The sequence below is a fragment of the Rathayibacter sp. Leaf299 genome, assembly GCF_001423055.1.
Lineage (GTDB): Bacteria > Actinomycetota > Actinomycetes > Actinomycetales > Microbacteriaceae > Rathayibacter > Rathayibacter caricis.
The window spans coordinates 1-113,832 of sequence record NZ_LMNT01000005.1 but is presented as its reverse complement, the minus strand read 5'-3'; the positions used below and the strand labels follow the sequence as shown (position 1 = coordinate 113,832).

Sequence of the window (113,832 nt, the reverse complement as noted above, 5' to 3'; positions counted from 1 at the left end):
GTCACCTTCTCGGACGGCACCCCTCTGGACGCCGCCGCCGTCAAGGCGAACCTCGATCAGCTCGGACTGGGCGACGAGGCGAAGAAGATCGTCAAGAACCGCGACTTCATCGGCTACGCGAGCTCCGAGGTGACCGGCGAGGACACCGTCGTGGTGCGCCTCTCGGAGCCCAACGCCGACTTCCTCAAGGCCACCGCCGCCTCGACCGCGAGCCTCGTCTCGACCTCGACGCTGGCGCTCGACTACGCGGGCCAGGCCGACATCTCGAAGATCGTCGCCTCCGGCCCGTTCGTCTTCGAGTCGCAGGTGCCCGACCAGGAGATCCGCTTCGCCAAGCGCGAGGACTACGCCTGGCCGTCGTCGATCTCGACCAACCAGGGCGCCGCGCACCTCGACGAGGTCGTGTTCCGCGCGATCCCCGAGGTGGGTCTGCGGGTCGGAGCCGTCTCCTCCGGACAGGCCGACATCGCCCGCGGCATACAGCCGACCGACGAGGCCGCGGCCACCGCCTCCGGCATCGAGCTCGCCGTCGCGCAGGCGCCGGAGCTGACCGCCAACTGGGCCGCCTTCCGCGGGAACGCGCCCGTCGTCTCGGACCAGGACGTGCGCCGCGCGCTGCAGATCGGCTTCGACCGCGAGGCCCTCAAGGCGACCGTGCTCAGCGACAGCTACCCGCTCTCGGGATCGGTGCTCAACCGCTCCGCCCCCGGTTTCGTCGACCTCGGCGACGACCTCGCCTACGACGCCGACGAGGCCGAGCGCCTGCTCGACGAGGCCGGCTGGGCGGTCGGCTCCGACGGCATCCGCGAGAAGGACGGGCAGCGCCTCGCCCTCTCGGTGGCCGCCAGCCCCCGCAGCGTCGTGATCAAGCCCGCCTTCGAGTTCATCGAGTCGGAGTGGCGCAAGCTCGGCGTCGAGCTCACCAACAACGCGGGCGACAGCGCGATCCTCGCGACCGCCCTGGGCGACCCGTCCTACCCCGCCATCGGCTCGCGCCAGTTCTACCTCGGCGGCCTCGGCCCGCTGTTCAGCGCCGCCGGCAACACCAACACCTACGTCTCGGACGACGAGCTGAACGCCCTGTTCGCCACCGAGCGGGCCTCGACCGACCCGGCCGCCCGCGACGCGGTGCTCGCCGACATCCAGGAGCGCCTCGTGCTCGGCACCAACCTGCTCGTCCCGCTGTGGGACGAGGTGCAGGTGCACGCCGTCGGCCCCGGAGTGAGCGTGACCTTCGACGGCGGCACCGCGCCGCTGCTCCAGGAAGCCTGGATCCAGGAGTAATCGTCGTGCTCCGGTATCTCGCGGGCCGGGCGGGGCAGGCGGTGCTCGTGCTCTGGCTGACCTACACGATCGTGTTCGTCGTCGTGCAGCTGCTGCCGTCCGACCCCGTCACGATCTTCCTGGCGAGCGACGCCGGAGCCGACCCCGCCCTGATCGCGCAGGTCAGCGCGCTCTACGGCTACGACCAGCCCTGGTACCAGCAGTACCTGCTGCAGCTCGCGAACCTGGTGCGCGGCGACTTCGGCTTCTCGCTCTCCTCCGGGCAGCCCGTGCTCACCCGCATCGGCGACGTGGTCGGGAGCACGGTGGCGCTGGCGTCGACGGGACTGCTCCTGAGCATCGTGATCGCGGTGGCGGTCAGCGCCGCGGCGTTCCTGATCGACTCGCCGCGCCTGAAGGCCGTGATCGTCGCGGTGCCGTCGCTCTTCAGCTCGGTCCCCGTGTTCTGGCTGGGCATCATCGTGCTGCAGGTCTTCTCGTTCCAGCTCCGGATCCTGTCGCTGTTCCCCGACGGATCGCTGCTGTCGCTGCTCATCCCGGCGCTCGTCCTGGCGATCCCGGTGTCGGCTCCGATCGCGCAGGTGCTGCTGAGCGGAGTGGAGCAGGCGTCGGAGCAGGCGTTCGTGAAGACCGCGCGGGCGAAGGGCGCCCGCCCGCTGCGGGTGTTCCTCCGGCACGTGCTCCGCTCGTCGCTGGGCGCGACCACCGCCGTCATCGGCACGACCCTCGGGATCCTGCTCGCCGGCTCCGTCATCACCGAGACCGTCTTCGCCCGCCCGGGCCTGGGCTCGGTGCTGCTGAAGGCCGTGATCGCGCAGGACGTGCCGCTAGTGCAGGGCCTGGTCCTGCTGACGACGCTCGTCGTCGTCGTCACCACGCTCGTGCTCGACCTGATCGCGCCCGCGCTCGACCCCCGCGTGCTGCGCAGCCGCGGGCAGAAGGGACTGGTGCGCCTTGGCGCTTGAGCTGACCCGCACGGCCGACGACCGCAGGGCCGGCCTGCTCCGGAGCCTGCCCGCGCCGGGCCCGGCCACGATCCTCTCGGCGGCCCTGATCGTCGTCGTCCTGCTCTGGCTCGTCGCTCCCGGCTGGTTCACGTCGGCCGACCCGCTGACCGGCGACTCCGCCCAGGTCTTCCGGCCGCCCAGCGCCGCGCATCCGTTCGGCACCGACCACCTCGGCCGCGACGTGCTCGCCCGGGTGATCCACGGCACCACCCAGACGGCGCTCACCGCGGGGCTCGCCGTGGTCGTCGGTCTCGTCCTCGGCACACTCGTCGGCATCGCGTCCTCGACGCTCGGTCCGTGGGCGGAGGCGATCGGGATGCGCGTCATCGACGCCCTCATCGCCCTGCCGGCGTTCATGATCGCGCTGTTCGTCGTCTCGGCCTACGGCGCCGGACCGGTGTCGCTGGGCATCGGGGTCGGCATCGGCTCGGTCGTGCTGTTCGCCCGGGTGACGCGCGCCGAGATCCTGCGGGTGCGCTCCCTCGACTACCTCGAGGCGAGCCTCCTCGCCGGCGCCGGCTACCTGCGCCAGCTCGTCGGGCACGTGCTGCCCGCGATCACCGGGGCGCTCGTGGCCCTCGCCGTCGTCGACTTCGGAGCGGCGGTGCTGGCCGTCTCGGCCCTGGGCTTCCTCGGCTTCGGCACTCCCCCGCCCACGCCCGAGTGGGGGCTCATCATCGCCGAGGGGCGCAACTACCTCGCCAACGCGTGGTGGATGACCGCCCTGCCCGGCACCTTCGTCCTGGTCGTCGTCGTCGCCCTCGGCGTGCTCAGCCGCTACCTCGGAAAGGCGACCCGTGCCTGACGCCCCCGCCCTCGAGCTCCAGGGCCTCTCGCTCGACTACCGGCTCGGCCGGCGCTCGGTGCGCGCCCTCGACGACGTCTCGTTCACGGTCGGCCGGGGCGAGATCGTCGCCCTCGTCGGCGAGTCCGGATCGGGCAAGTCCACCATCGCGAACGCCGCGACCGGCCTCCTCCCCTCGGGGGCACGCGTCGCCTCCGGCCGGCTGCTCGTCGACGGCGCCGACGTCACCCGCGCCCCGGAGTCGCGGTGGAGCCGGATCCGCGGCCGCCGCGTGGGCCTCGTCCCCCAGGACCCGGGCTCGAGCCTCACTCCGGTCCTCACCATCGGGGCGCAGGTGGCTGAGATCTTCGCGATCCGCGGCGAGCGCCTCTCTCGCGCCGAGCGGCGGGCCCGGTCGATCGAGCTGCTCGAGATCGCCGAGGTGTCGCGCGCGGCCGACCGGCTCACCCAGTACCCGCACGAGCTCTCGGGCGGGTTGAAGCAGCGGATCCTGATCGCCATCGCCTTCGGGCTGGACCCCGCTCTGCTCGTCGCCGACGAGCCGACGTCGGCGCTGGACGTGACGGTGCAGAAGCAGATCCTGCGCGTGCTCGACCGCCTGGCCGCCGAGCACGGCACCAGCGTGCTCTTCGTCACCCACGACCTGGCGCTCGCGACCGACCACGCCTCGCGCGCCCTGGTGCTGCAGCGCGGCCGGCTGGTCGAGGACGCTCCGGTGGAGCGGATCGTGCGGACGCCCGCCACCGACTACACCCGCGACCTCATCGCCCACGCGCGGGCCACGCAGATCGCGCCACCGCCCACGCCCTCCTCCTCCGTCCCGTCGACGGTGCTCGAGGTGAGCGGGCTCTCGAAGTCGTTCCCGGGGCGGCGCGGAGGAGCCTCCGTCGCCGCCGTCGACGACGTCTCGTTCGCGCTGCCCGCGGGCCGCACGCTGGCGCTCGTCGGCGAATCCGGCTCGGGGAAGTCGACGACGGCGCGCATGGTCCTGCGGCTGCTCGACCCGAGCGCCGGCTCGATCGCGCTCGACGGCCGCGACGTCACCGCGGTCGCGGGCCGCGACCGGCTCGCGCTCTGGCGCACGGTGCAGCTCGTCTACCAGAACCCCGACTCCGCCCTCGATCCGCGCTGGAACGTCGGACGCATCGTCTCGGAGCCGCTGCTCGGCTCCGCGTCGCCGCGCGAGCGCCGGGCCCGCGTCGAGGAGCTGCTCGACGCCGTCTCGCTGCCCGACGGAGTGATCGACAAGCGCCCCGGCGAGCTCTCGGGCGGTCAGCGCCAGCGCGTCGCCATCGCGCGGGCTCTCGCTCCGCACAGCTCGCTCGTCGTGCTCGATGAGGCGCTCAGCGCGCTCGACGTGATCACGCAGGAGCGGGTGCTGCAGCTGCTGGAGCGCCTGCAGCGCGAGCAGGGCGTCTCCTACCTCTTCATCTCGCACGACCTGTCGACGGTGCGCCGCCTGGCGCACGACGTCGTGGTGCTGCGGGCCGGCCGGGTCGTCGAGCAGGGCCCGTCGCACGAGATCTTCGCCGCGCCCCGCACCGACTACGTGCGCGAGCTGCTCGACGCCGTGCCCGGCCGGCGCCTGCTCGCCGACCCCGCGACCACCCCGACCGCCGAGGACCCCCGATGACCGACGCCCCGAAGCCGCTGCGCTTCTCCGCCTTCGTGATGAACACCGCCTCCCATATCCAGCACGGCCTGTGGCGGCACCCGGAGGCGCGCCAGCACGAGTTCACGTCGCTGCGGCTCTGGACCGACCTCGCCCGCACCCTCGAGCGCGGCCGGTTCGACGCGATCTTCTTCGCCGATGTCCTCGGCCTCTACGGCCCCGCCCGCGGCGACTACACCGTGAACGCGCGCGAGGGGCTGCAGTTCCCGAGCAACGACCCGTCAGTGCTGCTGGGGGCGCTGGCCGCCGTCACGGAGCACCTCGGACTCGTGTTCACCTCCTCGGTGCTGCAGGCGCACCCGTTCGAGTTCGCCCGGCGCGTGTCGACGCTCGACCACCTCTCGGGCGGCCGCGTCGGCTGGAACGTGGTGACCAGCGCCCAGGAGAGCGCCGCGCGCAACTTCGGCGCCGACGGACTCGAGGAGCACGACGAGCGCTACCGCTGGGCCGAGGAGTACCTCGAGGTCGTCTACAAGCTCTGGGAGGGGTCGTGGGACGACGACGCGCTCCGGCGCGACAAGGCGCTCGGCCACCCGGACGACGCGGTGTTCGCCGACGCGAGCGGGATCCACCGCATCGACCACGTCGGGCAGCGCTACCGCGTGGCCGGCCCGCACCAGAGCCCGCCGTCGCCGCAGCGGACCCCGGTGATCTTCCAGGCCGGCTCCTCGCCCGCGGGGAGCGCCTTCGCCGCCCGCCATGCGGAAGGCCAGTTCGTGCTCACCTCCGGACTCGACAAGACCCGGGCGCTGATCGAGCAGACCCGCGCGAAGGTCGCGGCGACGGGCCGCGCTCCCGAGGACCTCGCCTTCTTCCTCGGCCTCGCCTTCGTCACCGGCGACACCGAGGAGGCGGCGCAGCGGAAGGCGGCCGAGCTCGACGAGTACCTCTCGAGCGACGGCTTCCTCCTGCACAGCAACCTCGCCTTCGACCCGGCGACCGGCGAAGCGCTCGACCCCGACACTCCGCTCTCGGAGCTCTCCACCGGCACCAACGTGAGCCACCTGCAGTGGATGCGCGAGCTCTCGCCCGACCCCGACCCGAAGGTGCGCGACCTCGCGACCCTCGCAGCGAAGCTGCGCGGACGGATCGTCGGCACGCCCGAGCAGATCGCCGACCGCCTCGCCGAGTGGCGCGACGCGGGCATCGACGGGATCAACGTCATCAACTGGACGCTGCCCGGCAGCTTCGAGGAGTTCGTCGACCACGTGACCCCGGTGCTGCAGGAGCGCGGGCTCGCCCAGCGCGAGTACACACCCGGAACCCTGCGGCAGAAGCTCTTCGGCCGCGATCAGCTGCCGGAGGAGCATCCCGCCCGGTCCTACCGCGGCGCGTTCGGGGAGGTCGCGCGATGAGTCTCTCGGCCACCGATCTCGAGCGGTTCCGCTCCGTGATCGAGGAGGTCGGACGGGACGCTCTCGTCCGCGAGCGGGAGCGGCGCCTGCTGCACCCCGAGATCGCGGCGCTGGTCGCCTCCGGGTTCACCGCGATGCGCGTGCCCGTCGAATGGGGCGGCGCCGGAGCGACACTGCCCGAGCTCTTCGAGCTGCTGGTCGCGCTCGGCGCGGCCGACCCCAACCTCCCGCAGGCGCTGCGCGGCCACTTCGGGCTCGTCGAGCGCTTCCTCGTCGGCGGCACCGCGCGCGACGAGGCGTGGCTCCGGCGCGCGGCGGAGGGAGCGCTGTTCGCCAACTCGCAGGCCGAGAAGGGCTCCGCGACGACGACGGAGGCGCGGCTCGTCCCGGTCGAGGGCGGCTGGCGACTCACGGGCCGCAAGTTCTACACGACGGGCACGCTCTACGCCGACTACACGTGGACCGGCGCCCTCGACCCGACCGGCGAGCGCTACGGCGCCGTCGTGCCGACCCGGGCCCCGGGCGTCGAGGTGATCGACGACTGGACCGGCTTCGGCCAGCGCCTCACCGCGAGCGGCACGACCGTGTTCACCGACGTGCCGCTCGACGACGAGCACGTCTACCGAGTGCTGCAGGAGCCCGACTGGTACACGCTCGACTTCCGGCTCCTGCTGCACCTGCTGCTCCAGGCGACCATGGCGGGCATCGGCCGGGCGGCCCTCGATGACACGCTGCGCTTCGTTCGGGCGCGGTCGCGCTCGTTCGGAGTCGCCGGCGAGAGCCTGCCGCGCGAGGACCCGCGGGTGCAGTCGGTCGTCGGCGAGCTGGCCAGCCGCGTCGCCGCGGTGGAAGCGCTCGTGCACGACGTCGCCCGCGACTACGCCGCCGTCCGCGACCGCGAGCACGCCGACGAGGCCGAGCGCACCCGCGACTACGTCCGCGTGCAGATCCGCCAGTTCGAGGCGCAGCAGATCGCCGTGGCCGACATCGTCGCGGTGACCTCCCGCCTGTTCGAGGTGGGCGGCGCCTCCGCGGTGCTGACGGAGTCGGGCCTCGACCGGCACTGGCGCAACGCCCGCACCATCGCCTCGCACAACCCGGCGGCGTTCCGTCAGGCGGCGATCGGCGCCTACCTGCTCAACGGCACCGAGCCCGAGACCGACTTCCGCAGCACCGTCACCGCGCAGGAGCAGCCCGCATGACCCGCCCGCCCCGTCCGCTGCTGTTCAACGCGTTCGTCATGAACACGCCGTCGCACCTCCACCACGGGCAGTGGCGGCGACCGGAGGCGCGCCACGGGTCGTTCGAGGACCTCGCCTTCTGGGTCGAGACGGCCCGCACCCTCGAGCGCGGCGTGTTCGACGCGATCTTCTTCGCCGACGTGGTCGGCACCTACGGCGCGGTCGGCGCCTCGCTCGAGGTCAACGCCCGCGAGGGGCTGCAGCTGCCCACCAACGATCCGTCGATCCTCCTCGCCGCCCTGATCGGCTCGACCGAGCACCTCGGGCTCGCGATGACGAGCTCGATCCTGCAGGCGCACCCGTTCGAGTTCGCCCGGCGCATGTCGACCCTCGACCACCTCTCGAAGGGGCGGGTCGCCTGGAACATCGTCACCAGCTACCAGGAGAACGCGGCCCGCAACTTCGGTCTCGACCGGCTCACCGAGCACGACGCCCGCTACGCGCAGGCCGAGGAGTACCTCGACGTCGTCTACAAGCTCTGGGAGGGGTCCTGGGACGACGACGCCTCGGTCCGCGACAAGGCCGGCGCCTTCTCGCGCCCGGAGGCGGTGCACCGCATCGACCACGTCGGCGAGCACTACCGGGTCGAGGGACCGCACCTGTCGGCGCCGTCGCCGCAGCGCACGCCGTTCCTCTTCCAGGCCGGGTCCTCGCCGGCCGGCCGCGCCTTCGCCGCCCGGCACGCCGAGGCGCAGTTCGTCGGCGGATCGACCCTCGAGCAGACGCGGGAGCTGATCGCGTCGACCCGCGCACTCACGGAGGCGACCGGGCGCCGCGGCGACGACGTCCTGTTCTTCTCGCCCCTGTCGGTCGTCGTCGGGAGCACCGAGCGCGAGGCCCGGGAGCGCGAGGCCGAGCTGGACGCCCGGACCAGCATCGACGCCCACCTGCTGCACGCGGGCCTGAGCGTCGACCAGGCCGACGGCACACCGTTCCCGCCGGACACACGATTGCGCGACATCACGACGAACGGCAACCGCAGCACGCTCGAGTCGATGATCCGCCTGCTGCCCGAGCGCGACGCGACGGTCGCGGACCTCGCCCGCCTCGCGGTGCGGCGCCACCCGCGCGTGGTGGGCACGCCGGAGCAGATCGCGGACCGGCTCGGAGAGCTGCGCGACGCGGGCGTGGACGGGATCAACCTGGCGCACTGGACGCTGCCGGACAGCTACGTCGAGTTCGTGGACGAGGTGATGCCGGTGCTGCGCTCGCGCGGGCTGGCGCGGACGGAGTACTCGCGCGGTGGACTGCGCGAGCGGCTGACGGGGTCGGCGCAGGTGAACCCGCGGCATCCGGCGGCGCGCTACCGCGGCGCGTTCCGCGACTGACGGCGGCGCCCGGCTGAGGACGCCTCTCGAGAAGTCGCGCGCGGTGCCCGCGACCTCTCGAGGAGGGCGTCGCCGCGCCGGTCAGCTCGGCGAGGGGACGACCGGGTGCTCCGGCGGGTCCTGCTCGTCGCCGAGGCGCGCGTCGGCGCCCTCGTCCAGGGCCTCGTCGAGCGCCTCCGGGTCGTCGACCTGCGCCGGGTCCTCCGGGGGCGCCGGGATCGAGTCGGGGTCGGGGCGGCTGGTGTCGGTGACGTCCTCGGGGGCGTCGAAGCCGAAGCTGCTCATGGTTCCTCCTCCGCGGCCCGCACCGGAGGCGGTGCCGCTGTCGGCAGCCTAGGTCGGGCGCGCGAGCCGGTCACGGCCTTGACGGACGGCGGTCGCCTCACCGGCCGTCCATCGAGCCACGGCTCAGTGCACGTACTCCAGCAGGTCGACGCCGAGGGTGCGCATGCCCTCGAGGACCGCGAGGCGGTAGTGGAGCGACGTGTCGTCGAACTGCGTCGTCACCGCGTAGGCGGCGGAGGCGCGCGGACCGCGCAGCACACCCGTCTCGGCGCGCACGCCGACGTCGGTGCCGGTGGTGTTGACGAGCAGCACGCCGTGGTCGGGGCGGCGGTGCGCGAGCGGGTCGAGGCCGAACGCCGAGGAGACCATCGACAGGTCGGGGTTCAGCGAGAGCCAGCCGATGACGCGCGAGCTGACGGTCGAGTCGACGATCTCGCCGTTCGCGAGGGTGGCGAGCAGCCAGGTCAGCTCGCGGGCCGAGCCGATCGAGAGCTGCGGAGCGTCGTCGGGGCCGCGCTCGTCGCGCACGACGTCGAGGAGCGCGGTGCGCGAGAGCCCCAGGCCCTCGGCGCGCTCGCGGACGGCGTCGAGGCCGACCCGGCGGAGGAGCACGTTCGTCGCGAGGGTGTCGCTCGTCGCTCCGACCAGGGCCGCGAGATCGGCGATCGGGAGGGACGGGACCTGCAGGTGCTGCCAGACGCCGGAGCCGGCGACCGCGTCGGCGGCGGTGCGGTCGAGGAGGCGGAGGTTCTCCTGCGGATCGCTCGCCAGACGGGCCGCGACCTCGACGAGCAGCAGGATCGTGCCGATGCCGGCCGTCGGCATCGAGACGGAGTCGTCGACGGCGAACAGCGTGCGCCCGGTCGCGAGGTCGACGGCGCAGGCCGAGACGACCACTCCGTCGAGCGCGAGCCGGCCGAGCGCGTCGAAGCCGCGCTGGAAGTTGTCGCGATCCTCGGAGCCCTTGTGCCGGCCGCGGCGGGCTCGTCGGGTGTCGCGGCGGGTGTCGTGGGGGATCACCACGGATCGGGCCCCTCTCCGGGGTCGGGTGAGCGGGTCGTGCGGAGGGGCGGACCACGGGTCCGTCGACGCGCCCGGAGGGCACGCGATGCACGGACGGACCCGGCGGCATCGGTCGGCTCTCGATGCCCGGGGTGTCGTCCGCGGGAGGGGTCGGCGGCCGCTCGGCGACCACCGGATCCTGACTACCAGATGGTGACGCGCTCGCTCGGGGAGAGCCATAGGGCGTCGCCTTCGGTGACGTCAAAAGTAGCGTAGAACTCGTCGATGTTGCGGACGATCTGGTTGCAGCGGAACTCGGCCGGGGCGTGCGGATCGATGGCGAGGAGCCGGATCGTCTCCTCGTCGCGCGACTTCTGCTGCCAGGCCTGCGCCCACGACAGGAAGAAGCGCTCGGCGCCGGTGAGACCGTCGATCACGGGCGGCTCCTGACCCTCGAGCGAGAGCACGTACGCCTTCCACGCGATGCTCAGGCCGCCCAGGTCGCCGATGTTCTCGCCGATCGTGAGGGCGCCGTTCACGTGGTGCCCGGGGGTCGTCGCGGGTGCGAGGGCGTCGTACTGCGCGATGAGCGCCTTCGTCCGCTCCTCGAACGCCGCGCGGTCCTCGGCGGTCCACCAGTCGGTCAGGCGGCCGTCGCCGTCGAAGCGCGAGCCCTGGTCGTCGAAGCCGTGGCCGATCTCGTGGCCGATGACCGCGCCGATCGCGCCGTAGTTGGCCGCCGGGTCGCGGGTCTCGTCGAAGAAGGGGAACTGGAGGATCGCCGCGGGGAACACGATCTCGTTGAAGCCCGGGTTGTAGTACGCGTTGATGGTCTGCGGAGTCATGAACCACTCGTCGCGGTCCAGCGGCTTCCCGATCTTGCCGAGCTCGCGGTCGAACTCGAACGCGGCCACGCGGCGGGCGTTGCCCACGAGGTCGGCCGGATCGATCGTGAGAGCGGAGTAGTCGCGCCAGCGGACCGGGTAGCCGATCTTCGGAGTGAACTTGGCGAGCTTCTCGAGCGCGCGCTCGCGGGTCTCGGCGCCCATCCAGTCGAGGTCGACGATGGAGCGGCGGTACGCCTCGATGAGGTTCGCGACCAGCACGTCCATCTCGGTCTTGGCGCTCTCGGGGAAGTGCCGCGCGACGTAGGTGCGGCCGACGGCCTCGCCGAGCGAGCCCTCGACGAGCGAGACGGCGCGCTTCCAGCGCTCCCGCTTCTGCGGGGTGCCGGTGAGCGTGCGGCCGTAGAAGTCGAAGTTGGCGTCGACGAAGTCGCTCGAGAGGTACGCGGCGGCGCCCCGGACGACCTGCCACGACAGCCAGTCGCGCCACGCGGGCAGGTTGTCGTCGCTCAGGAGACCGGCGAGGCCCTGGAGGAAGCTCGGCTGGCGGACGACGACCTCGGCGAGCGCCCCCTCCGGAGCGCCCATCGCGGTCAGCCAGACGCCGAGGTCGATGCCCGCGGCGAGCTCCTCGACCTCGGACCAGGAGCGGAGGTTGTACGTCGCCTGGCTGTCGCGGCTGCGCACCTTGTCCCAGTGCGCGGCGGCGATCTCGGTCTCGAGGGCGACGATGCGCTCGGCGCGCTGCTCGGCCGCGCCGATGCCGGCCAGCTCGAGCATGCGCGCGACGAACGGCGTGTACTTCTCGCGGACGGAGGCGAACTCCTCCTCGCGGTAGTAGCTCTCGTCCGGCAGCCCGAGGCCGCCCTGGTTCACGAAGACGAGGTAGCGCTCGGGGTCGCCCGGGTCGTTGTCGACGAACAGGCCGAAGAGCCCCGGGACGCCGGTGCGCTCGAAGTCGCCGATCGCGGCGAGCAGGCCCGCGATCGAGTCGACGCGCTGCACGGCGGCGAGGTCGTCGGCGATCGGGGTGGCGCCGAGCTCCTCGGCACGGGCCTCGTCCATGAAGGAGGCGTAGAGGTCGCCGAACATGCGCTCCTCGGAGCCCTGCTCGGCGGTCGCGGCCTCGACGATGATGTCGCGCACCGCCTTCTCGGCCTCCTCCTGCAGCGCGTGGAAGGAGCCGTAGCGCGCCTTGTCGCTCGGGATCTCGGTGCGGTCGATCCAGAGGCCGTTGACGTGCCGGTAGAGGTCGTCCTGCGGGCGCGTCGCGGGGTCGAGTTCGGGGAGGTCGATACCGGAGCGAGGCGTCGTCGAGGTCATGCCGACCACCCTACGACGGGCCGCCGACACCCGCCCGTGCGCGGGCGATCCGGGCATGTCCGCGCCGGTCCGGATGCCCCTCGGGCTCGCAGGAACGCGTTCGGCCCGCGGAATACCCGGAGCCCTGCGAGCCGAACGCGGTCTCACGAGCCCGAGGTGCTCACCAGCGGTCAGAACCTCCTGGGCGGGACGCGCCTCAGGAGACGGGAACGATCAGGCCGAACACCTGGACGGCAGGCGATCCCGTCGAAGATGACCGGGAGGGCGGGACCCGGCGGGGGACCTCCGACGCTCGCCGGACACCCTTCACCCTGCTCCACCAGGACGCGCAACGGTCACGCGTCCGAAGGCGACCTACGACCCGCAGATGACGGTGCCGTCCATGATGAGCCTGTCGATCCGGCGGACGAGCCGAACCCCTCGCCCGTCGAGAGACCACCATCTGGAGGTCCGCGCAGGCAGCAGGAGCAGACCGAGGGTGATCCCTGCGATGAACACTCCCTGACCCGGACTCGTCAGACGCCGCGCTCGGCGGGCGACGACGGCCGCGCGCCGGGCCCCTCGGCGCGACCGCGGACCCCCGCCCCTTCGCCGGTCGAGCACCGCGGGCGTCAGACGACTCGTTCGCCCGTCGTCAGTTCCGGATCGACATGCGCGGGCGTGGGAAACCACGCGAGAAACGTGACCCCTTCTTCTGTCGCGTCGAATCGTGTGATCGTCTCGTCGGCCGGCTCGTAGAAGGTGTCGCCGCTCCGAAGGACGCGTTCCTCTCCCTCGCCCGCTGCGAAGTAGACGGAGCCTGACTCGATGACGCCGAAGACGGGCCCGTTGTGCCAGTGCGGACCGGGGTGGACGCTCGGCGCCATGGTGATGCGTCTCACCTCGACCGTCGCGAAGCGGTCGGCATCGCTGAGCCTGAGGGTGCTGAGGGTGGTCCGGACGACAGGGATCTGGTTCACCCGTCGATGATGGCAGCAGGGACTCCGCCCAGCACGGCTGTCGTCCGATCAACCCCTCGAGCAGTACCCCACCTGTGAGCGGCGACGATCGCATCAACTGGGCCGGGCCCGGACGGACCAGCGCGGAGAGCCTGATTCACCGAGACCGGGGGTCGTCGAGCACCGATCTGGCCGCGCTCCCGACTTGCGCGCGGGAGCTCGGGGACCCTTGCCGGCTCGTCGTTGCGGCGTCCATTGCGAGGATCATCGCGAGCTTGCACCCCGATCGGTCCCTCAAGTTGCCGACATGACGTTTCCTCGACATCGTCGTATCTTGTGAGCGATCGTCAACTGACGGCAGCTATCGACACCAGGGGGTCTCCCATGATCACTCGACGTTCTCGGCGCGGATCACGCCGCTCGCTCATCACTACTCTGGCTCTCGCCGGGACCCTGATCGCGGCGCCTGCCGCGGCTGCGGTGTACACGACCTCGTACCCGGAAGGCGGGACGTGGGTCCACGGCGTCTCCAACGGAGACGTGCTGTCGTCCTACAACCACCCGTCGAGGAAGCACCGCGCGTCGATCGACAACGGCTGGCTGCAGTCGACGGGGTGCAAGAACCCGAAGGTGAACGCCGGGATCTTCGGGAAGGCCCGGATGTGGCAGACCGACTACGCCTACTACGCGTTCTGCTGACCGACTGCTGACATCGCGGGGTGGGGTGCCGAGCATCCCACCCCCGCTTCTCTGGGGATGAGTGGATGAGAAGTCGAAGTGTTGTTGCGGGCTACGTGTCCGCAGTCGTTCTGGCGGTGGTGTTCGCGTTCCTGTTCGTGCGGGCGCTGGAGGTGCGCGGTCCGGTGTGGAACGGCGGCCAGCAGATGCGCGTTTCCGAGGTGACGACTGCGACGACACCCGCCGCGGAGCTGTACGCCCAGCTGACGGCGTACGCGCAGGAACGTCACGTCGACGTCGTCAGATTCGTACCCGACGGCGAGAAGCCCGACTCGGTTCGCCACTTCTTCGTCGCCGACGGCGGCGGCGAGGGCGCGACGTGGTTGCGTGACGGCTACGACGACGCCGACCCGGCACTGACGACGACGATCGCACCGTTGAGCGAGCTCGGCTCGCTCGATCCGCGCGGCTACTACCTTGTCGGCGGAAGCCGAGAGGATGCCCTCGCTGTTCTCGACATCATCCAAGCGGCCGGTTGGACCGGGGGCGTGTACCCCTATCCGGTCGGAACCGATCTCACGACGTACACCGACTTCGGCGACCTGGTCCGAGCCTTCGGAGTCAGCCTCCTCGCGGTTCTCGTGCTCGTCGGCGCCGGCACCGTCCTTCGCGGCACAGCACACGGCATCCAGCGGCTCGCAGGGCGCAGCTCGTTCGGGATCCTGGTCCGCGAGGTCGGCGCGCTTCTGCTGCCCGTCGGACTCCTGTCCACTGCCGCGCTCGCTCTCCTCTGCGCCGGCATCACCTTCTACAACGGCTTCGCCCACGCGAGCACACTGCTCGCGCTCACTGGGCGACTCGGAGCGCTCCTGCTGCTCGCTGCGGTCGGAGCGCACGTCGTCGGCGTCGTCCTCACCAACGGCCGCGACCTGGTCGACCAGGTCAAGGGTGAGATCGATGGACGATGGGCGCTCATCGGCGCATACGCCGTCAGGCTCCCCGCGATCTTCGTCCTGCTGAGCATCGTCGCCGCCCTCGGCCAGAGCGTCTACCTCGCGCAGGTCGAAGCACAGACCCGGGCCTACTGGGACGATGCCGGCGACGCCGTCACGCTCGCCATCTCCGGCAGCCGATCCGAGGACGAGATGACCGCCGCCCGCACCGGCGTCGGCGAGCTCACTCGAGATCTCGACAACCACCGCAGCGCCGTCCTCGTGCAGGGCGATGCCCTTGCACCCGACTATCCGGATGCCCTCGTTGTCAACGAGGAGTATCTGCAGCAGATCGAGGTCCGGGACGCCGCTGGTAACTGCATCACCGCCACCGACCCGAACAGCATCACGATCCTGCTTCCGAACAGTGCAACCGCTACCCAATCCGCCCGAGCGCGGGCCGCCACCGCGGACTGGTACCGGTTCCAGCACGAACTGACCCTCAGCGATGTCCCCGACCCGGACGAGGTCCCCATCGCGCAGACGCGGATCCAAGACGACCAACGGCTCTTCACCTTCCGTACCGGCTCCGGCACAGTCCTGAACGGTCCCGCGATCAGCGAGAACGCCACCCTCATCGTCCTCCCCAGCCTGCGGCTGATCCCCCTCTCCGAACTCTTCGCCGCCGTGAGCACGGGTGACATCGTCTTCACCGACCCGGCCGCGACCACCGCGGCCGTCCACGAGCGCGGCCTCGACTCCGCCATCGCGGCGATCCAGCCCGTCGCCTACCAGGCGAACGAGAGCTACCGAGAGGCCCTCGGCAGCGTCACCGTGAACATCGCGAGCCTCCTCGCCGCGATCATCGTCGTCGCTCTCACCGCCCTCATCGTCGCGATCGTCACCGTGGAGAAGAACCACCAGCGGCTCTTCGTGCAGCACCTCTCCGGATGGTCCTTCATCGGCGCACACCGCGCCGCGTTGCTACTCGAGGGCGCCCTCGTGGCCGGCATCGCCCTGGTCAGCCTCATCGCGGCCTGGAACCGAGACCCTCTCTCCGTGCAGACCGTGATCGACCTCGGCACCATCAGCACGCAGGACTACCTCGTGAACCAGTCCCTCATCGCCCTCGGCGTCTCCGGAGGCGCGGCCGCGCTCCTCATCGCCTCACTCGCGATCGCCGCTCAGCGGATGATCCGCCGCCACTCCGCCGACACCTGAACCACCGGGAGGAACACCATGATCACCGTCACCGGACTCACCAAGTCCTACGGCCCCCGCGAGCTCTGGGGGTCGCTGGCCTTCACCGTCCCCACCGGAAGCCTCCTCGCCGTCACCGGGCCCAGCGGCAGCGGAAAATCCACCCTCCTGAACTGCCTCGGACTCCTGGATGAGCCCGACCGCGGCAGCATCGACGTCGACGGCGAAGAACTCACCCGACTCCGCACCCGCGGAGCCCGCGACTACCGCCGGCACCGCCTCGGCTACCTCTTCCAGAACTACGCCCTCGTCGACACCGCCACCGTCGAGCAGAACCTCGCCCTCGCCGTCGTCGAGCGCCGCGGCCGCGCCGGCCGCTTCGACGCAGCCCTGGACCGCGTCGGCCTCTCCGGCCGCGCGCGGGAACGCGTCTCACGCCTCAGCGGTGGCGAACAGCAACGCGTCGCCCTCGCACGCCTCCTCGTGAAGAGCCCCTCGATCGTCCTCGCCGACGAACCCACCGGCGCCCTCGACTCAGGCAACGCCGAGACCGTGTTCGACATCCTCACCGAGATCGCCGACCGAGGAGCCAGCATCGTCATCGCCACCCACGACGACCGCATCGCAAGCCGCTGCGACCAGCAGATCCAGCTCACCTCACCGACGATCCCCTGAGACACGAGGAAGAGCCTCGGTACGAGCGTCGCGCGGGAGTGAGGTGCGCAGCTGCAGGAGCCGGTCGCGCAGCTGCTCCGGTCGCGCCGGAGGTACCGGTTGAGCAGGACTGACTCGTAGGCGTCGGCGAGGCAATGCTCGAGCAGTGCCCGCACGCCGGGGCTCGAGTCGGTGTCCGCCGATGTCGTAGCTGGCGAGCATCGACCGCATCGCCGACGCAGTGCTTACCCGGCCGCCCTCGGGGATGCAGCCGTGCTCGCATGACATCCCGGCGGACGCGCACCAGACTGGGCAGATCATCGACCGACCGGTGTGAACGCTGCACCAGCCGAGCACGCCGGGCTGGTCGGCCGCCTGCACCCAGCGGTCGCCGTCAGACATCGTCTGCGGCGACCGCCGGATCGTCGACGCGGCGTCATCGCGCTGGAGACCGACACCTCCCCGCGCTGTGGTCCTGCTCGCGCAGCGGCGGAGGTCTGCGATCGCTCAGGGTCGTGGGTCGGCTGTGCCGGTGGCGAGGGTGCGTTCGCAGCCCGCACGACGTCGCCCGCGATCGTCTCGAGTTCGATGATCGTCAGCACCCGGTCGCTCACCGGGGCAGGCGCCGGCCGCACCCGGGCGGGGCCGGCATCCGGCTCCCGGAGGGTCAGACCTGCGACTCGACGTAGGCGCGGATCGGAGTGGTCGGGTGGCCGATCAGGCGCGCGAGCGATCCGTCGGTCGCGCCGAGCAGGCCCTCGGCGATGTTCGCGTCGAGTCCGACGAGGAAGCCGACGGCGCCCTCGGGCAGACCGGCCTCGGTGAGGATCCGCGCGTGCTCGGCGGAGTCGACATGGGTGATCGAGGCGTCGCGGCCCGCGACCTCGCCGACGATCGCGGCGAGCTCGTCGAAGCTCCACGCGACGTCGCCGGACAGCTCGTGCACGGTGCCGACGAGCGACGCGTCGACGAGGGCGACGGCCGCCGCCTCGGCGTAGTCGGAGCGGGCTGCGCTGGAGACGCGGCCCTCCCCCGCGCTGGAGAGCGTGGTGCCCGTGGAGGCGAGCTCGGCGACGGTCTGCGCGTAGTTCTCGTTGTACCAGCCGTTGCGGAGGATCACGGCGGGGACGCCGGACGCGGCGATCGCCTCCTCCGTCGCCTTGTGCTCGGGAGCGAGGATCAGGGTGCTCGTCGTGGCCTTCGGGGCGCTGGTGTAGACCAGGCGCGCGCCGGCGCGGACCGCGGCGTCGATCGCAGCGGTGTGCTGGGCGACGCGCTTGCCGACTTCGGAGCCCGAGACGAGCAGGACGGCCTCGGCGCCGGCGAAGGCGGTGTCGAGCGAGGCGGGGTCCTCGAAGTCGGCGACGGCGGTGCGCACGCCGAGGTCGGCGGCGAGCGCCTCGAGCTTCGCGGCGTCGCGGCCGGTGGCGACGATGTCGGAGGCGGCGGTGCCGCGGGCGAGCAGGTGCTCGACAGCGAGGCGGCCGAGGTGGCCGGTGGCTCCGGTGACGACGAGGGTCATGAGGTGGTCCTTCCGTGGGCGGTGCGGCGAGGTTTCCGCCGACCCACCCTGCAACCGCGGATCCGTCCGAGTACTTCCCGGAATGCAGTACGCACTATTTCGTTAGTACTGGGGAGACCCTTCCAGGAGGAACCGTGACCGCCACCGCCAGCACCCCGTTCGCCGCCGACGTCTACTCGGCCGACTGCGGGAGTCGCGAGATCTTCGGCCACGTGACGAGCAAGTGGGGCGTGCTCGTGCTCGCAGCACTCGCTCCCGGCACGCAGCGCTGGGCCGAGCTGCGCCGTCGCATCGGCGGCATCAGCGAGAAGATGCTCGCCCAGACGCTCCGCACCCTCGAGGAGGACGGGTTCGTGCACCGCGAGGCGCACCCGGTGATCCCACCGAGGGTCGACTACAGCCTGACCCCGCTGGGCGCGGAGCTCGCCGAGCGCCTCCTCCCGGTCGTCGACTGGATCGAGGAGCACGCCGTGCCGCTGATCGAGGCCCGCGACGCGCGGAAGGGCTAGTGGCGCGACGTCGCCGTTGCACAGGCGGCTCGGAGTAGCGTGGATGCGTAACCACCCGGATGTCTCGACTACCGGGCGCGGCCCCCGCTTCGGCGGGGGCCTGCTTCGTTGGTAGTCAGCTCCACCGGAGCGGTCTTCTGATCCGCCGGCCTTCCGAGTCGACGACGAGCAGGGGGAGTTGAGAGGCGGCAAGGGTGCCGCGACGGATCTGCCGGACTCCGTTCAGTCCGATCCCCTCGAAGGCCTTGTTGTACCGCGGTCCCACCACCGAGACCAGGGCGACGGAGTACCCGCGCTCGCTCAGCATCCTCAACGGCGGCACGAGATCGGAGTCGTTCGTGACGATCGCGAACGAGTCGGCCCTCTGCTCGAACGCGTCGACGAGCAGGTGCGACGCGAGCGCGACATCCGTCCCCTTCTCCTCAGGCCTCTTCACGCGGACGGTCACCACCCGCCCGCTCTGATCGAGCCGCTCCGGCGACTCCGGGAGGTATTGCTTGGTGAAGGTGAAGATCCCCTCGATGATCTCGACCTCGGTCGTCCGCAGCGCCCGCCAGTAGACCTGCTGCCGCTGCCCTATTCCCGGGTCGTTCGTGAGCGGCTTGAGCGGGGCCGTGAAGTACTTCACTCCGACGACCTCTCGATGAGGGAACAGGCGCTTCGCCAGGGCCGCCAGGTCGAGCCACTTGTACTGCGGGTAGCGCTGCTGCAGGAGCGCTTTGTAGAGCGCGAATCCGTCGAAGTAGACGATGACGGTTCGGCGGGCGCGCACCGCGGAAGGCTACTCGGGCTGAGCCCGTCGGCTCGGATCTGCGCAGAACGTCGTTCGCGACAGAGCGGAGGGGAGGAAGACGGGGTCTCCAGACCCACCTGCGGGGGGGGCTCGACCAGCAGCGGGGACGGGAGCGGGGGCCTGACGGAGGTGAGGTGAGCCTCTCCTACGTCGATCGACGTTCACCTCGCGTTCAGAGGCGATCCGCCGCCGGGTGACCGGCCCGCCCGCTGCCGCTGATTCCCTCGAGGTCTGCCCACGCCTGCGAATCGAAGGACGAGACGACGATGACCGACACCTCCCGCCGACTGCTGCTGCCCATGGCCGGGCACACCCGGGGGAAGCGCAGCCCCGTCACCTGTGCGCTGAAGTGCGCCAACGCCTGCTCCGCCGCGACCTGCAACACGTCGCACAACAGCTACTTCCGCGACATCGTCGGAGCGCAGATCACGCGCCGCGGCGCGCTGGGCCTGGGCCTGGCCGGAGCGGTCACCATCGCCGTCGCGTCCCCGGGCGCCCCGACCGCCGAGGCCGCCACCGCCGTGGCCGCCGGCGACGCGTCCCCGCTCGTCTTCACTCCGATCGCCCCCGTGCCGGCGACGGTGGACGAGTTCACGGTGCCCGAGGGCTTCGCCTGGCAGCCGATCATCCGCTGGGGCGACCCGCTCTTCGCCGACAGCGCCGAGTTCGACCTCGCCGACCAGACCGGCGCGGCGCAGTCCGGCCAGTTCGGCTACAACAACGACTACACCGACATCGTCGAGATCCCCGGCTCGAAGCGCCTGCGCGCCCTGCTCGTCGTCAACCACGAGTACACCAACGAGACCATCATGTTCCCGGCCGCCCAGCTCGAGTCCGAGCAGGAGCGCGTGCGCGAGGTCGGACGCGCCGCCCACGGCCTCAGCGTCGTCGAGCTCGTCCGCACGGCGGTCGACCGCCCCTGGGCGTACGTCCGCGGCGGCGAGCGCAACCGCCGCTACCTGATCGACACCCCCTACGAGGTGACCGGCGCGGCCGCCGGATCGCCGCTCCTGACGACCGTCGCCGACCCCACCGGGCGCACGGTGCTCGGCACGCTCGGCAACTGCTCCGGCGGCACCACGCCGTGGGGCACGATCCTGTCGGGCGAGGAGAACTTCAACGGCTACTTCCGCGCGACCGGCACGAGCGCCGAGGAGCAGCGCTACGGACTGACCGACGAGGAGACCTCGCGCCTCTGGGAGCTCGACGACCCTCGCTTCGACGCCCGCACCCCCGGCTACGAGAACGAGCCGAACCGCTTCGGCTGGATCGTCGAGTTCGACCCCTTCGACCCGGAGTCGACGCCGAAGAAGCACACCGCGCTCGGGCGCCTGAAGCACGAGGGCGCGAACGTCATCATCGCTCCGGACGGCCGCGTGGTCGCCTACCAGGGCGACGACGAGCGCTTCGACTACCTCTACAAGTTCGTCTCGAAGAAGCGCTACATCGAGGGCGACCGCGCCCACAACAAGACGCTGCTCGAGGAGGGCGACCTGTACGTCGCCCGCTTCACCGGCGACTCCCCCGTCGCCGAGATCACCGGCACCGGCGCGGTCCCCTCGGACGGCGGCTTCGACGGCATCGGCGAGTGGCTCCCGCTCGTGCTCGACGGCGCCTCGAAGATCCCCGGCATGAGCGTCGAGCAGGTCCTGGTGCACACCCGCCAGGCGGCCGACGCGGCCGGCGCGACCAAGATGGACCGCTGCGAGGACGTGCAGCCGAGCCTGGTCAGCGGCCGGATCTACGTGGCCTGCACCAACAACTCCGAGCGCGGCACGGAGGGCACGGAGGGCGCGACCGAGATCAACCCGCGCACCGAGAACCGCGACGGCCACATCGTCGAGATCATCGAGGACGGCGGCGACCAGACCGGCCGCACCTTCACCTGGAACCTGCTGATGCTCTGCGGCGACGCGGCGCAGGGCGACGTCGTCTACTTCTCCGGCTTCCCGGCCGAGCAGGTCTCGCCGATCTCCTGCCCCGACAACCTGGCGTTCGACTCCGTCGGGAACCTCTGGATCTCGACCGACGGCGCGCCCAGCGGCATCGGCTACAACGACGGCCTGTTCAAGGTGTCACTGGAGGGCGCGGACCGCGGCAAGGTCGAGCAGTTCCTGTCGGTGCCGGTCGACGCCGAGACCTGCGGCCCGATCGTGCACGACCAGGACCAGCACGTCTTCGTCGCCGTGCAGCACCCGGGCGAGGACGGCACCTTCGAGGCGCCGACCTCGTACTTCCCGGACTTCGCGGCGAGCGGAGCGGTCCCTGCCGGGGCGTTCGCCGCGCCGCGTCCGGCGATCGTGCAGATCCTGCCCGCCTCGCAGGTCGTGACGCCGACGCCGACTCCGACGGCCGGGCCGACCACGGCGCCGACCACGACGCCGACGGCCGCCCCCACGACGGCTCCGACCGCGGGCCCGACCACGGCCCCCACCGCGGGACCCACGGCGGCGCCCACCGCGACGCCCACGGCCGGACCCGTGCCGACCGGCACCGCCGCTCCGCTGCCCGGCGGCGGCTCCGGCGGAGGCCTCGCCTCGACCGGTGTCGAGTCGGTCGGCCTGATCGGCGGCGCGACGGCGCTGCTCGCGGCCGGAGCCGCGGCGCTGGGCCTGAGCGCCCGTCGCAGGTCCCGGTCCGAGGGCGACTCGGAGGCCTGATCCCCGGGAGGGGGCGGGGGCGCTGCTCCCCCGCCCCCTCCTCCCCTCTTCGCTAGGATGACCCGATGCCGACCCTCAGGAGCCGCGAGTCGGCGATCATCGCCGCCGTGCAGCGGTCCCCGCTCACCCTCCCCCTGCTGCCGATCGCGCGGGGGCTGAGCTTCTTCGGGGAGCACGCCGCGGGCTGGCTGCTGCTCGGGGTGCTCGCCGCGTTCCTCGATCCGTCGCGGTTCTGGGCCTGGGCGCTCTGCGACGTCGCGATCGTCGTCGCGCACGCGCTCTCGATCGGCGTGAAGCGCGTCGTGCGGCGTCCGCGCCCGCTCGGCGAGGGCGTGGAGGTGCGCGGCAAGGCGCCCAGCAAGCTGAGCTTCCCGAGCTCGCACGCCACCTCGACCACCGCGGCCATGATCGTGTTCGCCGTGATGCTGCCGGCGCTCTGGCCGCTCGCCGTCGTCGTCGTGGTCGCGATGATGCTCTCGCGCCTCGCGCTCGGCATGCACTTCCCGACCGACGTGCTCGCCGGGGCGGCCCTCGGAGCCCTCACGGCGCTGGCCGTCCTGCCGCTGCTGCCGCTCGTCTCGTAGGGCGCGCAGAACATCAGCTGAGCCTGGGGTCTGTCGCCTGACAGCGGACAGACCCCCTTCTCAGCCGACGTTCTGCGGCCGGGCAGCCGCTCAGGCGCCCGGCACCGGCGGACCCGTGCGCCAGCGCAGCAGCGCGGCCGCGCCAGCCTCGTGCGGCAGGGCGACGACGTCCTCGCCGTCCGGAGCGGTGCGGGAGTCGGTGCAGAGCACGCGGGCGTCGGTCAGCAGCGCCGCCCGTACGAGCGCGAGAGCCGCGTCGACCGGGCCGATGACCTCGGCGCCGAGCGCCTCCTCCGGAGCCGCGGCCACCCACGGCTCGCCCGCGAGCGCCAGCAGCTCGCGCTCGCGGAGCCGCTGCGGGTCGATCACCAGCGTGTCGACCTGGGCCGCCGAGAGCGCCTGCACGATCGCTCCGAGCGAGAACTCGACCGTGTCGTCGTGCCGCCCGTCGTGCGTGCGGAGCGCGTCGAGCACGTCCTCCTTCTCGCGTCGCAGCAGCCGGTCGACCTGCTCCTGCACGAACTCGTCGAGGGCGCCGTCGTCGCTGCCGTCGGCGCGGGTGTTCGCGGGGAGGACCGCCAGGATCGCCGCGCTCGACGGCGAGAGCTGCTCGGCGAGCAGCTGGCGCGCGCGGATATCCCCGGCGACGACGAGCAGCTGCGGCCGGCGGGTGCGCACGATCTCGTCGACGGAGGAGGCCAGCTCGGCCTGCGTCTGCCGCCAGATCTCCTCGGCGTGGCTGTGGAAGCGGTCGTGCCGCCATCCGCCGGCCTGCGCCTTGTGCAGGGTGTCGGTCCGTCCCTGGACCGACTCCTCCTCCTCCGGACGCTCGGCGCCCAGGCGGTGCAGGCGCACCTCGCCGCCGTCGCGGGAGGTCTCGACGACGAGGTAGCGGACGTCGGGGCGGTGCTGGAGCAGCGGGACGACGTCGGGGAGCGTGCCGTAGGACGTGTGCTCGGGCGCGACCGGGCGGCCCGGCAGCACCTCCGACAGCACGATCGAGCCGTCGACAGCGACGGCGAAGAGGCAGGAGCGGCCCTGCGGCCGACCCGCCCCGGTGAGCAGCGCGGTCAGCGCGTCGATGTCGCCCTGGGGCGCTGCCTGCCTCCGCAGCTCGTCGGCGACGGCGGTGCCGCGCTCGAAGGCGATGTCGGGCGGATCGCCCGAGTCGAGCGAGACGTCGAGGTAGACCTGCGAGACCGGTCGGAGGTCGCGGTAGACGTCGGCGAGGGTCCGCAGCGCGTGAATGGTCGGCATCCGTGTCGTCCTTTCCCATCGTGTCCGGACAGTCTCGGTCGGGATGCGCGGCGGACTCCACGGGGTTGACTCCGGGGCCACCGTCCGGGCGGCGAGCGATTGACTGCGCTGTCAATCCGTGTTCTACTCCTTGGACAGCGCGGTTGACTGCGCTGTCAGAGCGAGCGAAGGAGCCCCGTGGACGCACCAGCAGTCGGCATCGGCGCCGAAGACCGCGGCCGCCGGGTCTCGATGGCCGACGTGGCCCGCGTCGCCGGCGTCTCGCAGAAGACCGTCTCCCGCGTCGTGAACCGCGAGGCGCACGTCTCCCCCGCGATCGAGCGGAGGGTCGCCGACGCGATCGCGCAGCTCGGATTCCGCCCCAACGCCACCGCGCGGGCGCTCGCCACCCAGCGCAGCCGCCGGATCGGCATGGTCACCATGGGCACGTCCCTCTACGGCCCGTCCTCGATCCTCGACGGCGTCGAGCAGGCGTCCCGCGCCGCGGGCTACTTCCTCAGCGTCGTGCGCACCCACGAGAACAGCGGAGCCGAGCTGCAGGAGGCGGTCGACACGCTGGTCGACCAGGGCGTCGACGGGATCATCCTCTCGGAGCCGGTCGACTTCGGGCACCCGCGACTGCGGATCCCCGAGGGGGTCACCGTGCTGAGCTTCGACCACCCGAGCGAGGACCACCGACCGGAGGAGCTGGTCGTCGGCACCGACGAGGCCGGCGCCGCGCGCAGCGCGACCGAGCACCTCCTCGCCCTCGGTCACGAGACGGTCTGGCACATCGCCGGTGCGAGCACCTGGTCGGCGACCCGCCGCCGCATCGACGGCTGGCGCGCCGCCCTCGCCGACGCCGACGCGCCCGAGCCGCCGGTGCTCAGCGGCGACTGGAGCCCGCGTTCCGGATCCGAGGCGATGGCGTCGATCCTGCACCGCCCCGACGTCACCGCCGTGTTCGCGGCCAACGACCACATGGCCGTCGGAGCGATCCACGCCGTCGAGGCCGCAGGCCTGCGCGTCCCCGAGGACGTGAGCGTGGTCGGCTTCGACGACGACCCGTTCTCGGAGTACCTGCACCGCCCGCTGACCACCGTGAAGCAGGACTTCGCCGAGGTCACCCGGATCGCCATGCACCGCCTGATCCGGACTCTCGAGGGCCACGCGCCCGCCGACCGCCACCGCTCCGTCCCCGCCCAGCTGATCGTCCGCTCGTCCTCCGGGCCCGCGAGTCCCGAGCGCGCCGCGGTGCGCCCGGCACCTCCCACCGCCGTTCCCTAGCGCACACTCCGTCCCGCCCCTCACGACCGCACCGCACTCCGCACCGCGGTTCCTCCGGCGTGCGCGCCTGCCCTCCGTCGTCCGCATCCCTCCCCGAGGAGCACCGCCATGCACCCCTTCTCCCCACCGCCCCGATCCGCGCTCTCGCGTCGGGGCCTCCTGCGCCTCGGAGCCGCCGCCGGCGGCTCGGCCGCCCTCGCGTCCCTCCTCGCCGCCTGCTCGACCCAGGGCCCGCAGGCCGCGCTGGAGTCCGGCGACGTCGACCTCTCGTTCTGGACGCACGACGACGGCTACGTCTCGTTCTTCACCGAGGCGCTCCCCCTCGCGGCCCAGCGCAGCGCGTTCGACTACTCGCTCGACGTCACCAAGATCGGCGCGACCGACATCGTGACCAAGCTGATCGCGCAGGCCGTCGCCGGCACCGGCACTCCGGACGTCGTCGGCCTGGAGGTCGCGAACTTCGCCCGCACGCTGCGCGGCTCCATCGCCCCCGAGCTGCTCGTGGATCTGACCGAGGCGACCGCGCCCTACCGCGACGACCTGATCGCCGCGCGGGTCGATGCGTTCAGCAAGGACGGCAGCCTCTACGCGCTCGACTCCGACACCCCGCTCGCCGTGTACTACTACCGAGCCGACGAGTTCGAGCGCCTGGGCGTGCCGGTCGACGTCGAGACCTGGGAGGAGTTCGCCCGGGTCGGCGGCGAGATCAGCGCCCGCGAGGGGGTCTCGTTCGGTGCGCTCTCGGTCGGCAGCGACCTGCCGCAGGTCGTGCAGGGCTATCAGCTGCTGCTGATGCAGCGCGGCGGGCAGCTCTTCGACCGCGACGGCCGACTCGACATCGAGACCCCCGAGGCCGAGGAGGCGCTGCGGTTCGCCGCCGACGGCCTCGCCTCCGGCTTCCTCACCACCGTCGCCGACTACTACGGCCCGAGCATGCAGAGCGGGCTCAAGGACGGCACGATCCTCGGCGTCGACATGCCCACCTGGTACTCGAGCTACGGCATCAAGCCCAACGTGCCCGAGCAGGCGGGGCTCTGGCGCGTGAAGGCGCTGCCGCGCTTCGAGAACGGAGGCGGCCGCACGGCCGTCGGCGGCGGCACCGGCTTCGCGGCGGTCACCGGCAAGGCGAACAGCGACGCGGCGGTGGAGCTGATCCTGGCGGCCTACCTCGACCCGGCGCAGCAGGTGAAGCGCTACCGGGACCTCGGCTACCTCCCGACCCTCCGCTCGGTCTTCGACGACCCGGAGCTCGCCGTGATCACCGACGACTACTTCGGCGGCCAGGCGCTGTTCGACGTGTACGGGGAGATCATCGACGAGGTCCCGTCGCTGTACCAGAGCCAGGACCAGCAGATCCTCACGACCGTGCTGTCGGGCTACCTCCTCCAGGCCTACAAGGGCACCCTCTCCCCGGCGCAAGCGCTCCGCGCGACGGCCGAGGACTTCCGCGGCCAGGCCCGCAGCTAAGGATCGATGATGTCGACTCTCACCACGGCCGGGGCGCCCGCCTCCGCTCAGGACGGCCGCGGCGGCTCCCCGCTCGAGGCCCGCAGCGCGAAGCGCAAGCGGCTGAACACGTCCGGCGGCAACGCCCCCTACCTCTTCATCGCGCCGTTCTACGTGCTCTACGCGCTGTTCATGATCGTTCCGGTCGGCGCGGCGATCTGGCTCAGCCTCACCGAGTGGGTGGGCCTGGGGTCACCCGAGTTCATCGGGCTGGGGAACTACGCCGACCTCCTCGGCGACACCAGCTTCGGCGTCGCCCTCGCCAACACGCTGATCTACACGCTCATCGCGGTGTTCGTGATCGTGCCGTGCTCGCTGATGATCGCGCAGGGCCTGAACGCCCGCGGCCTGAAGGCGCGCGACCTGTTCCGCCTCACCTTCTTCATCCCGATGGTGCTCTCGCCGATCGTGATCGCGCTGATCTACAGCCTGATCTTCGACCGCAGCTACGGACTGCTGAACTCGCTCCTCCGGGCCCTGTTCGGCCTGGGCGACATCGACTGGCTCGGCGACCCGACGCTCGCCAAGGTGGCGATCGGCTTCGTACTCCTCTGGCGCACGGTCGGCTACCTCACGATCTTCTTCCTCGCCGCCCTGCAGGCGGTGCCGAAGGAGCTCTACGAGGCCGCGGAGCTCGACGGCGCGGGAGTGCTCGCGAAGTTCCGCACCGTCACCCTGCCGGCGATACGGCCGGTGACCGCGTTCGTCGTCGTCACCTCGTTCATCAGTGCGGCCCAGCTCTTCGACGAGCCGTACCTGCTGACCCGCGGCGGACCCGGAGAGGCGACGCTCTCGGTCTCGATGTTCATCTACCGCGCCGCGTTCGAGCGCCAGCAGTTCGGCTACGCCGCCGCGGCCGGCGTCGTGCTCTTCGTGCTCGTCTTCGCCGTCAGCCAGATCCTCAACCGCGCCCTCGCCATCGGGAGAACCTCATGACCGCCACCACGGGAATCGTCACCGCGCGCTCCGGACGCACCCCCGGACCTCGACAGCGGAAGGCGTCCGGAGGCGAGCGCGCCCGTCGCGGACTGCTCTACGTCACCCTCTCGGCGCTGCTGCTGGTGTTCGTCCTGCCCCTGCTCTGGGCGCTCAGCGGCTCGTTCAAGAACCGCGGAGACATCTTCTCGACGCCGCCGTCGCTCCTCCCGAACCCCGCGACGACCGAGAACTACACGAACCTGCTCACCACCCAGCCGTTCTGGAACTGGTTCGGGATGAGCATCGGCACCTCGCTGATCGCGACCGCCGTCTCGGTGTTCGTCTGCGCGATGGCCGGCTACGGCTTCGCGAAGTTCGCCTTCCGCGGCAAGCGGGTGCTCTTCACGATCATGTTCTCGTCGCTGTCCGTGCCGTTCGTCGTGATCCTGGTGCCGCTGTTCATCCTGGTCGTGAAGGCCGGGCTGTCGAACCCGTGGTTCGCGCTCATCGTGCCCTGGGTCGCCCCCGCGTTCGGGATCTTCATGATGCAGCAGTTCATCGTGCAGTCGATCCCGGACGAGATCATCGAGGCCGCCCGCATCGACGGCAACTCCGAGTTCGGCATCTTCTGGCGAGTGGTGCTGCCGCTCCTGCGCCCGTCGCTCGGTGCGCTGGGCGTCTGGGGGTTCCTGCAGAGCTACAACAGCTTCCTCTGGCCGCTCGTCCTGCTCTCGGACTCGTCGCAGTACACGATCCCGCTGGGGCTCAACATCCTCTTCGCCTCCGAGAACCGCTCGTACGATCTCGTGCTCGCCGGCGCGGTGCTGGCCTCGGTACCGACCATCCTGGTCTTCTTCCTCCTGCGCAGGCAGCTGCTCGACGGTCTGACCGCGGGCGCCGTCAAGGGCTGACACCCACCACCTCACCACCACTGAAAGGCGACCATGCAGCACCTCACCGATCGCATCCTCTTCGGCGCGGCCTACTACCACGAGTACCAGCCGACCTCGCGGCTCGGCAGTCGGGACCTGGCGGAGGACCTGCGGCTGATGAAGGCCGCCGGGTTCACCGTGATCCGCGTCGGCGAGTCGGTCTGGTCGACCTGGGAGCCCGAGAACGGGGTCTTCGAGCTGGACTGGCTGCAGCCGGTGCTCGACGGAGCGCACGAGCACGGCATCTCGGTCGTGCTCGGCACGCCCACCTACGCGGTGCCGATGTGGCTGGCACGGCAGTATCCCGAGATCAACGCGGACCGGGCGACCGGACAGCCCGTCGGCTGGGGAGCGCGCCAGGAGATCGACTACAGCCACCCCGCGTTCCTCTTCCACGCGGAGCGCGTGATCCGCCGCATCGTCGAGCGCTACGCGGCGCACCCCGCGGTCATCGGCTTCCAGGTCGACAACGAGCCGGGCAACGAGATCCTCCACAACCGCCAGGTCTTCGAGCGCTTCGTCGACCGTCTGCGCGCGACGTACGGCACGGTCGAGGCGCTGAACGACGAGTGGGGACTCACGTACTGGTCGCACCGGCTCTCGACCTGGGCCGACCTGTGGACCCCGGACGGCAACGCGCAGCCGCAGTACGACCTCGCCTGGCGCCGCTTCCAGGCCTCGATCACGACCGACTTCATCGGCTGGCAGGCCGACCTGGTCCGCGGCATCACCGAGCGGATCGGCCGCGACGACCAGTTCGTCACCACCTGCATCTCGTACGAGCGCGCGACCGTGCAGGACGAGGAGCTGGTGCGCCGGCTCGACGTGACCGCAGGCAACCCCTACTACCGGATGCAGGACGGCCTCGAGCTGCCGGACGCGCCGCCGTTCGACCAGCACTGGACCACCTCCGGCACCTGGGCGCTCTACGCGACCGCCGACCGGATGTACGGCTCGAAGCAGGCGCCGTTCCTCGTCACCGAGACGGATGCGCAGGCGATCGGCATGTCGTGGTCGAACGAGCCCGCGTTCGACGGCCAGTGGCGCCAGGCCGCCTGGGCGCTGGTCTCGCGCGGCGCCACGATGATCGAGTACTGGCACTGGCACACGCTCCACCACGGGGTCGAGACCTACTGGGGCGGGGTGCTGCCGCACTCGCAGGAGCCGGGCCGCACCTACGAGCAGATCGCCGCGCTCGGAGCCGACTTCGCCGCCGCGGGCGACCGGGTGACGGAGCTGGTGCCCGACTCGGACGTGGCGATCCTGTTCTCGAACGAGAGCAAGTGGGCGCTGGAGGAGCACCCCGCGTTCAGCGACTCCGCTCGCGGCGGCGACGCGGCGCGTGGCGTGCCCCAGCCGGACCGCCGCAGCTTCCAGACGGCGCGCGACGCGTTCGCGCGGGGGGCGTTCGACGCGGGCCTGCAGGCGTCGACAGTGCACCCCTCGCAGCTGACCGCCGTGCCGGCCGCGGAGTACGCGGCCGCGCATCCGGTGCTCGTCGCGGCGGCGTTCACGATCGCCGACGACTCGGAGCTGCAGTGGCTGGAGGCGTACGCGGCGGCGGGCGGGCACCTGATCGTCGGTGTGCGCACCGGCTACGAGGACGAGGAGGGACGCGCGCGCCTGCAGCGCAAGCCCGCGTTCCTCGCGGAGGCGGCCGGTGTGCACTACGACGAGTTCGCGAACCTCGCGGTGCCGGTGCCCGTCGACGCGGAGTCGGGCTTCGCCCTGCCCGAGGGTGCCCGCGCGACGGTCTGGGCCGACGGGGTGCAGGTCGACGACGCGACGGTGCTCGTGCGCTACCGGCACCCGCACTACGGGCGCTTCGCGGCGGTCACGACCCGCGCGCACGGAGCCGGTCGGGTGACCTACGTGGGCACGGTGCCGGACCTCGAGCTGGCCCGGGCGCTGATGGAGTGGGCGGTGTCGGAGTCGTCCGCCGTCTCGACTCCGTGGCGTGCGGCCTCGCCGTCGCAGACGGTCACGAGCGCCACCAACCGCCACGGGGAGCGCGTGCGGTTCGTGCACAACTGGTCGTGGGAGCCGTCGACGTTCGCGCTGCCGGAGGCGGTCGAGGACGTGCTCTCGGGCGAGGCGTCGGCGGCGGGCGACGTGCTGGAGCTCGGACCGTGGGACGTGCGGGTGCTCGTCTCGCGCGACTGACGGCTCCGGCGAAGTCGGACCACCGACCACCCCGCTGGTCGAGTAGCCCCGAAGGGGCGTATCGAGACCCACCGGACCGAGCGGATCCGTTCGATGATCACGCGTCCGGCGCTGGTGGATCTCGATACGCCCGCATGCGGGCTACTCGATCAGCAGAGGAGGGCGGGGTGGGTCTACTTGGACGAGACCGCCGCCACCCCGCTGGTCGAGTAGCCCCGCAGGGGCGTATCGAGACCCACGCCTCCCAAAGGATCCGTCTCTTCCCCGCCCTGCGTCGGCACCGAAGGCGCCCCCTCCGCTCGATAGGCGCGCCAGCGGGGTGCTCGGGCGGGTCCGCCGGGCGCGTCAGAGCAGGCGGCGCACGGAGGCCCAGGCGGTGAGCTCGTAGCGCGACGAGAGCTGGAGCTTGCGGAGCACGGCCGAGACGTGGGACTCGACGGTCTTGACCGAGATGAAGAGCTCGGCCGCCGCCTCCTTGTAGGCGTAGCCGCGGGCGATCAGGCGCATCACCTCGCGCTCGCGGGCCGAGAGCCGGTCGAGCTCGTCGACCGACTCGGCCTGCTCGCCGGCGAGGGCGCCGAACGCGTCGAGGACGAAGCCGGCGAGGCGCGGCGAGAACACGGCGTCGCCGCCCGCCACCGCCTCGACCGCGCGGCTCACCTCGGCTCCGGAGCTCGTCTTGGTGATGTAGCCGCGGGCCCCGGCGCGGATCACGCCGACGACGTCCTCCGCGGCGTCCGAGACGCTGAGCGCCAGGAACCGCACCGACTCGAGGAGCCCAGCGCTCCGCCGCAGCACCTCGGCGCCGCCTCCGCCCGCCCCGCCCGGCAGGTGCACGTCGAGCAGCACCACCTCGGGGCGAGTCTCGGCGACGAGGCGCACGGCGGAGTCGACGTCGGCGGCCTCGCCCACCACCTCGAGCGTCGGGGCGAGATCGGCCCGCAGACCCGACCGGAAGATGGAGTGGTCGTCGACCAGCACGACGCGCGTCACGGCCTGCTCCCCAGGTGGAGGTGGACCTCGGTGCCCGAGCCGCCCGCTCCGGGCCGCACGACGGCGCTGCCGCCCGCGCGGCTCATCCGGCCGATGATCGACTCGCGGATGCCCAGCCGATCGCCGGGCAGCGCCCCGAGATCGACGCCCGGACCGCGATCGCGGACGAAGACGTCGACGCCGTCGGGAGCCGACTCGAGGTAGACCGAGATCTCGCCGCCTGCATGGCGCGCCGCGTTGAGCATCGCCTCGCGGGTCGCGGCGAGCAGCGGAGCGGCGCCCGGCACCGAGACGCCGACGGCGACGACCTCGAGGGTCGCCGGGTAGTCGAGCTCGATGGCGCCGGCGATGGCGCGGATCTCTGCGGCCAGGTCGTTGGCGACCGGCACGTCGCGCTCGAACAGCCAGTCGCGCAGCTCGCGCTCCTGGGCCCGGGCGATGCGGGCGACCTCGCTCGAGGCTCCGGCGCGGTTCTGGATGAGGGCGAGGGTCTGCAGGACGGAGTCGTGCAGGTGCGCGGCGATCTCGGCGCGCTGCTCCTCGCGCACGCGCGCCGCCCGCTCGCCCATCAGCTCCGTCCACAGGCGCACGATCCGCGGAGCGGCCAGCACCCCCGCCACGACGATCAGCACGCCGACCGCGAGGACCGCGTTCAGGGCGCTCGGCCGGTTCGCGAGCACCGCCGCTCCGGCCAGCAGCAGGGCGGCGCACGAGGCGAGGCGCACGCGGATCTGCGCGCGCGGGGCCGCGGAGGGGTCGTCGCGTCCGGGTCCGAGCGCCCAGGCAACCGCGCCTCCGGCCAGTGCCGCGACCGCGACGAGCGCCCGCGTCACGGCGACGTCGTCGTACGCCCCGAGGGCGACGAGCACGGCACAGGACGCCACCAGGGCGGCCACCGCCAGCAGGCCGGCGACCGGCACGGAGCGCCGGACGGCACGGTCGTCGTCGCCGGAGGGCTCGGCGAGCGGCACGAGCGCCCACAGCCACAGGTAGAGGAGCACCCCGCCCCCGCCCAGCAGGGATCCGACGACCACGAAGAAGCGGGTGGAGGCGAGCGTCCAGCCGAGGTGATCGGCGAGCGCGGCGCAGACGCCGCCGAGGACGACCCGCCGGGGGCGTCGCAGCGGCGGCCGGACCGCGGTGCTCGAGATGCTCACACGAGCATCCAAACAGGTCGTCGGGGACCCGGGGGAGGAAACGAGGGTCGAGTCAGGGGATCCCCCGATGGTCGGCGCCTGTGGAGGAGCGGGACACTCTCACCATGACAGCACAGAGCACTCCCCCGCCGAGCGGCGGAGCGGACGGGCCCGGGGCGCCGGGAACGGCCGAGAGCGGAGCCGAGCAGCCCGCACCCGATAAGCAGGGCCCAGACACTGCTCCCCCCTCCGACAACCGCTTCTTCCTGTGGCTCCGCGGCCTCGGCATCACCCGTCGCCCCGGCTGGGTGGGCGGCGTCTGCTCCGGCATCGCCGAGCGCGTCGGGATCGACCCTCTGATCGTCCGCGGCATCGTCCTGGTCGTGGCGGTCCTCGGCGGCCCGGCGCTCCTCGTCTACGCGGCCGCCTGGCTCCTGCTCCCCGACGAGGACGGCGCGCTGCCCGTCGAGCAGCTCGTCGCCGGTCGGATCGAGCGGGTGCACGCCGGCATCGGCGCCCTGATCCTCGCCTCGATGCTGCCGCTCGCGCAGGGCTTCTGGTCGCTCGGCGGCGCCTACACCGGCGCGGAGGCCTGGGCCCCCGCCGTCGGCCGCACGATCTGGACCCTCGTGGTCATCGGCCTCCTCCTCGCCCTCACCGTCTGGGTGGCGCGTCAGGCCGTCCGGTCGCCCCGCTCGGAGGCACCGGAGGAGACGCCCGGCGCGACCGAGGCCCGTCCCGACTCCGCCCCCCTCTTCCCGCCCCCGCGTCCCACCGACGTCCGACCCGACTCGCCCGAGGACCTCGCCGAGTGGCGGGCCCGTCAGGAGGCGTGGCGGACCGAGCGCGAGGCGTTCCGCGCCCAGCAGGCCGCCTCGGCCCGCGAGACGGCACGGCAGCGGGCGGAGGAGGCGCGAGCGCGGTCGCGCGCGGCCGCCGCGGTCCGCGAGGAGCGCCGCCGAGTGCGCAGGGCGGGCAACCCGCGGCTGCGGGCGAGCGTCACCCTCGTCGTGCTCGGCGCCGCAGCCGTGACCGGCGCGCTCGCCTCGCTCACCGCCTCCGGCACCACCGCGGTCGTGGTCGGCTTCGCCGCGGCCGCCCTCGTGCTCGCCGCGGCGATCGTGCTGGCCGGCCTGCTGCGCCGCAGGGCCGCCCTCCTGGTCATCGCGTCGGTGCTCGTGCTGCCGACGGCGCTGGTCGCCGCGATGCTGCCGCCGGACCGCGAGCTGCTGCCGATCGGATCGTACGGCGTCTCCAACTACCGGTCCGGCGACTACGCGATGCTCACCGGCCTCCTCGACATCACCGTGGTGGCCGACGCCGGGGAGGACGGCACCGTCATCGACGTCTGGCAGGGCGCGGGCGAGATCTCGATCTGGCCGATGGAGGGGTCAGCGGTCCGGGTCGAGGCCGTGTCGGACAGCGGGGTGCTGGGCGTCGTCTCGGTGATGGACCAGGTGCGGAGCACCCCTGAGGGCGTCTCGGTCGTCGACGGCCGCACCGTGTGGACGCAGACCTTCGGGGATCCGGACGCCGTGCCGGTCGTCGTCCGGATCGAGCAGGCGGCCGGATCCATCACCGTGCACGACCAGACGACCTATTTCCCCGCTGAGGACAGCGCGGGCACGGAGTCCACCATTCCTCCCGAGAGCGCACCCACCGACCCCGCCACCATCACCACCCCGCAGACCACGAGTGAGGACGCACCATGAGCAGCACCGAGACCACTCCCCTCCCGGGCGCGCTGACGCCCCGGCGCCCGCGGATCCGCCTCGGCGCGATCGTCTGGGGCCTCTTCGCCGCCGCCGTCGCCGTCGGCCTGCTGATCGTCTCGGGCGACCAGGGTCTGCGCGCCGAGCTGGTCGACGCCGCCCTCACCCTCTCCCCCGGCGCGATCGCCGCGGTCGTCGTCGCGGCCCTCGGCGGACTCGCCCTGCTGATCGGCCTCGAGCGGGTGCTCGACCGGCGCTGAGCCCCGGGCCCGTGCGCGGATCCCGCCCGGGCGGCAACCCCCTGCCCGGGCCCCGGCACCAGGCGCAGACTCGACCACGGCTCCCGCAGCGCCGCCCGTCCGGGGCGGCGTCCGGGACGACCGGAGACGAGACCGATGCCCGACCGCCGCCCGCCCCGCGCCAGCAGGAGCGACCCCCGATGATGCTCGGGATCGCGGTGATCGTGGCCGTGGCGGTCCTCGTCGCGGTGGCCGTGTTCGCGCGCCGCCTCGGAGTCGCCGCTCCGATCGTCCTGGTGCTCGCCGGAGTCGGCCTCTCGTACCTGCCCGGGGTGCCGGAGGTCGTCGTGCCGCACGAGTGGGTGCTCGACGGAGTCCTGCCACCGCTGCTCTACGCCGCCGCCATCAGCGTCCCGTTCATCGACTTCCGGCGGAACCTGACCACGATCACCGGCCTCTCCGTCGTGCTGGTCGCGATCTCGGCGGCCGGGGTCGGGGCGCTCCTCTTCGTCCTGCTGCCCGAGCTGGGCCTCGCGCTCGCCATCGCGGTGGGAGCGATCATCAGCCCGCCCGACGCCGTCGCGGCCACCTCGGTCGGCCGGCGCCTCGGCCTGCCCCCGCGGCTGCTCACGCTGCTCGAGGGCGAGGGCCTGATCAACGACGCGACCGCCCTCGTCCTGCTGCGCTCGGCCCTCGCCGCCGCGGCCGGCACGCTCGCGACTCCGTGGGCCGCGGTGGGCGACTTCCTCTACGCCGTGGCCGTCGCGGTCGTCGTCGGCCTCGTGGCGAGCATCCTCACCGTCTTCGTGCGCTCGCGCCTCGAGGACCCGGTGCTCAACACCGTCGTCTCGTTCACCGTGCCGTTCGTCGCCTTCATCCCGGCCGAGGGCCTGGGCGCCTCGGGGGTGCTCGCGGTGGTGGTGGCGGGCCTGCACACCGGGCACGCCTCCTCCCGCGCCTTCACCGCGCAGTCGCGGGTCAACGACCGCATCAACTGGCGCACGGTGCAGTTCCTGCTCGAGAACGGCGTGTTTCTGCTGATCGGGCTCGAGATCCGCAGTCTGATCCAGGATGCGGACGACGCCGCGCTCACGGTCCCCGCCGCTGTCGGCATCGGCCTGATCGCCACCGTCGGGCTCCTCGTCGTCCGCTTCCTCTGGGTCGGCCCGGTGCTCCTCGGCGAGCGCTGGCAGACCCGGCGGGCCGAGCGGCGCGCCCGCGAGCAGAAAGCGGTGCTCGAGCAGGCCTCCGAGCTCCCCCGCGAGGAGCGGACGAAGGCGCGCCGCCGCTACCAGCTCCGCCGCGCCGACTACCGACACTTCAGCACCAGCGGCCTCGGCTGGCGGGGCGGCCTGGTGCTCGGCTGGTCCGGGATGCGCGGAGTCGTCACCCTCGCGGCCGCGCAGTCGCTGCCCGAGGACATCCCGTACCGCCCGCAGCTCGTGCTGATCGCCTTCACGGTCGCGGTGACGACGCTCCTCGTCCAGGGCAGCACGCTGCCCCTCGTGATCCGGGCGACCGGGATCCGCGGAGTGTACGAGCCGGAGGACCAGCGCTCCCTCGCCGGGCTGCTCGACGAGATCACCGAGAAGGGGCTGTCGGTCCTCGAGCGCCCGGGCGACGTCGTCGAGGGCGTGACGGAGGTGGACCCGGACGTCCTGGAGCGCGTCCGGCAGACGTCATTCCTCCGCTCGGAGGCGGCGTGGGAGCGGGCCCGCGGCGGCGAGCGCGACGCGGCCGGCACTCCGCACCGCCTCTACCGCGCGCTGCGGCTGGCCGTGGTGACGGCCGAGCGCGAGGCGCTGCTCGACGCGCGCTCGCGGCGGGCCTACCCGCAGCGGATCCTCACGCAGGCGCAGTCGATGCTCGACCTGGAGGAGACGCGGCTGCGCCTGAGGCGCGGCACGACGTCGTGACGACCGGGTGTCAGGCCGCCGCGCGCGTCAGGATCGCCGTGACGAACAGCGCCGCCCACAGCGCCGCGCAGATCAGCAGCCGGATGTTGCCCAGCACGATGTCCTCGGGAGCCGACGCGCGGCCCTTCTCGATGTCGAGCGCGTAGAGGAACAGCGCGGCGCCGAACGGGACCATGGACGCCATCGACCACAGCGAGTCGTCGCCGTTGAGGAACAGCGACCAGAGCGCGTAGGTGATCATCGTCAGCGACGCGGCCACCGACCACACGAAGCGCAGGTACCCCGCCGTGTAGATCTTCAGCGTCGCCCGCGTGTGGCTCGCCTCCTTGCCCTCGCTCTGCAGCTTCTCGGAGTAGCGCTTGCCCGCGATCATGAAGAGCGAGCCGGAGGAGATGGCCAGGAGGAACCACTGCGTGAGCGGGATGTCCGCGATCGCGGCGCCCGAGATCGCGCGGAGCACGAATCCGCCCGCCACGATCAGGATGTCGATCACCGGCTCGTGCTTGAGCCAGATGCAGTAGGAGATCTGCATCACCAGGTAGGCGGCCAGCGTCGCAGCGAACCAGGTGTACCCGGCGAGGAACGTGAGCAGCGGCGGAGCGATCATCAGCACGAACGCGGCGATCCACGCGACGCGGACGGGCAGGGCTCCCGACGCGATGGCGCGGAACCGCTTCTTGGGGTGCAGCCGGTCGGACTCGATGTCGAGGAGGTCGTTGAGCATGTACCCGCCGGAGGAGGCGAGGCTGAACGCCACGATGCCGATCACGCTCGCCAGCAGGACCTCGGGTTCGAAGATGCGTGCCGAGGCGATCGGAGCGGCGAGCACGAGGACGTTCTTGAGCCACTGCCTGGGGCGCATGGCGGCGACGAGTGCTCGAGCGGTACTCACGGCGTCGTTCCTCCGGGATCGGTGGGGGCGGTCGCAGGGCGCGGACCGCCGCGGGATTTTCGCAAGGGGCGGTGCTCAACCTACAATCTCGGGTGTCGTCCTCGTCGTTCCGGCCCGGGCGGCGGCGGGGGACATCGACGATCGGCACGGAGGGACGCTCATGCGCACGGCCGTGCTGTACGTCGTGTTCGCCATCGTCGCCACCGCGGTCAACCTGGGCACCCAGATCCTCCTCGAGCACCTCCTCACCGGCGAGTGGGCGACCGTGATCGCCGTCCTCGCGGGCACCCTGACGGGGGTGGTAGCCAAGTACGTCCTCGACAAGCGCTGGATCTTCCGCCACGAGACCGTGAACGCGGCGCACGGCGTGAAGACCTTCTTCCTCTACGGCGTGATGAGCGGGGTCACGACCCTGATCTTCTGGGGCTTCGAGTTCGGCTTCGACGCCCTGTTCGGCACCGACGCCGCCCGCTACACCGGGGCCGTGATCGGCCTCGCCATCGGCTACGCCGCCAAGTACTTCCTCGACAAGAACGTCACCTTCCAGGGCCCGCGTGAGGAGCCAGCATGACCAGCACCGTCTCCTCCTGGGGCCTGCTCTCGCGCGACGAGCACCGCGTCGTCGCGATCACCAGCGTCGAGCAGGCGCAGGCCGCTCTCGCCCGTGGCGACGGCGGCATCGCCTACGGCCTCGGCCGCAGCTACGGCGACGTCGCGCTCAACGGCGGCGGGGTCGTCTGGGACTTCAGCGGCTTCGACCGCTTCCTCGCCTTCGACGACGAGACCGGGGTGCTCCGGGCCGAGCCCGGCGTCCTGCTGAAGGACGTGCAGTCCGTCTTCGCGCCGCGCGGCTGGATGCTCGCCGTCACTCCCGGCACCAAGAACGTGACCCTCGGCGGCGCGATCGCGAACGACGTGCACGGCAAGAACCACGCCTCCGCGGGCACGATCGGCCGCCACATCGTCTCGTTCACCGTGCTGCGGAGCGACGGATCGACGACCCGCTGCTCCCCGGAGGAGAACGTCGAGCTCTTCGCGGCCACCATCGGCGGGCTCGGGCTCACCGGTCTGATCGTCGAGGTCGAGATCGCGCTGAAGCGGGTCCCGGGCCCGTGGATCGTTGCGGAGGACGTGCCGTTCCAGACCCTCGACGAGTACCTCGGCCTGGTGCACGAGTCGGTCGACGTCTTCGAGCAGACCGTGGCCTGGATCGACGTCACCACCCAGGGCGGCCGCCGCGGCGTCTACACGCGCGGCGACGCGACCGCCGCTCCCGAGCTGCCGGAGGCGCGCGGACGCGGCCTGCGCGTGCCGTTCGCGTTCCCCGCGTCGGTCGTGAACCGCGCCACCCTGCCCCTGCTGAACCGCGCCTACTACCGCCTGAAGGCGACCGGGGCAGGCCGCTCCGTGCAGCACTACGAGCAGTTCTACTACCCGCTCGACGCGATCGAGGGCTGGAACAGCATGTACGGCCCCCGCGGCTTCTACCAGTACCAGAGCGTCGTGCCGTGGGAGGGAGCGCTCGAGGTCAACCGCGAGATGCTGGCGCTGATCGCCGCGTCGGGCACCGGCTCGTTCCTCGGCGTGCTGAAGACCTTCGGCTCGCTGGAGTCGCCGGGGCTGCTGAGCTTCCCCGCGCCCGGCGTCTGCTTCGCGCTCGACTTCCCCAACGACGCGGCGGCCCTGCCGCTGTTCGAGCGGCTGGACGCCCTGGTCCTGGCCGCGGGCGGGCGCCTGTACCCCGCCAAGGACGCGCGCATGCCGCGCGAGATGTTCGAGGCCGGATACCCGCGCCTCGCCGAATTCACCCTTCAGCGCGACCCGGGGATCTCCTCCGGCTTCTCGCGCCGAGTCCTCGGGAGCTGACGTGACCAACCACCCTTCGAAGATCGTCGTCGTCGGAGCGACCTCGGCCATCGCCGAGCACACCCTCCGTCTCTGGCTGGGCACGGGCGCGCGCCAGGCGCTGCTCGTCGGCCGCGACCAGGCCCGGCTCGAGGCCCTCGCGACCGACCTCCGCGTGCGCTTCCCTGCCGCAGCGCTGTCGGTGTCGGCGGTCGACCTGACCGACCCGGCCGCGATCTCCTCCGTCGTCGAGACCTCGCTCGAGGGCGGGGCGCCCGACACGGTGCTCATCGCCCACGGCGCGATGACGTCGCAGGAGGAGGCCTCGGCCGACCTCGCCGTCGCCCGCGACGTGCTCGTGGTCACCGGCGTCTCGGTGGCGCTGTGGATGGAGGCGTACGCGAACGCGCTGACGTCCGGCACCATCGGCGTGATCGGGTCGGTCGCCGGCGACCGCGGGCGCAAGACCAACTACGTCTACGGCTCGGCCAAGGGTCTCGTCGAGCGCTTCGCCCAGGGTCTCCAGCACCGTCTGGCCGGCTCGCGCCTCTCGGTCGTGCTGATCAAGCCCGGCCCGACCGACACTCCGATGACCGCGCACATCAAGCAGTCCGGCGGCTCGCTCGCGTCGGTGGAGTCGGTGGCGAAGGACGTCGCCGCCGCGATGGCCTCAGGCCGCGCGGTCGCGTACGCGCCGGTGAAGTGGCGCGTGATCATGACGGTGATCAAGGCGCTGCCGGCGCCGGTGTTCAACAAGCTGAACATCTAGGCGTAACGCCTTCGTTGCGGCGCACCTCGCTCCGGCGGGGTGCGCCGTTCGTGCGCTTGCACCCGTGAAATTGTTCACGGTAACATCGGCCGATTCCTCCCCTCGGCTCACGAAGGACACCCATGCGCCCCTCCTCGAACCGCGGTCCGGACTCCTCCCCCCGGATCGGTGTCGTGACGCACCGGGCCGTCGCATGAGCGCGACCGCGCGAGGCACGACCTCAGAGGAGGACCGCCTCGATCAGCTGCGCCGGGGAGCGTCCACGGACGACGCCCGACGGGCGGCGGTCGACCTGCTCATCGCCACCGGCCTGGTCCGGGACGAGCACCCGTGGGTGCTGCACGACTCCGGAACCTGGTGGATCGACTTCGACCGAGCGACCGAGGCGGTCGACGCCCTGACCGTCGAGCACGAGAAGTGGGGCCTGACCCCCTCGCTCCTCAGCGTGCTCGAGATGGCGGCCTCGCTGGCCGACGGACTCACCGTACACCTGCGCCACGTGCTGCCCGAGCTCGACGACGAGCACACGTCGCTGGTGATGGCCGCGATCGCGGAGGCCGCCGGCCACCCGGACGCGGAGCCGCCTCAGGCCTGATCGGCCCTCCGGCGCCGCCACCACCGGCGCGGGCGCTCCGTCTCGGTCTGGATCGCAGGACGGGCGCGCTCGGCGCGGCGCTCGCGCCAGCGCACGAGCTCGGCGTCGACGTCGCGGAGCGGCGTCACGACGGGCGGGCCGCCGAGGAGCTGCCGGCGCGCCTCGACGACGCGCCTGTTGAACTCCTCGAGGTGCGTGCGCACCTCCGATTCGCGGTGCAGGCGGTCGAGCCGCTCGTCGAGCTGCCGGTCCTCGGCACGGAGGAGGAACGCGACCGGGCCGATGCCCGTGAGGTTCTCGCGCTCGATCTTGCGGCGGATCCACCAGTCGGGGTCGTGGCTGCCGTTCAGCCCCTCCAGGGGCTTGCCGGCGCCGGGGAGGTCGTCGAAGTCGCCGCGGCGGATCGCCTGCTGGATCGTCGTCTCGATGAACGCGGCCCGCTCGGCGGGATCCTCCGGGATCGTCGCCTCGGTCTCGTCGGAGGTGTCGGGCGAGGGGTCGCCGGCGGAGCGCTTCGCCAGGTAGCGCGCGGCGTGGTTCTTGGCGTCGGACATCGGGTCACCTCCGTCCCTCCAGGCTAGGTCGGGCTCCGCGGAGGGGTCGATCCCCCTCTCGAGCGCTCAGCGACCACTCGGGATGCGCTCGGCGGGCCGGAACGGACGTACTCTCGGATCCCCTCCTGATGGGGGACCTGCAGGGGGATCGCTGCGATCTACGCTCGGCGCATGCCTCATCGCAGCGCCGCGATCGCCTCCGTCCCGCACCTCCGCACCGTCGTCTCCCGCGCTCGACAGCGTGCAGTCGCGGAGATTCTGGCGCACCTCGTCGTCGCGCTGGCGTTCGCGTCGGTGCTGCTGCTGGCGGTGTCGGCGAGCTTCGCCGGGCTGCTGCCCGCGCCCACTCCGGTACCCGCCTTCGAGGCCTGGTCGCTGATGCGCACGTCGGCGACGCTGCAGATCGGAGTCGGCGTTCTCGCCACCGCGCTGGCCGCGCTCGCGAAGGCGGCCGGCTGCGGCTCCCACCCCGACCGCTGGTGCATCGTCGCGGCGCTCAGCGCGGCCGGCGGCGCCCTGCTGCTGGTGGCCCCTCCGGTCTGAGCCGCTCGGCTCCTCCGCCCTGGAGCGCGTCGAATCCTCAGAAGTCGTCGTACTGGGCACTCGAGTACGACGACTCTTGGACACTCGGGGCGGAAGCTCTGCTCCGGTCCGTCGGCGGTGGGCCCGACTCCGCGGAAGTCGTCGTACTCGGCGCTCGAGTACGACAACTGTTGGAGAGTGGGCGGCGGCGAGGCACGACGCCCGCAGACCTACGCCGGCGCGCCGATCGTCGAGTCCTCGTAGTCCTCGGTGAGGCCGTGCGGCGTCTTCTCCCACTTGTGCGGGCTGAACACGATCTGCCAGGCCGCGCGCCAGGCCGAGATCGAGTGCAGCACCCAGTAGACGGGGTTCAGCAGCGCGAACGCCGCGACCCGCCAGTTGTAGCGCTTCCAGGCCGCGAGACCCGAGACCACGATCATCAGCGCGTTCGAGAACAGCATGTTCGTCGTCCCGGCGATGATCAGCCACTCCGGGATGTCGAGCCCGATGAACTGCACCCCGATGTAGGTGATGACCGTGAAGCCCAGCACGAGCGGGTAGAGCAGGAACGCGACGGGCGTGCCCATGATCAGCGCCACCAGGCTCAGCGAGCCGAGGATCCCGTTCACGCGGAACCAGCGGATCGGGTGCCGCGTGTTCACGCCGGCGGTCATCATGTAGCCCTTGATCCAGCGGGTGCGCTGCTTGATCCACGCGGGGACCTCGGCGCACGCCTCCTCCCACGTGTTGGAGTCGACGACTCCCACGCGGTAGCCGTGCGCGGCCACGCGCAGCCCGAGGTCCGCGTCCTCCGTCACGTTGTAGGGGTCCCACGCGCCGAGCTCGCGCAGCACGCGGGTGTCGAAGTGGTTCGAGGTGCCGCCCAGCGGGATCGGCAGGTGCGACTGGTCCAGGCCCGGCAGCATCGCGCCGAACCAGTGCGCGTACTCGACCGCGAACATCCGGGTGAGCACGTTGTAGTCGGCGTTGAAGTAGCTCAGCGCGCCCTGCAGGCACACGAGCTGCTTCTGCGACGGATCGACGTGCTCGCGCTCGAAGGCGTCCTCGCGGAACAGCCGCACGCACTTGCGGAGCTGGTCGGGGTCGGGCCGGTCCTCGGCGTCGTAGATCACGACGAACTCGCCGCGGGCGAAGCTGAGCCCGTAGTTGCAGGCGCGGGGCTTGGTCTGCGGGCCGCCCGGCGGCACGATCACCATGCGGACGTACTCGGGCGGGCTCATCCGGCGCACGGCCGAGATGGTCTCGTCGTCGTCGGCCTCGAGCAGCACGAGCACCTCGAGCTTGGCCTTGGGGTAGTCGAGGGCGCCGATGTTCACCAGCAGCTTGCTGATGATGTTGGCCTCTTTGTAGGCGGGGATGAGGATCGTGTAGATCGGCAGCTCGTCGTCGGTCATGCGCGGAGGGTCGACCACGAGACCGCGGCGGCCGCGCTCGATCGCGACCTCCTCCTCCCACGCCTTCACCGAGCTCTGGTTGAGCGGTGCACGGAGGCCGGCCAGCGCCTTGAAGGCGATGTTCATCAGGAACAGCAGGTTCGCTCCGGCGAGCACGATCACGAAGGTGATGCTGGGCGCCAGCACCGCGCCCGCGACCACCAGGGCGGCCACGACGAGCGGAGTGACGACCTGCCAGCGCCGCAGCCCCGACTTGGCCGATTCGTCGCCGCTCTGCACCGCGAGCGCGTCGGCCGCACCGAACAGCAGCGCGGCACGGCACGCGTTCTCGACCGCCATGAAGATGTCCCAGTCGGTGGTGGTGCGCACCTCGATCCGCTCGACGCCCATCAGCGCGCGGGCGGTCGCGAGGACCTCGTCGGTCGGCGGGACGGACGTGGCGATCACTCCGGTGCCGTCGGGCAGCACCCGCCAGGGCACCCAGCCCGCCTCGACGAGGTTCGGCGCGCCGATGCCGGCGAGCACGACTCCCTCCGGCGGCTCCTCGACCAGGTCGATCAGCGGCGCGTCCCACTGCTCGGCGAGGGCGCCGTACATCTCGCGCCGGGTGACGGCCCCGTCGATGACGAGGTGCCGGCCGATCAGCCCGCCCTCGCGGGCCTGGCGGGCGAGAGCGGCGTCGAGCTGCTCCGGAGTGACGAGTCCGCGCTCGACGAGGATCTCCCCGATGCGCGCCGTGACAGCGGCCATGGTCAGCCTTCCAGCCGTTCGTAGACGACGTAGATGCCCTGCTGGAACACGGGGCGGTAGCGGGTGTCGAAGGACGGATCGCTCGTGATCGCGTCGTAGACGAGGTCGGCGACTCCGGTCTCGGACAGCTCGGGGGCGTCGGCGGTGGTGACGAAGACCCACTTCGCGTGCGTGTACGGGGCCGCGAGGGCCTCGTCGAACAGCTCGCCGGCCGAGCGGTTGAAGTACTCCGAGATCGGCACCCCGATCTCGGGCAGCAGCGCGTTGCCGGCGGCGCTCTCGTCCATCAGGATCCCGCCGCCGTCGTAGTTCTCGCCGAGGAACCGGGCCGCGGCGGTCGCTCCGGTGCCCGCCTTGATCTCGACGTAGCCGGTCGCCTCGGCGATGACGGCGTTGCGGTCGAGGTCCTGAGCCCACCAGGCGGTCTGCGCGCCGAGCAGCACGAGCACGAGGCCCAGCGCGCCGGCTCCGACGCGCGGGAGGCGGCGCAGCGCGTCGACGAGCACGGCCGCGAGCACCGCCAGGAACGGCAGCACCGACAGGGCGTAGCGGTTGTTCCACCAGTTGGTCGGGAAGGTCTGGTCGTTGTTCATGTGCGTCTGGCCGAGGTAGAGGCTCAGGAGCGAGAACGCGTACGAGACGATCATCAGCCAGATCACGAGGGCGTCGTCCGAGATGCCGCGGCGCCAGGCCAGCACGAGCGCGCCCGCGAGGCCCAGGGCCACCGTCAGCAGGCCCGAGGTCTCGAGCACCGCCCAGTTGTACGACCAGAGCGTGAGCCCCGCGTTGCCCTGGTAGGCCAGCAGCCCCGCGTCGGCGACGGCCTTCTGCAGGTTCGCCGCCGAGTACTGCCCGTTCATGAACTCGAGCGGGTTGCTGTAGACGGCGTAGTTGTAGACCAGCCACCAGAGGATCGCGATCAGCGGCAGGATCCCGAAGGCGCAGGCCATCTTGACGGCGTAGAACAGGGACTTCTTCTTGCGCCAGGCGACGATCAGCACGACGAGCGTGCCGCCGAACACGAGCACCCAGCCCTCGTAGCGCGAGAGCGTGGCCGCCGCGGCGGGCAGGCCCGAGAACACCATCATCTCGCCGGCGCTGAGGTTGCGGCGACTGGTCACCCAGTGCGCGAGACCCGAGAAGCAGCCGACCATCGTGACGATGAGAACCGGCTCCGTCATCGCGGTCGAGAACGCGTAGAGCACGCCCGGGTTCGCGAGCACGAGCAGCACGGCGGTGAGGCGGCCGGCGCGGAGGTGCCCCACGCGCGCCGAGATCCGGTAGACGCCGCAGGCGGTTCCGGCCAGGCAGATCATGCCCAGCAGCCCCGCCGCCCAGCCGGTGTGCCAGAGCCAGAGCGACTGCACGAACGGGATGAGGATCAGGCTCGGCACCGGCAGCCAGACGGTGCCCAGCTGCGAGAACCCGGGCGCCTTCGAGTCGACGATGCGCCGCGAGATCGAGAGGTGGCTCTGCGTGTCGGCGTAGGCGAGGTTGATCCCGGAGGAGGTCGTCACCAGGCACGCCGCGAACCCGACGAGCAGCGCCGCGACGAGCACGACGACGGTGCCGGGGACCTGACGGCCCGTGACGGGCTGCCCGAGGCGGTCCCACGCCTCCCGCCACCACCGGCCGGCGGCGGGCGCGGCGGGCTGCGCCGCCTGCTCCGTCAGCGTGCTCGTCATGGGCGGATCAGTCGGCGGAGGAGGTGCGCGGGGCCTCGGCGGCGTGCTGGCCGTGCGTCGGCTCCTCCGCCGCGCGCTCCTGCGCGTCGACGTAGGCGGCGACCTTGCGGCTGCGGCGACGGCGGGCGAGCCAGCCGAGCAGGATCAGCAGTCCGATGACGACCGCAGCGACCAGGAACCAGATCGCGTACGACGAGTAGTCGTCCTTGACCTCCTCCTGCGGCGTGATCTCATTGCTGTCGATCGCGACGGGGTCGGCGGCCGTCGATCCTGAGACGGCCAGGTCGCCGGGCAGCGCGAGCCAGCCCTCCTCGGCCGCCCAGCCGGCCACCGAGGCCTGCAGGGCGGAGGAGGCGGTGGGGTCGCCGTCGGGGCTCCAGCCGCCGAGCAGCACCACATCGCGACCGTCGGTGGTGAAGGCCTCGAGTGCCGCGTAGGGAGCGTCGGTGCCGACGCCGTAGGTCAGGCGCGAGCTCTCGATCGCGGTGAAGGGGGCGAGGCGCAGCGGCGTGCGCAGCTCCTCCGCCTCGTCGGTGCCCGCGCCGACGACCAGGCCGGAGCGGTCGGAGCCGACGAAGTCGTCGATCCCGACGACCGACACGGCGAGGGGGTCGGGCTGCACGCGCTGCAGGGCCGCGACCAGGTCGCCCGCGCTGCGCAGCGCATCCGCTCCGGTCGCGGACTCGCCGAACGCCACCGCGAGCTCGCCGCCGAACGCCTGGGGGAAGCGACCGAAGCCGGGAGCCGCGGACTCGCCGCGGACGCCGGTCACGGTCGAACCGGCGCCGTCGAGGAAGAGCTCGATCGGCACGGAGTCGGCCGAGCCGATGCAGAGGCCATCGCTCTCGCGCACGGCCGAGAGCCGCACCGACAGGCCGTTCGAGGACGCGAGCTGGCCGGTCGGGACCGAGAGCTCCATGTCGACGGCGGTCTCGGCGCCCAGCACGCTCGAGCCGATCAGGAAGTCGTTCCAGTAGACGTTCGCGGTGGCGGTGACGCCCTCGGGGATCGCGGAGTGGGTGCCGACGAGGTCGAGGTCGATCGAGGAGACCGGGCCGCCGAACGCCGACTGGGTGATGGTCGTGTAGCTCGCGGCGGTGCCGCCGCTGCCCAGTGCTACGCGGTCGGCGCCGAAGTCGGCGAGGGTGTGCTCGAGCGTGCTCGACGGGATCACCTTCTGGGCGAGGCCCGTGGTGGTCGCGCTCGAGGCGAGGCCCGCGTACTCGCTGCCGAGGGCCGCTCCGGCGGCGGCGAGGTCCGCCTCCGCTCCGGTGAGCACGAGCGCCGGGACGCCCGCCTCGTCGCCGAGTGCGGTGACGACGTCGCCGTCGCCCGCCTCGAAGCGCACGACGCGGCCCTGGGCGGCGTCGAGGTCGGGGCGGCCGTCCGTCGCGCTCTCCTCCGAGACCGTGATCGCGGTGCCGGAGGGGTAGCGCGCGGCGAGCGAGGCGGCGGCCGAGAGCCCGGCGGCGCGCAGGTCGTCGCTCGCGTCGTCCGGCACCACGATCGAGACGGCGGTGACGGCGTCGGCGAAGAAGTCGCCGACGGTCGTGGGGGCGGCGGGAGCGCCCTCGGTGACGACTCCGAGGCCCGAGACGATCAGCGAGCGGCCCTGCACCTCGCAGAGCGCGCCGGTGGACCCGGTCGCCCCGGTCAGCTGGAAGCCGATCGCGAGCACGCCGTCGACGACGTCGGCCTGCCCCACCGGGATGTCGAGGGTCGACGCGGTGGCCGCGTCGAGGGTCAGCACGGTGCGCCCGGAAACGACGACCGAGAGCGAGCCGGTGAGCGGCTCCTGCGCCTCGATCGCGCCGAGGACGCGGGTGGGAGTGACCCCGTCGGCGATCGGGAGGGTCAGGTACTGCAGCGGCGCACCCGCGGTGACCGTGAGGGCCGCGTCGGTCGCGGCGGCCTGCACGACGGCTCCGGTCACCGGATCGACGAAGTCGGCGGCCGCCGCGGTCGACGCGCTTCCGAAGACGAGAGCCACGGCGAGCGCCGGAGCGACGGTGGAGACGAGCGCGCGACGGCGCAGGGAGGAGGAGAGCATCTGGGGTCGACGGTCCGATCGGCATTCGGGAGCCCGGAGCGTCCCGGGTTCGAGGATGGAGAGTCGAACGGTCGTGCTCAGGCCTCGGCGAGTGCCGTGGAGACGGCTGTCTAACGGCCCGTTCTGGGGTCAGTCTAGGGAGTTGACCGAAGCCGATCCGAGGTCGTCACGATGCGGTGCCGCCCCCCGTTGGAGTGGCACGACAGGGCCTCCTCGCAGGGTGCATGCTGAGCGCACGGTCTCGCGCGCTCGGGCGCGGATCGTATGCCGACGAAGCCTCGCGCACATCGGCCCCCATGGGGAGGTTGCGCCGTCGTGCCGCGCGGCACGACCGTGAGCCATGCCCCTTCTCACCGCTGTGACCGCCGAGATCACCCGCCGCGGTCTCTTCGCCGCGCCCCTCGGCACGACCCTCGCCGCCTCCTCCCCCTCCGACCCCGTCCTCCACTCCGAGATCGCCGCGCCCTCCGGCGTCGCCGGACTCGACGCCGACGCCCTCGTCCCCCTCGCGCAGCTGCCGGAGTCGGTGCGAACGTCCTCCGGCGAGCGCCCGGTCGCCAAGGGCGAGCTGGTCTACAACGTGCAGGACTACGGAGCGACCGGCGACGGCACGACCGACGACCTCCCCGCCATCGACGCCGCGATCGACGCGGCCGTCGCGACCTACGGCGGGGTCGTCTACTTCCCCCGCGGCATCTACCGCATCGCCGGATCGATCGGACGCGCGAGCGGCCTCGCGAGCATCGCGTTCCGCGGCGCCGGAGAGCTGTCGACCCGCATCCGCTCGCTCACGGACGCGCCCGTGGTCACCGGTGCGTTCTCGGCCTGCCGCTTCGACAACCTCATCCTCGACGCGAACGGCCTCGGCTCGCCGTGCATCTCGGCGCACCTCGACAAGACCGTGCTCGACTCGCTGCAGCTCTACGGCTGGACCGGCTACGGCATGCGCCTGAACGACGGCACCTTCGGCGACCTGGGGCTGCTGAACCGCATCCAGCGCTGCAGCATCGACCAGTGCACGGGCATCGGCATCTGGGCGAGCTACCGGATGATCGACTCCTGGATCGTCGAGAACAACATCGGCGCCAGCTACGCCGACATCTCGGTCGAGGGCGGCCCGCTCCGGATCCTCGGCAACCACCTCGACGGCTCACCGCAGATCAACATCGAGCTGCGCGGCAACCGCCGCATCACCATCGCGAACAACATCATGGAGGGCGCGCGCAAGCAGTCGCTCGTCTACACGATGCCGCCGTGGCTGACGGAGGATCTGGCGCAGATCCAGATCGTGGGCAACGCGATCAGCAACGGCGGCAAGGCCGCGGCGAACACCTACGCCGCCATCTCGATCCTCGGAGTCTCGCCGACCGCCCGCACGGCGGGCTTCTCGATCACCGGCAACATCTTCGCGTGCGAGGACGCGGGCGCCGGCTGGACGCACTGCGTCGAGGCGCTGAACGCGCGCGCCGTGTCGGTGCTGGGCAACCAGTGGGCGACGGGGCACATGAACGCCAAGCCGGTGCGCGCCGTGGGCAGCACCGCGTACGAGGTGATCGGGAACCACGGCGACAACGCGGTGAAGACGACGTGAGCGCGCTGCAGAACCTCGGCTGAGAGTGGGGGATGACGGCTGACAGCGGTCATCCCCTCCTCTCAGCTGAGGTTCTGCAGGTCACCGCCAGGCGAGGGCCGACCGGTCGGCCCAGTAGTCCACCGGATCCTGCGTCGGCAGCCCCTCGGGGAGCGGCGCGGGACGGGTGCGCAGGTTCTCGCGCAGCTGCGTCGAGGTCACCGCCCCGCTGAGCACGACGTCGGCCCACGGCTGCGCCAGTGCGGCTCCGAGCGCCAGCTCCTCGGCTGTCCCCGCGAGCCGCCGCACCGCCTCCGGAGCGCGGTCCCCGACCAGCCGCCCGTTCGCGAGCGCCTCCTTCACCACGACGAGCACCCCGGCGTCGTGCGCCTCGGCGAGCGCCGCCCCGGCCGAGCGCTCGAGCAGGTTCCACGTCGTCTGCACCGCCGTGAACGGCGACTCCGGGATCGCCCGGGCGAGCGCGATCGTGCGCGCCTGCTCCGGCCCGCTCGTCGACAGCCCCACCCGCACGCCCGAGGCGGCGAGGCCCCGCAGCCGGTCGAGCAGCACCCGGTCGGTCAGCGCCGGGCTGTCGGGAGTGATCGAGTGCACGAGGTAGCGGTCGGGAGCGGAGCCCAGCGCCTCGAGGGTCGCCGACCACTGCCGCTCGAACATGCCGACCGAGTGCTCCTTGCGCTCGTGCACCGGCGCGTCCATCGCCCAGGCCCCGAGGTACTCGTAGCCCCACTTCGACTCGACCGTCAGCTCGGCACGGCGCTCCGGATGCTCTGCGAGCCAGCTCCCGAGGAACTCCTCGGCCCGCCCGTAGGAGCGGGCGACGTCGACGAAGCGGATCCCTCCGGCCCAGGCCGCGTCGAGCAGCTCGTGGGTGCGGGCGCGGAGGGCGTCGACGCTGCGGTCCTCGGGCGGCCCGAGGTCGCCGTCGCGACCCGCGGTGATGTATGCCGGTCGGCCGACGGCGGCGAGGCCGAGTCCGACGCGCGCGGTGATGGATGCCATGGTGACCGTTCCGTCCGGGGAGGGGTGCCTCCAGAGTAGGAGGGCGGACGCGCGAGAATCGGGGGATGAGCGCCCGACCAGCACTGATCGATGCGCTCGAGCGGCATCAGGTGGCGATGTACCTGCTGACCGTCGGCGTGGCCCTCGGCGCGGGTCTGCTGCTCCCCGGGGCCGCGCGGCTCGACGCGGCGATCACTCCGGTGCTCGCGCTGCTGCTGTTCGCGACGTTCCTCGGGGTGCCGTTCGCGTCGGTGCTCGGGGCGTTCCGCGACGGCCGGTTCCTCGCGGCGGTGCTGGTGGTGAATTTCGTCGCCGTGCCCGCGGTCGTCTTCGTGCTGACGCGGCCGGTGGCGGGCGAGCCGGCGCTGCTGATCGGCGTGCTGCTGGTGCTGCTCACACCCTGCATCGACTACGTGATCGTGTTCAGCGGGCTGGCCGGAGGGGCGTCGGCACGCCTGCTCGCCGCCGCGCCGCTCCTGATGCTCGCGCAGATCCTCCTGCTGCCCCTCTCCCTCCTCCTGTTCCTCGGGCCCGGCGCGGGGGAGGCGGTCGAGATCGGTCCGTTCGCCGAGGCGTTCGCGGTGCTGATCGTGCTGCCGCTCGCCGCGGCCGCCGGGCTTCAGGCCCTCGCCGCGCGCACGGCGATCGGTCGGCGGATCGAGGGCGTCGTGCTCGCTTCGATGGTGCCGCTGATGGTCGCGACGCTGGCCGTGGTGGTCGCGTCGCAGGCCGGTGTGGTCGGCGGGGCACTGCCGCAGCTGGGGCTGCTCGTCGTGCTCTACGCGGCGTTCGCGGTCGTGATGACGCTGATCGGCGCGGGATCCGGCCGTCTCGCGAGGTTGGACGTGCCCGCCCGACGCGCGCTGCTGTTCAGCGGCGTCACCCGCAACTCGCTCGTGGTGCTGCCGCTCGCGCTGGCCCTGCCCGCGCCGCTGGACCTCGCGCCCGTCGTCGTCGTCACGCAGACGCTGGTCGAGCTCGTGGCGATGGTGCTGCTGGTGCGGCTCGTCCCCCGACTGATCCCGGCGCGGCACCCGGAGGAGTGACGCACCGGCGCGCGCGGGAGGATCCCGCGCCGTGCGGCCGACTGTCAACCTCCGTCCCTTCTGCGAGCGCCCGTCCTAGCGTCGGAGGCGAGGACGCCCCCCACGTCCTCGCGCCGGTTCCCGCATGCTCCGGCGCGAGCAGCCAGCATCGGAGTATCCCCGTGGCCCAGACCAGCACCCGGCGCGCGCAGAGCGCGCCCGATCCCGACGACTCCCGCAAGCCCGACGACCCCACCGACGTCACCAAGCGCTCCTGGGGCTACGTCCTGAAGAAGACGCTGCGCGAGTTCGGCGCCGATCAGTGCACCGACCTCGCGGCGGCGCTGACCTACTACGCCGTCCTCGCCCTGTTCCCCGGCCTGCTGGCCGTGGTGTCGATCCTGGGCCTGTTCGGCCAGGCCGAGCAGACCACCGACACCGTGCTCGAGATCCTCGGCGGCTTCGCGTCGCAGGACGTGCTCGACACGATCCGCGGCCCGGTGCAGGAGCTGACCTCCTCCCCCGCCGCCGGTCTCGCCTTCGTCACCGGTCTCGTCGGCGCGCTCTGGTCCGCCTCGGGCTACGTCGGAGCGTTCGGCCGCGCGATGAACCGCGTCTACGAGATCGACGAGGGCCGCCCGATCTGGAAGCTCCGCCCGACGATGCTCGGCGTCACCCTCTTCTCGGTCGTGCTGCTCGTGATCGCCGGGCTCCTCCTGGTGCTCAGCGGACCGGTCGCCGAGGCGATCGGCGGGGCCATCGGACTCGGCGACGCCGCACTGACGGTGTGGAGCATCGCGAAGTGGCCGGTGCTGATCGCGATCATGATCGTGATCATCGCCGTGCTCTACCACTGGTCGCCGAACGTGAAGCAGCCGAAGTTCCGCTGGACGAGCCTCGGCTCGATCCTCGCCCTCGTCATCTGGGCGCTGGCCTCGGCCGGATTCGCGTTCTACGTCGCCAACTTCGGCAACTACAACAAGACGTACGGCGCGCTCGGTGGTGTGATCGTCTTCCTCCTCTGGATCTGGATCACCAACCTGGCACTGCTCTTCGGCGCGGAGTTCGACGCCGAGCTCGAGCGCGGCCGCCAGCTCCAGGCGGGCATCGAGGCGGAGGAGCACATCCAGCTCCCTCCGCGCGACACCCGCAAGAGCGAGAAGCAGGCCGAGAAGCACGCCGAGGACGTCGCGGACGGCCGGAAGCTGCGCGAGACCGCGGGGCGCGAGGCCGCCGACCGCGACTGAGCGGGGCCGCCGAGCGGGCGGGGGCGGCGACGCCCCGCCCGCGCCACCCGTCCCGCTCGCGTAGCGTCGGACGGTGACCTCGCCCGACCGCCGCAGCCTCGACCGCAGGATCCTGCGGCTCGCGGTGCCCGCGCTGGGCTCCCTGGTCGCCGAGCCGCTGTTCCTCCTCACCGACTCGGCACTCGTCGGGCACCTGGGCGCGGTGCCCCTCGCCGGCCTCGCGCTCGGCGCCGCGGTGCTGCAGACGATCGTCGGTCTGATGGTGTTCCTCGCCTACAGCACCACTCCGCTGGTCGGCCGCGCGCTCGGCGAGGGCGACGAGCGGAGGGCCGTCGCGGCCGGCATCGACGGCGGCTGGCTCGCGCTGGCGCTGGGCGCGGTGCTCGCGGTCGCCGGCGCCGTCACCGCGCCGCTCGTCATCGGGCTCTTCGGAGCGGAGGCGGCGGTCACCGAGGCGGGCGTGCGCTACCTCGCCGTCAGCATGGCCGGGATCCCCGCCATGCTCGGGATCTTCGCCCTGACCGGGCTGCTGCGCGGCTTCCAGGACACCCGCACGCCCCTCGTGATCGCGGTGGCCGGATTCGCGCTCAACGCGGGCCTGAACGCGGTGCTGATCTACCCGGCCGGCCTGGGGATAACCGGGTCGGCGCTGGGGACGGTGATCGCCCAGTGGGCGATGTTCGGCGCCTACGCGCTCATCGCCGTGCGGCTGGCGCGACGCGTCGGCGCACCGCTGCGCCCGCACCTCGGCGGCGTCCTCGGCTCCGCCGGGTCGGGCGGCTGGATGCTGTTGCGCACCGCGAGTCTGCGCGCGGCGATCCTGCTCGCCGTCGCGATCGCGGGCTCGCTCGGGGCGGAGGAGCTCGGCGCGTTCCAGGTGGCGATGACGCTCTTCGGTGCGGTCGCCTTCGCCCTCGACGCCCTGGCCATCGCCGCGCAGGCGCTGCTCGGCCGGCTGCTCGGCGCGGGGGACCGCGCGCAGGCCCGCGCGGTCACGAAACGGTGCGTGACCTGGGGAATCGGCGCGGGGATCGTCCTGGGCGCGCTCGTCGCGGGCCTCAGCGGCGTGCTGCCGTTCGCGTTCTCGAGCGATGCGGAGGTGCTGCGCCTGCTGCCCGCGCTGATCGCGATCGTCGGCATCACGGCTCCGCTCGGGGGCTACGTGTTCGTGCTCGACGGGGTGCTGATCGGAGCCGGCGACGGCCGCTACCTCGCGCTGAGCGGACTCGTGAACCTCGCGCTGTTCACACCGCTGGCGCTTCTGGCGACCCTCGCGCCGGCCGACGGGCGGCTGACGGCGCTGTGGATCGCGTTCGCCGGGGGCTACCTGGGGGCCCGCGCGCTGACGCTCGGACTGCGCGTCCGCGGCGAGGCGTGGCTCCGCTGATCCCTCGAACAGAGTTTCGAACAGGCTGTGGACAACCCTGTGGAGAACTCGCCCGTCCGGCGGGCCGTCCCGGCGACGTCCTCGCGCGGTCTGCAGGGGATCCGGGTCGGAACGCCCTTACCGCCGCACCGTGGTCCCTCGCGCTGAGCGGACCCCCTGCGAACCGCACGAGCACCTGCAGTCCGTGCAGGCACCCGTGATCCCCAGGTGCCTGCACCGCCGCGGCAGACGGCGCCGCGACGAGCGGCCCTACCTGCAGATCGTGCCGCGCTCCGGAGTGCAGTAGCGGACGACGACACCCGTCCGCCCGCTCGAACCGGCGGCGGGGCGCAGGCCGAACCAGTCGGTCGCCGCGGGCGCCTCCGGCTCGCTGGTCCACGCGCCGCCCTTCGAGTCGTCACGCGAGGACGTCAGCGTCACCGGCGCCGTGCTCGTCCCCTTGAAGACGAGCACACCGCCGAGCTCCGTCCCCTGCGCGAACTTCACGATCGATCCGGGCTGGAACTCGATCCGGCCGTCGTTGACGAAGATGCGGAGCGATTCCCAGTCGCCCGTCAGCGTGTACCTCTCGCCGGCCGGGATGACCCAGGAGCCTCGGTTGACGACCCGGTTCAGCGAGACGGTCCAGGTCGTGGTGCCGGTGACCGTGTTCCGCGCCATGCCCGCTGATCCGTTGAAGGAGGCGGCGTGCACCTGGTAGGCCGATCTGCCGGTCGGAGGCGTCGCGACCACGTTGTCCGTCAGGACCAGATCGAGGAGCACCTGGCTGTAGCCGTCGGCCACTCCGATCTCGACGATCCCGCCCCTCACCGTGTTGCGGGCGATCGTGGTGGGGATGAGGGGACCGTCCGGCTCCCCGGCAGCGATGACCATGATGCCGCCCGTGATCGTCGAGTCGGCGACGGTGATCCCGGACGGCCGGTCGTCCGCCGACAGGATCAGACCTCTGCCTCCGTAGCGGAGGTCCGCGTACCGGATGTCCGTCGGCCCCGCTCCGTCGCTCCAGATCGCGCCCCAGTCGCTCGCCTTCGGCGTCGTCGCGGAGCCGTCGCCGTTGGTGTCGCCCCCGACGCTGTCGTCGCGGTAGCTGGTCACGGTCACCGGGCTCGTCGCCGTGCCCTTGACGACCACTCCCTGGCCGTAGAGCGAATGGCGGCCGTCGACCTTCACGACCGCGCCGTCGGTGAGCGTCAGCTGACGACCCGCGCCCGTGTTGATCGTCTTGACCACGTAGACGGCCGCCTCCTTGCCCGACAGGGTGATCCCGTTCGAGCAGTCCCATCCGTTCGCGCAGGGGTCGTTCGGGATCCGCAGTACCGGGATCCTGGCGACGGCCGCCGTCGCGGTGCTCGTCGCGGACGCGGGAGCATAGCCGGTCTTCGTCCCCGTCACGCGGACGGTGATCCTCTTGCCGAAGTGCGCGGTCGACAGCACCAGGGTGGCGGCCGTGCGACCCGGGAGCGCGGTGCCGTCGGCGAACCACTGGTACGTGAATCCGGTTCCGCTGGTCCAGGTGCCCGTGCGCGCGGTCAGAGTGGATCGGACCTCGGCCTTCCCCGAGACCGTCGGGGTGCCGACCGTGAGCGCGGCGCCGGACGCGGTCGTCCTGGCCGAGACGGCGGCGCCGGTGCCGACGGCGTTGATGGCCGCGACGGAGAGGGTGTAGGCGGACCCTGCGACCAGGTTCGTGAAGGTCTGGGAACGGGTCGACGCGCCGACGACAGCCGACCACGCGCCGGCCCCGGAGGCGTCGACGCCGTCGCGACTGACGCGGTAGCCCGTGATCGCCGATCCGCCGGGGCTCGACGGCACCACCCAGGTCAGCGTCGCCGATCGGGCAGCCGTTCCAGGCGCCGCAGAGACCGACGTGGGGCTCCCGGGCGCCGCCGCAGCGGATCGGACCGCCGACGTCGCGGCGCTCACCCGCGTCGCGGTGCTGTAGCCGGCCTTCGTCCCGGTCACCTCGACGGTGATCGTCCTGCCGAGCTGCGCGCTGCCGAGGACGAGCGTCGACGTCGCGGCGCCCGTGATCACCGCGCCCGACGCCTTCCACCGGTAAGCGAAGGTCGTGCCCGCGGTCCAGGTCCCGACGGCGGCCGTCAGCGTCGACCCGACGACGGCGGCTCCGGTGATCACGGGAGCGGCGGTGGTCAGGGTGCCCGTCGGCATCGAGACGGTCACCGAGCTCGCCGGGGCGGCGCCTGCACCGTTCTGCGGGCGCACGGTGAACAGGTAGGTCGCCCCCGGCCGCAGGTTCGTGAACGTCTGGGATCTGGCCGTCGCAGCGGTCGTCCTCGACCACGCTCCGGCGCCGCTCGCGTCGGTGCCGTCGCGACCGACTGTGTATCCGGTGACCGGCGATCCGCCGTCCGAGGCGGGCGGCTTCCAGGTGAGGAGCACCGACCGGGCGGCGGGGTCGGCGACGGCTGAGACGGAGGTCGCCGCCGTCGGAACGGAGGCGGCCGCGGCCGCGGGCGCAGCGGCCACGATGCCGCAGACGACGAGCAGGGAGAGCACGAAGGCGACGACGCGCTCGAGTGCGGGGGGTCGGGCTGGCACGGGGTTACCTCACAGGTGGGTGTCGTCGCAGGAGAGCGGAGTGACGCGACCGGGGACGGTGCGCGGTCGGGGACTAGGACGGTCCGGACCCCATCGTGATCCGACGACTCTCGGTGGTCTCGATGCCCTCGTCCGACACCGATGCGACGGACAGCGTGTAGGTCGCTCCGGGGACGAGGTCGGTGAACGTCTGCGAGCGCGTGCCGGAACCGACGACGGCCGACCATGGACCGCGTCCGCTCGCGTCGACCCCGTCGCGCGCGACCCTGTACCCGACGGTCTCCGCGCTGTCGTCCTCCAGAGGCGGCTTCCAGGTCAGCGTCGCTGTGCGCGCGGCGTCGTCCTTCCTCGCCGAGACCTCCACCGGCGCACCCGGCGACTGGTAGTCGTGCCAGAAGTACAGGTATCCGCTCTGCTTCTCGCTCCGGCCGACGGGGTTCACCGCCTCCACGTGGAAGTAGTACTCCATCTCCTCGCGAAGGCCCGTGAACGTGTACGACCTGGTGGTCGAGGACACGATGGCCAACTTGGGGAAGAGGAGCGAGTAGGAATCGAGGGAGACCCGGTAGCTCGTCACAGCGGCTCCGCCCGTGGTCTTCGGAGGCGACCAGGTCACGGTCGCCGTGAGTCGATCCTGGTCGCCGACGACATCGACGCGGGCGGGCGCTCCGGGAACGGTCGCGGCGACGGCGCTCGTCGACGCGCTCGTCCGAGCGGCCGTCGTGTAGCCCGCCTTCGTGCCCGTCACCTCGACCGACACGGTGGTCCCCGCCTGAGCATCGCGCAGCAGAAGCGTCCTGGCCGTCGCGCCCGCGATGGCGGAACCGGATGCGTACCACCGGTAGGTCAGAGCCGTGCCGGTGGTCCAGGTGCCGGTCTGGGCGGTCAGCGTCGCGCCGACCCTCGGGGTGCCCGAGACGACCGGCGCCGCGGTGGTCAGGCTCTTCGCAGCGAGGGTGACGACGATCGATGACGTGGGTCCCGACCCGACCGCGTTCCTCGGCTGGACGGTGAAGGTGTAGGTCCGACCCGCCACGAGGTTCGTGAAGGTCTGCGAGCGAGCGGAGGCCGGCGCGAGGCGGGACCAGGGGCCGGCACCGGATGCATCGCTCCCGGACCGGCCGACGAGGTATCCGGTGATCGCCGAGCCGCCGGACGAGGCGGGCGGCTGCCAGGACACGGTGACGGAGCGCGCCGCTCCGTCCGTGACAGCGGCCACCGCCGTCGCACCGGTGGGCTTGCCGGCCTTCACTGCGGCGGTCGCGGCGCTCCTCCGGATCACGGACGTGTACCCGGCCTTGGCCCCGGTCGCCTCGACCGTCACGGTGGCGCCCAGCTGGGAGGTGGTCGGGACGAACGTCCTCCCCGTCGCCCCTCGGACGGCGACGCCGCTCGCGTACCACCGGTAGGTCAGCGTCGTGCCGGTGGTCCAGGTGCCGGGCTTCGCCGTGAGGACGGCTCCGACCTGAGCGGTCCCCGAGATGGTCGGTGTCGAGGCCGCCACCGGTGCCGCGACGGCAGGGCCGGCGGTCAGTCCGACCAGCACGAGCGCGGCCAGGACGACGGCGAGGAGGCGGGTGAGGGCGGGCGAAGCAGAGGACGAGCGCGGCATTCGGGCACACCAGACGGTCGAGAGAAGGGGGACGACCGGGCCCAGGATCGCCCGTGTGCCTTTTTATAGCGCCGCGATTCCCGCGCCGTCAACGAACTGGGACGTGATGTCTCAGGTCACGGAACGCCCGGCGGATCAGCGCGGCGCCGCGCTCGTGTTCCCGCGGTGGAACACCGCGTGGAAGCACACCGGAGCCGCCTCCTCGCCCGCGAGCAGCGCCAGCGCCGCCCGCCCCGCCGCGCGCCCCTTGTCGACCGCCGGCTGCACCATCGTGGTGAGGTCGTAGCCCGCCGCGAGCCCCGGCACCTGCACGCCGTCGAAGCCGACCACCGAGACGTCCTCGGGCACCCGCAGCCCGAGCTGCTCGGCCGCCAGGATCACGCCCGCCGCCAGCAGATCGCTCTGCGCGAGGACCGCGGTCGGCGGCTCCGGCACGTCGAGCAGCGCCCGCCCGGCCGCGACGCCCTCCTCGACCGTGCTCGCCGTCACCTCGACGGAGTCCAGCTCGCCGAACACGTCGCGCGCCCCGTGCAGCCGCTCCACGGCCGTGATGCTCGAGCTCGTGCGCCAGTCCGCAGGCACGGGCCCCCGGCGGCGGTCCTTCGAGAAGGGCAGGGCCACCGCCGCGACCCGCGAGTGCCCGAGGCCCCGCAGATGCTCGGCCAGCGTCCTGGTCGCCTCGCGGTTGTCGAGGGTGACGATCGCCGATCCGAACTCGGACACGCCCTCGACCACCACGACCGGCACCCGCCGCCTCTGCAGCAGAGCGACCGACTCGTCCACGGTCGGGCTGCAGCCGATCAGGATCATGGCGTCGACCGGCGCCGTGGACATCAGCCCGGAGCCGTCGCCCGTCTCGGTCAGCAGCAGGATCCCCGCGTCGGCGCCGCCCAGCACGTCGGCGATGCCGTCGAGCATCGCGATCCTGATCGGGTCGCGGAAGGCGTGCAGCACGCGCTCGTCGACCACCACGCCGACGATGCCGGAGCGACCGCGCCGGAGCGACTGCGCGCGCGGGTCGGGGCCGGCGTAGTCCAGTTCGGCGGCGGCCTTCAGTACTCGCTCGCGCGTCGAGGCCGAGACGGGTCCCGATCCGCTGAAGACGAGCGAGGCCGTGGAGGCCGAGACTCCGGCGAGCCGTGCCACGCGGGCCAGGGTCGGTCGCCCGGGGCGCTGCTCGGCGCGCGACTTCTGCGACTCCACGATCCTCCTCGACTCAGCCGGCCGGTGCGGTGCTTCTTGACCGCCCCGGAGGTTCTGGATAGCTTAGTCCGGCCCGCCTCGAATCGATTCGACCGGGTGGAACCCCGCCCCGCGGGCCCGGCGGCGCCGCTGTGAGCGCCCGGGCGCGCCCGCCACAGGAAACCCGGTCATGACCAGCACCTCCGCCCTCTCGCGCCGCGAACTCGTCGCGTGGCGCAACGCCGTCTTCACGATCTTCGTGCTGAGCGGCCTGTCGATCGCGACGTGGGTGTCGCGCACTCCGGCCATCCGCGACGAGCTGCAGCTCTCGACCTCCGGGGTCGGCCTGCTGATCCTCGCCATGTCGATCGGCGCCATCGTCGGCCTGATGCTCTCGACCGCGATCATGTCGGCGCTCGGGGCCCGTCGCGGCATGGTCGCGGGGCTCTCCGTCTGCGCGTCCGGCCTCGCGATCCTCGGGGTCGCGGCCGACACGCTCGGCGCGCTCCCCGTCGCCTTCGCGGGCATGGCGCTGCTCGGCTTCGGCAACGGCGCGGTCGACGTGATGATGAACGTCGAGGGAGCCGCCAACGAGAAGGCCTTCGGCAAGACCCTGCTTCCCCTCTTCCACGCCTTCTTCAGCCTCGGCACCGTCGCGGGCGCGCTGGTGGGAGCCGCCGCCTCCGCCCTCGCGATCCCGGTGGCCGCCCACCTCGTCGGCGTCGCGGTAGTGGTGGTGGCCACCGTCGCCGTGGCGATCCGCTTCGTGCCCGTGCGCGCCGATCTCGACACCCAGGGCGTCGCGACCGCGAAGGCCCCGATCCGGGAGCGCGTGGCCGCCTCGCTCGGCGTCTGGCGCGACCTGCGGCTCGTGGTCATCGGCCTGATCATGCTCGGCATGGCGTTCGCCGAGGGGTCCGCCAACGACTGGATGACCCTCGCGATGGTCGACGGCCACGGAGCCGACAAGACCACGGCCGCGATCGTGTTCGGCGTCTTCGTCGCGGCGATGACCGTCGGCCGCGTCCTCGGCGGCCCCGTGCTCGACCGCTTCGGCCGCGTCCCCGTGCTGCGCGGATCCGCCCTGCTGGCCGTCGTCGGCATCCTGCTCTTCATCCTCGCCCCGGTCGACGCGCTGGTGATCGCCGGCGCCGTCGCCTGGGGGCTGGGCTGCTCGCTCGGCTTCCCGGTCGGCATGTCGGCGGCGGCGGAGGGACCCCACTCGGCCGCGCGGGTCAGCGCCGTCGCCACGCTGGGCTACGTCGCGTTCCTCGTCGGACCGCCGGCGATCGGGTTCCTCGGCGAGCACGTCGGCATCCTGAACGCGCTGTTCCTCGTGCTGGCCCTGGTGGTCGTGGCGGGACTCGCCTCGCCCGCCGCGCGCCCCGCTCGGGCCCGGGTGGACGCATGACGGCCCCGAGCAGCGAGCCCTGCCGGGTCGCGCTGGTCACCGGCGCGAACCACGGCATCGGAGCCGCGATCGCCGAGCGCCTCGCGGCCGACGGCCTCGCCGTGCTGGTCGCGTTCCTCGCCGAGGACCTGCCCGAGTACGAGCCCGAACGGCAGAGACGCGCCCACGCGAGCGACGGCGAGCAGGTGGCCGAGCGGATCCGCGCCGCGGGCGGCCGCGCACTGGCGGTCTCGGCCGACCTCCGCGACGCCTCCTCGCCCGCCCTGCTCTTCGACGCCGCCGAGCGGTCGCTCGGCCCGGTCGACGTGCTCGTCCACAACGCGACCGGCTCGGTGATCGACACCTTCCGCGCCCGCGAGAGCGACTGGATGGGCCGCCCGCAGCGCCGCGTCGACGCCGCGAGCATCGACGCCGTCCTCTCGGTCGACGCCCGAGCCGGTGCGCTGCTGATCGCCGAGCTCGCCGCCCGCCTCGAGGCCCGCGGCGGCCACGGCGGACGCATCGTCACGCTCACCTCGGGAGGCGAGCGCGGCTTCCCGGGCGAGGTCTCCTACGGCGCCGCGAAGGCCGCGCTGGTGAACTACACGATCTCGGCGTCCCTCGAGCTCAGCCCGCTCGGCATCACGGCCAACGCCGTGCACCCGCCCGTCACCGACACGGGCTGGGTGACCGACGACGTCCGCGAGGCGGTCGCCGCGAACGACTCCTTCTTCGACGTCGCCGAGCCGGAGGAGGTCGGCGACCTGGTCTCGTACCTCGTCTCCCCCGCGGGCCGGCGCGTGACCGGGAACGTCGTCCGTCTGGCCTGACGACTCCCACGCCCTAGGATCGCCACCACGGCGGAGGGGGTCGCGCATGACGGAGTTCCGAGCGCGTGACGGCGCCCTGCTGCACGCCGACGAGCACGGCACGGCCGGCAGCCCGCCCCTCGTGGTCCTCCCCGGCGGGCCGGCCCGCCACCCCGACTATCTCGGCACCCTCGAGCCGATCTCCGGGTGCCGGCGGATCCTCGTGCTCCATCCGCGTGGAGTGGGCGGCTCGGCGGCGGCGCCCGTGCGGTCCTTCGCCGAGCAGGCCGACGACGTGGAGGACCTGCGCCGGCACCTCGGAGTGGAGTCCGTCGACGTCCTCGCGCACGCCACCGGCTGCCGCACCGCGCTCGTGCACGCCGCGCGGCACCCCGAGCGCGTCTCGCGGCTCCTCCTGATCTCGCCCGCGACGGGGTGGCTCGACGTCGGGCGGGACGACCGCCACGAGATTGCCGCGCGACGGATCGGCGCGAGCTGGCTGGGCGACGCGATCGAGGCCGCGGTGCTGATGCAGGAGGAGACGGACGCGCGGCGACGGATCGAGCTCTACCGCCGCGCGGCTCCGCTGGGCTGGTCGACGTGGGACGAGCGGGCGCAGGCGCACGAGCGGGCGGCGACCTGGTTCCCGGACGCCTTCGCGGGGTTCTTCACCTCCGTCGACGCGACGGCGCTGCGGCAGGCGCTGACCCTCCTCCGCTGCCCCGTGATGATCGTCGGCGGCGAGGACGACGCCCTCGTCGGAGTCGAGCCGCTCGCCGAGCTCGGCGCTCTCTTCCCCTCGTGCAGCCTCGCGGTGATCGAGGGATCCGGCCACTACCCGTGGATCGAGGCGCCCGCCGAGTTCGCGCTCGCCCTCCGCGCCTTCGTCTCGGAGGCGCCCTCCGCTCCCCCCACGGGTCGGCGGAGACCGAGCAGCCGCGCCTGACCGCGTCTATCCTCGACGGGTGCGTCTCGTCATCGCGCGCTGCTCCGTCGACTACTCCGGCCGTCTCAGCGCCCACCTCCCCCTCGCCACCCGCCTGCTGCTGGTCAAGGCCGACGGCAGCGTCCTCGTGCACTCCGACGGCGGCTCCTACAAGCCGTTGAACTGGATGAGCCCGCCCTGCACGCTGATCACGGGCGAGCCCGACGAGACGGCGCGGGAGTCGGGAGTCGTCGAGCAGTGGACGGTCGCGCACAAGAAGACGGGCGACGCCCTCGTCGTCTCGATCCACGAGGTGCTGCACGACTCCGCGCACGAGCTCGGCGTGGATCCGGGCCTCGTGAAGGACGGGGTGGAGGCGCACCTGCAGCGCCTCCTGGCCGAGCAGATCGATCTTCTCGGCGACGGCCACACTCTCGTGCGCCGCGAATACATGACGGCGATCGGACCGGTCGACATCCTCGCGCGGGATTCCCGCGGGGCCGCAGTGGCGGTCGAGATCAAGCGCCGCGGAGAGATCGACGGAGTCGAGCAGCTGACCCGATATCTCGAACTGATGAATCGCGATCCGCATCTGGCACCGGTCACCGGAGTGTTCGCCGCGCAGGAGATCAAGCCGCAGGCGCGGACGCTCGCGCAGGACCGCGGGATCCGCTGCGTCGTCCTCGACTACGAGACGATGCGCGGTGTGGACGATTCGCACACCCGGCTCTTCTAGCCCGCCGATGCGGGCAGGAGCACTCGACTACCGAGTGACGCTCCGGAACACGGGAAAGGCCCCCGCGGAATCCCGCGAGGGCCTTTTCCGAGCGGATGCGGCGCTCTACTTGTTGGCCGCCGCGTAGGCCGCCTGGACCTCGGCCGGGATGCGGCCGCGGTCGGACACCTGGTGCCCGTTGGCGTTCGCCCACTCGCGGATCGCCTTCAGCTGCTTGGGGTCGCTCTTGGACGCCGAGGCGACCGAGGCGGCCGCGGCCGGGCGCGAGCCGACGCGGCGGGCGCTCGAGACGAACTTCTCGAGAGCGGAGTGCAGCGCCTCGATGTTGTCGGGCCCGAGATCGATCTCGTAATTGGCGCCGTCGATGCTGAAGCGGACGGTTCCGCCCTCTCCGGAATCGATGGGCGTTCCGTCGATGTCGTCGACGAGAGTGATCTTCTGAGCCACTTTTCCTCCTGTAGTACTGATGACGCGTGAAGTACTGCGTATGCTTTCCGCGCCGCGTACCGACCGCACTGTAGAACCTATGTCGGTGGAAGACATTACCCTCTTTCCTCTCAGAAGAAGAGCATTCGGCAGTGCGTGGCGCTTCTCGAGTGGTGGATAGGCGATTCTTCTCTGCGCGGATGACCGCGGATAAAGGCGGGCAGCGCTCTGCGCATCACCTGTCGGGGCATTCCCTGCGAATTCCCTCAGCGATGCCGTTCGACCCCGATTCGAGAGCCGGAGCGATCCCGGATACCGTGAAGGCATGGCACGGAGAGTCGGTCCCCCCGCGCGCCCGGCGAAGCCCGGCCCCTACCGCAACGTCCCGGCGCGCGAGGCCCTCGAGGCCCTGATCGCCGCTCCGTCCGCAGAGGCCGTGGAGCGGCTCCTGACCGCGTGCCTCGACGGCTCGCTCGTCGTCGACGTCACGGGATCGCAGCCCGGAGGCGTGCCGCACGTGCGCACGGTCGCCACGACGACCGGCGAGCAGGTCCTGCCGCTGTTCACCTCCACCGACGAGGTGCGCACGGCGATCCCCCGCCAGCAGCACCCCCGCGTGCAGATGCTGGTCCTGCCCGGACCCGAGGCCTTCGCACTGATCCGCACCGCCGACTTCGTCGCCGTGCAGCTCGACCCCGGGTCGCTCGCACAGGTCGTCACCCGTTCGTTCATCGAGAACGCCCTCGAGGCCGTCGAGCGCCCGTAGAGTGTTCTCCCCCGACGGGGCAGCGTCGGCGTCCACGAGTCACCCCAGGTCAGGAGCCCCGCCATGTCCGACACGACACTCGCCCCGAGCGGCCTCGACGAACGCGCCGGCACCTGGACCTGCATCCTCTTCGACCTCGACGGCACCATCACCGACTCGGCGCCCGGCATCACCGGCACGCTCGTGGACACCTTCGTCGAGCTGGGCCGCCCCGTCCCCACACCCGTCGAGCTGCTGGCCTACGTCGGCCCGCCGTTGCTCGACGCCTTCCGCGCCCTGGGCGGCATGAGCGTCGAGGAGGCGCAGGCCGCCCTCGAGGTCTACCGCCGCCGCTACAACGCCGGCGGGCTCTTCGACTCGTCGCTCTACCCGGGCGTGCCCGAGGTCCTCGCGCGCATCGCCGAGGCGGGGGTGCCGCTGTCGCTCGCGACCTCGAAGCCCGAGTCGGCCGCCCGACGGATCCTCGAGCACTACGGCCTCTCGGAGTACTTCACCGTGATCTGCGGCGCCTCCGAGGACGAGGTGCGCAGCGCCAAGGCCGACGTCGTCGAGGAGGCGCTGCGTCGGCTCCGCGAGCTCGACGTCGACCTCTCGACGCCCGTCATGGTCGGCGACCGCGAGCACGACGTGCACGGAGCCGCGGCCCACGGCATCCCGACGATCATGGTCGAGTGGGGCTACGGATCGCCCGCCGAGGCGGCCGGGACCGTGGCCGTGGTGTCCGGGGCCGAGGAGCTCGCGACCCTCCTGCTCCCCTGAGCCCCGTACGATGAAGGCATGACTGGTCTGGGCGTCATCCTCTCGTTCGCGCTGTTCCTCGGCGGGATCCTCCTCCTGGGGAACGCCTTCCTGTTCCCCGCGCTGGGCGGATTCATCTTCTTCGGCGGCATCCTCGCGATCTCGCTGTCGCTCGGCGTCGCGTTCCACATCCTGCCGAAATCGCAGTAGCCGACCCGCGCTGAGCGGGCGCCGCGTCAGCCCAGGGTGCTCGCGTCGAGATTGATGACCCGGCCGATGTACACGGCCTCGCCGGCCCCTGCGACGTCGGCGTTCATCCGGAGCAGCTGCTGCACGGGGATCCCGAACCGCTGCGCGATGTCGAAGAACGTGTCCCCCTCGACGACCGTGTAGCTCACGATCTCGCCCGCGCCGTTCGTGGTCGGCGTGCCCGTGGCTCCGGGAGCCGCGCCGAAGTCGGTGGCGTAGGCGGTCTCGGGGATCACGGGCACCGGATTCGGCGTGATCGTCACGGTGACCTCGGGCTGCGGCACGAAAACGGTCGCGGTCGCCTGCGGCAGCGCGGCGGTGACGGTGGGGTCGGGCGTCGGGGTCGCCTCCGCGAAGACGGTGACCGTGACGGTGGGAGTGGGGCTCGGAGCCGCGCACCCCGTGAGCGCGAGCAGCGCACCCGTCGCCAGTGCAACTCCGACTCGTCCTGCGCGCACATCCCCGCCCCTCGTCGAGCCCCCGCCCCGGGCACTCCCGACCACCCTAGGAGACGGGCGGGCGGTGCGGTCGCGGCGCGTCGGGATCAGGCGTGCGGCTCCGGCAGCACGCGCAGGCCGCCGCCGCCGTTCGCCGAGTCCATCAGCACCTCGACCCAGGCCGGGTTGATGGTGGGCTGGCGACTGCCCGCGAAGTGGAACTGCAGGGCGATGTTCGGGTTCATCCAGAAGGAGTGGCGGCCGCGCGCCCCCTCGGGCATGGAGTCGAGGGTGAGCGGGAAGCGCTCGTCGCGGCGGAACTTCGCGTAGACGACGATCTGGAGATGGGCCAGGGTCCGGTCCTCGATCTCGATGACGGCCGGTGGTGTGCCGTAGAGGAATTGACCCATGGCCTCAGCCTATCTCTAGACAGACTTTCTACTAGAGAATCTAGCTAATTCTCGGAATGCGGCTCATCCGCCTCGACCTCGGCGTCGATCTCGTCGACGGCCGAGCTCATCCGGCGGAGGAAGTTCACGACGACCTCGGCCTCGCGCGCATCGAGGTCCTCGGCGATCTCGAGCATCCGCCGGTGCATGTGCTCCAGCGTCTCGCGCACCTCGCGGTCGCTGTCGACGGTCGCCTCGACGACGATGCCGCGCCGATCGGTCGGATGGGGCTTGCGCACGAGGTGCCCGCTGCGCACGAGGCGGTCGATCAGCACCGTCGTGGAGGCGGAGGAGATGGAGAGGTGGCCGGCCAGATCCTTGGCGCTCACGATCTCGCCGCTGCGCTGGCGCCGCAGGAGGTACTGGATGGCGATCAGGTCGGTCTCGCCCATCGCCATCTTCTCGCGGGTGCGGCGGCGCATCGCGACCTCCGAGACGCGGTACGTGCGCATCGCGCTCAGCACCTCGACGGCACGCCTGGTGGAGGACTCGTCCGGGTACCAGTACCCGGCGCCGCTCCTGACCGTCGTCTCACTCATCCGGCCATCCTAGACGCGCGTGTTACGAGAGGGTCTAGCGTTCGCCGCAGAGCTCCTCCACGCCGCCGCCTACGCTGGACCGGTGACCGCCACCCTCGTCGCCAAGGGCCTCTCCGGAGGCTATGCGCACCGCACCCTGTTCGACGGACTCGACCTGACGGTCGCCCCCGGGGACGTGGTCGGCGTCGTCGGGGCGAACGGCGCCGGCAAGTCCACCCTGCTGCGCATCCTCGCCGGCGAGACCGCTCCGCTGGACGGCACCGTCGTGCTCGCGCCCGGCGACGCGTTCGTCGGCTGGCTGCCGCAGGAGCACGAGCGGCGCGAGGGAGAGACCGTCTCGGCGTACCTCGCGCGGCGCACCGGCTGCGCGGAGGCCTCGGCCGAACTGGACGCGGCCGCCTCCGCCCTCGCCGAGCCCGACCCGGACGGGAGCATCGCCGACCGCTACGCCCTCGCGCTCGACCGCTGGCTCGCGAGCGGCGCCGCCGATCTGGACGAGCGGACCCCCGTCGTCCTCGCCGATCTGGGCCTGGCGCTCGCGCAGGGCGTGTCGGGCGGAGTCGCCGCCGACTCCCTCATGACGTCGCTGTCGGGCGGACAGGCGGCCCGCGTCGGCCTCGCTGCGCTGCTGCTGTCGCGCTTCGACGTCGTGCTACTCGACGAGCCGACCAACGACCTCGACCTCGACGGCCTCGAACGGCTCGAGGCGTTCGTCCGGGGACTGCGCGGAGGCGTCGTCCTCGTCAGCCACGACCGCGAGTTCCTGCGCCGCAGCGTCACCCGCGTGCTCGAGCTCGACCTCGCCCAGGGCACCACGACGGTCTACGGAGGCGGGTACGAGGCCTACCTGGAGGAGCGCGAGACCGCGCGCCGTCAGCGCCGCGAGAAGTACGAGGACTTCGAGGAGAAGAAGTCCGACCTCGTCTCACGCGCCCGCGTCCAGCGCGAGTGGTCGAGCCAGGGCGTCCGGAACGCCATGAAGAAGGCGCCCGACAACGACAAGATCCGGCGCAAGGCGTCGGCGGAGTCGAGCGAGAAGCAGGCGCAGAAGGTGCGCCAGATGGAGAGCCGGATCGCGCGCCTCGAGGAGGTCGAGGAGCCGCGCAAGGAGTGGCAGCTGGCCTTCACGATCGGCACCGCCCCGCGCTCGAGCTCGGTCGTCTCGACGCTCAACGGCGCGGTCGCGCGCCGTGGCACGTTCACCCTGGGTCCGGTGTCGCTCCAGGTCGACGCCGGCGACCGCATCGGCATCACCGGGCCCAACGGCGCCGGGAAGTCGACGCTGCTGTCGCTGCTGCTCGGGCGCGTGGAGCCGGAGGAGGGCTCGGCGTCGCTCGGCGCCAGCGTCGCGATCGGCGAGATCGACCAGGCCAGGGCGATGCTCGCCTCCGATGTGCCGCTCGCCGACGCGTTCGAGGCGCTGGTGCCGGAGTGGCCGACCGCCGAGGTGCGCACGCTGCTCGCGAAGTTCGGACTGAAGGCCGACCACGTCGGGCGCCCCGTCGGCGAGCTGTCGCCGGGCGAGCGCACCCGCGCGGCGCTGGCGCTGCTTCAGGCCCGCGGCACGAACCTGCTGGTGCTCGACGAGCCGACCAATCACCTCGATCTGCCGGCGATCGAGCAGCTCGAGCAGGCGCTCGAGGCGTACGAGGGGACGCTGCTGCTGGTCACCCACGACCGGCGGATGCTCGAGACGGTGCAGCTGAACCGGCAGTGGCGGGTCGAGGGCGGCGTGGTCACGGAGGCGTGAGGGCGGGCGGGGGTGGATCTCGATACGCCGGCTGCGCCGGCTACTCGATCAGCAGGAACGCCCCCACCCCTCTGCTGGTCGAGTAGCCCCGCAGGGGCGTATCGAGACCCGCGAGATCCGGGCTCACAGCGACGCCGCCCGCGCCTCCAGCAGCGCGCGCGTGCGCTCGTTGCCGGCCAGGCCGGCGGCCGTCGCGAGCTCGGAGCGCGCCTCCTCCCTCCGGTCGAGCCGCGCGAGCAGCTCGCCCCGCACGCTCGGCAGCAGGTGCGACCCGCGCAACGCCCCCTCCGACGCCAGCCGGTCGACGACCAGCAGGGCCGACGCCGGTCCGGTCGCCATCGACACGGCCACCGCGCGGTTGAGCTCGACGACGGGGCTCGGCGCGATCCGGCCCAGCACCTCGTAGAGCAGCACGATCCGCTCCCAGTCGGTGGCGGCGACGCTCGGAGCGACCGCGTGGCACTCGGCGATCGCCGCCTGCAGTGCGTAGGCGCCGCGTCCGCGGCCCAGCCGGTCGGCCCGGAGCAGCGCCTCGCGGCCCCGGGTGATCTGCGCGCGGTCCCAGCGGGTGCGGTCCTGGTCCTCGAGCAGCACCGGAGTGCCGTCGGCGGCGGTGCGTGCGGCGAACCGGGACGCTTGCAGCTCCATCAGGGCGAGCAGCCCGAGCACCTCCGGCTCGCGCGGCAGGAGGGAGGCGAGCACGCGACCCAGCCGCAGCGCCTCCTGCGCCACCTCCGCGCGCACCCAGCGGTCGCCCGACGTCGCCGCGTACCCCTCGGTGAAGATCAGGTAGACCACCCCGAGCACCGCGGCGAGGCGCTCCTTCCACTCCGCCGGCTCCGGCGTCTCGAACGGCACACCCGCGGCCGTGAGCGATTTCTTCGCCCGCACGATGCGCTGCTGCACCGTCGCGACCGGTACGAGGAACAGCCGCGCGATCTCCTCCGTGCCCAGGCCCCCGACCAGGCGCAGGGTGAGCGCGATGCTCGCCTCCCGCGCCAGCACCGGATGGCAGGCGACGAAGACGAGGCGGAGGACGTCGTCGGCGATCGGCTGCCACTCGTCCTGCGCCCCCTCCTCGAGATCTCTCGCCAGAGTGCGGTAGCGGTCGTCGAGCCGCTCGCGGCGCCGCCAGCCGTCGATCGCCCGGCGCTTCGCGACCGCGGTCAGCCAGGCGCCCGGGTTCCGCGGGACGCCCGACTCCGGCCATTGCTTCAGCGCCTCGACGAGCGCCTCCTGGGCGAGGTCCTCGGCCGCCCCGACGTCGCCCGTCGTGCGCACGAGTGTCGCGACGATCCGGGCGCTCTCGATGCGCCAGACCGCGTCGACGGCCGCCCGGGTCGCGTCCATCGTCAGCGGGCCTGCCCGAGCTCGTCGCGCCAGCCCTCCTCCTTCTGGATGTACTCGTTGTCGGCGAAGTCCGCGAAGTCGCTCTCGTCGGTCACCCGGCGCACCTCGAGCTTGTTGCCGGGGACGAGCGGGCAGCGCAGCGCCCACTCCTTCGCCTCCTCCTTGGACGAGACCTGGATCATCCAGAAGCCGTTGAACAGCTCGTGGGTCTCGCCGTAGGGGCCGTCGGTGACGGCGGGCGGCTCGGACGAGAAGTCGACGACGAAGCCGGTCGTGTCGACGTCGTCGGCGAGGCCGTCGCCCGCGAGCAGGACGCCCGCGGTGATCAGTGCCTCGTTGTACTGGCCCATCCGGGTGATGATCTCGTCGAACGGGATCGACTCGTAGGCCTTCTTGGCCTCGTCGGTCGCGCGCATGATGAGCATGTACTTCACGGTGTTCTCCTTCTCGCCGGGACGCCGGTGCGTCCTCCTACTGTGGCGTCGAACGGCGAGGACGGATATCGACATCTCCGGGAGGAATTCCCGTCACGGGATCGCCGGGGTGCCCCGCAGGTGCTCGTAGACGACCGAGGTGCGGACGTCGGCGACCTCGCGCCGCTGAGTGAGGCGGTCGATGACGAAGGCGTAGAGCGCATCGTTGTCGGGCACGGCGACGTGGATGACGAAGTCGTCGGTGCCGGCGGTGACGAACAGGCCGATGGTCTCGGGCAGCGCCGAGACCCAGTCGCGGAACGCCTCGATGGCGACGCGCGACGGCGGGCGGATGCGCACCGCGATGAGCGCCTGCACGGGGCGGCCGATCGCGGCGAGGTCGACGTCGAGCAGGGCGCCGCGGATGACCCCGCGGGCCCGGAGCGCCCTGGTGCGGTCGAGCGCCGTGGTCGGCGAGACCCCGACGGCCGCCGCGACTTCGCGGTTCGACTTCCGTGCATCCGACTGGAGTTCGCGGAGGATCGCCGCATCGAGTCCGTCCATGGAGGCGATTGTAGGGGTCTGGCCGTACGTCGTACGGATTTGGAGCGCTCGGGCCGTTCTTCGTCTTAGCATCGAGCCCGCACACCGCACAGGAGGAGACCCATGCCACTCGGATTCGCGCCCGACGAGATCGACACCGCCGCATCCACCCGTTCCGCTCGACTGAAGTGGGTAATCGTGGTCGACGCCTCGCTGCCCGCCGGTCGCGCCGTGAACGCGGCCGTCTGCGCGGCGGCCGCCACCTCGGCGGGCGTGACGGGACTCCTCGGACCCGAGGCCGTGGACGCCGACGGCTCGGTGCACGTCGGCCTGCCGTGGGCGGGGTGCTCGATCCTGGTGGCCGACCGCGAGGCTCTGGCGGTGATCCGCAGGAAGGCGACCGAGCACGCCGAGGTGTTCGTGGCGGACGTGCCGGTCGCGGCGCAGGAGACGCGGGTGTACGACGAGTTCCTGGCGGCGGTCGCGGAGGCGGGGGCCGACGCGATGGAGTACCTGGCGGTGAGCCTGGTCGGGCCGCGGAACCGGGTCGACAAGATCGTGGGGCGGCTGGCGCTGATGCCGTGAGGCTCTGGAGGACGGGGATCTCGATACGCCCGCTGCGCGGGCTACTCGATCAGCAAGAGGGGTCGAGGCCGCTCCCGCACTGCCTGCTGGTCGAGTAGCCCCGCAGGGGCGTATCGAGACCCGCCCCCCGTCAGACGCCGAGCAGGCGGCCCTCCGCGCGCACCCAGGCGACGCGGTGCGACGCGTCGAGCAGCACCAGGTCGGCGCGGTGGCCGGGCTGCAGGAGGCCGAGGTCGGTGCGGCCGAGCACGCGAGCGGGAGTCGCGGTGAGCGCGCCGATCGCGACGGGCTCGGGGAGACCGACCGCGTCGAGGGCGAGGCGCAGCGCGCGGTCCTGGGTGAGGGTCGAGCCCGCCAGCGTGTCCGTCCCGCTGAGCACGGCGCGCCCCTCCCGCACCGTGACGTCCAGGCCGCCCAGCCGGTAGACCCCGTCCGCCGATCCCGCGGCGGCCATCGCGTCGGTGACGAGGGCGATGCGGTCGGGAGCCGCCGCGAAGGCCAGCCGCGCCACGTCCGGATGCACGTGCTCGCCGTCGAGGATCAGCTCGAGCACGACGCGCGGATCGGCGAGCGCTGTGGGAACCGGCCCGGGAGCGCGGTGGTGGATGCCGGGCATCGCGTTGAACGCGTGCGTCATCAGCCGGGCGCCGCGGTCGACGGCCGTCCGCGCGAGATCGGCATCCGCCTCCGTGTGGCCGAGGGCGACGACGACGCCCGCCGCCGCGAACCGCGAGATCGCGTCGAGGGCGCCGGGCAGCTCCGGCGCCACGGTGACCTGCACGAGGGTGCCGCGGGCCGCCTCGAGGAGTCGGTCGACCACCTCCGGAGTCGGCAGCGCCAGCGCCTCGAGCGCGTGGGCGCCCCGTCGGCCGGGAGCGAGGAACGGGCCCTCGAGGTGCGAGCCGAGGACGAGGGGGGCGGCCGCCGCGAGGTCCGCGATCACGGCGAGCGAGCGCTCCAGCTCCCCGAGCGGAGCGGCGACCAGGCTGAGCACCGAGCGGGTGGTGCCGTGCGCGCGGTGCACGGCGAGCATCCGCGCGATCGCGTCGGCTCCGTCGTCGGCCGCCGCTCCTCCTCCGCCGTGCACGTGGAGGTCGACGAAGCCGGGGACGAGCGTCGCCCCGCCGGCGTCGACGACCTCGGCCGCCGCGAGCCCCCGCCACGAGTCGCCCGTGCCGGTCGCGGTGATCGCGCCGTCGGAGGCGGCCACCCAGCCGTCCTCGACGATCCCCCGCGCGTCGACGAGTCGGGCGCGGTGGACGACGAGGGCGGTGGACACGGTCGGGAGCCTAACGGCGGGCCCCCGCGATGAGCAGGTCGTGGCCGAGGCCGGCTCCAGCCGCCCGATCGAGCAGCACGGTGACGCGCGGGTGCTCGCGCACGAACGACGCCGGCATCCGCTCGTCGATCGGGCCCTGCAGGGCGGCCGCGACGGCCTCGGCCTTGCCCGCCCCGGTCGCGACGAGCAGCAGCTCGCGGGCCGAGAGGATCGTCGCGACGCCCTGGCTGATCGCGTGCGTGGGCACGGCGTCGAGGTCGCCGCCGAAGAAGCGGCGGTTGTCGAGCCGGGTGCGCTCCGCCAGCGCCACGACGCGGGTGCGCGAGTCGCGCGGCGATCCCGGCTCGTTGAAGCCGATGTGCCCGTTGCTCCCGATGCCCAGGATCTGCACGGCGGCGCCCCCGACCGCGGCGAGCGCCTCCTCGTGCGCGCGGGCCGCCGCGTGCGGGTCGGCCGCCGCTCCGTCAGGCACGTGCAGGCGGGCGGGGTCCAGGCCGAGCGGAGCGACGACCTCGCGCTCGAGCACCGACCGGTAGCTCTCGGGGTGGCCGGCGGGCACGCCGACGTACTCGTCGAGGGCGAAGGCCGAGGCCCGTGAGAGGTCGAGGCGCAGGCGGGCGAGCGCGCGGTAGAGCGGCTGGGGAGTGGATCCGGTCGCGACGCCGAGCACCGCGGCCGGGTCCGCCGCGATCACCGAGGCGACGAGGCCGGCGGCGAGCTCGCCGACCTCCTCCGGGTCTGCTCCGACGACGATGTTCATGCGGTCTCCTTGCTGGCGAGTCGGGTGTGGAAGTCGGGGAGCACCGCGTCCTCCGGCGAGAGGCCGAGGTGCTCGGTGAGTGCGACGGCGAGCAGCTGCAGCGGCACGATCGCGGGGAGCGGAGTGAGCTCCTCCGGCAGCCCCGGTGCGAGGCGCACCGCGGTGACGCCCTCGGGCAGGGGAACATCCGTGTCCGTCACGACGAGCAGCCCGGCGACGAGCGGCGCCGCGTAGTCGACGAGCGCGAGCGCGCGGGGCAGCAGGGGTCCGTCGAGGGCGAGGACGACCAGCGCGAGGCCGGGGCCGAGGCGCCGGTGCGGACCGTGCAGGAACTCCTCCGTCTCGACGGCCTCGACGGGGATCCGCGCGGTCTCGAGGATCTTCAGCGCCGCCTCCTGCGCCGTGGCGAGGTTCGGGCCGGAGCCGGTGATCGACATCGAGACGGAGGGATCGAGCGAGCGGGCCCACGCGGTCACGCGTGCCTCGGAGTCGAGGGCCGCGGAGACCCGGTCGGGGATCCCGGCGAGGTCCTCCGCTCCCCCGAGCACCGCGGCGAGGGTCGCGATCGTGGCGGTGAAGCCCTTGGTCTTCGCGCCGACCTCCTCGGCGCCGCAGCGCAGATCGACCACGACGTCGGCGAGGCCCGGGCGCACGGGCTCCCCGGTGACGAGGACCGTGCGGGCGCCCCGGTCGCGGGCGAGGGCGAGACTGCGGAGCGTCGCGGTGCTGCGGCCGGACTGCGACACGGCGACCACCAGGGTCCGCTCGTCGATCGCGTCGGGCAGGTAGTGCAGCACGTCGGTGGGCAGCGCCACCTCGACCGGAACGCGGAGCAGCCGGGCCGCGCGCCCGCGGATCACCCGCGCGGCGAAGGACGAGGTGCCGGAGCCGACGAGCAGCACGCGCTCGGGTGCCAGGGCCTGCACCGAGTCCAGCACCGCCGGCTCCAGCGGCGCGAGCGCACGCCGCAGCGCGGCCGGCTGCTCGTGGATGTAGGCGCGGACGGTGCTCACGAGAACCTCAGCCGGAGGACGGCGGGAGCGGAGGTGCGCCCCGTCACGAGCAGTCGCAGTCCCTCGATCCGGTCGCGGCCGCCGACGTAGTCGACGAGCTCGCCCGGGTCGAAGACCGGCGGTCGGTCGGGGGCGGAGCCGGTGCCCGGGCCGATCTCGAGGGTCTCGGCGCCGACGCGGTAGCGGGCAGAGCCGCCCGCGGGGATGAGGAACGCGCCGTCGGCCGACTCCTCGACTCCGCTCAGCACGCCTCCCGGCCGCAGCACGATCTCGCCGACCCACGAGGTGTCGGTGCCCGCGAAGTCGAGGGCCAGCTCGACCCCGTGCTCGTCGACGGACACCTCGGCGCGCGTCTCGAGCGCGACAGTGGAGGTCGCGCGCGCGGGGAAGCTCATCGAGCCGAAGAAGCGGCCCTCGCTGCCCAGCTCGTAGTCGCCGTCGGGGCGCCGCGCCGACGCGGGCAGCGGCTGGTGGTAGCCGACCTCGACCCGCGAGGACAGGGCGATCCGCGGCCCCGCGACGATCGTCTCCGGTCGGAACGGGCCGAGGCCGAAGAAGTGCGGCGACACCCGGACCGCCTCGACGACCAGGGCGCCGCGGCGGGCGCGCACGAGCACCGCCGAGTTCGCGAGCCCGGAGGCGATGCGGCGGTGCCGCGGCACGTCGCTCCCCCCGAAGACGCTCGCGCTCACGGCTCCGGCGCGCACGCGCACCAGGCCCGATTCCGTGAAGACCGCGGTCCCGGAGGAGGACCACGGCACCGACTCCGACAGCGCGCCGGCGAGGTGCGGCCGGGCGAGCGCCTCCGCGAGGTGGATCTCGGGCTCGGTGACCCCCCGGTCGAGGATCGCGCGCACGACCGCCGCGAAGCGCCCGTCGCCGTCGGCCACCGCGAACTCGCGGAACTGCGAGAGGAAGCTACGGCCGTCGAAGCGCTCGGTCTGGTCCTGGCGGCGCGACTGCACCGTCTCGACCTGCAGGTCGTCCTCGAGGAGGTCGAGGGTGACCGCGAGGTTCCGGCGCACGGCGTCGCGGTAGCGCTCCTCCCCCGTCGCCTCGGCGATCACGAGCAGCGACGGGTTCGAGACGTAGGCGGCGTAGTTGGGGCTGCGCTCGGAGTAGAGGCCGTCGGCCTGCAGGTCGATCCCCTCCGCGAGCCACTCGTCGGCCCGCTCGCGCAGCCGCGGGTCGCCGGTCAGCGCGTGCAACCGCAGCAGGCCAGCGGTCAGCTCCCAGCGGTGGTTCGGCGTGTGCACGCCACCCACGAGCAGCGCCTCGACGGTGCGCAGCAGCAGCGCGCGGATCCGCTCGGCGACGCCCTCGAGGAGCGGATCGGGGTGCGCGGCGATCACGTCGAGCACGAGCGCGGCGTCGTTCACCGTGAAGCAGGTGTCCGGGGGCGACGCGAGGTTCTCGCTGTCGAACAGGCCGTCGGGGCGCTGCATCCGCTCGAGGCGGTCGAGGAGTGGACCCGCGGCCGACAGGACGGACGCGTCGCGGTGCCGGGGCGACTCCGGGGCCGCGAACGCCGCGACCAGGGTCTTCACCCCGCGCATCGACGGACGGTGCGAGAGCGTCGCGGGGTCGCGCGCCTCGACGCCGGCGACGAGCCCGGCGGTCGCCTCGGCCAGCAGCCGCAGGTACTCCATGCTCAGTCCTTCAGGCCGGCGTTGACGTCGGCGCCGATCACGTACTTCTGGAACACGAAGAAGATCAGCACCAGCGGGATCATCGAGATCACCGAGGCGGGCAGCAGCACGGTCCACTCGATGTTCTCGGCGCCGACCAGGCTCCGCAGCGCCACCTGCAGCGTGTACTTCGACGGGTCGTTGAGCACGAGCAGCGGCCAGATGTAGTCGTTCCAGCGCCACTGGAACGAGAAGATCGCGAGGGTCAGCACGATCGGCCGGGCGATCGGCAGCATGATCCGGAAGAAGATCGAGAACTCGTTCGCGCCGTCCATCCGCGCCGCGTCGATCAGCTCGTCGGGCACGGTCAGGAAGAACTGGCGGAACATGAAGATGCCCGTCGCCGTGATCACCGACGGGATGATGATGCCCGGCAGCGAGTTGTAGAGCCCCAGGTCGCGGATGACCGTGAAGGTGGGGTTCAGGATCACCTCGGTCGGCAGCATCGTCGTGGCCAGGATCGCGACGAACAGCAGCGAGAGCCACTTCGCCCGGTACTTCGCGAGCGCGTAGCCCGTCATGGCGCTGAAGAGCACGGTCAGCACGGTCGTCACCACGGCGACGATCAGCGTGTTGCCGAAGTAGCGCGCGAAGTCGACGCGCTCCCAGGCGCGGACGTAGCCGTCGAGCGTCCACTGCTCGGGGAGGAAGGACAGCGGGTAGGTGAAGAGCTCGCCGCCGGGCTTGAAGGACGAGAGCAGCAGCCACAGCACGGGGAAGAGGAAGATCGCGGCGAGCAGCCACAGGATCGACGTGGGGAGGACGCTGCGCGCGAATCCGCCGGAGCGGCGCCGCTTCCGCACTCCCTTCAGCACGAGCGCGGTGGTCTCGGGAGTCGCCAGGCCGATGCTCATGAGGCGTCCTTCTTCCGTCGTTCGAAGCCGAGCTGCACGAGGGCGATCGCGAGCAGGAGGACCATCAGCACCATGGAGGCGGCGCTGGCGTAGCCGACCTCGGCCCGCTCGAACCCCGTCTCGTAGATGTACTGCACGATCAGGCGGTTCTGGGTGCCCGGTCCGCCCTCGTTGAGCGCCTGGATCATCGCGAACTCCTTCATCGAGTTGATGGTGGAGAGCAGGATCACGAGGAAGCTCGTGGGCGCGATGCCCGGCAGGGTGATGTGCACGAAGCGCTGCCACGGGTTCGCCCCGTCGAGCGCGGCGGCCTCGTAGTAGCTGCTCGGCACGTTCTTGATCGCGGCGATGAAGAGCAGCATGTTGAAGGCCGCTCCTCCCCACGCGGAGGCGAAGACGACGACCGCCAGCGAGAGGTCGCCGTTCGAGGACCACGGCACCGCGGAGCCGCCGGCCGCCTCGATGACGAAGTTGATGAATCCGAAGTTCTCGCCGAACATCCAGCGCCAGATCACGCCGGTGACGATCGGAGAGACGAGCCACGGGATGAAGAAGATGATCTTCGCCGGCACGGAGCCGCGGGCGTTCGCGTTGACGAGCAGGCTCGCGAGGCCGAGCGAGAGCACGTAGCCCAGCGGCACCGAGAGCAGCGTGTAGAGGGCCGTGCGGCCCAGCGACGCCCAGAAGTCGGGGTCGGCGAGCAGCTCCTGGTAGTTGCCGATGCCGATGAGATCGGGCGAGCCGACTCCGCGGTAGTCCGTGAAGGAGTAGAAGACCCCCAGCGCTCCGGGCCAGAGGAAGAAGAGCGCGAAGAGCACGACGACGACGGCGGTGAAGAGCACCGGGGCGAGCCGGTAGCTCGCCTGCGTGCGCCGCGGGCGGGGCGGAGTCGCGGCGGCCGACGGAACGGCCGTGGCGACCGCGGGGACCTCGCGGTCGAGGATGGGACTGGTCAACGCTCTCGTCTCCTTCCGGCGGACGATCGGGGCGAGCGGGGCCGCAGCCCCGCCCGCCGTCGATCGTCAGTCGCCGATCTGGTCCTCGGTGACCGAGATGATGTTCTCGATCGTGGTGTCGAGGTCCTGCTCGTCGGCGAGGTAGCGGACGACCTCGGACTTCAGGGGCTCGTTCACGAGGATCTTGTCGTTGTAGCCGTCCTCGAGCGCGCTCGCGCTCTGCACGGCCGCGATCGGGTCGGACGCCGCGATCTCCTGGTTGTAGACGTCGAACGCCTCGGCGTTCTCGGGGTACGCGACCTCGAGGCCGGTGGTCGCGGGCAGGAAGCCCGAGATCGCCGACAGCTCCGCGTAGTTCTCGGGCTGGTACATCCAGTCGATGAAGTCCTGCGTCTGCTCCTCGACCCCGGTGCCGTCGAAGGCGACGATCCAGTTGGTGCCGAGGTTGGTCGCCTGGACCGGCTGCGCGGGGGTGCGCACCGACGCCCAGTCGAAGGCGGTGATGTTCTGCGAGAAGTCGGTGATCTGCCAGACGCCCGAGTAGTACGCCACGACCTGGCCGCTCTTGAACAGCGCGCTGGGGTCGTCGCCCGAGAGCCAGACCGAGCGCGGCATGAACGAGTCGTCGTTGAGCGACTTGAAGTACTCGAGGCCCGTGCGCGAGGCCTCGTTCATCTCGAACGAGCCGTCCTCCTGGCGCTCGACGCCCTTCGAGCCGAACTCGTAGAGGAAGGAGCGGAGGCGGTGCGCGGACGAGTCCATCACCATGCCGTACTTCGCGCCGGCCTTGGCCTGCACGTCCTTGATGGTGGCCACGTACTGGTCCCAGGTCCAGACCTCGTCCGGGCCGGGCAGCGGGACGCCGGCCTGCTCGAAGAGGCTGGTGTTGAGGTACATGCCGACGGCGGTCAGGTCGCTCGGCAGCGCCTTCACCTTGTCGTCGTCGTTCGCGTCCTGCACGAGCAGCTCGGGCACGATGTCGGTCTTCTCGGCGACGCTCGAGAGGTCGAGCAGCTCGCTGCTCCAGATCGGGTCGAGAGCGGAGGCGCGGGCGAGGGCCGGCAGGTCGCCCGCCTGGGCGCCGTTGCGCAGCTTGGTCACGAGGTCGTCGTAGGGGATGTCGACGATCTCGACCTCGATCCCCGTCTCCTCCTCGTACTTGTCGGCCATGGCCTGGTAGCCGCCGCCCTGGGAGGCGTCGCCCGAGAGGATGAACTGGAGCTTGTCGGGGGTGCTGGAACCGCCGGTTCCGGCACAGCCCACCAGAGCGGTGAGCGTGGCGGCGGCGAGGCCGACTGCGATCGCGGAGCGAGCTTTCACGAAGGTCGCCTTTCGGTGAAGGGGAAGAAGAGGGCACGAGCGGAGGGACGAGCCCAGGTGCGACTCGGTGGGGACTTTCTTATCAGTGCGATAAAGAACGAGTCAACGCGAAAACGTGTGCCGCGCGGTATTGATACGGCCCGGAAATACGCCGTAACACGCCGGAAACGACCGCCCCGCCTTCTCCGCGCTTGAGGCTTAGGCGGGATTGCCGAGCCGTGCGATGCTGTGGTTATATCTCGCACTGATGGAGAACTCCGAGCCGGAGCTCCGCTGATGCGACGAGAGGAGAGGCGACGATGACGACGCCCCAGCCCCGCATCGCGACCACCCGCGTGGTCACCGAGATCAACCGCACGGCGATCCTCGACGCGCTGCTCCAGCACGGACCCCTCTCGCGCAAGCAGATCGTGCAGCGCACCGGGCTGAGCTCGGCCACCGTCGAGCGCCTCTCGGCCGCCCTGCTCTCCGAGAACCTGATCGCGGTCGACGGCCTCGAGCGCTCCTCCGGCGGCCGCCCCTCCTACCTCCTGCGCTACGCCGGGTCCTCCCGCGCCGTCGCGGCGATCGAGGTGTCCGAGACCGCGGTCCGGGGCCGGCTCGTCGACTTCGACGGCGCGAGCGTCGCGGAGGAGCGGATCGAGTTCGAGACGGGCCCCGCCTCCTCCGCCGCGACCGTGCGCCTCGAGGGCACCCTCGCGCTGGTCGAGGCGCTCGTGGCGGCCGCGGCGCAGCAGGGCCGCCTCTGCACGGGCATCGGGGTCTCGGTGCCCGGCATCGTGCACGAGGGCCGCGTGATGAACACGGTCGAGCTCGGCTGGCGCGAGATCCCGCTCGGAGCGATCATCGAGACCCGCACGGGCATCCCGACCCTCGTCGAGAACGACGCCAACGCCATCGCGTACGGCGAGTGGTCGCAGGGTGCCGCGGTCGGCACGCAGAGCGCGGCCTCGTACGTGCTGGGCGTCGGAGTCGGCGCCGGAGTCGTGAACGACGGCGCGATCTACCACGGGGCCCGCTCGGGAGCAGGCGAGATCGGCTTCCTCTTCGCCGACTCCTCCGCCCTGCGCCGCTACTTCACCGAGCAGGGCGACCTCGAGACCCGCATCGCCGCGATCGGCGAGCGCAGCGACTCCGGACCCGCCGCCGTAGCGCGGCTGATCGACTCCGCCGCGGCCGGCGACCCGGCCGTCTCGGCGGCCGCCGACGAGCTCTTCGACCTGCTCGCGTTCTCGTGCGGCGCCCTCGCGACGATCCTCGACCCCGAGGTGATCGTGCTCGCCGGGCACCTCACCCGCGCCCCCGAGTTCGCGATCGAGCAGATCTCGAAGCGGCTGGTCGGCCGCATCCCGTTCCCCCCGAGGCTCCTGGCGGGGTCGCTCGGCCCCGACGCCGCCCTCGTCGGCGTGGGCGAGCTGATCGCCCGACACGTGAGAGGTTCCACCTACCTTGCTCGATGAACTCCCCCTGGCCGCCGTCCGCACGGCGACCCCGCTCGCCCTGCGCATCGGGATCGACGTGGGCGGCACCAAGACCCACGTCGCCGCGGTCGGCGACGACGGCGCCCGCCTCGACCACGTCGTCCCCTCGTCGAGCTGGCGCACGGGAGCCCTCTTCTCGGACTCGGGCAATCTGGCCCGCCTGGCCGACCTGATCCGCTCGCTCGTGCGCCTCGACGAGCGCACGACCCTCGCCGCCGGGATGCACGGCTGCGACACCCCCGCGCAGGTCGCCCTCGCCGCGCGCACGCTCGAGCGGCTGCTCGCCGCGCCGGTCCGCGTCGTCAACGACGCCGAGCTGCTGGGCCACGCGGCCCGGGTCGGCGAGTGCCTGCAGATGATCGTCGGCACCGGCGCCGTGGTCGTCGGGCGCACCGCGACGGGAGCGACGATCACCGCGGACGGCTACGGCTGGCTGCTCAGCGACTTCGGCAGCGCGCCCGCCCTGCTCCGCGAGAGCGTGCGCGAGGCGCTGGTGCGCGCCGACCGCGACGAGCTCGGCGACGACTCCCTCGTCGCGGCGCTGCAGAGCGCCTACGGGGTCCCGGATCTGACCGAGCTCGCCCTCGCCGTGACCGAGCGCGCGGGGCTGACGGAGTGGGGCGGGCACGCTCCGCTCGTCTTCGCCCATGCCGACCGCGGCTCGGCCGTGGCCGTGCACGTGATCACGGAGGCGGCCCGCCGGCTCGCGGGGAACGTCGCGTCGCTCCTGGCCCGAGGCGCTCTCGGCGACTGCGTGGTGGCGGCCGGCGGAGTGATCACGAACCAGCCGCGCCTGCAGCACGAGCTGCGGCTCGCCCTGGCCGAGGTCGCTCCCGGCGTGCGGCTCGAGGTGCTCGACGCGCCTCCCGTCGACGGAGCGCTCGTGCTCGCCGGCGCCGCCCCCGACGAGCGCCACCACCCCGCCCCGTGAGAGGGGCCGGGCTCCTCGAACCCGGCCGCCGCGGAGTCGCCCTGGCCTACGCGTTCAACGGGTTCGCGCTCGCGAGCTGGACCGCGCGGCTGCCGGGCATCCGTGCGGCGGTCGACCTCGATGCGGCGGGGCTCGGCGTCCTGCTCACCGCCGGCGCGATCGGCACCCTGCTGACGGTCCCCGTCGCCGGACGCCTCGTCGCCCGCCTCGGCGCGCTGCCCACCTACCGCCTGGCCACGCTCGTCTTCGCCGCCGCGTACCTCCTGCTCGCCGTCGCGCTGCTGCTCGGGCAGGTGCCGCTGCTGCTCGTCGGCAACGCGGTGCACGGAGTGGCGTTCGCGCTGACCAACGTGCCGCAGTCGATCCTCGCCGCGGGCAGCGAGCGCCGGGTGGGGCGCACGATCCTGCCGCAATTCCACGCGGGCTACTCGATCGGATCCGCGCTGGGCGCGCTGCTCGGAGGGGCGTCCTCGGCCGCCGGAGTGTCGCCCGCCGCGCAGTTCCTCGCCCTGGCCGTGGCGGCGGTCGTCGTGCGGTGGAGCATCGGCCGCCACGTCGCTCCGCTCGCCGCCTCGCTCGCACACGAGCGCCGCTCCGCCCTGGCCGCTCGCGCCGCGGCGCTGGTGCAGAGCGGGCCCGTGCCGGTCGTGCCGCGCGGCAGCCGCCGGTTCGGCCTCGGCGTCTGGACGCATCCGCAGGTGCTGCTGCTCGGGCTGATCGTGTTCGCGGCAGCGCTGTCGGAGGGGACGGCCACCAACTGGTCGGCGGTCGCCGTGGTCGACGCGTTCGGAGTGACCGAGGCCGACGCGTCCCTCGGCATCACCGTGTTCCTGGTCGCGCAGACCGTGCTGCGGCTGACCGGCGGGCCGCTGATCGACCGGCTCGGGCGGGTGCGGGTGCTGACGCTGTCGTGCGCGGCGGCGGTCGCCGGCATCGCGCTGTTCGTGCTCGCTCCGGGGTTCCCGGCGGCGCTGGCGGGGCTCGCGCTCTGGGGAGCCGGATCGGCTCTGGCGGTGCCGATCGGCATCGCGGCGGCCGCGGCGGATCCGATCGACGGGCCCTCGCGCGTCGCGGCGGTCACGTCGCTGTCCTCGGTCGCGAACATCGCGGGGCCGCCCGCGATCGGCGCTCTGGCGGTGCCGCTGGGCGTGCGCCCGGCGATGCTGGCGGTGGCGGTCGTCGTCGCCGCGGCGGTCGCAGCGGCTCCGCGCGCGCTGCGCCCTCGGCGCTGAGGGTGCACCCGGAGGCGGGGCCGGGGCAACCCCTGGGGCACGCCTCCCGAGCGAGCGCAGACTGGCACCGGCCCCGCCGACCGGTGGGCGCTCTTCGACGGAAGGAACGACCATGGACCTCGGTGGACTCGGCGACAAGGCCAAGGACTTCGCGAACAGCGACAAGGGCGAGAAGCTGACCGATCAGGGCCTCGACAAGGCGGGCGACGCCGCGGGCAAGGCCTCGGGCGGCAAGTTCGACGGGCAGATCGACGGCGCCGAGAAGGCGGCCGACCAGCGCATCGGCGACGAGTAGCCGCTCCGACGACTCGACGCGAACGGGGCCCTGCGCACGGCGCGGGCCCCGTTCCGTGTCCACTGGGCCCGGACGGCGAGCGCGAGTGGGCGCGAATCGGGGCCTGCAACTCGCGCAGACCCCGGAACGTGCCGTCTCGCGAGCGGCGCCCGATCAGCTCGCGCGCAACACCCGGAGCAGCGCCAGCACGACGACCGCCGAGCGATCCGCCGCGTCGTCCACGTGCGCCTCGAACTGCCCCGGCGCGCACAGGTCCGAGATCCCGCGGACCGACACGAACGGCACTCCGTGCACGTGCGCCGTCTGCGCGAGCGACACCGACTCCATGTCGGTCGCCAGCGCCGCCGGGAACGCCCCGAGCACCCGCTCGACGTGGTCGCCCGAGACGAACACGTCGCCCGACACGATCAGCCCGCGGCGCACCGGGACCGCGCCGTTCGGCACCTCCGCGACCAGCTCGGCCGTCAGAGCGGGGGCGTGCCCGGAGTAGCGCGCCGGCATCCCGGGCACCTGTCCGAGCGCGTAGCCGAAGGCCCGCGCGTCGGCGTCCGTCTGCACGTACTCGTCGCCGACGACCACGTCGCCGACGCGCACATCCGCCCCGAGACCGCCCGCCGACCCGGCGCTGACGACCAGCGGCGACGGGTCCCGGAGGATCGCCGCCGTCAGCCCGCCGGCCGCGTTCACGAGGCCCACGCCGGTGCGCACCAGCAGCACCGATCCGCCGTCGATCGAGAGATCCCACTGCAGCGAGTTGCCGACCGTCCGCGGCTCGGAGGCGCGCTCGGCCTTCGCGAGGAACGGCTCCGCCTCCTCGTCCATCGCCACCAGGACGATCGCGTCGCTCACGCGGTCACCGTCTCCCACTCGTCGCGCTGCGCGAGGAACGTGCGCGCCGCCTCCTGCGCGCCCTCGAGCGAGTGGTTCGCGCCCCAGCCGCACTGCGTCTCGTTGGCGGCGGGCACCTCGTCGGCCTCGGTGATGTCGCGGAGGGTGTCCTCGACGAGCGAGAGCACCTCGGGCAGCTCGGGCTCGCCCGCGAGGATCAGGTAGAAGCCGGTCTGGCAGCCCATCGGCGAGAAGTCGACCACGCGGTCGGAGTGGTTGCGCGACTTCTCGGCGAACAGGTGCTCGAGCGAGTGCACGGTCGGCATCTCGAGGTGGGCGCGGTTGGGCTGGGTGAAGCGCACGTCGTACTTCACGAGGCGGCTGCCGCCCGGCAGGGTCTTGGCGTCGGCGAGGCGCACGTACGGCGCGGCGACGGTGCGGTGGTCGAGGTTGAACGACTCGACGTTCATGCGCGGCTGATCCACGGTGGTCTCCTTCGCTGGGGTCCCTCCATTCTCCTCCGCCCGCGCCGGGGGAACCCTCACGCCCCCGGCACGAACCGGTAGCCCATCCCGGCCTCCGTCAGCAGGTACCGCGGGTGCGACGGATCGGGCTCGAGCTTCTTGCGCAGCTGCGCCAGGTAGAGGCGCAGGTAGCCGGTGTCGGTGACGTGGGTCGGACCCCAGATCTCGTCGAGCAGCGAGCGGCGCGTGACCAGCCTGCCCGCGTTCCGCACCAGGATCTCGAGCACCTGCCACTCCGTCGGGGTGAGCCGCACCGAGGCCCCCGCCCGCGTCGCGCTCTTCGCGACCAGGTCGATCGTCACTTCGCCGATGACCACGAGCGGCTCGCCGTCGGCCGGCTGCACGCGCCGCGACAGGGCCCGGATGCGCGCGAGCACCTCGTCCATCGAGAACGGCTTCGTCACATAATCGTCGGCTCCGGCGTCGAGCGCGTCGACCTTGTCGGCCGCGCCCGTCCGCCCCGACACCACGAGGATCGGCGCGCTCGTCCAGCCGCGCAGCGCGTGGATCACCTCGACGCCGTCGAGCCGCGGCATGCCCAGGTCGAGCATGTAGAGGTCCGGATGCTCGTCCACGGCGCGGTTGACCGCCTCCGTGCCGTCGCCCGCGGTCACGACCTCGTAGCCGCGCGCCGTGAGCGTGATGCGCAGGGCCCGCAGGATCTGCGGGTCGTCGTCGGCGATCAGGATCTTCACTCGTCCCCCTCGGTCGCGGTCGGCGCCAGCGGCAGCGTCACCACCATGGTCAGTCCGCCTCCCGGCGTGTCCTCGGTCTCGAGTGTGCCGCCCATGCCCTCGGTGAACCCCTTCGACAGGGCGAGTCCCAGGCCGAGCCCCGTCAGGTTGTCGTCGTCGCCCAGGCGCTGGAACGGCACGAAGATCTGCTCCCGGCGCTCGGGCGCGACGCCCGGTCCGTGGTCGACGATGCGGATCTGCCCCGAGCCGCCGAACGCGCTCGTCGCGATCCGCACCCGGGTGCCGGGAGGCGCGTAGCGCGCGGCGTTGGCCAGGAGGTTCACGACGACCCGCTGCAGCAGCCCCGCGTCGGCGAGCATCGACGGCCCGTCGAGGTCGAGGTCGAGGTCGACCTCGCCGGGTCCGAGTCCGAGCTCGTCCAGCGCCGGCAGCACCACGTCGGCCGCGTCCAGCGGAGCGAGCGCCACGGCGAGCGCCCCCGCCTCGAGCCGCGTGACGTCGAGCAGGTCGGTCACGAGCGCGGCCAGCACGGTCAGGCTCTCGTCGGCCGTGGCGAGCAGCTCCTGCCGGTCGCGATCGCTCCACGCGATGTCGGGCGAGCGCAGCCCGCTGACAGCGGCGGTCGCGGCGGCGAGCGGGCGACGCAGGTCGTGGCTGACCGCCGACAGCAGGGCGCTGCGCACCCGGTCGGTCTCGGCCAGCGGAGCGAGCTCGCTCGCCGTCTCGGTCAGCGCCGCGTTCTCGAGGACGGAGTCGAGCTGCGCCGCGATCACCTGCAGCAGCCGCCGCTCGCCCGCCTCCAGCTCGCGGCCGTGCAGCTCGAGCACGGCGGCGGGCCCGACCGGCACCGTCACCGGATCCTCCTGCGGCTCCCCGTCGACGGCCACGACGACTCCGTCGCGCACGAGCCGCACACCGGTGAGCCCGAACGCCTCCCGCGCGCGCTCGAGGATCGCCTGCACGGCGCCCTGCCCGCGGATCACCCCGCCCGCGATCGTCGCGAGCAGCTCGGACTCGGCCCCCGACCGCTCCGCCGCCCGCGAGCGCCGCGCCGCCCGGTCGACCACCGAGCTGACGAGCACCGCGTTCACCACGTAGAGCGCGAGGGCGAGCGCGTGCAGCGGCTCGTCGACCGTGATCGTGTAGAGCGGATCGACGAAGAAGAAGTCGAGGGTGAGTCCCGAGAGCACGGCCGCGAACAGTGCCGGCCAGATCCCTCCGATCAGCGCCACGAGCACCACGAGCAGCTGGTACGAGAGCACGTCGCTCGTGATCGACTCGTCGTTCCGGAGCATCGACAGCAGCCAGGTGAGCAGCGGCCCGCCGACGAGGGCGAGGCCCATGCCCGCCAGCCGGCGCCGCAGGGTCAGCGCCCCCGCGCGCCGGGGCAGCAGCGCGCTCCGCCCCGCCGCCGAGTGGCTGACGATGTGGACGTCGATGTTGCCGGACTCGCGGATGACGGTGGCGCCGATCCCCGGGGTCAGGGCCGCGGCGAGCCGGCTGCGGCGGCTGACGCCCAGCACGAGCTGGGTCGCGTTGACCGAGCGGGCGAACTCGACCAGCGCGCGCGGCACGTCCTCGCCGACGACCTGGTGGTAGCTGCCGCCGAGCGATTCGACCAGCGCGCGCTGCGCCTCGAGCAGGTCCGGGCGCGGCGACCGCAGCCCGTCGGGCGACACGATGTGCACCGCCAGCAGGTCGCCTCCGGAGGAGCGCGCCGCGATCCGCGCCCCGCGCCGCAGCAGGGTCTCGCCCTCCGGCCCTCCGGTGAGCGTCACGACGACGCGCTCGCGCGCCTCCCACGTGCTGTCGATGCCCTGCTCGACGCGGTAGTCGCGGAGCGCGCTGTCGACCTCGTCGGCCAGCCAGAGCAGGGCGAGCTCGCGCAGCGCGGTGAGGTTGCCGAGGCGGAAGTAGTTCGAGAGCGCCGCGTCGATGCGCTCGGGCGGGTAGACGCGGCCGTCGGCGAGGCGGTCGCGCAGCGCCTGCGGGGCGAGGTCGACGACCTCGATCTGGTCGGCGGCGCGCAGCACCGCATCCGGGATCGTCTCGCGCTGCGGCGCCCCGGTGATCGCGTGCACCACGTCGTTGAGCGATTCGATGTGCTGGATGTTGACCGTCGAGAAGACGGTGATGCCGGCGTCGAGCAGCGTCCGCACGTCCTGCCAGCGCTTGTCGTGCCGCGACCCGGGGGCGTTGGTGTGCGCGAGCTCGTCGACCAGGGCGATGTCGGGGCGGCGGGCGAGGACCGCGTCCAGGTCCATCTCCTCGAGCGCGACTCCGCGGTGCTCGACGCGGCGGCGCGGCACGACCTCGAGGCCCTCGAGAACGGAGGCGGTGGCCGAGCGGCCGTGCGTCTCGACCACGGCGACCAATACGTCGCGGCCCTCGTCGGCGAGCCGGCGGCCCTCCTCGAGCATCGTGTAGGTCTTGCCCACGCCGGGCGCCGCACCCAGCAGCACGCGCAGGCGGCCCTTCGTCATGCTCCTGGCCTCACCCTCGGCTCGCAGGACCGGCGCGCGGGAGGCGGGCCGCTCGCGATTCTACGAGCCGGGGGTCGGAGCAGGGCCGTCACAGCCGGTCCAGTGCGAGGTTCAGCTCGAGCACGTTCACGGTCTCCTCGCCGAGGTACCCGAGCCCCCGCGGCTGCACCGAGCTCTCGACGAGCGCGCGGACGTCCTCCACAGCGAGTCCGCGGGCCCGGGCGACGCGGTCCGCCTGCAGCAGGGCGTACTCCGGGCTGATGTCGGGGTCCAGGCCCGAGGCGGAGGCGGTCAGCGCGTCGGCGGGCACGTCGGCCGGGTCGACGCCCTCGAGCGCGGCGATCGCGGCGCGCCGCTCCTGGATCGAGGCGACGAGCTCGGCGTTCTCGGGGCCGAGGTTGCTGCCGCTGGAGGCACCCGCGTCGTAGCCGGCCGCGGACGGCCGCGACTGGAACCACTCCGGCAGCGGGGCGCCGTCGGCGTCGGTGTAGGACTGGCCGATCAGCGACGAGCCGACGACCCGCCCGTCGGCGGACACGAGCGAGCCGTTCGCCTGGGCGGGCAGGGCGAGCTGCCCGACGCCGAGGACGACGAGCGGATAGGCGAGCCCGAGGACCGCGGTCATCGCGATCATCGCGCGCAGGGCGACGGAGTAGGTGCGGAGCGTCATGGTCTCTCTTCTTCCGGGAGCAGTGGGTGGGTTCCCGCGGGACGTCACTCCAGGACATGCCCGAAGAGGCATGCGCCGGTGACGTCCCGCGGACGGGTCGGTCAGAACCCGGGGATCGTCGCGACCACGAGGTCGACGAGCTTGATGCCGACGAACGGAGCGACGACTCCGCCGAGCCCGTAGACGAGCAGGTTGCGGCTGAGCACCTTCGACGCCGAGAGCGGCCGGTAGGCCACCCCGCGCAGCGCCAGCGGGATGAGCGCCACGATCACCAGGGCGTTGAACACGATCGCCGAGAGGATCGCCGAGGCGGGCGAGTGCAGCTGCATCACATTGAGCACCGCGAGCCCCGGGAAGACGCCGGCGAACATCGCCGGGATGATCGCGAAGTACTTCGCGACGTCGTTCGCGATCGAGAACGTGGTCAGCGCCCCGCGGGTGATCAGCAGCTGCTTCCCGATCCGCACGATGTCGATGAGCTTCGTCGGGTCGGAGTCGAGGTCGACCATGTTGCCGGCCTCCTTCGCCGCCGACGTGCCGGTGTTCATCGCCACGCCCACGTCGGCCTGCGCGAGGGCCGGCGCGTCGTTCGTGCCGTCCCCGGTCATCGCGACGAGGTGGCCGCCCTCCTGCTCGCGCCGGATGAGCGCGAGCTTGTCCTCGGGAGTCGCCTCGGCGAGGAAGTCGTCGACCCCCGCCTCCGCCGCGATCGCGCGGGCCGTCAGCGGGTTGTCGCCCGTGATCATCACGGTGCGGATGCCCATCTCGCGGAGCTCCGCGAAGCGCTCGGCGAGGCCGTCCTTCACGACGTCCTTCAGGTGCACGACACCCAGCACGCGGGCACCGGCGCCGTCCTTCACCGCGACGACGAGCGGAGTGCCTCCGCTGCCCGAGACCGCGTCGACCGTCTGCGCGAGCTGTGCGGACAGGGGCGCGGCGAGCGGACCCTCCTGCTCCACCCAGGCGCGGACCGCCGAGGCGGCGCCCTTGCGGATCTCCGTGCCGTCGGGCAGGTCGAGTCCGCTCATCCGGGTCTGCGCCGTGAACGGCACGACCACCGCGGGTCCGGGATCCGCGACCGTGCGACCGGACGCGATCGCCAGGTCCACGATCGACCGCCCCTCGGGGGTCGGATCGCTGAGCGAGGACGACGCCGCGGCGTCCGCGAGCGCGGCCTGCGCCACTCCCGCCACCGGCAGGAACTCGGTGGCGCGCCGGTTGCCGTAGGTGATCGTGCCGGTCTTGTCGAGCAGCAGCGTCGTCACGTCGCCCGCGGCTTCGACCGCGCGGCCCGACATCGCGAGCACGTTGCGCTGCACGAGCCGGTCCATGCCGGCGATGCCGATCGCCGAGAGCAGCGCTCCGATGGTGGTCGGGATGAGGCAGACCAGCAGCGCCACGAGCACCGGCACGCTGACCGGGGCCGCCGCGTACGACGCGATCGGGTTCAGGGTCAGCACGACGACCACGAACACGATCGACAGGCTCGCGAGCAGGATGTCGAGCGCGATCTCGTTCGGCGTCTTCTGCCGCGACGCGCCCTCGACCAGCCCGATCATGCGGTCGACGAAGGTCTCGCCGGGCTTCGAGGTGATGCGCACGACGATGCGGTCCGAGAGCACCCGGGTGCCTCCGGTGACCGCGCTGCGATCTCCCCCGCTCTCGCGGACGACCGGAGCCGACTCCCCCGTGATCGCGGATTCGTCCAGGGAGGCGATGCCCCAGACGATGTCGCCGTCGCCGGGGACGAGGTCGCCGGCCTCGGCCACGACCACGTCGCCGAGCTGCAGCTTCGACGACGGCACCTCGCGCAGCTCGGCCCCCGCGGCCGACGGATCCGCCGGGTCGTAGTCGATGACGCGGCGGGCCGGAGTGCTGGTGCGGGTCCTGCGCAGACTCTCGGCCTGCGCCTTGCCTCGCCCCTCGGCCACCGACTCCGCGAGGTTCGCGAAGACCACGGTCAGCCAGAGCCACAGCGCGATGCCCGCCGTGAACGTGACCGGCACGGTCGAGCCGCCCGACGGCTCCGGCCCGCCGAGGAACGGCTCGGCGATCGCCAGCACCGTCAGCAGCACCGCGCCGATCTCGACGAGGAACATCACCGGGTTGTGCCGCATCAGGCGCGGATCGAGCTTCCGGACGGCGCCCGGCAGCGCGGCGACGAGCTGGCGCGGCCCGAAGGCGGCCCGCCCCGCTCGCGGAGCCGGAGTCGGCTCGACAGGGGGTGCGGTGAGAGTGGACGACATGATCAGAGCCCTTCCGCCAGGGGTCCCAGCGCGAGTACGGGGAAGTAGGTGAGGGCGGTGACGACGAGGGTCACTCCCACGAGGAGCCCGACGAACTGCGGTCGCGCGGTCGGCAGCGTGCCCGCGCTCGCGGGCACCGCCTTCTGCGCGGCGAGCGATCCGGCGAGCGCGAGCACCAGCACGATCGGCAGGAACCGGCCGAGCAGCATCGCGACTCCGAGAGCCGTGTTCAGCCACGGAGTGTTCGCGGTGAGCCCCGCGAACGCCGAGCCGTTGTTGTTCGCGGCCGAGGTGAAGGCGTAGAGCACCTCCGACAGGCCGTGCAGTCCGGGGTTCCAGATCGACGTGCTCTCGACGTCCTCGCGCACCGCGGGGATCGCGAAGCTCAGCGCGGTGCTGGCGAGCACGAGGGTCGGGGTGACCAGGATGTACAGGCTCGCGAGCGTGATCTCGCGCTGCCCGAGCTTCTTGCCCAGGTACTCCGGGGTGCGCCCGACCAGCAGCCCGCCGACGAACACGGCGAGGATCGCGAGCACGAGCATCCCGTAGAGCCCCGAGCCGACACCGCCCGGCGCGACCTCGCCGAGCATCATGTTCAGCATCGGCATCATGCCGCCGAGCGGCGTCGCGGAGTCGTGCATCGAGTTCACCGCGCCGGTCGAGGTGAGCGTGCTCGCGCTGCCGAAGAGCGTCGAGCCCGCGATGTCGAAACGCGTCTCCTTGCCCTCCAGCGCGGCTCCCGCGGCCTGCGCCGCCGATCCGCCGCCGGCAAGCTCGAGCGCGGTGAACGCGCCGAGCGACACGGTGAAGACGACGGCCATCGCGGCGAGGATCGCGCGGCCCTGCCGCACGTCGCCGACCATCCGCCCGAAGGTGCGCGGCAGGCTGAACGGGATCGCCAGCATCAGCACGATCTGCAGCAGATTCGTCCAGGCCGAGGGGTTCTCGAACGGATGCGCGGAGTTGGCGTTGAAGTACCCGCCGCCGTTCGTCCCCAGCATCTTGATCGCCTCCTGCGACGCGACCATGCCGCCCGGGATGCTCTGCGCGCCGCCCGTCAGCGTCTCCACCTCGAGCGGAGAGGCGAGGTTCTGCACCACGCCTCCCGCGACCAGCACGATCGCGGCCACGACCGAGAGCGGCAGCAGCAGGCGCAGCACGCCGCGGGTCAGATCGACCCAGAAGTTGCCGAGCGTGCCGGAGGAGCGCCGCGCGAATCCGCGGATCAGCGCCACGGCGACGGCCAGGCCCACCGCGGCCGAGACGAAGTTCTGCACGGCGAGCCCGCCGAGCTGCACGGCGTAGCCGAGGGTGAGCTCCGGCGAGTACGACTGCCAGTTCGTGTTCGTGACGAACGAGATCGCGGTGTTGAACGCGAGTCCCTCGGGCACGGCGGGCAGCCCGAGCGAGCCGGGCAGCACCGCCTGCAGGCGCTGCATCCCGTAGAGCAGCAGCACCCCGATCAGCGAGAACGCGAGCACGGCGCGCAGGTACGCGCGCCAGCTCTGCTCGGACGAGGAGTCCACTCCGATCACCCGGTAGAGGCCGCGCTCGAGGGCGAGGTCGCGGCGAGAGGAGTAGAGGCGCGCCATTCCGTCACCCAGCGGGCGGTGCACGAGCGCGAGAGCGAGGCCGACGGTGGCGACCTGGAGGACGGCGAGGAGCGTGTCCATCAGAACCGCTCCGGCCGCACGAGCGCGACGAGGAGGAACACCACGGCGCCGATCGCGAGGACCGCGGCGAGCGCGTCGAAGACGATCACCGCGACTCCTCCGACTCGCGGGCCGCACGGGGGGCGGCGGCGCGGACCGGCGGCCCGAGCTTCTCCACCCCCCGGGCGGCGAGGCCGATGACGAGGAACAGGGCGAGCACGCCGAGGAGGTAGGCGAGGTCGAGCACGGAGGACTCCATCCGGAGGCGGACGGCGCTCGAGCGAGCGCACGAGTCCCGATGCAACACCCGCGCACGGCCCCCGGATCCGCTCCTCACGGTTTCCCTACGGCCCGCCCCGGATTGCTCACGGTTCCCCTACGGCCGACCTCGTGAGAGCGGTCTCCCCCTGCGACAGCGGGGGTCTCGCCACGAAGGTCACGGTTCGGCAACGGTCGTCAGCGCGCTTTACAGCGGCCGGGTCGCGCAATATGTTGTCTCCGTGGACAAAGCCCCTCGGGGCTCCCCGCCCTACCCCGGGCGACGACACGACGGCGTGCATCCATCCGTGCACGCTCTCGCGCCGTCCTTCTCACTCGGACACTGCTTTCAGAGAGGAATGCACTCCATGACGTTCTCGCGTGGACTCACGACGCTGGCCACCGCCGGCCTCATCACCCTCGGCCTCGCCGCCTGCTCGGCCAGCCCCGCCAACTCCGGCGGCGCCGCGAGCGGCGAGGGCGCCGAAGGCGACTGCACCGTGGGCATCTCGATGCCCACCCGCAGCCTCGAGCGCTGGATCAACGACGGCGAGGGACTCCAGTCCCAGCTCGAGGACGAGGGCTGCACCGTCGACCTCCAGTACGCCGACAACAAGACCGACCAGCAGATCTCGCAGATCCAGAACCAGATCGCCGGCGGCTCCAAGATCCTCGTGATCGCGGCCATCGACGGAGAGGCGCTCGCGCCGGTCCTGTCCGAGGCGAAGAAGCAGAACGCGACCGTCATCGCCTACGACCGCCTGATCAACGGCACCGCCGACGTCGACTACTACGCGACGTTCGACAACTACAAGGTCGGCCAGCTCCAGGGCCAGTACATCGAGGAGACCCTCGACCTCGCCAACGCCGCGGGTCCCTTCACCCTCGAGCCCTTCGCCGGCAGCCCCGACGACAACAACGCCAAGTTCTTCTTCTCGGGTGCGTGGGACGTCCTGCAGCCCTACGTCGAGAGCGGCAAGCTCGTCGTCCCCTCGGGCAAGTCGCCCGCCTCGAACGACGACTGGGCCTCCATCGGCATCCAGGGCTGGGCCTCCGACAAGGCGCAGTCCGAGATGGACAACCGCCTCTCCTCCTTCTACACGGGCGACCAGAAGGTCGACGTGGTCCTCTCCCCCAACGACAGCCTCGCGATCGGCATCGAGGCGTCGCTGAAGTCGGCCGGCTACGCGCCCGGCGCCGACTACCCGGTGATCACCGGTCAGGACGCCGACAAGGCCAACGTCAAGGCGATCCTCGCCGACGAGCAGTCCATGACCGTGTGGAAGGACACCCGCACCCTGGGCGACCGCGTCTTCCAGATGGTGCAGTCGATCGTGGCGGGCGAGGAGCCCGAGGTGAACGACACCGAGACGTACGACAACGGCGAGAAGGTCGTCCCCTCCTACCTCCTCGAGCCGCAGGTCGTCGTGAAGGACGACGTGCAGTCGACGCTCGTCGACTCCGGCTTCCTGAAGGCCGGTGACGTCGGGCTCTGATCCCGAGGCGGGGGCGGGGAGGAGTGATCCTCCCCGCCCCCGCTCACCCCGTCCTCACCCACCACGACCACGAAGCGAGGCCCCGTTGGCCAGTCCCATCCTCATCATGCGCGACATCGTCAAGGAGTTCGGCGGCGGCGTCCGCGCCCTCGACGGCGTCTCGCTCTCGGTGCAGCCCGGCGAGGTGCACGCGATCTGCGGCGAGAACGGCGCCGGCAAGTCGACGCTGATGAAAGTCCTCTCGGGCGTCTACCCCACCGGCAGCTTCGAGGGCACGATCGAGTTCGAGGGCCGGGCGGCGCAGTACCGCTCGATCAACGACAGCGAGGCCGACGGCATCGTGATCATCCACCAGGAGCTCGCCCTCAGCCCCTACCTCTCCATCGCCGAGAACATCTTCCTCGGCAACGAGAAGTCCAAGCGCGGAGTCATCGACTGGAACGCGACCAACGCCGAGGCGGCGACGCTGCTCGCGCGCGTCGGCCTCGCCGAGAACCCCGCGACGAAGATCCTCGAGCTCGGAGTCGGCAAGCAGCAGCTCGTCGAGATCGCCAAGGCCCTGGCCAAGCGCGTGAAGCTCCTCATCCTCGACGAGCCCACCGCGGCGCTGAACGACGAGGACAGCGACCACCTGCTGGGCCTGATCGACCAGCTGCGCCGCCAGGGCATCACCTGCATCATCATCAGCCACAAGCTGAAGGAGATCCGCGCGATCGCGGACACCGTCACGATCATCCGCGACGGCCGCACGATCGAGAGCTTCGCGATGACGGCGGAGCAGGCGAGCGAGAGCCGCATCATCCGCGCGATGGTCGGCCGCGACCTCAACAGCATGTTCCCGCCGCGCGATCCGCAGATCGGCGAGGAGAAGCTCCGCGTCGAGAACTGGACCGTCCACCACCCCGTCGACGTCGACCGCGTAGTCGTCGAGAACGCCTCCTTCACCGTGCGCGCCGGCGAGATCGTCGGATTCGCGGGGCTGATGGGCGCGGGCCGCACCGAGCTCGCGATGAGCATCTTCGGCCGCAGCTACGGCACCGGCATCTCGGGCCGCGTCTTCAAGGACGGCAAGGAGATCCAGACCCGCACCGTCGACGAGGCGATCCGCAACGGCCTCGCCTACGCGACGGAGGACCGCAAGCGCTACGGCCTCAACCTCATCGGCGACATCACCGTCAACGTCTCGGCCGCCGCGCTCTCGCGCCTCGCCCGTCTCGGCGTGATCGACAAGCACCGCGAGTACAAGGTCGCCGACTCCTACCGCTCGAAGATGAACATCAAGGCCCCGAGCGTCTCGGCCGTCACCGGCAAGCTCTCCGGAGGCAACCAGCAGAAGGTCGTCCTCTCGAAGTGGATCTTCTCGGGTCCCGACGTGCTGATCCTCGACGAGCCCACCCGCGGCATCGACGTGGGGGCCAAGTACGAGATCTACGGCATCATCAACGAGCTCGCGGCCCAGGGCAAGGCCGTCGTCGTGATCTCGTCCGAGCTGCCCGAGCTGATCGGGCTCTCCGACCGCATCTACACCATCTCCGAAGGCCGCATCTCGGGCGAGGTCGCCCGCGCCGATGCGACCCAGGAGCACCTCATGCACTTCATGACCGCAGGGAAGGACCAGGCCCGATGAGCGCCACGACCACCACAGCGCCGAGCGGCACACCCGCGAACACGCCGTCCACGCCGCCGCGGCGCGGGCTCCGGATGAACGTCAACCTGCGGCAGTACGGCATCCTCGCCGCGCTCGGCGTCATCATCCTGCTCTTCCAGCTCCTCACCGGCGGGCGCCTGCTCCTGCCCGGCAACGTCAACAACCTGATCCAGCAGAACGCCTACGTGCTGATCCTCGCGATCGGCATGGTGATGGTGATCATCGCCGGCCACATCGACCTCTCGGTCGGCTCGGTCGTGGCGATGGTCGGAGCGATCTCGGCGATCGCGATGAACAACTGGGGCCTGCCCTGGGGCGTCGCCGTCGTCGTGGCGCTCCTCACCGGAGCGCTGGTCGGCGCCTGGCAGGGCTTCTGGGTGGCGTTCGTGGGCATCCCCGCGTTCATCGTCACCCTCGCGGGCATGCTGATCTTCCGCGGATTCACGCTGGTGCTGCTCACCGGCGGCACGATCAACGGCCTCCCGACCGCCTTCACCGCCATCGGGGCCGGCTGGCTCCCGGGCGTCCTCGGCGGCATCCTCGGCCGCGATGCGCTCACCCTCCTGCTCGGAGTCGTCGTCTCGGCGGTCCTCGTCGTGCAGCAGCTGCGCACCCGCGCCACGCTCCGCCGCCTCGAGCTCCCGCGCGAGCCGATCGCGTCGTTCTGGATCAAGGCCGCCATCGCGGTCGTCGCGATCATGGCCCTCGCCTGGCTCCTCGCCGGCTACAGCGGCACCCCGATCATCCTGATCGTGCTCGCCGTGCTGATCCTCGCCTACAGCTTCGTCCTCGGCCGCACTGTGTTCGGCCGCCACATCTACGCGATGGGCGGCAACCTCTTCGCCGCGATGATGTCGGGCGTGAAGACGAAGTGGGTCAACTTCTTCATCTTCGTGAACATGGGCGTGCTGGCCGGAGTCGCGGGCGTCGTGAGCACGGCCCGCGCGGGCGGTGCCGTCGCCTCCGCCGGGCAGAACTACGAGCTCGACGCGATCGCCGCGGTCTTCATCGGCGGAGCCGCGGTGCAGGGCGGAGTCGGCACCGTCGTCGGCGCCGTCATCGGCGGCCTCGTGATGGGCGTGCTCAACATGGGCCTGTCGATCCTGTCGGTCGACGCCGCGTGGCAGATGGCCATCAAGGGCTTCGTGCTGCTGCTCGCCGTCGCGTTCGACATCTTCAACAAGCGGCGGGCGGGCGGCCGCTAGCCGCTCCCGGATCGCCTCGGGCGGGCCCTCTACTATGACGGGGCCCGCCCGAGTCGTCCGACCGCGCCGCGGGCCACCGACGAGAGACGGATCACCATGGCTGGAGCAGTCGGAGCGTCGAGCAACGCCCTGCTCCGCCGCCACAATCTCGCCGCGATCGCCACGCTCGTCCACCGCTCCGGACCCCTCAGCCGGGCCGAGCTCGGCCAGCGCACCGGCCTGAACCGCTCCGCCGTCGCGAACCTGGTCGGCGAGCTGTCCGGCCTGGGCTGGGTGGAGGAGGAGACGACCGCTCCCACGGGCCGCATCGGCCGCCCGAGCGCCACCGTCGTCCCCGGTCGCGCCTTCGCCGTGGTCGGGGTGCACCTCGACACCGACGCGATCATCGTCGGCCTCGTCGGCATGAACGGCGACCTCCTGCGCCGCGTCCGCTTCGACACCCCCACTCCCGCCACCCCCGACACCGTCGTGCGCGTCGTGTCCGGCATCGTCGAGGGCTTCCGCTCCGAGAAGGAGGGGCACCGCATCCTGGTCGGCGCGGGGGTCGCGGTCCCGGGCCTGGTGCACGGCGACTCCGGCTTCGTGCACATCGCGCCGCATCTGGGCTGGCGCGACGTCGACCTCGCGACGCGCCTGGGCCGCGCGCTCGCCCTGCCGGTCTCGGTCGGCAACGACGCGAGCCTCGGTGCGATCGGCGAGTCGCTCTTCGGAGCCGCGCGCGGCGTCGCCGACGTCGTCTACGTCACCGGTGGCGCGAGCGGCATCGGCGGCGGAGTGATCATCGACGGCCTCCCCCTGCGCGGCTCCTCCGGATTCGCCGCCGAGCTCGGCCACACCCTCGTCGCCGCCGGGGGGACCCGCTGCGGCTGCGGCCGCCACGGCTGCCTCGAGGCCGAGGTGCGGATGCGCTCGCTCCTCGACGTCCTCGGCGCGCGGGTCCTCGACCAGGACGAGCTCGACATCGCGCTCGGCACCTCCCGCGACCCCGCCGTCCTCGCCGAGGTCGCCCGCCAGGTCGACCTCCTGGCCGAGGGCCTCTCCACCTTCATCAACCTGTTCAATCCCACCTCCGTCGTCCTCGGCGGCTTCCTCGGCTCCCTCCTCACCGTCGACCGCGAGCGCCTCGCCGCACGGGTCTCGGCGCGCGCCCTCAGCGACCTCGCCCGCGGCGTCCGGATCGAGCGCGCGGCGCTCCGGTCGCGTCTGGAGCTCGTGGGCGCCGCGGAGCTACCCTGGCGGCGGGCGCTCGCGGATCCGGCAGCCGTCGGCGGCGGCTCCCCCGAGTCGGACCCGGTCGCCGCGACCGAGGCCGTCGACGCCCGCTGGTGATGGCGGCGCCCGAGACCGGCGAGCGCCGCCCGCCGCAGAAGTAAGGAGAACGTCGTGGCCGACTTCAACGAGACGATCATCGAGGAGTTCCGCGCGAACGGCGGAACGGTGACGACCGCCGGCTTCGGCCGCTCGCTCGTGCTGCTGCACCACGTCGGCGCCCGCTCCGGCGAGGAGCGCATCGCGCCCCTGATGGCGCTGCACCCCTCGAACGACGTCTGGCTCCTGGCCGCCTCCGCCGCGGGCGCGCCGAAGCACCCCGCCTGGTTCCACAACCTCGTCGCCGAGCCCGACACCGTGATCGAGACTCCCGACGACGGAACGGTCCCCGTCCGGGCCCGCGTCCTCGAGGGCGCCGAGCGCGACGCCGACTGGACCCTCTTCACCGACGCCTCCGAGGGCTTCGCCGGCTACGAGAAGAAGACGACCCGCGTCATCCCCGTCGTCGAGCTCACCCGCCGCTGACCTCTGCCGCGAGACCGGAGTCGCGTCCTCAGCGGAACGGCACCGGCACGATGTCCGGCGTGCTCCAGCGCAACGCGACCCGCTCGCCGAAGCCGTCGCGCCGCAGCTCCGCCTCGAGCGCGTCGATCACGAGCGGCAGCAGCCGTCGGTGCTCCGTCATCACGTCGAGCACGAGCACCGGCCCCACCGTGACGAGGGTCGAGCCCACCCCCGGGACGATCGCGAGGAACCGCTGCGCGTCCACCTGGACGTGCCGGTGCCCGCGCAGCCGGCGCAGCAGCACGGGCAGGGCGAGGGCGTCGAGCGGAGTCACATCGGCACGCAGCGGGATCACCCGCCGAGCATCGCGCCCGCCGGCGTCCGCCCGGTGAACGCCCGCCCGTCCCCCGGTGTCCGCCGTCCCTCCGCGAGGTGCCGTCCCGCGCACGACGCGCCACGCGGGCGTCCTCGCCGTGACGAGTCGCGGAAAATCGACCACCACCTCCCGCAGCGGACCGAGCCCGATCGCGCGCGCCGTTCGGGGGCCACTCGGCAGCGACCGCGGCACTCACCGCCACCGCCCCGACCCGCGCCCGCGCACCGAGGTCGCCGACGTCCTCGCTGGTCGAGTAGCCCCGAAGGGGCGTATCGAGACCCGCGCGTCCCTGCTGGTCGAGTAGCCCCGAAGGGGCGTATCGAGACCCGCGTCTCCCAGAAGATCCGTCTCTCCCCCCGCCCTGCGCCGGCATCGAAGGCGCCCCCTCCGCTCGAGAGAGGCCGAACGCGGGACGCCTGTCCACCCGGTCGAGACACGTGCCCCTCGTCGGTTCCCGCCCGCGAACGACGAAGCCCCCGACCGGACATCCGATCGGGGGCTTCGTCTTCTGCTGGTGCGCGAGGGGGGAGTTGAACCCCCACGCCCTTTCGGGCACACGGACCTGAACCGTGCGCGTCTGCCTATTCCGCCACTCGCGCTCACCACGATGCCTGAGCACCGACGAGAAAGACTACCACCCTCCGCGCCCGCCCGTGAACTCGCCCCACCGAACCGCCTCCGACTCGCGGAACGACGTCCGGCTCGCAGGACCACGTCCGGCTCGCAGAGTCGCGTTCGGCTCGCGGAATCGCCGCAAGACCACGAGCCGAACGGGATTCCACGAGCCCGACCGGTCCCGCGAGCTCGCATCCCACAATCCCGACGAGCCCCCTGCACCCCCCGCACCGCGCGAAAACACCGCGAGGAGCCCGTATCCAGAGCATCCCAGTAACATGCCCGTAGCCGTGCGCGGCAAGCAGACGACAACGGAAGCCACGTGAGCGCGCAGACACCTCGATCCGTGCGCGACCGCCGAGAAGGCGACGGAACGGAAGATCGGAAGACTGTGGGCATACTGGACAACTTCGAGAAGGGACTCGAGCGCGTCGTCAACGGCGCGTTCGCGAGGACCTTCAAGTCGGGGCTGCAGCCGGTCGAGCTCGCGTCCGCGCTCCGGAGGGAGCTCGACACCACCGCCGCGGTCGTCACGCGCGACCGCATCCTCGTGCCCAACAGCCTGACCCTGCGCATGTCCGCCGCCGACCTCTCGCGCATGGAGCGGATGGGCGCCACCCTGATCGACGAACTCACGACCGTCGCCACCGAGCACGCGAAGAAGCAGGGCTACCGCTTCCCCGGCCCCATCGACATCCGGCTCGAGGCCGACGGGTCGCTGAGCGACGGCATGGTCGAGGTCGACTCCCGCAGCGTCAAGGGCACCGTCGCCTACACGCCGGTCGTCGACATCGCCGGTCGCCGCCACCCGATCACCAAATCCCGCACCGTCATCGGCCGCGGTGCCGACGCCGACATCACCGTCGACGATTCCGGCACCTCGCGCAAGCACGTCGAGATCCTCTGGGACGGCTCGCGGGCCCAGGTCCACGACCTCGGCTCCACCAACGGCTCGAAGCTCGACGGCAAGCCGGTGACGCAGGCCGTCCTCTCGCCCGAGCAGACCATCACGATCGGGCGCACGTCGATCGTGTTCCGCCTCGTGCAGGGCGCCGCACCCGCGCGCGCCGACCGCTCGCCGTCCGGTCGCTCCGGACGCGCCTCCGATGGATTCTGGGACGACCGGCTATGAGCGAGCTCACCCTCTTCCTCCTGCGCATCGCGTTCCTCGCGCTGCTGTGGTTCTTCGTGTTCGGCATCGTCTACGCGCTGCGCTCCGACCTGTTCGGGCAGCGCGTGCGCAAGATGCCGCCGACCGCGCAGCAGGACGACGCGCCGTTCGTCACGGCCGCCCAGCCCGTCGTGCAGTCCGCCCCGCAGCAGGCGGCCCCGCAGCCCTCCTCCCCGCAGCAGCAGCCCGCTCCCGTGCAGCAGCAGGCCCCGTCGGCCCGCCGCTCCCGCGAGGCCGCGGCCGAGCGCACCGATTCCGGAGGCGTCGCCACGGTCCACACGGCGCAGCGCCTCGTCATCACCTCGGGTCCCAAGCGCGGCACCGAGCTCGAGCTCTCCGGCGAGCCGCTCACGATCGGCCGCTCCTCCGAGTCGACGCTCGTGATCCGCGACGACTACACCTCCACCCACCACGCGCGCCTGCTGATCTGGAACGACGAGTGGATGATCCAGGACCTCGACTCCACGAACGGCACGTTCCTCGACGGCCGCCGGGTCGGCGCACCGACGAAGGTGCCGCTGAACACCCCGGTCAAGGTGGGCACGACCACCTTCGAACTGCGACGGTCGTAGGCAGCCCGTGACCTCCACTCCTGACAGCGCCGTCGGCGCGGCGCGCGAGAGCGCCGCCGTGTCGCACGTCGGCCGCATCCGCTCCAACAACCAGGACTCCGGCTACGCGGGCCGGCAGCTCTTCGTCGTCGCCGACGGGATGGGCGGGCACGCGGGCGGCGACGTCGCGTCCTCCATCGCCATCAAGCGCATCGCGGAGGCGGACCGCACCTACGCGTCGACGTACGAGGCCGAGGACGAGCTCAAGCGCACCCTCCTCGCCGCGAACGCCCTGCTCGCCGAGGCGGTCATCGACCACCCCGAGCTGACCGGCATGGGCACCACGGTCAGCGCCATCGCCCGGGTGGGCGAGTCGGTCGCCATCGCGCACATCGGCGACTCCCGCATCTACGTCCTCCGCGACGGGAAGCTCGAGCAGGTCACCACCGACCACACCTTCGTGCAGCGCCTCGTCGACTCCGGCCGCATCACCGAGGAGGAGGCGATGACGCACCCGCGCCGCTCCGTCCTCATGCGCGTGCTCGGCGACGTGCACACCAATCCCGAGATCGACACGCTGACTCTCGAGACGGAGCCGGGCGACCGCTGGCTCATCTGCTCCGACGGCCTCTCGGGCGTCGTCCCGCACGACGAGATCCTGAAGGAGCTGTCGCGCAGCGAGTCGGCGCAGCAGGTCGCCGACCGTCTCATCCGCGACAGCCTCGCCCACGGCGCTCCCGACAACGTCACCGTCGTGATCCTCGACGTGCCGGGCGAGAACGACACCGCCCAGGTCCTCGTCCCCACCCCCGAGCCGGTGATCGTCGGCTCCGCCGCCGCCCCCACTCCGATCAGCACCGACGACTCGCAGAACCGCCTGCGGATCCCGGGCCTGCGCCTGCACACCCGCGCACCCGCCGCGCAGGGACCCACCCACTTCGAGCCCGCCTCCGAGGACTACCTCGACGAGCTCATCGAGGAGGATCGCCGCCGGCACCTCCGCCGCCGCATCACCTGGCTCGTCGGCCTCTCGCTCGTCCTCATCGCCGGGTTCCTCGGCGTGCTGCTCGCCTACGACTGGACCCAGTCCCGCTTCTACGTCGGCACCGACGGCGACACCGTGATCATCTACCAGGGCATCCAGCAGTCCGTGGGCCCGCTCTCGCTCTCGAGCGTCAAGGAGGACACGGGCATCCCCCTCGACTCCCTCCGCGAGTACGACGTCGAGCAGCTCGAGCAGACCATCAACGCCGAGTCCTACGCCGGAGCGGTCGACGTCGTCGAGCGCCTGACCGACGCGAACGGAGCACCGTGACCGCGACCACCGTTCCCGCGGCCGCCGAGCGCCGGCGCCCCCGCCTCCTGAAGCAGAAGCTGCGCAACCTCGAGCTCCTGCTGCTGATCGGCGCCTGCCTGATCGACACCTCCGCGATCCTGCTCGTGCAGCTCGGCGCGCTGGGCGCCGTCGACACCACGCTCGTCTTCCTGGGCGCCGGGCTCTCCGCCCTCGTCCTCGTCGTCCACGTCGTGCTGCGCTTCGCGGCCCCGGAGGCGGATCCGTTCCTCCTGCCGATCGCCACGGTGCTGAACGGGCTGGGCATCGCCGAGATCTACCGCATCGACATCGCCGACGGCGCCACGGGCTGGGAGTCGGTCGCCGTCCGCCAGATCATCTGGAGCGGTCTGGCGATCGTCGCGGCGATCGTGGTCCTCGTCGTCATCCGCAACCACCGCATCCTGTTCCGCTACACCTACGTCGCCGGCTTCGTCGCCATCGTGCTGCTCCTGCTGCCCCTGCTGCCCTTCATCGGGCGCGAGGTGAGCGGCGCGCGCGTCTGGATCGGCATCGGCGACTTCTTCAGCTTCCAGCCCGGCGAGATCGCGAAGATCGCCCTCGCCGTGTTCTTCGCCGGCTACCTGGTGCGCAACCGCGACTCCCTCTCCATGGTCGGCAAGACGTTCCTCCGGATGCGCTTCCCGCGGCTGCGGGACCTCGGCCCGATCCTGGTCGTCTGGGCCGTGTCGATGTCGGTCATCGTCTTCCAGCGCGATCTCGGCACGGCGCTGCTCTACTTCGGCCTGTTCCTCGTGATGCTCTACGTCGCCACCGGCCGCACCAGCTGGGTCCTGATCGGCGTCGGCTTGTTCCTCGGCGGCGCGATCTTCGCCAGCCAGACGCTCGACTACGTCGGCAACCGCTTCTCGAACTGGCTCGACCCCTTCAGCGCCGACCGCTACGGCGCGGATCCCGGCGGCAGCTTTCAGCTCGTGCAGGGCCTCTTCGGCCTCGCGCACGGCGGCCTGCTCGGCACGGGCCTGGGCCAGGGCATGCCCGACATCACGCCTGTCCCCCAGTCCGACTACATCATCGCCAGCCTCGGCGAGGAGCTGGGCCTGGCCGGGATCTTCGCGATCTTCGGCCTCTACCTCCTGCTCGTCTCGCGCGGCTTCCGCATCGGCTTCGCCGGCCAGGACGACTTCGGCCGCCTCCTGGGCGTCGGCCTCTCGTTCGTCATCGCACTGCAGTGCTTCATCGTGATCGGAGGCGTCACCCGCGTCATCCCGCTCACGGGCCTCACCACTCCGTTCCTCGCGGCCGGAGGCTCGTCGCTCGTGGCCAACTGGATGATCGTCGCCGTGCTCCTCCGCCTGTCGGACACAGTCCGCAGCCAGCCTCGTCTGGTGGTGTGATCCGTCGATGAACCGTGAACTCAAGCGCGTCAGCATCGTCGTCCTGACGATGTTCGTCGCCCTCTTCCTCTCCACCACCACCATCCAGGTGATCCAGGCGGATGCGCTGTCCGAGGACTCGCGCAACACCCGCACGCTCTACGAGAGCTTCTCGACCGAGCGCGGCGCGATCCTGGTCGGCGGCCAGCCGATCGCCTCGTCCGTGCCGAGCGACGACCTGTACAAGTTCCAGCGCCAGTACGCGAACGGGCCGCTCTACTCGGGCGTCACGGGCTACTTCACCCTGAACCAGGGCACCACCGGCATCGAGCGCTCGCTCAACGACTACCTCTCGGGCACCTCGAACTCGCAGTTCTTCGACGAGATCGACAACCTGGTCTCCGGTCAGGATCCCGAGGGCGCGTCGGTCGAGCTCTCGATCGACCCGGTCGCCCAGCAGGCGGCGTTCGACGCGCTGGGCGACTACACCGGAGCGGTCGTCGTGACGGAGCCTGCCACCGGCCGCATCCTCGCGATGGTCTCCAAGCCCACCTTCGACCCCACGGCGCTCACCTCGCACGACACGAACGAGGTACTCGCGGCCTACCAGGCACTCGACGACGACCCGGAGAACCCGCTGATCAACCGCGCCATCGGCGGCTCCCTGAACCCTCCCGGCTCCGTCTTCAAGCTCGTGGTCGCCTCCGCGGCGATCGAGTCGGGCCGCTTCACGCCCGAGTCGAGCTTCCCGAACCAGCAGGCGTACACGCTGCCCGGCACCAGCACGCAGGTCACGAACTCCGGAGGCGGCCTGTGCGGCCCCGGCGACACCGTCACGCTCGCGACGGCCGTGAAGCTCTCGTGCAACGTGCCGATGGCCGAGATGGGCGTCGAGCTCGGGGCCGACGCGATCCGCGAGACCGCCGAGAAGTTCGGCTTCGACACCGAGCTCGAGATCCCGATGTCGGTCGAGGCGAGCACCTACCCCGAGACCGAGAACGACGCGCAGACCGCGCTGACCGCCTTCGGCCAGTACGAGGTGCGGGCCACTCCGCTGCAGATCGCGATGGTCTCGGCCGCGATCGCGAACGGCGGCGAGGTCATGCGCCCGAGCCTGGTCGACGTCATCCGCTCGCAGGACCTCAGCGTCCTCGAGCAGTTCCAGGAGGACCCGCTGGGCCGCGCCGTGAGCGAGGAGACGGCGGACGCCGTCAAGGCGATGATGGTCGCCAGCGTCGAGGACGGCGCGGCGACGAATGCAACAATAGGAGGCGTCACCGTGGCCGGTAAGACCGGCACCGCCGAGAACGGCAGGGACGACCCTTACACCCTCTGGTTCACCGGATTCGCTCCTGCGGACGATCCGCAGTACGCCATCACCGTCCTCGTCGAGGACGGCGGGGGACTCGGCCAGACCGGGTACGGCAACCTGATCGCCGCACCCATCGCACAACAGGTACTAGAGGCGGTGCTGAACAAATGAGACCCACATCAGGCCTCACCTTCGGGGGACGCTACGAGCTGCAGTCCAGGATCGCCATCGGCGGCATGGGCGAGGTGTGGCAGGCGACCGATCTCGTCATCGGCCGGACCATCGCGATCAAGATCCTGAAGGACGAGTACCTCGGCGATCCCGGGTTCCTCGAGCGCTTCCGCGCCGAGGCCCGCCACGCCGCGCTCGTCAACCACGAGGGCATCGCCAACGTCTACGACTACGGCGAGGAGGACGGCTCGGCGTACCTCGTCATGGAGCTCGTCCCCGGCGAGGCGCTGTCGACCGTGCTCGAGCGCGAGCGCGTGCTCTCGACCGACAAGGTCCTCGACATCGTCGCGCAGACCGCCCTGGCGCTGCACGCGGCCCACGCGGCCGGCCTGGTGCACCGCGACGTGAAGCCGGGCAACCTGCTGATCACGCCCGACGGCCGCGTCAAGATCACCGACTTCGGCATCGCCCGCATCGCTGACCAGGTCCCGCTCACCGCGACCGGCCAGGTCATGGGCACGGTCCAGTACCTGTCCCCGGAGCAGGCCAGCGGCCAGCCCGCCTCGCCCGCGACCGACATCTACTCGCTGGGCATCGTCGCGTACGAGTGCCTGGCCGGGCGCCGTCCGTTCACGGGCGAGTCGCAGGTCGCCATCGCGATGGCGCAGATCAACGACACTCCCCCGGAGCTGCCCGTCACGGTCGCCGAGCCCGTGCGCAACCTCGTCTACTCCTGCATCGCCAAGAAGCCCGCCGACCGTCCGGCCACCGCCGCGCACCTCGCCCGAGCGGCGCAGGCGCTGCGCATCGGCGACGTCCGCGGCGCCGCCCTCGCGGTCCCGGCGGTCGCCGGCGATCTTCCGACCACGCAGGCGACCACGGTCCTGCCGTCGGCGGCGGGAGCCACGCAGGCCACGACCGTCCTGCCCTCCAACACGACCACCGCCTTCGCCGCGGGCTCCCTCGTGGGCGCTCAGGACGAGCCGGACGAGATCCAGGAGCCGCGCAAGCGCAGCCCGTGGACCTGGCCGCTCCTCGCCCTCATCGTGATCCTCGCCGTCGTGATCGGCGGCACGATCTTCGCGCTGACCACCGGCGACGGGGGCGACCCGGAGCCGACCGCCGCTCCGACGCAGAGCCAGACCCCGTCGCAGACCCCCAGCACGACACCAACGCCGACTCCCACGCAGACCTCGAACCTCGTGCCCATCAACGAGGACGACTTCATCGACCGCCCCTTCGAGGACGTCGAGGCGGAGCTCGGTGCGCTCGGCATGGGCGTCGAGCGGGTCGACGGCCCGAACGCCGCGACGGCCGAGCAGGTCGGCACCGTGTCGGCGCTGACCCCCACGGCCAACGTCGCGCGGGGCACCACGATCCGCGTCTCGGTGTACCTCGACGTCGCGACCCCCGACGCCCCCACCGCGGTCCCCACCGTCACCCCCGCGGCCTCCAGCGTCGACGCCGGCGCGACCTTCAACGTGACCTGGACCAACTACAACCAGTGCCCGAGCGGCACCTCGGTCACCGGCTACCGGGTCACCGCGACCGGCGAGGGCGCGTCCGTCACGAGCACCAACCCGTCGAACTCCACCACCGCCACGATCCAGGCCGGCCCGGCGGAGGGCTCTCTCGACATCACCTACACGGTGATCTGCGGAGAGACGGAGTCGGCGGCCTCGCCGACCCTCACGGTCGCGGTCGACGCCCCCGCTCCGACGCCGACGCCGACGCCGACCGGTACCGGGACGTCGACGGGTACTCCGACCGGGGACCCCGAGGAGTAGCGCGCCGTCGCCACGACGGGCCCGGAGGAGCGATCCTCCGGGCCCGTCGTCGTCTGCACCGCCGCGCCCCGCGGGTTCGCTGCGGGGCCGCGGGTACACTTGCCGTGGCTCCTGCGGGGGCCGGTGCTGGACGGGATCAGGGCGGGAGCGTACGCGTGACGGAAGAGGGTCGCCTGATCGCGGGACGGTATCAGGTCGGGCCTCGGCTCGGCCGCGGCGGGATGTCCGAGGTCTACCTCGGCACCGACACCCGCCTCGGGCGCACGGTCGCGGTCAAGGAGCTCAAGCTCTCGCTGTCCTCCGACTCCGCCTTCCGCCTGCGGTTCCGCCAGGAGGCGCAGGCCGCGTCGCGCATGTCGCACCCCACCATCGTCCGCGTCTTCGACGCCGGCGAAGAGGTCACCGTCGACGAGCAGGGCACCGAGTCGCGGCGTCCGTTCATCATCATGGAGCACATCGAGGGGCGCCTGCTCAAGGACGTCATCGCCGAGGGCCCGGTCGACGTCGACGAGGCCGTGCGCATCACCGAGGGCATCCTCACCGCCCTCGAGTACTCGCACCGAGCGGGAGTGGTGCACCGCGACATCAAGCCCGGCAACATCATGCTGACCCCGTCGGGCCAGGTGAAGGTGATGGACTTCGGTATCGCCCGGGCCGTCTCCGACTCCGCGGCGACGGTCGCCCAGACCACCGCGATCCTCGGCACCGCGGCCTACTTCTCCCCGGAGCAGGCGAAGGGCGAGCAGGTCGACGCCCGCAGCGATCTCTACTCCGCCGGCATCGTGCTGTTCGAGCTCCTCACCGGTCGTGCGCCCTTCCGCGGCGACACCCCGGTCGCCGTCGCCTATCAGCACGTGAGCGAGACGCCTCCGGCGCCGAGCTCGATCAACCCCGCCGTCAGCCCGGCGCTCGACTCGATCGTCGCCCGGGCGCTCTCGAAGGACCGTTACGAGCGCTTCCAGGGCGCGGCCGAGTTCCGCGACGACCTGCGCGACGCCGCCTCCGGCCGGCTGGCCGATCACCGCCCGATCGACGAGCTGACCACCTCCCTCTTCGCCGCCCGCAGCCAGGGCGGCATGAACGACTCCGAGCTGGCCCTGCGCCAGCTCGCCGAGGACAACTCGATCGTCCGCACGCAGCGCCGACCGCCCGTGCTGTGGATCTGGTCGTCGATCGTCGTGCTCGCCGTGATCGTGGCCGCGCTCGTCATCTGGGTGCTGACCCTGCAGCCGTCCACGACACTCCCGTCGCAGTCGCGGGAGGTCCCGAGCCTCACGAGCACGAGCTACGACAGCGCCCAGTCGACGCTGACGGCCCTCGACCTCGTGCCGAGTCAGGTCACCGAGTTCAGCGACTCCGTCCCCGAGGGCGAGGTGATCCGCACGGATCCCGGCTCCGGCACGATCGTCGCCCCCGACACGGTGATCCGCGTCTACGTGTCGCAGGGCGCCGAACCGGTCGCGGTCCCGGCGACCGCGGGCAGCGCCCTCTCGGACGCGATCGCCGCCCTCACCGCAGCGGGGTTCGAGGAGGGGTCGCAAACCCGGACGAACTCGCCCACCGTCCCGGCCGACATCGTGATCTCCAGCGCTCCGTCCGGAGGCGACCTGGCCGCACCGGGCACCCCGGTCGACGTCGTCGTCTCCTCCGGCACCGTCGTGCTGCCCGACCTCGTCGGCCTGTCGCTGAGCGCCGCTCTCGCAGCCCTCGAGGCCGAGGATCTGCAGCTCGTCGGCGAGGAGGCCCCCGACGAGACGTGCGAGTCGGTGCGCCGCACCAACCCACCGGTCACCACCCAGTCGTCCGCTCCCGGCGAGGTCCCCCAGGGCTCCACCATCGAGCTCGGCTACTGCGCGGGCTGAGCGCCCGCAGCACGGCGAGCACGAGTGCCCCGCGGCTCCGTGCCGCCGAGGCTCCGTGCCTCCGAGGGTCTACGCCCGGCGGGCGTCCGCCAGCGGCTGCTCGAGTCGCACGACCCGGTCGGCCGACGACGGAAGGCCGCCCCGGATGTCGCTCGGAGTGAGCCCCTCCCGGCGCTTCAGTGCGCGGCGGAGGTGGTCGGCGGACGAGAACCCGGACGCGGCGGCGATCGTCTCGAGGGGTACCTCGCGCGGACGGCGGCGCAGCAGCTCGACGGCGCTGGCCACCCGGGCGAGCTCGATCTCGCTGGCGACGGTGGTGCCGGCGTCCTCGAAGAGCCGCTGCAGCGAGCGGGTCGACACGTTGACCGCGTCCGCCACGGCCTCCGGAGTGCAGCGGGGCGTCCGGTGGGTGCGGTCGATCACGGTCCTGGCGCGACCCAGCGTCGCCGCACGGATGCTCGTGGCGCCGGCCTGAGCCCCCTGCGAGGCGAGGAACGCGCTGACCAGGAGCTGCTTGACGACGTGGACGAAGTTCGCGAGCTCGGCCTCCCCGGGGATCCCGGGACCCGATTCGGCCGCGAGGACGAACGCCGTGGTGAACGCGGAGGCGGCGCGCGTCGTCCGGGCGTCGGGATCGAGCGCGTAGACGCCCGCGTTCGTGTCGAAGCCGTAGCGGCGCATCTCGTCGGAGCGGATCGAGACCTGCAGCAGCGAGACCGGGGTCGTCGATTCCGTCGTGAACGTGGTCGTCCCCGGCTGGTACGAGATCGATCCGGGACGCAGGAGCGTCGTCCGCTCCGGTCCGACCATGCGGACGAAGCCCTCGAGCAGGAACGTGAAGGTGAGCACGGACGTGTCGTCGGCGCTCCAGGTCCCCCGGAGCACGCGCATCGGCGACGACGTGATCAGGACCACCTGCACGCCGTTCGCTGAGAAGCCCGAACCCGTCAGGCGCGGAACCGTCCCCGGCTTCACCACGACCCGAGGACCGAGCGTCTCGATCTCGCGTATCCCGGAGTACTCCCACGAGACCTGTTCCACCATCGTCGCCCCCGGATGATTCGTTCCAGCAGTCGATCCCCTTGCCGGATGTCCTCCGATTATGCCGGGAAGGGGTACTGCACCCTCCGCCGCACACCCGTCAAAACACGCCACCAGGGCGGGGTCCATAGCCGTGCGATCGGAGCTCCCGCTCCCGCCGTTCTGCGGATCGGGCAGCTCTAAACGACAGTCATAGCGCATCGGCGGCGGCTTCCGCACGAGGAGTGGCGCGTCCTGATGGCCCCTGTCCGAGGGTCACTTCGACAGCGAGTCGCTCGATGCGCGGTCGCGAAGAGACGGAGCCGTGCCGACCTCGTCGAGCCAGTTCGCGAGCAGCACGCGCCCGGACGGCGTGAGGATCGACTCCGGATGGAACTGCACGCCGACGACCGGGGCCGAGACGTGCCGCAACGCCATGACGACACCCTCCGCGGTGGTCGCCGTCACCGCCAGCTCGGGCGGCAGCGAGCCGAGCTCGACCGCGAGCGAGTGGTACCGCATGGCCTCGAACCCCGAGGGGATCCCCGCGAACAGCCCGTCGCCGTCGTGCTCGACGATCGAGGTGCGGCCGTGCAGGAGCTCCGGAGCCTCGCTCACGCGGCCACCGAGGGCGTGCGCGATCACCTGGTGCCCGAGGCAGACGCCGAGCAGCGGATGCGCGCTCGCCACAGCGTGCCGCACCAGCGCCGTCGACGTGGGGACGTCCTCGGGTCGGCCCGGGCCCGGCGACACGAGGACACCGTCGGCCGCCTCGGCGCGGAGCACCGCCTCGGCCGGCGACAGCTCAGCGCCCTCGACGACCTCGACGTCCGCTCCGAGCTCGCGGAGGTAGGCGACCAGGGTGAAGACGAAGCTGTCGTAGTTGTCGACGACGAGGATCCCCGTCGACCGGCGGCCGCTCACTCCTCGACGGTGACGTTCTGATCGAGCACGATCGACTGCACCCACGGGAACACCCACTCGGCGAGAGCGGCCAGCACGGCCGCCACGAGGACGAGGACGAGGAGGAGCCGGACCCACCAGGGGCCGGGCAGGACCCGCCACAGCGCTGCGTACATCTCAGCCCTCCTGATCGAGCGTCGCGGCGAGCTCGGCCGGGGCACCCGCGGAACGCGGCTGCCAGGACTCGAGGACGCCGTAGGCGATGATCCGCTCGGCGGTCGAGTACAGCGGGTTGCAGCTCGTCAGCGTGATGAGCCGGTCGGTCGGCGCCACGTCGGTCGACCACGGCACCGGATCGATGACCTGCACGTCCGACGGCTGCACGTACTCGAGATTGCGGTAGCGGTAGGTGTACCAGCCGTCCGCCGTCTCGATGTAGATGGCGTCGCCGAGCTGGAGCTGATCGATGAGGTGCATGCCCCCGCCGTACGCGCTGCGGTGCGCCGCCAGGGCGAAGTTGCCGACCTCTCCGGGCATCTGGGTGCCCGGGTAGTGCCCGATGCTGCCCTCGTCGAGGACGTTCGCCGCGTCGACCCCCTCGGCGATCGTGCGGACCCAGCCCTCGCCGTAGCGGGGGATGTAGAGGTTGCCGAAGGACGTGTCGATCGCTGCGACCGTCGACACGACGGGAGCCCCGAAGTCGGCCGGGGCGAGGGACTCGGCCTGCGTCGGAGCGGGCGCGGGCGCCGGATCCCCCCAGCTCTCCCGCAGCTCCGCCGCCTCGCTCGTCTGCTGACCGGCGATCACCGCATCGTTCCACCACAGCTGCCAGCCGAGGAAGAGGAGGACGAGGACGCCCGCGGTCATCAGCAGCTCGCCGAGCACCCCGAAGACGGACAGCCGGCGGCGCGGGCGCGGAGCACGGCGCCGGGTTCGCGGCCGCAGGGGTGCTTCGGCGGGCTGCTCGGCTGACATGCGACGAGTCTAATCGGCGGCCTCCCACGGATCCTCGGCTCTCTGCGCCCCTGGGGAGAGCTCTGCGCAGCCTGTGGAGAACGCCGGAAAGCCGTCTCGACCGGAGCCGGCGGGCGGCCTGCTCCCGGTCGGAGTGCTCCGCCCGGTACAGTGGTCGGCATGGCACGAGCGACGAAGAGCCCGAAGCCGGAGCGCGACGAGGCCCGGACCGGAGAGAACTCCCCCAACCCGGTCTGGTTCAAGCCGGTGATGTTCGGCTTCATGCTGATCGGACTCGCCTGGATCATCGTCTTCTACGTGAGCCAGGGCGTGCTGCCGATCCCCGATCTGGGCAACCTCAACATCCTCATCGGCTTCGGGATCGCCTTCATCGGCTTCCTGATGACCACCCGCTGGCGCTGACCGCGTCCCCGGCATGACCGACGCCCCGTCCGATCCCCGGACGGGGCGTTCGTCGTCCGTGGCCCGACTCCGAGCGGCCGGCTGTGTGTTCGCGGAGGACGAGGCACGCCTGATCGAGGAGGAGGCGTCGTCGGAGGCGCAGCTCGACGCGCTGCTGCGGCGCCGCGAGGCGGGCGAGCCGCTCGAGCAGATCCTCGGCTGGGTCGACTTCCGCGGATTGCGCGTCCGCGTGGCTCCCGGAGTCTTCGTGCCGCGTGTGCGGACCGGCTTCGTGGTCGACGCGGCCCTGTCCCTGCTCGAGGGGTGCGCCCCGGGCACCACGGTGCTCGACCTGTGCTGCGGCTCCGGAGCGATCGGGCGCGCGCTGGCGGGCGAGCGCAGCGACCTGCGGCTGCTCGCCGCCGACGTCTCCTCCGCTGCGGTCGCCTGCGCGCGGACCAACCTCGACGGGTTCGGCGAGGTGTTCGAGGGCGACCTCTTCTCCGCGCTGCTCGCCGGGGAACGCGGGCGCATCGACGTCGTCGTCGTGAACGCCCCCTACGTGCCGACGGAGACGATCGCCCTGATGCCGCCGGAGGCTCGGCTGCACGAACCCGCCGCCTCGCTCGACGGGGGGAGCGACGGTCTCGAGCTGCATCGCCGCATCGCCCGGGAGTCCCGCAACTGGCTGTCGGCGGGCGGTGCGGTCGTCATCGAATCGGGTCGCGAGCAGGCTCCGGTGAGTGCGGCCGCGTTCGCCGCGTCGGGCTTCTCGACGCGGATCCTCGAGGACGACGACCGGGACGCCACCGTCGTCGTCGCGCGTCTTCCTCGAACTACACGCCTGTAATTATCCCCAGCTGTGCAAACTCCTGTGGAGAGAGCGCAACGCCCTCCGGATCCGCGGGATCCCGGGGCCGCTCACCCCGATCCGCGGTCTGACGCGGCAGGATCGGGGACCCTCCCGTCCCTCGGCCGCACCCCGCGGAATGACATCCGCGTAGTTCTCCCCATTGTTAACAACCCTGTGGATAACTTTCTCCCCACCTGTGCACAGCACCTGTGGACGAACCCTTCGAGCCGGTTACACCCCCGCGCGCGGGATCGAGCGGATCTCGATACGGCCGCTCCGCGACCTACTCGATCAGCAAGAATCCCCGCCGCTCGCGCAGCCCCCCACCGAGCGAGCGGCGCTCACCCCCGCTGGTCGAGCAGCCGCGCAGCGGCGTATCGGTGATTGCCTTGGTGGTGTCGCGGGGTTCTGACTCGATCGCGTATCTGACGCCTAGCCGGGCTGTCTTGGTCTCGAACT

At 72.1% G+C, this 113,832-nt stretch carries 102 protein-coding genes, 1 tRNA gene and 1 pseudogene (1 of these 104 only partly in view); 57 read left to right on the top strand and 47 right to left on the bottom strand.

Going from position 1 to position 113,832, the window contains the following annotated elements; translation table 11 throughout:
* The 7 genes in view from ASF48_RS16510 to ASF48_RS16480 are tightly spaced (at most 5 nt apart) and all read left to right on the top strand, a layout consistent with a single transcriptional unit that may run on beyond the window.
* A protein-coding gene (locus ASF48_RS16510; protein ID WP_082481643.1) for an ABC transporter substrate-binding protein crosses the window boundary here: on the top strand, positions 1-1,284 show its 3' portion. Its footprint begins 339 nt before the window's first position; only the last 1,284 of its 1,623 coding nucleotides appear in the window; its start codon lies beyond the left edge, outside the window; the stop codon is at positions 1,282-1,284.
* 5 nt (positions 1,285-1,289) lie between these two features.
* Positions 1,290-2,249 carry an ABC transporter permease gene (locus ASF48_RS16505; protein WP_055794094.1) on the top strand — a complete coding sequence of 320 codons (960 nt, stop codon included), beginning with the start codon at positions 1,290-1,292 and terminating at the stop codon, positions 2,247-2,249.
* A complete protein-coding gene (locus ASF48_RS16500) occupies positions 2,239-3,096 on the top strand; it encodes an ABC transporter permease (protein ID WP_157603205.1) in 858 nt (285 codons plus the stop codon). Before ASF48_RS16505 ends, ASF48_RS16500 begins: the two co-directional genes overlap by 11 nt.
* Positions 3,089-4,729: a dipeptide ABC transporter ATP-binding protein gene (locus tag ASF48_RS16495; protein WP_055794092.1), complete on the top strand. Its 1,641-nt coding sequence runs from the start codon at positions 3,089-3,091 to the stop codon at positions 4,727-4,729. The genes ASF48_RS16500 and ASF48_RS16495 overlap by 8 nt, the downstream gene beginning before the upstream one ends.
* Entirely contained in the window at positions 4,726-6,123 is a 1,398-nt protein-coding gene (locus tag ASF48_RS16490) for an LLM class flavin-dependent oxidoreductase (protein ID WP_055794090.1), read from the top strand. Before ASF48_RS16495 ends, ASF48_RS16490 begins: the two co-directional genes overlap by 4 nt.
* Positions 6,120-7,325, top strand: a complete 1,206-nt coding sequence (locus ASF48_RS16485) for a hypothetical protein (protein ID WP_055794088.1) — start codon at positions 6,120-6,122, stop codon at positions 7,323-7,325. The genes ASF48_RS16490 and ASF48_RS16485 overlap by 4 nt, the downstream gene beginning before the upstream one ends.
* Positions 7,322-8,692 (top strand): NtaA/DmoA family FMN-dependent monooxygenase, encoded by a 1,371-nt coding sequence (locus ASF48_RS16480; RefSeq protein ID WP_055794086.1) that lies wholly within the window; start codon positions 7,322-7,324, stop codon positions 8,690-8,692. Before ASF48_RS16485 ends, ASF48_RS16480 begins: the two co-directional genes overlap by 4 nt.
* An 81-nt stretch (positions 8,693-8,773) precedes the next feature.
* Here the strand turns inward: ASF48_RS16480 and ASF48_RS16475 are convergent, their stop codons facing one another.
* The 4 genes from ASF48_RS16475 to ASF48_RS16460 form a co-directional block, all read right to left on the bottom strand.
* On the bottom strand, positions 8,774-8,977 hold the full coding sequence (locus tag ASF48_RS16475; protein ID WP_055794084.1) for a hypothetical protein: 204 nt from the start codon (positions 8,975-8,977) through the stop codon (positions 8,774-8,776).
* A gap of 123 nt (positions 8,978-9,100) precedes the next feature.
* Positions 9,101-10,000 carry a serine hydrolase gene (locus ASF48_RS16470; RefSeq protein ID WP_055794082.1) on the bottom strand — a complete coding sequence of 300 codons (900 nt, stop codon included), beginning with the start codon at positions 9,998-10,000 and terminating at the stop codon, positions 9,101-9,103.
* Positions 10,001-10,182: 182 nt separating this feature from the next.
* The gene (locus ASF48_RS16465) at positions 10,183-12,147 is read right to left on the bottom strand and encodes a M13 family metallopeptidase (RefSeq protein WP_055794080.1); all 1,965 of its coding nucleotides are present in this window, start codon (positions 12,145-12,147) and stop codon (positions 10,183-10,185) included.
* Between the two features lie 611 nt (positions 12,148-12,758).
* A complete protein-coding gene (locus ASF48_RS16460; protein ID WP_055794079.1) occupies positions 12,759-13,106 on the bottom strand; it encodes a cupin domain-containing protein in 348 nt (115 codons plus the stop codon).
* A gap of 363 nt (positions 13,107-13,469) precedes the next feature.
* Between ASF48_RS16460 and ASF48_RS16450 the strand changes: the two genes are divergently transcribed.
* The 3 genes from ASF48_RS16450 (at position 13,470) to ASF48_RS16440 (ending at position 16,570) form a co-directional block, all read left to right on the top strand.
* The gene (locus ASF48_RS16450) at positions 13,470-13,784 is read left to right on the top strand and encodes a lactococcin 972 family bacteriocin (protein ID WP_082481639.1); all 315 of its coding nucleotides are present in this window, start codon (positions 13,470-13,472) and stop codon (positions 13,782-13,784) included.
* 95 nt (positions 13,785-13,879) lie between these two features.
* Positions 13,880-15,916: a hypothetical protein gene (locus tag ASF48_RS16445; RefSeq protein ID WP_055794072.1), complete on the top strand. Its 2,037-nt coding sequence runs from the start codon at positions 13,880-13,882 to the stop codon at positions 15,914-15,916.
* Positions 15,917-15,934: 18 nt separating this feature from the next.
* Positions 15,935-16,570: an ABC transporter ATP-binding protein gene (locus ASF48_RS16440; protein WP_055794070.1), complete on the top strand. Its 636-nt coding sequence runs from the start codon at positions 15,935-15,937 to the stop codon at positions 16,568-16,570.
* A 646-nt stretch (positions 16,571-17,216) separates the two neighbouring features.
* Here the strand turns inward: ASF48_RS16440 and ASF48_RS16435 are convergent.
* Positions 17,217-18,071, bottom strand: coding sequence for an NmrA family NAD(P)-binding protein (locus ASF48_RS16435; protein ID WP_055794068.1), 855 nt, complete (start codon positions 18,069-18,071; stop codon positions 17,217-17,219).
* 134 nt (positions 18,072-18,205) lie between these two features.
* Here ASF48_RS16435 and ASF48_RS16430 point away from each other — a divergent pair, with 134 nt between their 5' ends.
* Complete coding sequence (locus ASF48_RS16430) at positions 18,206-18,580, top strand: winged helix-turn-helix transcriptional regulator (RefSeq protein ID WP_055794067.1); 375 nt, start codon at positions 18,206-18,208, stop codon at positions 18,578-18,580.
* A gap of 115 nt (positions 18,581-18,695) precedes the next feature.
* Here the strand turns inward: ASF48_RS16430 and ASF48_RS16425 are convergent, their stop codons facing one another.
* Complete coding sequence (locus ASF48_RS16425) at positions 18,696-19,352, bottom strand: NYN domain-containing protein (RefSeq protein WP_055794065.1); 657 nt, start codon at positions 19,350-19,352, stop codon at positions 18,696-18,698.
* 287 nt (positions 19,353-19,639) lie between these two features.
* On the opposite strand from ASF48_RS16425, the pseudogene ASF48_RS16420 reads away from it, so the two are divergent.
* Positions 19,640-21,688: pseudogene (locus tag ASF48_RS16420) on the top strand (PhoX family protein); the annotation flags it as partial.
* Positions 21,689-22,098: 410 nt separating this feature from the next.
* The gene (locus ASF48_RS16415; RefSeq protein WP_055794064.1) at positions 22,099-22,617 is read left to right on the top strand and encodes a phosphatase PAP2 family protein; all 519 of its coding nucleotides are present in this window, start codon (positions 22,099-22,101) and stop codon (positions 22,615-22,617) included.
* 90 nt (positions 22,618-22,707) lie between these two features.
* On the opposite strand, the gene ASF48_RS16410 is transcribed toward ASF48_RS16415, so the two are convergent.
* A complete protein-coding gene (locus ASF48_RS16410; RefSeq protein WP_055794062.1) occupies positions 22,708-23,874 on the bottom strand; it encodes a baeRF2 domain-containing protein in 1,167 nt (388 codons plus the stop codon).
* A gap of 177 nt (positions 23,875-24,051) precedes the next feature.
* Between ASF48_RS16410 and ASF48_RS16405 the strand changes: the two genes are divergently transcribed.
* The 5 genes from ASF48_RS16405 to ASF48_RS16385 all read left to right on the top strand — a co-directional run bounded on the left by ASF48_RS16405 (position 24,052) and on the right by ASF48_RS16385 (position 30,659).
* Positions 24,052-25,140, top strand: coding sequence for a LacI family DNA-binding transcriptional regulator (locus ASF48_RS16405; RefSeq protein ID WP_200931036.1), 1,089 nt, complete (start codon positions 24,052-24,054; stop codon positions 25,138-25,140).
* Between the two features lie 108 nt (positions 25,141-25,248).
* Positions 25,249-26,607 (top strand): ABC transporter substrate-binding protein, encoded by a 1,359-nt coding sequence (locus ASF48_RS16400; RefSeq protein ID WP_055794060.1) that lies wholly within the window; start codon positions 25,249-25,251, stop codon positions 26,605-26,607.
* 9 nt (positions 26,608-26,616) lie between these two features.
* Positions 26,617-27,582, top strand: a complete 966-nt coding sequence (locus ASF48_RS16395; RefSeq protein ID WP_082481635.1) for a carbohydrate ABC transporter permease — start codon at positions 26,617-26,619, stop codon at positions 27,580-27,582.
* Positions 27,579-28,475: a carbohydrate ABC transporter permease gene (locus ASF48_RS16390; protein ID WP_055794059.1), complete on the top strand. Its 897-nt coding sequence runs from the start codon at positions 27,579-27,581 to the stop codon at positions 28,473-28,475. The genes ASF48_RS16395 and ASF48_RS16390 overlap by 4 nt, the downstream gene beginning before the upstream one ends.
* 33 nt (positions 28,476-28,508) lie before the next feature.
* On the top strand, positions 28,509-30,659 hold the full coding sequence (locus ASF48_RS16385) for a beta-galactosidase (protein WP_055794057.1): 2,151 nt from the start codon (positions 28,509-28,511) through the stop codon (positions 30,657-30,659).
* A 345-nt stretch (positions 30,660-31,004) separates the two neighbouring features.
* On the opposite strand, the gene ASF48_RS16380 is transcribed toward ASF48_RS16385, so the two are convergent.
* The gene (locus ASF48_RS16380; protein WP_055794055.1) at positions 31,005-31,652 is read right to left on the bottom strand and encodes a LuxR C-terminal-related transcriptional regulator; all 648 of its coding nucleotides are present in this window, start codon (positions 31,650-31,652) and stop codon (positions 31,005-31,007) included.
* Positions 31,649-32,809 (bottom strand): sensor histidine kinase, encoded by a 1,161-nt coding sequence (locus ASF48_RS16375; RefSeq protein WP_235577275.1) that lies wholly within the window; start codon positions 32,807-32,809, stop codon positions 31,649-31,651. Before ASF48_RS16375 ends, ASF48_RS16380 begins: the two co-directional genes overlap by 4 nt.
* 104 nt (positions 32,810-32,913) lie before the next feature.
* Between ASF48_RS16375 and ASF48_RS16370 the strand changes: the two genes are divergently transcribed.
* From ASF48_RS16370 to ASF48_RS16360, 3 genes are all read left to right on the top strand, one after another.
* Positions 32,914-34,500 carry a PspC domain-containing protein gene (locus ASF48_RS16370; protein ID WP_157603204.1) on the top strand — a complete coding sequence of 529 codons (1,587 nt, stop codon included), beginning with the start codon at positions 32,914-32,916 and terminating at the stop codon, positions 34,498-34,500.
* Positions 34,497-34,760 (top strand): hypothetical protein, encoded by a 264-nt coding sequence (locus ASF48_RS16365; RefSeq protein ID WP_055794051.1) that lies wholly within the window; start codon positions 34,497-34,499, stop codon positions 34,758-34,760. The genes ASF48_RS16370 and ASF48_RS16365 overlap by 4 nt, the downstream gene beginning before the upstream one ends.
* Before the next feature lie 179 nt (positions 34,761-34,939).
* Complete coding sequence (locus ASF48_RS16360) at positions 34,940-36,655, top strand: cation:proton antiporter (protein WP_055794050.1); 1,716 nt, start codon at positions 34,940-34,942, stop codon at positions 36,653-36,655.
* A gap of 10 nt (positions 36,656-36,665) precedes the next feature.
* Here ASF48_RS16360 and ASF48_RS16355 read toward each other — a convergent pair whose 3' ends face one another.
* A complete protein-coding gene (locus ASF48_RS16355; protein ID WP_082481633.1) occupies positions 36,666-37,604 on the bottom strand; it encodes a decaprenyl-phosphate phosphoribosyltransferase in 939 nt (312 codons plus the stop codon).
* Positions 37,605-37,707: 103 nt separating this feature from the next.
* Here ASF48_RS16355 and ASF48_RS16350 point away from each other — a divergent pair, with 103 nt between their 5' ends.
* The 4 genes from ASF48_RS16350 to ASF48_RS16335 all read left to right on the top strand — a co-directional run bounded on the left by ASF48_RS16350 (position 37,708) and on the right by ASF48_RS16335 (position 40,756).
* Positions 37,708-38,118, top strand: a complete 411-nt coding sequence (locus ASF48_RS16350) for a GtrA family protein (protein ID WP_055794048.1) — start codon at positions 37,708-37,710, stop codon at positions 38,116-38,118.
* Positions 38,115-39,413 carry an FAD-binding oxidoreductase gene (locus ASF48_RS16345; RefSeq protein ID WP_055794047.1) on the top strand — a complete coding sequence of 433 codons (1,299 nt, stop codon included), beginning with the start codon at positions 38,115-38,117 and terminating at the stop codon, positions 39,411-39,413. Before ASF48_RS16350 ends, ASF48_RS16345 begins: the two co-directional genes overlap by 4 nt.
* Position 39,414: 1 nt before the next feature.
* Positions 39,415-40,161 (top strand): SDR family NAD(P)-dependent oxidoreductase, encoded by a 747-nt coding sequence (locus ASF48_RS16340; protein WP_055794046.1) that lies wholly within the window; start codon positions 39,415-39,417, stop codon positions 40,159-40,161.
* A 193-nt stretch (positions 40,162-40,354) separates the two neighbouring features.
* The gene (locus ASF48_RS16335) at positions 40,355-40,756 is read left to right on the top strand and encodes a hypothetical protein (protein WP_055794045.1); all 402 of its coding nucleotides are present in this window, start codon (positions 40,355-40,357) and stop codon (positions 40,754-40,756) included.
* Here the strand turns inward: ASF48_RS16335 and ASF48_RS16330 are convergent.
* Positions 40,747-41,310: a J-domain-containing protein gene (locus ASF48_RS16330; protein WP_055794044.1), complete on the bottom strand. Its 564-nt coding sequence runs from the start codon at positions 41,308-41,310 to the stop codon at positions 40,747-40,749. The two genes, ASF48_RS16335 and ASF48_RS16330, sit on opposite strands and share 10 nt — an antisense overlap.
* 171 nt (positions 41,311-41,481) lie before the next feature.
* On the opposite strand from ASF48_RS16330, the gene ASF48_RS16325 reads away from it, so the two are divergent.
* Entirely contained in the window at positions 41,482-41,853 is a 372-nt protein-coding gene (locus ASF48_RS16325; protein ID WP_055794043.1) for a hypothetical protein, read from the top strand.
* Between the two features lie 209 nt (positions 41,854-42,062).
* On the opposite strand, the gene ASF48_RS16320 is transcribed toward ASF48_RS16325, so the two are convergent.
* The 3 genes from ASF48_RS16320 to ASF48_RS16310 are packed head-to-tail and all read right to left on the bottom strand — an operon-like array spanning position 42,063 to position 47,732.
* Complete coding sequence (locus tag ASF48_RS16320; protein WP_055794042.1) at positions 42,063-43,997, bottom strand: glycosyltransferase; 1,935 nt, start codon at positions 43,995-43,997, stop codon at positions 42,063-42,065.
* A 2-nt stretch (positions 43,998-43,999) separates the two neighbouring features.
* On the bottom strand, positions 44,000-45,682 hold the full coding sequence (locus ASF48_RS16315; protein ID WP_055794041.1) for an ArnT family glycosyltransferase: 1,683 nt from the start codon (positions 45,680-45,682) through the stop codon (positions 44,000-44,002).
* 7 nt (positions 45,683-45,689) lie between these two features.
* Positions 45,690-47,732: a hypothetical protein gene (locus ASF48_RS16310; RefSeq protein WP_055794040.1), complete on the bottom strand. Its 2,043-nt coding sequence runs from the start codon at positions 47,730-47,732 to the stop codon at positions 45,690-45,692.
* Positions 47,733-48,072: 340 nt separating this feature from the next.
* Between ASF48_RS16310 and ASF48_RS16305 the strand changes: the two genes are divergently transcribed.
* A complete protein-coding gene (locus ASF48_RS16305; protein WP_055794039.1) occupies positions 48,073-49,323 on the top strand; it encodes a glycosyl hydrolase family 28-related protein in 1,251 nt (416 codons plus the stop codon).
* Between the two features lie 81 nt (positions 49,324-49,404).
* Here ASF48_RS16305 and ASF48_RS16300 read toward each other — a convergent pair whose 3' ends face one another.
* Complete coding sequence (locus tag ASF48_RS16300; protein ID WP_055794038.1) at positions 49,405-50,322, bottom strand: aldo/keto reductase; 918 nt, start codon at positions 50,320-50,322, stop codon at positions 49,405-49,407.
* A gap of 65 nt (positions 50,323-50,387) precedes the next feature.
* Here ASF48_RS16300 and ASF48_RS16295 point away from each other — a divergent pair, with 65 nt between their 5' ends.
* The 3 genes from ASF48_RS16295 to ASF48_RS16285 all read left to right on the top strand — a co-directional run bounded on the left by ASF48_RS16295 (position 50,388) and on the right by ASF48_RS16285 (position 53,981).
* Entirely contained in the window at positions 50,388-51,368 is a 981-nt protein-coding gene (locus ASF48_RS16295) for an arsenic resistance protein (RefSeq protein WP_055794037.1), read from the top strand.
* Between the two features lie 161 nt (positions 51,369-51,529).
* On the top strand, positions 51,530-52,594 hold the full coding sequence (locus tag ASF48_RS16290) for a YihY/virulence factor BrkB family protein (protein WP_055794036.1): 1,065 nt from the start codon (positions 51,530-51,532) through the stop codon (positions 52,592-52,594).
* Positions 52,595-52,667: 73 nt separating this feature from the next.
* Entirely contained in the window at positions 52,668-53,981 is a 1,314-nt protein-coding gene (locus ASF48_RS16285; protein WP_055794035.1) for an MATE family efflux transporter, read from the top strand.
* A 249-nt stretch (positions 53,982-54,230) separates the two neighbouring features.
* Here ASF48_RS16285 and ASF48_RS16280 read toward each other — a convergent pair whose 3' ends face one another.
* From ASF48_RS16280 to ASF48_RS16270, 3 genes are all read right to left on the bottom strand, one after another.
* Positions 54,231-56,540: a fibronectin type III domain-containing protein gene (locus tag ASF48_RS16280; RefSeq protein WP_055794034.1), complete on the bottom strand. Its 2,310-nt coding sequence runs from the start codon at positions 56,538-56,540 to the stop codon at positions 54,231-54,233.
* A 73-nt stretch (positions 56,541-56,613) separates the two neighbouring features.
* On the bottom strand, positions 56,614-58,152 hold the full coding sequence (locus ASF48_RS16275) for a fibronectin type III domain-containing protein (protein WP_055794033.1): 1,539 nt from the start codon (positions 58,150-58,152) through the stop codon (positions 56,614-56,616).
* 135 nt (positions 58,153-58,287) lie between these two features.
* Positions 58,288-59,355, bottom strand: a complete 1,068-nt coding sequence (locus tag ASF48_RS16270; protein ID WP_055794032.1) for a LacI family DNA-binding transcriptional regulator — start codon at positions 59,353-59,355, stop codon at positions 58,288-58,290.
* 169 nt (positions 59,356-59,524) lie between these two features.
* Between ASF48_RS16270 and ASF48_RS16265 the strand changes: the two genes are divergently transcribed.
* Genes ASF48_RS16265 through nucS form a run of 4 tightly spaced genes read left to right on the top strand, consistent with a single transcriptional unit; the run spans position 59,525 to position 63,194 of the window.
* Entirely contained in the window at positions 59,525-60,745 is a 1,221-nt protein-coding gene (locus ASF48_RS16265; protein ID WP_055794031.1) for an MFS transporter, read from the top strand.
* Positions 60,742-61,554 carry an SDR family NAD(P)-dependent oxidoreductase gene (locus ASF48_RS16260; protein WP_055794030.1) on the top strand — a complete coding sequence of 271 codons (813 nt, stop codon included), beginning with the start codon at positions 60,742-60,744 and terminating at the stop codon, positions 61,552-61,554. The genes ASF48_RS16265 and ASF48_RS16260 overlap by 4 nt, the downstream gene beginning before the upstream one ends.
* Before the next feature lie 46 nt (positions 61,555-61,600).
* A complete protein-coding gene (locus ASF48_RS16255) occupies positions 61,601-62,479 on the top strand; it encodes an alpha/beta fold hydrolase (RefSeq protein WP_055794029.1) in 879 nt (292 codons plus the stop codon).
* A 19-nt stretch (positions 62,480-62,498) separates the two neighbouring features.
* On the top strand, positions 62,499-63,194 hold the full coding sequence (nucS, locus tag ASF48_RS16250; RefSeq protein ID WP_055794028.1) for an endonuclease NucS: 696 nt from the start codon (positions 62,499-62,501) through the stop codon (positions 63,192-63,194).
* Between the two features lie 105 nt (positions 63,195-63,299).
* Here the strand turns inward: nucS and ASF48_RS16245 are convergent, their stop codons facing one another.
* Positions 63,300-63,641 carry a histone-like nucleoid-structuring protein Lsr2 gene (locus tag ASF48_RS16245; RefSeq protein WP_055794027.1) on the bottom strand — a complete coding sequence of 114 codons (342 nt, stop codon included), beginning with the start codon at positions 63,639-63,641 and terminating at the stop codon, positions 63,300-63,302.
* 304 nt (positions 63,642-63,945) lie between these two features.
* Between ASF48_RS16245 and ASF48_RS16240 the strand changes: the two genes are divergently transcribed.
* From ASF48_RS16240 to ASF48_RS19500, 3 genes are all read left to right on the top strand, one after another.
* On the top strand, positions 63,946-64,386 hold the full coding sequence (locus tag ASF48_RS16240; RefSeq protein WP_055794026.1) for an SseB family protein: 441 nt from the start codon (positions 63,946-63,948) through the stop codon (positions 64,384-64,386).
* 63 nt (positions 64,387-64,449) lie between these two features.
* A complete protein-coding gene (locus ASF48_RS16235; protein ID WP_055794025.1) occupies positions 64,450-65,145 on the top strand; it encodes an HAD hydrolase-like protein in 696 nt (231 codons plus the stop codon).
* Positions 65,146-65,163: 18 nt separating this feature from the next.
* Positions 65,164-65,334, top strand: a complete 171-nt coding sequence (locus tag ASF48_RS19500) for a hypothetical protein (protein ID WP_157602737.1) — start codon at positions 65,164-65,166, stop codon at positions 65,332-65,334.
* A gap of 26 nt (positions 65,335-65,360) precedes the next feature.
* Here the strand turns inward: ASF48_RS19500 and ASF48_RS16230 are convergent, their stop codons facing one another.
* From ASF48_RS16230 to ASF48_RS16220, 3 genes are all read right to left on the bottom strand, one after another.
* Positions 65,361-65,831 (bottom strand): LysM peptidoglycan-binding domain-containing protein, encoded by a 471-nt coding sequence (locus ASF48_RS16230; RefSeq protein WP_055794024.1) that lies wholly within the window; start codon positions 65,829-65,831, stop codon positions 65,361-65,363.
* A gap of 86 nt (positions 65,832-65,917) precedes the next feature.
* Entirely contained in the window at positions 65,918-66,220 is a 303-nt protein-coding gene (locus tag ASF48_RS16225) for a DUF7882 family protein (RefSeq protein ID WP_055794023.1), read from the bottom strand.
* A 44-nt stretch (positions 66,221-66,264) separates the two neighbouring features.
* Positions 66,265-66,798, bottom strand: coding sequence for a MarR family winged helix-turn-helix transcriptional regulator (locus ASF48_RS16220; protein ID WP_055794022.1), 534 nt, complete (start codon positions 66,796-66,798; stop codon positions 66,265-66,267).
* 82 nt (positions 66,799-66,880) lie between these two features.
* Between ASF48_RS16220 and ASF48_RS16215 the strand changes: the two genes are divergently transcribed.
* Positions 66,881-68,548, top strand: coding sequence for an ABC-F family ATP-binding cassette domain-containing protein (locus ASF48_RS16215; protein WP_055794021.1), 1,668 nt, complete (start codon positions 66,881-66,883; stop codon positions 68,546-68,548).
* Positions 68,549-68,671: 123 nt separating this feature from the next.
* Here the strand turns inward: ASF48_RS16215 and ASF48_RS16210 are convergent, their stop codons facing one another.
* From ASF48_RS16210 to ASF48_RS16200, 3 genes are all read right to left on the bottom strand, one after another.
* A complete protein-coding gene (locus ASF48_RS16210) occupies positions 68,672-69,898 on the bottom strand; it encodes an RNA polymerase sigma factor (protein WP_055794020.1) in 1,227 nt (408 codons plus the stop codon).
* Positions 69,899-69,900: 2 nt separating this feature from the next.
* Entirely contained in the window at positions 69,901-70,332 is a 432-nt protein-coding gene (locus ASF48_RS16205) for a YciI family protein (RefSeq protein WP_055794019.1), read from the bottom strand.
* A 93-nt stretch (positions 70,333-70,425) separates the two neighbouring features.
* Positions 70,426-70,875: an Lrp/AsnC family transcriptional regulator gene (locus tag ASF48_RS16200; protein WP_055794018.1), complete on the bottom strand. Its 450-nt coding sequence runs from the start codon at positions 70,873-70,875 to the stop codon at positions 70,426-70,428.
* 102 nt (positions 70,876-70,977) lie between these two features.
* On the opposite strand from ASF48_RS16200, the gene ASF48_RS16195 reads away from it, so the two are divergent.
* On the top strand, positions 70,978-71,439 hold the full coding sequence (locus tag ASF48_RS16195; protein ID WP_055794017.1) for a DUF2000 domain-containing protein: 462 nt from the start codon (positions 70,978-70,980) through the stop codon (positions 71,437-71,439).
* Positions 71,440-71,569: 130 nt separating this feature from the next.
* Here ASF48_RS16195 and nagA read toward each other — a convergent pair whose 3' ends face one another.
* The 7 genes from nagA to ASF48_RS16160 form a co-directional block, all read right to left on the bottom strand.
* Positions 71,570-72,718 carry an N-acetylglucosamine-6-phosphate deacetylase gene (nagA, locus tag ASF48_RS16190; RefSeq protein ID WP_055794016.1) on the bottom strand — a complete coding sequence of 383 codons (1,149 nt, stop codon included), beginning with the start codon at positions 72,716-72,718 and terminating at the stop codon, positions 71,570-71,572.
* Between the two features lie 10 nt (positions 72,719-72,728).
* On the bottom strand, positions 72,729-73,478 hold the full coding sequence (locus tag ASF48_RS16185) for a glucosamine-6-phosphate deaminase (protein WP_055794015.1): 750 nt from the start codon (positions 73,476-73,478) through the stop codon (positions 72,729-72,731).
* On the bottom strand, positions 73,475-74,491 hold the full coding sequence (locus tag ASF48_RS19695; RefSeq protein ID WP_055794014.1) for an SIS domain-containing protein: 1,017 nt from the start codon (positions 74,489-74,491) through the stop codon (positions 73,475-73,477). Before ASF48_RS19695 ends, ASF48_RS16185 begins: the two co-directional genes overlap by 4 nt.
* On the bottom strand, positions 74,488-76,140 hold the full coding sequence (locus ASF48_RS19690) for a hypothetical protein (protein ID WP_055794013.1): 1,653 nt from the start codon (positions 76,138-76,140) through the stop codon (positions 74,488-74,490). Before ASF48_RS19690 ends, ASF48_RS19695 begins: the two co-directional genes overlap by 4 nt.
* 2 nt (positions 76,141-76,142) lie before the next feature.
* Positions 76,143-77,033 (bottom strand): carbohydrate ABC transporter permease, encoded by an 891-nt coding sequence (locus tag ASF48_RS16170; RefSeq protein WP_055794012.1) that lies wholly within the window; start codon positions 77,031-77,033, stop codon positions 76,143-76,145.
* Complete coding sequence (locus ASF48_RS16165; RefSeq protein WP_235577274.1) at positions 77,030-77,989, bottom strand: carbohydrate ABC transporter permease; 960 nt, start codon at positions 77,987-77,989, stop codon at positions 77,030-77,032. Before ASF48_RS16165 ends, ASF48_RS16170 begins: the two co-directional genes overlap by 4 nt.
* 66 nt (positions 77,990-78,055) lie before the next feature.
* Positions 78,056-79,309: an ABC transporter substrate-binding protein gene (locus ASF48_RS16160; protein ID WP_055794011.1), complete on the bottom strand. Its 1,254-nt coding sequence runs from the start codon at positions 79,307-79,309 to the stop codon at positions 78,056-78,058.
* 299 nt (positions 79,310-79,608) lie between these two features.
* Between ASF48_RS16160 and ASF48_RS16155 the strand changes: the two genes are divergently transcribed.
* From ASF48_RS16155 to ASF48_RS16140, 4 genes are all read left to right on the top strand, one after another.
* Positions 79,609-80,769 (top strand): ROK family transcriptional regulator, encoded by a 1,161-nt coding sequence (locus ASF48_RS16155; RefSeq protein WP_055794010.1) that lies wholly within the window; start codon positions 79,609-79,611, stop codon positions 80,767-80,769.
* A complete protein-coding gene (locus tag ASF48_RS16150; protein WP_055794009.1) occupies positions 80,759-81,721 on the top strand; it encodes a hypothetical protein in 963 nt (320 codons plus the stop codon). Before ASF48_RS16155 ends, ASF48_RS16150 begins: the two co-directional genes overlap by 11 nt.
* Positions 81,718-82,953: an MFS transporter gene (locus ASF48_RS16145; RefSeq protein ID WP_055794008.1), complete on the top strand. Its 1,236-nt coding sequence runs from the start codon at positions 81,718-81,720 to the stop codon at positions 82,951-82,953. The genes ASF48_RS16150 and ASF48_RS16145 overlap by 4 nt, the downstream gene beginning before the upstream one ends.
* A gap of 112 nt (positions 82,954-83,065) precedes the next feature.
* The gene (locus ASF48_RS16140; RefSeq protein ID WP_055794007.1) at positions 83,066-83,248 is read left to right on the top strand and encodes an antitoxin; all 183 of its coding nucleotides are present in this window, start codon (positions 83,066-83,068) and stop codon (positions 83,246-83,248) included.
* Positions 83,249-83,401: 153 nt separating this feature from the next.
* On the opposite strand, the gene mtnN is transcribed toward ASF48_RS16140, so the two are convergent.
* From mtnN to ASF48_RS19685, 9 genes are all read right to left on the bottom strand, one after another.
* Positions 83,402-84,097: a 5'-methylthioadenosine/S-adenosylhomocysteine nucleosidase gene (gene mtnN, locus ASF48_RS16135; RefSeq protein WP_235577273.1), complete on the bottom strand. Its 696-nt coding sequence runs from the start codon at positions 84,095-84,097 to the stop codon at positions 83,402-83,404.
* Positions 84,094-84,546 carry an S-ribosylhomocysteine lyase gene (locus ASF48_RS16130; protein WP_055794314.1) on the bottom strand — a complete coding sequence of 151 codons (453 nt, stop codon included), beginning with the start codon at positions 84,544-84,546 and terminating at the stop codon, positions 84,094-84,096. Before ASF48_RS16130 ends, mtnN begins: the two co-directional genes overlap by 4 nt.
* Positions 84,547-84,617: 71 nt before the next feature.
* On the bottom strand, positions 84,618-85,295 hold the full coding sequence (locus ASF48_RS16125) for a response regulator (RefSeq protein WP_055794006.1): 678 nt from the start codon (positions 85,293-85,295) through the stop codon (positions 84,618-84,620).
* Positions 85,292-87,778 (bottom strand): DUF4118 domain-containing protein, encoded by a 2,487-nt coding sequence (locus ASF48_RS16120; protein WP_055794005.1) that lies wholly within the window; start codon positions 87,776-87,778, stop codon positions 85,292-85,294. The genes ASF48_RS16125 and ASF48_RS16120 overlap by 4 nt, the downstream gene beginning before the upstream one ends.
* Before the next feature lie 88 nt (positions 87,779-87,866).
* Positions 87,867-88,448, bottom strand: a complete 582-nt coding sequence (gene kdpC / locus ASF48_RS16115; protein ID WP_055794004.1) for a potassium-transporting ATPase subunit KdpC — start codon at positions 88,446-88,448, stop codon at positions 87,867-87,869.
* Positions 88,449-88,549: 101 nt separating this feature from the next.
* Positions 88,550-90,694: a potassium-transporting ATPase subunit KdpB gene (gene kdpB, locus ASF48_RS16110; protein ID WP_055794003.1), complete on the bottom strand. Its 2,145-nt coding sequence runs from the start codon at positions 90,692-90,694 to the stop codon at positions 88,550-88,552.
* Positions 90,695-90,696: 2 nt separating this feature from the next.
* Positions 90,697-92,367 carry a potassium-transporting ATPase subunit KdpA gene (gene kdpA, locus ASF48_RS16105; protein ID WP_055794002.1) on the bottom strand — a complete coding sequence of 557 codons (1,671 nt, stop codon included), beginning with the start codon at positions 92,365-92,367 and terminating at the stop codon, positions 90,697-90,699.
* Positions 92,367-92,456 carry a potassium-transporting ATPase subunit F gene (locus ASF48_RS16100; RefSeq protein ID WP_055794001.1) on the bottom strand — a complete coding sequence of 30 codons (90 nt, stop codon included), beginning with the start codon at positions 92,454-92,456 and terminating at the stop codon, positions 92,367-92,369. Before ASF48_RS16100 ends, kdpA begins: the two co-directional genes overlap by 1 nt.
* A complete protein-coding gene (locus ASF48_RS19685; RefSeq protein ID WP_162238042.1) occupies positions 92,453-92,593 on the bottom strand; it encodes a hypothetical protein in 141 nt (46 codons plus the stop codon). The genes ASF48_RS16100 and ASF48_RS19685 overlap by 4 nt, the downstream gene beginning before the upstream one ends.
* 379 nt (positions 92,594-92,972) lie before the next feature.
* On the opposite strand from ASF48_RS19685, the gene chvE reads away from it, so the two are divergent.
* The 5 genes from chvE (at position 92,973) to ASF48_RS16075 (ending at position 98,747) form a co-directional block, all read left to right on the top strand.
* Positions 92,973-94,100: a multiple monosaccharide ABC transporter substrate-binding protein gene (gene chvE / locus ASF48_RS16095; RefSeq protein ID WP_372488181.1), complete on the top strand. Its 1,128-nt coding sequence runs from the start codon at positions 92,973-92,975 to the stop codon at positions 94,098-94,100.
* A 106-nt stretch (positions 94,101-94,206) separates the two neighbouring features.
* A complete protein-coding gene (gene mmsA, locus ASF48_RS16090) occupies positions 94,207-95,727 on the top strand; it encodes a multiple monosaccharide ABC transporter ATP-binding protein (protein WP_055793998.1) in 1,521 nt (506 codons plus the stop codon).
* Positions 95,724-96,953 (top strand): multiple monosaccharide ABC transporter permease, encoded by a 1,230-nt coding sequence (gene mmsB, locus ASF48_RS16085; RefSeq protein WP_055793997.1) that lies wholly within the window; start codon positions 95,724-95,726, stop codon positions 96,951-96,953. The genes mmsA and mmsB overlap by 4 nt, the downstream gene beginning before the upstream one ends.
* Positions 96,954-97,049: 96 nt before the next feature.
* Entirely contained in the window at positions 97,050-98,282 is a 1,233-nt protein-coding gene (locus ASF48_RS16080; protein WP_055793991.1) for an ROK family transcriptional regulator, read from the top strand.
* 54 nt (positions 98,283-98,336) lie between these two features.
* Positions 98,337-98,747 (top strand): nitroreductase/quinone reductase family protein, encoded by a 411-nt coding sequence (locus ASF48_RS16075; RefSeq protein WP_055793989.1) that lies wholly within the window; start codon positions 98,337-98,339, stop codon positions 98,745-98,747.
* Between the two features lie 28 nt (positions 98,748-98,775).
* Here ASF48_RS16075 and ASF48_RS16070 read toward each other — a convergent pair whose 3' ends face one another.
* Together ASF48_RS16070 and ASF48_RS16065 are read right to left on the bottom strand one after the other, a co-directional pair.
* Complete coding sequence (locus ASF48_RS16070; protein WP_055793987.1) at positions 98,776-99,081, bottom strand: hypothetical protein; 306 nt, start codon at positions 99,079-99,081, stop codon at positions 98,776-98,778.
* Positions 99,082-99,614: 533 nt separating this feature from the next.
* A tRNA-Leu gene (locus ASF48_RS16065) sits at positions 99,615-99,701 on the bottom strand.
* Between the two features lie 407 nt (positions 99,702-100,108).
* On the opposite strand from ASF48_RS16065, the gene ASF48_RS16060 reads away from it, so the two are divergent.
* From ASF48_RS16060 to pknB, 7 genes are all read left to right on the top strand, one after another.
* The gene (locus ASF48_RS16060; protein WP_055793985.1) at positions 100,109-100,849 is read left to right on the top strand and encodes an FhaA domain-containing protein; all 741 of its coding nucleotides are present in this window, start codon (positions 100,109-100,111) and stop codon (positions 100,847-100,849) included.
* Positions 100,846-101,460 (top strand): FHA domain-containing protein FhaB/FipA, encoded by a 615-nt coding sequence (locus tag ASF48_RS16055; protein ID WP_055793983.1) that lies wholly within the window; start codon positions 100,846-100,848, stop codon positions 101,458-101,460. Before ASF48_RS16060 ends, ASF48_RS16055 begins: the two co-directional genes overlap by 4 nt.
* Before the next feature lie 7 nt (positions 101,461-101,467).
* A complete protein-coding gene (locus tag ASF48_RS16050) occupies positions 101,468-102,754 on the top strand; it encodes a Stp1/IreP family PP2C-type Ser/Thr phosphatase (RefSeq protein ID WP_055793981.1) in 1,287 nt (428 codons plus the stop codon).
* The gene (locus ASF48_RS16045; RefSeq protein ID WP_055793979.1) at positions 102,751-104,130 is read left to right on the top strand and encodes an FtsW/RodA/SpoVE family cell cycle protein; all 1,380 of its coding nucleotides are present in this window, start codon (positions 102,751-102,753) and stop codon (positions 104,128-104,130) included. Before ASF48_RS16050 ends, ASF48_RS16045 begins: the two co-directional genes overlap by 4 nt.
* A gap of 7 nt (positions 104,131-104,137) precedes the next feature.
* Positions 104,138-105,592: a peptidoglycan D,D-transpeptidase FtsI family protein gene (locus ASF48_RS16040; protein ID WP_055793978.1), complete on the top strand. Its 1,455-nt coding sequence runs from the start codon at positions 104,138-104,140 to the stop codon at positions 105,590-105,592.
* Positions 105,589-107,379: a protein kinase domain-containing protein gene (locus ASF48_RS16035; RefSeq protein ID WP_055793976.1), complete on the top strand. Its 1,791-nt coding sequence runs from the start codon at positions 105,589-105,591 to the stop codon at positions 107,377-107,379. Before ASF48_RS16040 ends, ASF48_RS16035 begins: the two co-directional genes overlap by 4 nt.
* Positions 107,380-107,600: 221 nt before the next feature.
* Positions 107,601-109,241: a Stk1 family PASTA domain-containing Ser/Thr kinase gene (gene pknB, locus ASF48_RS16030; RefSeq protein ID WP_230672873.1), complete on the top strand. Its 1,641-nt coding sequence runs from the start codon at positions 107,601-107,603 to the stop codon at positions 109,239-109,241.
* A gap of 69 nt (positions 109,242-109,310) precedes the next feature.
* Here the strand turns inward: pknB and ASF48_RS16025 are convergent, their stop codons facing one another.
* The 4 genes from ASF48_RS16025 to ASF48_RS16015 form a co-directional block, all read right to left on the bottom strand.
* Positions 109,311-110,285 (bottom strand): helix-turn-helix domain-containing protein, encoded by a 975-nt coding sequence (locus tag ASF48_RS16025; protein ID WP_055793973.1) that lies wholly within the window; start codon positions 110,283-110,285, stop codon positions 109,311-109,313.
* Positions 110,286-110,537: 252 nt separating this feature from the next.
* The gene (locus tag ASF48_RS16020; protein ID WP_055793971.1) at positions 110,538-111,185 is read right to left on the bottom strand and encodes an anthranilate synthase component II; all 648 of its coding nucleotides are present in this window, start codon (positions 111,183-111,185) and stop codon (positions 110,538-110,540) included.
* Positions 111,182-111,340, bottom strand: coding sequence for a hypothetical protein (locus tag ASF48_RS19820; RefSeq protein ID WP_170116314.1), 159 nt, complete (start codon positions 111,338-111,340; stop codon positions 111,182-111,184). The genes ASF48_RS16020 and ASF48_RS19820 overlap by 4 nt, the downstream gene beginning before the upstream one ends.
* A 1-nt stretch (position 111,341) precedes the next feature.
* A complete protein-coding gene (locus tag ASF48_RS16015; protein ID WP_055793970.1) occupies positions 111,342-112,139 on the bottom strand; it encodes a class E sortase in 798 nt (265 codons plus the stop codon).
* Between the two features lie 159 nt (positions 112,140-112,298).
* On the opposite strand from ASF48_RS16015, the gene ASF48_RS16010 reads away from it, so the two are divergent.
* Positions 112,299-112,541, top strand: a complete 243-nt coding sequence (locus ASF48_RS16010; protein ID WP_055794313.1) for a cell division protein CrgA — start codon at positions 112,299-112,301, stop codon at positions 112,539-112,541.
* Between the two features lie 13 nt (positions 112,542-112,554).
* A complete protein-coding gene (locus ASF48_RS16005) occupies positions 112,555-113,370 on the top strand; it encodes a putative protein N(5)-glutamine methyltransferase (RefSeq protein WP_055793967.1) in 816 nt (271 codons plus the stop codon).
* Positions 113,371-113,832: the final 462 nt, after the last annotated feature.

Excerpts from the sequence above, each read along its gene's own strand:
- ASF48_RS16490 (WP_055794090.1), top strand. The coding sequence starts at position 4,726 with ATGACCGACGCCCCGAAGCCGCTGCGCTTCTCCGCCTTCGTGATGAAC.
- ASF48_RS16485 (WP_055794088.1), top strand. The coding sequence starts at position 6,120 with ATGAGTCTCTCGGCCACCGATCTCGAGCGGTTCCGCTCCGTGATCGAG.
- ASF48_RS16480 (WP_055794086.1), top strand. The coding sequence starts at position 7,322 with ATGACCCGCCCGCCCCGTCCGCTGCTGTTCAACGCGTTCGTCATGAAC.
- ASF48_RS16475 (WP_055794084.1), bottom strand. The coding sequence starts at position 8,977 with ATGAGCAGCTTCGGCTTCGACGCCCCCGAGGACGTCACCGACACCAGC.
- ASF48_RS16465 (WP_055794080.1), bottom strand. The coding sequence starts at position 12,147 with ATGACCTCGACGACGCCTCGCTCCGGTATCGACCTCCCCGAACTCGAC.
- ASF48_RS16450 (WP_082481639.1), top strand. The coding sequence starts at position 13,470 with ATGATCACTCGACGTTCTCGGCGCGGATCACGCCGCTCGCTCATCACT.
- ASF48_RS16440 (WP_055794070.1), top strand. The coding sequence starts at position 15,935 with ATGATCACCGTCACCGGACTCACCAAGTCCTACGGCCCCCGCGAGCTC.
- ASF48_RS16435 (WP_055794068.1), bottom strand. The coding sequence starts at position 18,071 with ATGACCCTCGTCGTCACCGGAGCCACCGGCCACCTCGGCCGCCTCGCT.
- ASF48_RS16415 (WP_055794064.1), top strand. The coding sequence starts at position 22,099 with ATGCCGACCCTCAGGAGCCGCGAGTCGGCGATCATCGCCGCCGTGCAG.
- ASF48_RS16410 (WP_055794062.1), bottom strand. The coding sequence starts at position 23,874 with ATGCCGACCATTCACGCGCTGCGGACCCTCGCCGACGTCTACCGCGAC.
- ASF48_RS16400 (WP_055794060.1), top strand. The coding sequence starts at position 25,249 with ATGCACCCCTTCTCCCCACCGCCCCGATCCGCGCTCTCGCGTCGGGGC.
- ASF48_RS16395 (WP_082481635.1), top strand. The coding sequence starts at position 26,617 with ATGTCGACTCTCACCACGGCCGGGGCGCCCGCCTCCGCTCAGGACGGC.
- ASF48_RS16390 (WP_055794059.1), top strand. The coding sequence starts at position 27,579 with ATGACCGCCACCACGGGAATCGTCACCGCGCGCTCCGGACGCACCCCC.
- ASF48_RS16385 (WP_055794057.1), top strand. The coding sequence starts at position 28,509 with ATGCAGCACCTCACCGATCGCATCCTCTTCGGCGCGGCCTACTACCAC.
- ASF48_RS16370 (WP_157603204.1), top strand. The coding sequence starts at position 32,914 with ATGACAGCACAGAGCACTCCCCCGCCGAGCGGCGGAGCGGACGGGCCC.
- ASF48_RS16365 (WP_055794051.1), top strand. The coding sequence starts at position 34,497 with ATGAGCAGCACCGAGACCACTCCCCTCCCGGGCGCGCTGACGCCCCGG.
- ASF48_RS16360 (WP_055794050.1), top strand. The coding sequence starts at position 34,940 with ATGATGCTCGGGATCGCGGTGATCGTGGCCGTGGCGGTCCTCGTCGCG.
- ASF48_RS16350 (WP_055794048.1), top strand. The coding sequence starts at position 37,708 with ATGCGCACGGCCGTGCTGTACGTCGTGTTCGCCATCGTCGCCACCGCG.
- ASF48_RS16345 (WP_055794047.1), top strand. The coding sequence starts at position 38,115 with ATGACCAGCACCGTCTCCTCCTGGGGCCTGCTCTCGCGCGACGAGCAC.
- ASF48_RS16335 (WP_055794045.1), top strand. The coding sequence starts at position 40,355 with ATGAGCGCGACCGCGCGAGGCACGACCTCAGAGGAGGACCGCCTCGAT.
- ASF48_RS16330 (WP_055794044.1), bottom strand. The coding sequence starts at position 41,310 with ATGTCCGACGCCAAGAACCACGCCGCGCGCTACCTGGCGAAGCGCTCC.
- ASF48_RS16325 (WP_055794043.1), top strand. The coding sequence starts at position 41,482 with ATGCCTCATCGCAGCGCCGCGATCGCCTCCGTCCCGCACCTCCGCACC.
- ASF48_RS16320 (WP_055794042.1), bottom strand. The coding sequence starts at position 43,997 with ATGGCCGCTGTCACGGCGCGCATCGGGGAGATCCTCGTCGAGCGCGGA.
- ASF48_RS16315 (WP_055794041.1), bottom strand. The coding sequence starts at position 45,682 with ATGACGAGCACGCTGACGGAGCAGGCGGCGCAGCCCGCCGCGCCCGCC.
- ASF48_RS16310 (WP_055794040.1), bottom strand. The coding sequence starts at position 47,732 with ATGCTCTCCTCCTCCCTGCGCCGTCGCGCGCTCGTCTCCACCGTCGCT.
- ASF48_RS16305 (WP_055794039.1), top strand. The coding sequence starts at position 48,073 with ATGCCCCTTCTCACCGCTGTGACCGCCGAGATCACCCGCCGCGGTCTC.
- ASF48_RS16300 (WP_055794038.1), bottom strand. The coding sequence starts at position 50,322 with ATGGCATCCATCACCGCGCGCGTCGGACTCGGCCTCGCCGCCGTCGGC.
- ASF48_RS16295 (WP_055794037.1), top strand. The coding sequence starts at position 50,388 with ATGAGCGCCCGACCAGCACTGATCGATGCGCTCGAGCGGCATCAGGTG.
- ASF48_RS16275 (WP_055794033.1), bottom strand. The coding sequence starts at position 58,152 with ATGCCGCGCTCGTCCTCTGCTTCGCCCGCCCTCACCCGCCTCCTCGCC.
- ASF48_RS16265 (WP_055794031.1), top strand. The coding sequence starts at position 59,525 with ATGACCAGCACCTCCGCCCTCTCGCGCCGCGAACTCGTCGCGTGGCGC.
- ASF48_RS16260 (WP_055794030.1), top strand. The coding sequence starts at position 60,742 with ATGACGGCCCCGAGCAGCGAGCCCTGCCGGGTCGCGCTGGTCACCGGC.
- ASF48_RS16255 (WP_055794029.1), top strand. The coding sequence starts at position 61,601 with ATGACGGAGTTCCGAGCGCGTGACGGCGCCCTGCTGCACGCCGACGAG.
- ASF48_RS16240 (WP_055794026.1), top strand. The coding sequence starts at position 63,946 with ATGGCACGGAGAGTCGGTCCCCCCGCGCGCCCGGCGAAGCCCGGCCCC.
- ASF48_RS16235 (WP_055794025.1), top strand. The coding sequence starts at position 64,450 with ATGTCCGACACGACACTCGCCCCGAGCGGCCTCGACGAACGCGCCGGC.
- ASF48_RS19500 (WP_157602737.1), top strand. The coding sequence starts at position 65,164 with ATGACTGGTCTGGGCGTCATCCTCTCGTTCGCGCTGTTCCTCGGCGGG.
- ASF48_RS16225 (WP_055794023.1), bottom strand. The coding sequence starts at position 66,220 with ATGGGTCAATTCCTCTACGGCACACCACCGGCCGTCATCGAGATCGAG.
- ASF48_RS16220 (WP_055794022.1), bottom strand. The coding sequence starts at position 66,798 with ATGAGTGAGACGACGGTCAGGAGCGGCGCCGGGTACTGGTACCCGGAC.
- ASF48_RS16210 (WP_055794020.1), bottom strand. The coding sequence starts at position 69,898 with ATGGACGCGACCCGGGCGGCCGTCGACGCGGTCTGGCGCATCGAGAGC.
- ASF48_RS16200 (WP_055794018.1), bottom strand. The coding sequence starts at position 70,875 with ATGGACGGACTCGATGCGGCGATCCTCCGCGAACTCCAGTCGGATGCA.
- ASF48_RS16195 (WP_055794017.1), top strand. The coding sequence starts at position 70,978 with ATGCCACTCGGATTCGCGCCCGACGAGATCGACACCGCCGCATCCACC.
- ASF48_RS16185 (WP_055794015.1), bottom strand. The coding sequence starts at position 73,478 with ATGAACATCGTCGTCGGAGCAGACCCGGAGGAGGTCGGCGAGCTCGCC.
- ASF48_RS19690 (WP_055794013.1), bottom strand. The coding sequence starts at position 76,140 with ATGGAGTACCTGCGGCTGCTGGCCGAGGCGACCGCCGGGCTCGTCGCC.
- ASF48_RS16170 (WP_055794012.1), bottom strand. The coding sequence starts at position 77,033 with ATGAGCATCGGCCTGGCGACTCCCGAGACCACCGCGCTCGTGCTGAAG.
- ASF48_RS16155 (WP_055794010.1), top strand. The coding sequence starts at position 79,609 with ATGACGACGCCCCAGCCCCGCATCGCGACCACCCGCGTGGTCACCGAG.
- ASF48_RS16140 (WP_055794007.1), top strand. The coding sequence starts at position 83,066 with ATGGACCTCGGTGGACTCGGCGACAAGGCCAAGGACTTCGCGAACAGC.
- ASF48_RS16130 (WP_055794314.1), bottom strand. The coding sequence starts at position 84,546 with ATGAACGTCGAGTCGTTCAACCTCGACCACCGCACCGTCGCCGCGCCG.
- ASF48_RS16120 (WP_055794005.1), bottom strand. The coding sequence starts at position 87,778 with ATGACGAAGGGCCGCCTGCGCGTGCTGCTGGGTGCGGCGCCCGGCGTG.
- kdpC (WP_055794004.1), bottom strand. The coding sequence starts at position 88,448 with ATGACGCTCCGCACCTACTCCGTCGCCCTGCGCGCGATGATCGCGATG.
- kdpB (WP_055794003.1), bottom strand. The coding sequence starts at position 90,694 with ATGTCGTCCACTCTCACCGCACCCCCTGTCGAGCCGACTCCGGCTCCG.
- kdpA (WP_055794002.1), bottom strand. The coding sequence starts at position 92,367 with ATGGACACGCTCCTCGCCGTCCTCCAGGTCGCCACCGTCGGCCTCGCT.
- chvE (WP_372488181.1), top strand. The coding sequence starts at position 92,973 with ATGACGTTCTCGCGTGGACTCACGACGCTGGCCACCGCCGGCCTCATC.
- mmsA (WP_055793998.1), top strand. The coding sequence starts at position 94,207 with ATGCGCGACATCGTCAAGGAGTTCGGCGGCGGCGTCCGCGCCCTCGAC.
- mmsB (WP_055793997.1), top strand. The coding sequence starts at position 95,724 with ATGAGCGCCACGACCACCACAGCGCCGAGCGGCACACCCGCGAACACG.
- ASF48_RS16080 (WP_055793991.1), top strand. The coding sequence starts at position 97,050 with ATGGCTGGAGCAGTCGGAGCGTCGAGCAACGCCCTGCTCCGCCGCCAC.
- ASF48_RS16055 (WP_055793983.1), top strand. The coding sequence starts at position 100,846 with ATGAGCGAGCTCACCCTCTTCCTCCTGCGCATCGCGTTCCTCGCGCTG.
- ASF48_RS16040 (WP_055793978.1), top strand. The coding sequence starts at position 104,138 with ATGAACCGTGAACTCAAGCGCGTCAGCATCGTCGTCCTGACGATGTTC.
- ASF48_RS16035 (WP_055793976.1), top strand. The coding sequence starts at position 105,589 with ATGAGACCCACATCAGGCCTCACCTTCGGGGGACGCTACGAGCTGCAG.
- pknB (WP_230672873.1), top strand. The coding sequence starts at position 107,601 with ATGTCCGAGGTCTACCTCGGCACCGACACCCGCCTCGGGCGCACGGTC.
- ASF48_RS16025 (WP_055793973.1), bottom strand. The coding sequence starts at position 110,285 with ATGGTGGAACAGGTCTCGTGGGAGTACTCCGGGATACGCGAGATCGAG.
- ASF48_RS19820 (WP_170116314.1), bottom strand. The coding sequence starts at position 111,340 with ATGTACGCAGCGCTGTGGCGGGTCCTGCCCGGCCCCTGGTGGGTCCGG.
- ASF48_RS16015 (WP_055793970.1), bottom strand. The coding sequence starts at position 112,139 with ATGTCAGCCGAGCAGCCCGCCGAAGCACCCCTGCGGCCGCGAACCCGG.
- ASF48_RS16010 (WP_055794313.1), top strand. The coding sequence starts at position 112,299 with ATGGCACGAGCGACGAAGAGCCCGAAGCCGGAGCGCGACGAGGCCCGG.
- ASF48_RS16005 (WP_055793967.1), top strand. The coding sequence starts at position 112,555 with ATGACCGACGCCCCGTCCGATCCCCGGACGGGGCGTTCGTCGTCCGTG.